The organism is Rhizobium sp. NLR8a, assembly GCF_019685235.1.
GTDB lineage: Bacteria > Pseudomonadota > Alphaproteobacteria > Rhizobiales > Rhizobiaceae > Rhizobium.
On the sequence record NZ_JABDWI010000015.1, the window covers coordinates 54717 to 167506 of the forward strand.

At 60.6% G+C, this 112790-nt stretch carries 108 protein-coding genes, 7 tRNA genes, 1 pseudogene and 1 riboswitch; of the genes and pseudogenes, 50 read left to right on the plus strand and 66 right to left on the minus strand.

Annotated features, from left to right (window positions below; genetic code table 11):
- Window positions 1-122 precede the first annotated feature (122 nt).
- The 8 genes from nusG to HJC04_RS25965 all read right to left on the minus strand — a co-directional run bounded on the left by nusG (window position 123) and on the right by HJC04_RS25965 (window position 4409).
- Window positions 123-653, minus strand: a complete 531-nt coding sequence (gene nusG, locus HJC04_RS25935) for a transcription termination/antitermination protein NusG (RefSeq protein ID WP_007791989.1) — start codon at window positions 651-653, stop codon at window positions 123-125.
- A gap of 17 nt (window positions 654-670) precedes the next feature.
- On the minus strand, window positions 671-871 hold the full coding sequence (secE, locus tag HJC04_RS25940) for a preprotein translocase subunit SecE (RefSeq protein WP_003573826.1): 201 nt from the start codon (window positions 869-871) through the stop codon (window positions 671-673).
- A gap of 193 nt (window positions 872-1064) precedes the next feature.
- Window positions 1065-1140: transfer RNA gene (locus tag HJC04_RS25945), tRNA-Trp, on the minus strand.
- Between the two features lie 185 nt (window positions 1141-1325).
- Window positions 1326-2219 (minus strand): NAD(P)-dependent oxidoreductase, encoded by an 894-nt coding sequence (locus HJC04_RS25950; RefSeq protein WP_210628251.1) that lies wholly within the window; start codon window positions 2217-2219, stop codon window positions 1326-1328.
- A gap of 174 nt (window positions 2220-2393) precedes the next feature.
- The gene (locus HJC04_RS31975) at window positions 2394-2528 is read right to left on the minus strand and encodes a hypothetical protein (RefSeq protein ID WP_257784632.1); all 135 of its coding nucleotides are present in this window, start codon (window positions 2526-2528) and stop codon (window positions 2394-2396) included.
- 201 nt (window positions 2529-2729) lie between these two features.
- Window positions 2730-3905 (minus strand): elongation factor Tu, encoded by a 1176-nt coding sequence (gene tuf / locus HJC04_RS25955; protein ID WP_011424970.1) that lies wholly within the window; start codon window positions 3903-3905, stop codon window positions 2730-2732.
- Between the two features lie 321 nt (window positions 3906-4226).
- Window positions 4227-4300, minus strand: a tRNA-Gly gene (locus tag HJC04_RS25960).
- 24 nt (window positions 4301-4324) lie between these two features.
- Window positions 4325-4409 (minus strand) — tRNA-Tyr (locus HJC04_RS25965).
- Between the two features lie 203 nt (window positions 4410-4612).
- Between HJC04_RS25965 and rlmB the strand changes: the two genes are divergently transcribed.
- From rlmB to HJC04_RS25985, 4 genes are all read left to right on the plus strand, one after another.
- Window positions 4613-5503: a 23S rRNA (guanosine(2251)-2'-O)-methyltransferase RlmB gene (gene rlmB / locus HJC04_RS25970; RefSeq protein ID WP_210628252.1), complete on the plus strand. Its 891-nt coding sequence runs from the start codon at window positions 4613-4615 to the stop codon at window positions 5501-5503.
- Window positions 5504-5567: 64 nt separating this feature from the next.
- Window positions 5568-6260, plus strand: a complete 693-nt coding sequence (locus tag HJC04_RS25975) for an AprI/Inh family metalloprotease inhibitor (RefSeq protein WP_210628253.1) — start codon at window positions 5568-5570, stop codon at window positions 6258-6260.
- A gap of 125 nt (window positions 6261-6385) precedes the next feature.
- Window positions 6386-6544: a hypothetical protein gene (locus HJC04_RS25980; protein ID WP_164517777.1), complete on the plus strand. Its 159-nt coding sequence runs from the start codon at window positions 6386-6388 to the stop codon at window positions 6542-6544.
- Between the two features lie 59 nt (window positions 6545-6603).
- On the plus strand, window positions 6604-6741 hold the full coding sequence (locus tag HJC04_RS25985) for a hypothetical protein (RefSeq protein ID WP_210628254.1): 138 nt from the start codon (window positions 6604-6606) through the stop codon (window positions 6739-6741).
- A gap of 35 nt (window positions 6742-6776) precedes the next feature.
- Here HJC04_RS25985 and HJC04_RS25990 read toward each other — a convergent pair.
- A pseudogene (locus tag HJC04_RS25990) lies at window positions 6777-7083 on the minus strand (hypothetical protein).
- 278 nt (window positions 7084-7361) lie between these two features.
- On the minus strand, window positions 7362-8591 hold the full coding sequence (locus HJC04_RS25995; protein ID WP_221147433.1) for a site-specific integrase: 1230 nt from the start codon (window positions 8589-8591) through the stop codon (window positions 7362-7364).
- Window positions 8592-8763: 172 nt separating this feature from the next.
- On the opposite strand from HJC04_RS25995, the gene HJC04_RS26000 reads away from it, so the two are divergent.
- From HJC04_RS26000 to HJC04_RS26060, 13 genes are all read left to right on the plus strand, one after another.
- Window positions 8764-8964: a helix-turn-helix domain-containing protein gene (locus HJC04_RS26000; RefSeq protein ID WP_221147434.1), complete on the plus strand. Its 201-nt coding sequence runs from the start codon at window positions 8764-8766 to the stop codon at window positions 8962-8964.
- The gene (locus tag HJC04_RS26005; RefSeq protein WP_221147435.1) at window positions 8961-9188 is read left to right on the plus strand and encodes a hypothetical protein; all 228 of its coding nucleotides are present in this window, start codon (window positions 8961-8963) and stop codon (window positions 9186-9188) included. Before HJC04_RS26000 ends, HJC04_RS26005 begins: the two co-directional genes overlap by 4 nt.
- Window positions 9189-9204: 16 nt before the next feature.
- Entirely contained in the window at window positions 9205-9447 is a 243-nt protein-coding gene (locus tag HJC04_RS26010) for a hypothetical protein (protein WP_221147436.1), read from the plus strand.
- Window positions 9428-10552, plus strand: a complete 1125-nt coding sequence (locus HJC04_RS26015) for an AAA family ATPase (protein WP_259668957.1) — start codon at window positions 9428-9430, stop codon at window positions 10550-10552. Before HJC04_RS26010 ends, HJC04_RS26015 begins: the two co-directional genes overlap by 20 nt.
- A 111-nt stretch (window positions 10553-10663) precedes the next feature.
- Entirely contained in the window at window positions 10664-10876 is a 213-nt protein-coding gene (locus HJC04_RS26020) for a hypothetical protein (RefSeq protein ID WP_221147437.1), read from the plus strand.
- Between the two features lie 668 nt (window positions 10877-11544).
- Window positions 11545-11973, plus strand: a complete 429-nt coding sequence (locus tag HJC04_RS26025) for a helix-turn-helix domain-containing protein (RefSeq protein WP_221147438.1) — start codon at window positions 11545-11547, stop codon at window positions 11971-11973.
- A complete protein-coding gene (locus tag HJC04_RS26030; RefSeq protein ID WP_221147439.1) occupies window positions 11973-13178 on the plus strand; it encodes a phage portal protein in 1206 nt (401 codons plus the stop codon). The genes HJC04_RS26025 and HJC04_RS26030 overlap by 1 nt, the downstream gene beginning before the upstream one ends.
- The gene (locus HJC04_RS26035) at window positions 13168-14703 is read left to right on the plus strand and encodes a phage major capsid protein (protein ID WP_221147440.1); all 1536 of its coding nucleotides are present in this window, start codon (window positions 13168-13170) and stop codon (window positions 14701-14703) included. The genes HJC04_RS26030 and HJC04_RS26035 overlap by 11 nt, the downstream gene beginning before the upstream one ends.
- Before the next feature lie 68 nt (window positions 14704-14771).
- Window positions 14772-15152, plus strand: coding sequence for a hypothetical protein (locus tag HJC04_RS26040; RefSeq protein WP_221147441.1), 381 nt, complete (start codon window positions 14772-14774; stop codon window positions 15150-15152).
- Between the two features lie 661 nt (window positions 15153-15813).
- On the plus strand, window positions 15814-16104 hold the full coding sequence (locus HJC04_RS26045; RefSeq protein ID WP_221147442.1) for a head-tail connector protein: 291 nt from the start codon (window positions 15814-15816) through the stop codon (window positions 16102-16104).
- A gap of 3 nt (window positions 16105-16107) precedes the next feature.
- Window positions 16108-16374, plus strand: coding sequence for a hypothetical protein (locus HJC04_RS26050; protein ID WP_221147443.1), 267 nt, complete (start codon window positions 16108-16110; stop codon window positions 16372-16374).
- Window positions 16361-16768 carry a phage terminase small subunit P27 family gene (locus HJC04_RS26055; RefSeq protein WP_221147444.1) on the plus strand — a complete coding sequence of 136 codons (408 nt, stop codon included), beginning with the start codon at window positions 16361-16363 and terminating at the stop codon, window positions 16766-16768. Before HJC04_RS26050 ends, HJC04_RS26055 begins: the two co-directional genes overlap by 14 nt.
- Window positions 16737-18359, plus strand: coding sequence for a terminase large subunit (locus HJC04_RS26060; protein ID WP_259668958.1), 1623 nt, complete (start codon window positions 16737-16739; stop codon window positions 18357-18359). Before HJC04_RS26055 ends, HJC04_RS26060 begins: the two co-directional genes overlap by 32 nt.
- An 85-nt stretch (window positions 18360-18444) precedes the next feature.
- Here HJC04_RS26060 and HJC04_RS31980 read toward each other — a convergent pair whose 3' ends face one another.
- Window positions 18445-18753, minus strand: coding sequence for a hypothetical protein (locus tag HJC04_RS31980; protein ID WP_259668959.1), 309 nt, complete (start codon window positions 18751-18753; stop codon window positions 18445-18447).
- Here HJC04_RS31980 and HJC04_RS26065 point away from each other — a divergent pair.
- Genes HJC04_RS26065 through HJC04_RS26080 form a run of 4 tightly spaced genes read left to right on the plus strand, consistent with a single transcriptional unit; the run spans window position 18730 to window position 22475 of the window.
- Entirely contained in the window at window positions 18730-20376 is a 1647-nt protein-coding gene (locus HJC04_RS26065) for a phage tail length tape measure family protein (RefSeq protein ID WP_259668960.1), read from the plus strand. The genes HJC04_RS31980 and HJC04_RS26065 overlap by 24 nt on opposite strands.
- Window positions 20373-21131, plus strand: a complete 759-nt coding sequence (locus HJC04_RS26070; RefSeq protein ID WP_221147446.1) for a hypothetical protein — start codon at window positions 20373-20375, stop codon at window positions 21129-21131. Before HJC04_RS26065 ends, HJC04_RS26070 begins: the two co-directional genes overlap by 4 nt.
- A gap of 16 nt (window positions 21132-21147) precedes the next feature.
- Window positions 21148-22290, plus strand: a complete 1143-nt coding sequence (locus HJC04_RS26075) for a hypothetical protein (RefSeq protein ID WP_221147447.1) — start codon at window positions 21148-21150, stop codon at window positions 22288-22290.
- Window positions 22290-22475, plus strand: a complete 186-nt coding sequence (locus tag HJC04_RS26080) for a hypothetical protein (RefSeq protein WP_221147448.1) — start codon at window positions 22290-22292, stop codon at window positions 22473-22475. Before HJC04_RS26075 ends, HJC04_RS26080 begins: the two co-directional genes overlap by 1 nt.
- A 638-nt stretch (window positions 22476-23113) precedes the next feature.
- On the opposite strand, the gene HJC04_RS26085 is transcribed toward HJC04_RS26080, so the two are convergent.
- The 3 genes from HJC04_RS26085 to HJC04_RS26095 all read right to left on the minus strand — a co-directional run bounded on the left by HJC04_RS26085 (window position 23114) and on the right by HJC04_RS26095 (window position 24452).
- Window positions 23114-23398 carry a hypothetical protein gene (locus HJC04_RS26085; protein ID WP_221147449.1) on the minus strand — a complete coding sequence of 95 codons (285 nt, stop codon included), beginning with the start codon at window positions 23396-23398 and terminating at the stop codon, window positions 23114-23116.
- 113 nt (window positions 23399-23511) lie between these two features.
- Window positions 23512-24003: a hypothetical protein gene (locus HJC04_RS26090; protein ID WP_221147450.1), complete on the minus strand. Its 492-nt coding sequence runs from the start codon at window positions 24001-24003 to the stop codon at window positions 23512-23514.
- 209 nt (window positions 24004-24212) lie between these two features.
- The gene (locus HJC04_RS26095) at window positions 24213-24452 is read right to left on the minus strand and encodes a transcriptional regulator (RefSeq protein WP_221147451.1); all 240 of its coding nucleotides are present in this window, start codon (window positions 24450-24452) and stop codon (window positions 24213-24215) included.
- Window positions 24453-24558: 106 nt separating this feature from the next.
- Here HJC04_RS26095 and HJC04_RS26100 point away from each other — a divergent pair, with 106 nt between their 5' ends.
- Both HJC04_RS26100 and HJC04_RS26105 read left to right on the plus strand, forming a co-directional pair.
- On the plus strand, window positions 24559-24831 hold the full coding sequence (locus tag HJC04_RS26100) for a hypothetical protein (RefSeq protein ID WP_221147452.1): 273 nt from the start codon (window positions 24559-24561) through the stop codon (window positions 24829-24831).
- 157 nt (window positions 24832-24988) lie between these two features.
- The gene (locus tag HJC04_RS26105) at window positions 24989-25303 is read left to right on the plus strand and encodes an HNH endonuclease (protein WP_221099429.1); all 315 of its coding nucleotides are present in this window, start codon (window positions 24989-24991) and stop codon (window positions 25301-25303) included.
- Between the two features lie 158 nt (window positions 25304-25461).
- On the opposite strand, the gene HJC04_RS26110 is transcribed toward HJC04_RS26105, so the two are convergent.
- A tRNA-Thr gene (locus HJC04_RS26110) sits at window positions 25462-25537 on the minus strand.
- Window positions 25538-25693: 156 nt separating this feature from the next.
- Between HJC04_RS26110 and HJC04_RS26115 the strand changes: the two genes are divergently transcribed.
- The 3 genes from HJC04_RS26115 to HJC04_RS26125 are packed head-to-tail and all read left to right on the plus strand — an operon-like array spanning window position 25694 to window position 28026.
- Window positions 25694-26467 (plus strand): NAD kinase, encoded by a 774-nt coding sequence (locus HJC04_RS26115; RefSeq protein ID WP_221147453.1) that lies wholly within the window; start codon window positions 25694-25696, stop codon window positions 26465-26467.
- Between the two features lie 4 nt (window positions 26468-26471).
- The gene (locus tag HJC04_RS26120) at window positions 26472-26975 is read left to right on the plus strand and encodes a hypothetical protein (RefSeq protein ID WP_221147454.1); all 504 of its coding nucleotides are present in this window, start codon (window positions 26472-26474) and stop codon (window positions 26973-26975) included.
- Window positions 26976-27006: 31 nt separating this feature from the next.
- Window positions 27007-28026, plus strand: a complete 1020-nt coding sequence (locus HJC04_RS26125; RefSeq protein WP_221147455.1) for a dienelactone hydrolase — start codon at window positions 27007-27009, stop codon at window positions 28024-28026.
- Between the two features lie 51 nt (window positions 28027-28077).
- Here HJC04_RS26125 and prfB read toward each other — a convergent pair.
- From prfB to HJC04_RS26140, 3 genes are all read right to left on the minus strand, one after another.
- Window positions 28078-29209 (minus strand): peptide chain release factor 2 gene (gene prfB / locus HJC04_RS26130; RefSeq protein WP_210628257.1). Its coding sequence is split into 2 segments (ribosomal slippage): window positions 28078-29139 and window positions 29141-29209, totalling 1131 coding nucleotides; the frame shifts between segments, so codons are not numbered across the junction.
- A gap of 102 nt (window positions 29210-29311) precedes the next feature.
- On the minus strand, window positions 29312-31771 hold the full coding sequence (locus HJC04_RS26135) for a penicillin-binding protein 1A (protein WP_210628258.1): 2460 nt from the start codon (window positions 31769-31771) through the stop codon (window positions 29312-29314).
- Between the two features lie 360 nt (window positions 31772-32131).
- A complete protein-coding gene (locus tag HJC04_RS26140; protein ID WP_221147456.1) occupies window positions 32132-33391 on the minus strand; it encodes an N-acetylmuramoyl-L-alanine amidase in 1260 nt (419 codons plus the stop codon).
- 622 nt (window positions 33392-34013) lie between these two features.
- Here HJC04_RS26140 and HJC04_RS26145 point away from each other — a divergent pair.
- The 3 genes from HJC04_RS26145 to HJC04_RS26155 all read left to right on the plus strand — a co-directional run bounded on the left by HJC04_RS26145 (window position 34014) and on the right by HJC04_RS26155 (window position 37620).
- Window positions 34014-36881, plus strand: a complete 2868-nt coding sequence (locus HJC04_RS26145; RefSeq protein WP_221147457.1) for a ribonuclease E/G — start codon at window positions 34014-34016, stop codon at window positions 36879-36881.
- A gap of 144 nt (window positions 36882-37025) precedes the next feature.
- A complete protein-coding gene (locus tag HJC04_RS26150) occupies window positions 37026-37247 on the plus strand; it encodes a type II toxin-antitoxin system VapB family antitoxin (protein WP_221147458.1) in 222 nt (73 codons plus the stop codon).
- Window positions 37231-37620, plus strand: a complete 390-nt coding sequence (locus tag HJC04_RS26155; RefSeq protein WP_221147459.1) for a PIN domain nuclease — start codon at window positions 37231-37233, stop codon at window positions 37618-37620. The genes HJC04_RS26150 and HJC04_RS26155 overlap by 17 nt, the downstream gene beginning before the upstream one ends.
- A 12-nt stretch (window positions 37621-37632) precedes the next feature.
- On the opposite strand, the gene HJC04_RS26160 is transcribed toward HJC04_RS26155, so the two are convergent.
- On the minus strand, window positions 37633-39291 hold the full coding sequence (locus HJC04_RS26160; RefSeq protein WP_221147460.1) for an acyl-CoA dehydrogenase family protein: 1659 nt from the start codon (window positions 39289-39291) through the stop codon (window positions 37633-37635).
- A 178-nt stretch (window positions 39292-39469) separates the two neighbouring features.
- On the opposite strand from HJC04_RS26160, the gene HJC04_RS26165 reads away from it, so the two are divergent.
- The 9 genes from HJC04_RS26165 to rpmG all read left to right on the plus strand — a co-directional run bounded on the left by HJC04_RS26165 (window position 39470) and on the right by rpmG (window position 50993).
- Window positions 39470-40426: an aspartate carbamoyltransferase catalytic subunit gene (locus HJC04_RS26165; protein ID WP_221147461.1), complete on the plus strand. Its 957-nt coding sequence runs from the start codon at window positions 39470-39472 to the stop codon at window positions 40424-40426.
- Window positions 40423-41712, plus strand: a complete 1290-nt coding sequence (locus HJC04_RS26170; RefSeq protein ID WP_221147462.1) for a dihydroorotase — start codon at window positions 40423-40425, stop codon at window positions 41710-41712. Before HJC04_RS26165 ends, HJC04_RS26170 begins: the two co-directional genes overlap by 4 nt.
- A gap of 42 nt (window positions 41713-41754) precedes the next feature.
- Window positions 41755-42375, plus strand: coding sequence for a glycerol-3-phosphate 1-O-acyltransferase PlsY (plsY, locus tag HJC04_RS26175; RefSeq protein WP_221147463.1), 621 nt, complete (start codon window positions 41755-41757; stop codon window positions 42373-42375).
- A complete protein-coding gene (gene dprA / locus HJC04_RS26180) occupies window positions 42375-43517 on the plus strand; it encodes a DNA-processing protein DprA (protein WP_221147464.1) in 1143 nt (380 codons plus the stop codon). Before plsY ends, dprA begins: the two co-directional genes overlap by 1 nt.
- 228 nt (window positions 43518-43745) lie before the next feature.
- Entirely contained in the window at window positions 43746-46400 is a 2655-nt protein-coding gene (gene topA, locus HJC04_RS26185) for a type I DNA topoisomerase (protein ID WP_221147465.1), read from the plus strand.
- A 1-nt stretch (window position 46401) separates the two neighbouring features.
- Window positions 46402-48774: a ribonuclease R gene (gene rnr / locus HJC04_RS26190; RefSeq protein ID WP_210628267.1), complete on the plus strand. Its 2373-nt coding sequence runs from the start codon at window positions 46402-46404 to the stop codon at window positions 48772-48774.
- Between the two features lie 71 nt (window positions 48775-48845).
- Window positions 48846-49298, plus strand: a complete 453-nt coding sequence (locus HJC04_RS26195) for a DUF983 domain-containing protein (RefSeq protein ID WP_210628268.1) — start codon at window positions 48846-48848, stop codon at window positions 49296-49298.
- Between the two features lie 250 nt (window positions 49299-49548).
- Window positions 49549-50733 (plus strand): MFS transporter, encoded by a 1185-nt coding sequence (locus tag HJC04_RS26200; protein WP_210628269.1) that lies wholly within the window; start codon window positions 49549-49551, stop codon window positions 50731-50733.
- 92 nt (window positions 50734-50825) lie between these two features.
- Entirely contained in the window at window positions 50826-50993 is a 168-nt protein-coding gene (gene rpmG / locus HJC04_RS26205) for a 50S ribosomal protein L33 (RefSeq protein WP_003587245.1), read from the plus strand.
- 746 nt (window positions 50994-51739) lie between these two features.
- Here the strand turns inward: rpmG and HJC04_RS26210 are convergent.
- Window positions 51740-53113, minus strand: coding sequence for a PleD family two-component system response regulator (locus HJC04_RS26210; protein ID WP_210628270.1), 1374 nt, complete (start codon window positions 53111-53113; stop codon window positions 51740-51742).
- Window positions 53114-53131: 18 nt separating this feature from the next.
- A complete protein-coding gene (locus HJC04_RS26215) occupies window positions 53132-53503 on the minus strand; it encodes a response regulator (RefSeq protein WP_003547430.1) in 372 nt (123 codons plus the stop codon).
- 133 nt (window positions 53504-53636) lie between these two features.
- On the opposite strand from HJC04_RS26215, the gene HJC04_RS26220 reads away from it, so the two are divergent.
- Together HJC04_RS26220 and HJC04_RS26225 are read left to right on the plus strand one after the other, a co-directional pair.
- A complete protein-coding gene (locus HJC04_RS26220) occupies window positions 53637-53945 on the plus strand; it encodes a DUF3572 domain-containing protein (RefSeq protein ID WP_210628271.1) in 309 nt (102 codons plus the stop codon).
- Complete coding sequence (locus tag HJC04_RS26225; RefSeq protein ID WP_221147491.1) at window positions 53942-54616, plus strand: hypothetical protein; 675 nt, start codon at window positions 53942-53944, stop codon at window positions 54614-54616. Before HJC04_RS26220 ends, HJC04_RS26225 begins: the two co-directional genes overlap by 4 nt.
- On the opposite strand, the gene HJC04_RS26230 is transcribed toward HJC04_RS26225, so the two are convergent.
- Window positions 54591-55178: a GNAT family N-acetyltransferase gene (locus HJC04_RS26230; protein WP_221147466.1), complete on the minus strand. Its 588-nt coding sequence runs from the start codon at window positions 55176-55178 to the stop codon at window positions 54591-54593. The genes HJC04_RS26225 and HJC04_RS26230 overlap by 26 nt on opposite strands.
- Before the next feature lie 76 nt (window positions 55179-55254).
- Between HJC04_RS26230 and HJC04_RS26235 the strand changes: the two genes are divergently transcribed.
- Window positions 55255-56547 (plus strand): DNA polymerase IV, encoded by a 1293-nt coding sequence (locus tag HJC04_RS26235; RefSeq protein ID WP_221147467.1) that lies wholly within the window; start codon window positions 55255-55257, stop codon window positions 56545-56547.
- A 225-nt stretch (window positions 56548-56772) separates the two neighbouring features.
- On the plus strand, window positions 56773-58029 hold the full coding sequence (locus HJC04_RS26240) for a L,D-transpeptidase family protein (protein ID WP_221147468.1): 1257 nt from the start codon (window positions 56773-56775) through the stop codon (window positions 58027-58029).
- 56 nt (window positions 58030-58085) lie between these two features.
- Here the strand turns inward: HJC04_RS26240 and dnaE are convergent, their stop codons facing one another.
- Window positions 58086-61583 carry a DNA polymerase III subunit alpha gene (gene dnaE, locus HJC04_RS26245; protein ID WP_221147469.1) on the minus strand — a complete coding sequence of 1166 codons (3498 nt, stop codon included), beginning with the start codon at window positions 61581-61583 and terminating at the stop codon, window positions 58086-58088.
- A gap of 514 nt (window positions 61584-62097) precedes the next feature.
- Between dnaE and HJC04_RS26250 the strand changes: the two genes are divergently transcribed.
- Window positions 62098-62562: a DUF5680 domain-containing protein gene (locus tag HJC04_RS26250; RefSeq protein WP_210628275.1), complete on the plus strand. Its 465-nt coding sequence runs from the start codon at window positions 62098-62100 to the stop codon at window positions 62560-62562.
- 5 nt (window positions 62563-62567) lie between these two features.
- On the opposite strand, the gene HJC04_RS26255 is transcribed toward HJC04_RS26250, so the two are convergent.
- The 26 genes from HJC04_RS26255 to HJC04_RS26380 form a co-directional block, all read right to left on the minus strand.
- Window positions 62568-63251, minus strand: a complete 684-nt coding sequence (locus HJC04_RS26255; protein ID WP_210628276.1) for an ABC transporter ATP-binding protein — start codon at window positions 63249-63251, stop codon at window positions 62568-62570.
- 14 nt (window positions 63252-63265) lie between these two features.
- Complete coding sequence (locus HJC04_RS26260; protein ID WP_210628277.1) at window positions 63266-64570, minus strand: lipoprotein-releasing ABC transporter permease subunit; 1305 nt, start codon at window positions 64568-64570, stop codon at window positions 63266-63268.
- A gap of 15 nt (window positions 64571-64585) precedes the next feature.
- On the minus strand, window positions 64586-65908 hold the full coding sequence (proS, locus tag HJC04_RS26265) for a proline--tRNA ligase (protein ID WP_210628278.1): 1323 nt from the start codon (window positions 65906-65908) through the stop codon (window positions 64586-64588).
- Window positions 65909-66488: 580 nt separating this feature from the next.
- Window positions 66489-66764, minus strand: a complete 276-nt coding sequence (locus tag HJC04_RS26270; protein WP_210628279.1) for a DUF1467 family protein — start codon at window positions 66762-66764, stop codon at window positions 66489-66491.
- 163 nt (window positions 66765-66927) lie between these two features.
- Window positions 66928-67332, minus strand: a complete 405-nt coding sequence (gene mce / locus HJC04_RS26275) for a methylmalonyl-CoA epimerase (RefSeq protein WP_210628280.1) — start codon at window positions 67330-67332, stop codon at window positions 66928-66930.
- 2 nt (window positions 67333-67334) lie between these two features.
- Window positions 67335-69005, minus strand: a complete 1671-nt coding sequence (locus tag HJC04_RS26280) for a ribonuclease J (RefSeq protein WP_221147470.1) — start codon at window positions 69003-69005, stop codon at window positions 67335-67337.
- Window positions 69006-69022: 17 nt separating this feature from the next.
- On the minus strand, window positions 69023-69787 hold the full coding sequence (locus tag HJC04_RS26285; RefSeq protein ID WP_210628282.1) for a biotin--[acetyl-CoA-carboxylase] ligase: 765 nt from the start codon (window positions 69785-69787) through the stop codon (window positions 69023-69025).
- Entirely contained in the window at window positions 69787-71232 is a 1446-nt protein-coding gene (gene nuoN / locus HJC04_RS26290) for an NADH-quinone oxidoreductase subunit NuoN (protein ID WP_210628283.1), read from the minus strand. The genes HJC04_RS26285 and nuoN overlap by 1 nt, the downstream gene beginning before the upstream one ends.
- An 18-nt stretch (window positions 71233-71250) precedes the next feature.
- Window positions 71251-72762 carry an NADH-quinone oxidoreductase subunit M gene (locus tag HJC04_RS26295; protein WP_210628284.1) on the minus strand — a complete coding sequence of 504 codons (1512 nt, stop codon included), beginning with the start codon at window positions 72760-72762 and terminating at the stop codon, window positions 71251-71253.
- The gene (gene nuoL / locus HJC04_RS26300; RefSeq protein WP_210628285.1) at window positions 72762-74762 is read right to left on the minus strand and encodes an NADH-quinone oxidoreductase subunit L; all 2001 of its coding nucleotides are present in this window, start codon (window positions 74760-74762) and stop codon (window positions 72762-72764) included. The genes HJC04_RS26295 and nuoL overlap by 1 nt, the downstream gene beginning before the upstream one ends.
- 7 nt (window positions 74763-74769) lie before the next feature.
- The gene (nuoK, locus tag HJC04_RS26305) at window positions 74770-75078 is read right to left on the minus strand and encodes an NADH-quinone oxidoreductase subunit NuoK (RefSeq protein ID WP_003587269.1); all 309 of its coding nucleotides are present in this window, start codon (window positions 75076-75078) and stop codon (window positions 74770-74772) included.
- Between the two features lie 23 nt (window positions 75079-75101).
- Entirely contained in the window at window positions 75102-75716 is a 615-nt protein-coding gene (locus tag HJC04_RS26310; protein ID WP_184452956.1) for an NADH-quinone oxidoreductase subunit J, read from the minus strand.
- A 141-nt stretch (window positions 75717-75857) separates the two neighbouring features.
- Window positions 75858-76349, minus strand: coding sequence for an NADH-quinone oxidoreductase subunit NuoI (gene nuoI, locus HJC04_RS26315; RefSeq protein ID WP_004680064.1), 492 nt, complete (start codon window positions 76347-76349; stop codon window positions 75858-75860).
- Window positions 76350-76389: 40 nt separating this feature from the next.
- The gene (nuoH, locus tag HJC04_RS26320; protein WP_210628287.1) at window positions 76390-77433 is read right to left on the minus strand and encodes an NADH-quinone oxidoreductase subunit NuoH; all 1044 of its coding nucleotides are present in this window, start codon (window positions 77431-77433) and stop codon (window positions 76390-76392) included.
- A 12-nt stretch (window positions 77434-77445) separates the two neighbouring features.
- Window positions 77446-79527 carry an NADH-quinone oxidoreductase subunit NuoG gene (nuoG, locus tag HJC04_RS26325; RefSeq protein WP_221147471.1) on the minus strand — a complete coding sequence of 694 codons (2082 nt, stop codon included), beginning with the start codon at window positions 79525-79527 and terminating at the stop codon, window positions 77446-77448.
- Between the two features lie 222 nt (window positions 79528-79749).
- Entirely contained in the window at window positions 79750-80433 is a 684-nt protein-coding gene (locus HJC04_RS26330) for a 5' DNA nuclease (protein ID WP_210628289.1), read from the minus strand.
- A 2-nt stretch (window positions 80434-80435) separates the two neighbouring features.
- A complete protein-coding gene (nuoF, locus tag HJC04_RS26335; RefSeq protein ID WP_003558451.1) occupies window positions 80436-81740 on the minus strand; it encodes an NADH-quinone oxidoreductase subunit NuoF in 1305 nt (434 codons plus the stop codon).
- Window positions 81741-81750: 10 nt separating this feature from the next.
- Window positions 81751-82914, minus strand: a complete 1164-nt coding sequence (locus tag HJC04_RS26340) for an NADH-quinone oxidoreductase subunit E (protein WP_210628291.1) — start codon at window positions 82912-82914, stop codon at window positions 81751-81753.
- 16 nt (window positions 82915-82930) lie between these two features.
- Entirely contained in the window at window positions 82931-83203 is a 273-nt protein-coding gene (locus HJC04_RS26345; protein ID WP_210628292.1) for a hypothetical protein, read from the minus strand.
- Window positions 83203-84393 (minus strand): NADH-quinone oxidoreductase subunit D, encoded by a 1191-nt coding sequence (locus HJC04_RS26350; RefSeq protein WP_210628293.1) that lies wholly within the window; start codon window positions 84391-84393, stop codon window positions 83203-83205. The genes HJC04_RS26345 and HJC04_RS26350 overlap by 1 nt, the downstream gene beginning before the upstream one ends.
- A 60-nt stretch (window positions 84394-84453) precedes the next feature.
- Window positions 84454-84840: a four helix bundle protein gene (locus HJC04_RS26355; RefSeq protein ID WP_221147472.1), complete on the minus strand. Its 387-nt coding sequence runs from the start codon at window positions 84838-84840 to the stop codon at window positions 84454-84456.
- Between the two features lie 46 nt (window positions 84841-84886).
- Window positions 84887-85489, minus strand: a complete 603-nt coding sequence (locus HJC04_RS26360; protein ID WP_210628295.1) for an NADH-quinone oxidoreductase subunit C — start codon at window positions 85487-85489, stop codon at window positions 84887-84889.
- Between the two features lie 18 nt (window positions 85490-85507).
- Window positions 85508-86092, minus strand: a complete 585-nt coding sequence (locus tag HJC04_RS26365) for an NADH-quinone oxidoreductase subunit B family protein (RefSeq protein WP_210628296.1) — start codon at window positions 86090-86092, stop codon at window positions 85508-85510.
- Window positions 86083-86448, minus strand: coding sequence for an NADH-quinone oxidoreductase subunit A (locus HJC04_RS26370; RefSeq protein WP_010055493.1), 366 nt, complete (start codon window positions 86446-86448; stop codon window positions 86083-86085). The genes HJC04_RS26365 and HJC04_RS26370 overlap by 10 nt, the downstream gene beginning before the upstream one ends.
- Before the next feature lie 247 nt (window positions 86449-86695).
- Window positions 86696-86772, minus strand: a tRNA-Asp gene (locus HJC04_RS26375).
- Between the two features lie 51 nt (window positions 86773-86823).
- A tRNA-Asp gene (locus HJC04_RS26380) sits at window positions 86824-86900 on the minus strand.
- Window positions 86901-87308: 408 nt separating this feature from the next.
- On the opposite strand from HJC04_RS26380, the gene HJC04_RS26385 reads away from it, so the two are divergent.
- A tRNA-Val gene (locus HJC04_RS26385) sits at window positions 87309-87384 on the plus strand.
- A gap of 548 nt (window positions 87385-87932) precedes the next feature.
- Here the strand turns inward: HJC04_RS26385 and HJC04_RS26390 are convergent.
- Together HJC04_RS26390 and HJC04_RS26395 are read right to left on the minus strand one after the other, a co-directional pair.
- Window positions 87933-88481, minus strand: coding sequence for a glutathione peroxidase (locus HJC04_RS26390; protein WP_221147473.1), 549 nt, complete (start codon window positions 88479-88481; stop codon window positions 87933-87935).
- 126 nt (window positions 88482-88607) lie between these two features.
- Window positions 88608-88970 carry a hypothetical protein gene (locus HJC04_RS26395; protein ID WP_210628298.1) on the minus strand — a complete coding sequence of 121 codons (363 nt, stop codon included), beginning with the start codon at window positions 88968-88970 and terminating at the stop codon, window positions 88608-88610.
- A 162-nt stretch (window positions 88971-89132) separates the two neighbouring features.
- Between HJC04_RS26395 and HJC04_RS26400 the strand changes: the two genes are divergently transcribed.
- On the plus strand, window positions 89133-89738 hold the full coding sequence (locus HJC04_RS26400; protein WP_210628299.1) for a class I SAM-dependent methyltransferase: 606 nt from the start codon (window positions 89133-89135) through the stop codon (window positions 89736-89738).
- A 106-nt stretch (window positions 89739-89844) separates the two neighbouring features.
- Here the strand turns inward: HJC04_RS26400 and HJC04_RS26405 are convergent, their stop codons facing one another.
- The gene (locus HJC04_RS26405) at window positions 89845-90246 is read right to left on the minus strand and encodes a cupin domain-containing protein (RefSeq protein ID WP_210628300.1); all 402 of its coding nucleotides are present in this window, start codon (window positions 90244-90246) and stop codon (window positions 89845-89847) included.
- Between the two features lie 143 nt (window positions 90247-90389).
- Here HJC04_RS26405 and HJC04_RS26410 point away from each other — a divergent pair, with 143 nt between their 5' ends.
- Entirely contained in the window at window positions 90390-91376 is a 987-nt protein-coding gene (locus HJC04_RS26410) for an aldo/keto reductase (RefSeq protein ID WP_210628301.1), read from the plus strand.
- Between the two features lie 71 nt (window positions 91377-91447).
- Here HJC04_RS26410 and HJC04_RS26415 read toward each other — a convergent pair whose 3' ends face one another.
- Entirely contained in the window at window positions 91448-92437 is a 990-nt protein-coding gene (locus HJC04_RS26415) for a zinc-dependent alcohol dehydrogenase family protein (RefSeq protein WP_210628302.1), read from the minus strand.
- Between the two features lie 104 nt (window positions 92438-92541).
- Between HJC04_RS26415 and HJC04_RS26420 the strand changes: the two genes are divergently transcribed.
- Window positions 92542-93441, plus strand: coding sequence for a LysR family transcriptional regulator (locus HJC04_RS26420; RefSeq protein ID WP_221147474.1), 900 nt, complete (start codon window positions 92542-92544; stop codon window positions 93439-93441).
- Between the two features lie 84 nt (window positions 93442-93525).
- Here HJC04_RS26420 and HJC04_RS26425 read toward each other — a convergent pair whose 3' ends face one another.
- The 6 genes from HJC04_RS26425 to clpP all read right to left on the minus strand — a co-directional run bounded on the left by HJC04_RS26425 (window position 93526) and on the right by clpP (window position 102688).
- Window positions 93526-95724, minus strand: coding sequence for an esterase-like activity of phytase family protein (locus HJC04_RS26425; protein ID WP_221147475.1), 2199 nt, complete (start codon window positions 95722-95724; stop codon window positions 93526-93528).
- A gap of 95 nt (window positions 95725-95819) precedes the next feature.
- The gene (locus tag HJC04_RS26430) at window positions 95820-96719 is read right to left on the minus strand and encodes a DMT family transporter (protein WP_221147476.1); all 900 of its coding nucleotides are present in this window, start codon (window positions 96717-96719) and stop codon (window positions 95820-95822) included.
- Window positions 96720-96912: 193 nt separating this feature from the next.
- Window positions 96913-97064, minus strand: a riboswitch (FMN riboswitch).
- A 117-nt stretch (window positions 97065-97181) separates the two neighbouring features.
- A complete protein-coding gene (hupB, locus tag HJC04_RS26435; RefSeq protein WP_003558438.1) occupies window positions 97182-97457 on the minus strand; it encodes a DNA-binding protein HupB in 276 nt (91 codons plus the stop codon).
- A 206-nt stretch (window positions 97458-97663) separates the two neighbouring features.
- Window positions 97664-100081, minus strand: coding sequence for an endopeptidase La (lon, locus tag HJC04_RS26440; protein WP_210628306.1), 2418 nt, complete (start codon window positions 100079-100081; stop codon window positions 97664-97666).
- A gap of 398 nt (window positions 100082-100479) precedes the next feature.
- The gene (gene clpX, locus HJC04_RS26445; protein WP_004680013.1) at window positions 100480-101757 is read right to left on the minus strand and encodes an ATP-dependent Clp protease ATP-binding subunit ClpX; all 1278 of its coding nucleotides are present in this window, start codon (window positions 101755-101757) and stop codon (window positions 100480-100482) included.
- A 301-nt stretch (window positions 101758-102058) separates the two neighbouring features.
- The gene (clpP, locus tag HJC04_RS26450; protein ID WP_038688182.1) at window positions 102059-102688 is read right to left on the minus strand and encodes an ATP-dependent Clp endopeptidase proteolytic subunit ClpP; all 630 of its coding nucleotides are present in this window, start codon (window positions 102686-102688) and stop codon (window positions 102059-102061) included.
- Between the two features lie 219 nt (window positions 102689-102907).
- Between clpP and HJC04_RS26455 the strand changes: the two genes are divergently transcribed.
- Window positions 102908-104335 (plus strand): GGDEF domain-containing protein, encoded by a 1428-nt coding sequence (locus HJC04_RS26455; protein WP_210628307.1) that lies wholly within the window; start codon window positions 102908-102910, stop codon window positions 104333-104335.
- A gap of 149 nt (window positions 104336-104484) precedes the next feature.
- The gene (locus HJC04_RS26460; RefSeq protein WP_210628308.1) at window positions 104485-105729 is read left to right on the plus strand and encodes a cytochrome P450; all 1245 of its coding nucleotides are present in this window, start codon (window positions 104485-104487) and stop codon (window positions 105727-105729) included.
- A gap of 61 nt (window positions 105730-105790) precedes the next feature.
- On the opposite strand, the gene HJC04_RS26465 is transcribed toward HJC04_RS26460, so the two are convergent.
- The 7 genes from HJC04_RS26465 to HJC04_RS26495 form a co-directional block, all read right to left on the minus strand.
- Entirely contained in the window at window positions 105791-107920 is a 2130-nt protein-coding gene (locus HJC04_RS26465) for a bifunctional diguanylate cyclase/phosphodiesterase (protein ID WP_221147477.1), read from the minus strand.
- Between the two features lie 232 nt (window positions 107921-108152).
- Window positions 108153-108503 carry a cupin domain-containing protein gene (locus HJC04_RS26470; protein ID WP_210628310.1) on the minus strand — a complete coding sequence of 117 codons (351 nt, stop codon included), beginning with the start codon at window positions 108501-108503 and terminating at the stop codon, window positions 108153-108155.
- Window positions 108504-108761: 258 nt separating this feature from the next.
- Window positions 108762-109073, minus strand: a complete 312-nt coding sequence (locus HJC04_RS26475) for a DUF982 domain-containing protein (protein ID WP_210628311.1) — start codon at window positions 109071-109073, stop codon at window positions 108762-108764.
- 289 nt (window positions 109074-109362) lie between these two features.
- Complete coding sequence (locus HJC04_RS26480) at window positions 109363-109740, minus strand: glyoxalase/bleomycin resistance/extradiol dioxygenase family protein (protein WP_221147492.1); 378 nt, start codon at window positions 109738-109740, stop codon at window positions 109363-109365.
- Window positions 109741-109834: 94 nt separating this feature from the next.
- Window positions 109835-110353, minus strand: coding sequence for an AAA family ATPase (locus HJC04_RS26485; RefSeq protein ID WP_210628312.1), 519 nt, complete (start codon window positions 110351-110353; stop codon window positions 109835-109837).
- A 105-nt stretch (window positions 110354-110458) separates the two neighbouring features.
- The gene (locus HJC04_RS26490) at window positions 110459-111742 is read right to left on the minus strand and encodes an O-acetylhomoserine aminocarboxypropyltransferase (RefSeq protein WP_210628313.1); all 1284 of its coding nucleotides are present in this window, start codon (window positions 111740-111742) and stop codon (window positions 110459-110461) included.
- 119 nt (window positions 111743-111861) lie between these two features.
- Complete coding sequence (locus tag HJC04_RS26495) at window positions 111862-112290, minus strand: CoA-binding protein (RefSeq protein WP_221147478.1); 429 nt, start codon at window positions 112288-112290, stop codon at window positions 111862-111864.
- Window positions 112291-112407: 117 nt separating this feature from the next.
- Between HJC04_RS26495 and HJC04_RS26500 the strand changes: the two genes are divergently transcribed.
- The gene (locus HJC04_RS26500) at window positions 112408-112731 is read left to right on the plus strand and encodes a hypothetical protein (protein WP_210628315.1); all 324 of its coding nucleotides are present in this window, start codon (window positions 112408-112410) and stop codon (window positions 112729-112731) included.
- Window positions 112732-112790: the final 59 nt, after the last annotated feature.

The following is a 112790-nucleotide window of genomic DNA, read 5'->3' on the forward strand; positions in this document are numbered from 1 at the left end:
TCCGGCGGCTGCGGTTGCGTGGTGCGGATCATTAGGGTCCGGCTAAGACCCCTCACCTTCCACGCGGATGCGGACTAGGTCCGCCGGAAACAGGCCCCAAAGGCCAGCCTCCAATTTTGCAATCAGACCTTCTCGACCTGCGCATATTCCAGCTCGACCGGCGTTGCGCGGCCGAAGATCGACACTTCCACCTTCAGGCGCGAACGCTCTTCGTCCACATCCTGAACCGTGCCGTTGAACGAAGCGAAAGGACCGTCGGAAACGCGGACCTGCTCGCCGATCTCAAAGGTAACGGATGCCTTCGGCCGCTCGACGCCTTCCTGAACCTGACCGAGAATGCGCTCGGCTTCATAATCCGGAATCGGAACGGGCTTATTGTCGGAGCCGAGGAAACCTGTGACCTTCGGCGTATTCTTGATCAGGTGGTAAGCCTCGTCCGTCAGATTGGCGCGGACCAGGACATAGCCCGGGAAGAACTTGCGTTCGCTATCGACCTTGCGGCCGCGACGCACTTCCACAACCTTTTCGGTCGGCACGAGAATCTTCTCGAACAGGTGCTCGAGCCCCTTCTGGCGAGCCTTGTTCTCGATGTCCTCAGCCACCTTCTTTTCAAAATTCGAGTACGCGTGGACGATGTACCAACGTGCCGCCATTTTCATCTCCACCCGTATCAGTTGCCGGTATTGAGCACGAAGCTCAGGACCCAGCCGATCAGCTGGTCAGCGGCAAAGAAAAACAGCGCGGCAAAAACCACCATCACCAGCACCATGACCGTCGAGATCATCGTCTCGCGGCGCGACGGCCATGTGACCTTGGACGTCTCGGAGCGAACCTGCTGCAGAAACGCAAACGGATTGGATTTGGATGCCATCGACTGCCCACGCAATTACGGCGCGTAAAGCTGAAACTATCAGCCCCACGCACCGCGTGTCTGTTGAACCCTAAATAAACACCGATTTCCGAATGCACAAGAGGGAAACCGAAGTTTAACGAAATTAGTTGCCACCGATCGATCCCGAGCCGGAATGCCGCGACAATCGCCGCGCTGTCCGTATCAGGGAAGATGGCAGGGGCAGAGGGGCTCGAACCCCCGACCTGCGGTTTTGGAGACCGCCGCTCTACCAACTGAGCTATACCCCTTCATGCCTGTCCTTCAGCCCCCCGGGCCAAGACCCGCAAATCGCTGCCGAAATGCATGGCGCTCCCTTTAAGACGGCGGCAGCGGATTGGCAAGCACGATTTTCGATTTTCAAAGCCTTCTGCTCATTTGCGAGCGTCCGCTTTTCTGCAGGCGTCCGCTTTTCGATCGCGCAACCGGAGAGCATTCAGACCTTCACATATTTCCGCCAGTCGTGTTCTTCCTTGAAACCCAACACCTCGCGAATCTTGCGGTTGGAAAGCAGCCCCTCAAATTCACCGATCTCGCGGGTGAAGGGCACGCTCGGGAAGAATCGCTTCGCCAGCTCTTTCGACGGCGTATTGGCGGAAACCGTATCGTTAGCGGCATTGAAGACCTGATAACCAAGCCCGTCCTTCTCGATGCAGAGATGGCAGATCTGCCCGAGGTCGCGAGCGTCGATATAGCTCCAGGTGATGCGCTTGCGCATCTCGGGATGGGCAAAATAGGTCGGAAACCTCTCATATTCATGCGGCTCGATAACGTTGCCGATGCGCAGCGCATAGATGTCGAAGCCCGATCGTTCGGCAAAGGCGCGGGCCGTCTTTTCGTTGACGACCTTGGAAAGGCCGTAAGAATCCATCGGATTGACGTCGTAATCTTCCTCCAGCGGAAACTGGTGGAAGTCGCGGTGGCCTTCGGCGAAGCAGACGCCGTAGGTCGTTTCGCTCGACGCGACGATGATTTTCCGGATGCCAAGCTTCACCGCCGCTTCGATGACATTGTAAGTGCCCATCACGTTGATGCGGAAGGTCTCGTTGTCGGGTTTGATCAGGATGCGCGGAATGGCGGCGAAATGCACGACGGCATCAAATGGCTGAACGCCCCTGCCCGCGTCGAGATCGGGAAAATCGCGATGCATCGACAGCGCGTTGAAGACCTGGCCGCTATCGGTGATGTCGGCGATGAGATTGGTGACGCCGGGGCTGTCCAGAGGCACGAGATCGAGGTTGTGAACCTCGTACCCTGCATTGACGAGCCATGGCACGGCATGGCGACCTGCCTTGCCGGAACCGCCTGTGAACAGAATCCGCTTTTTCATGGAAATGTCCTCCGCATGATGAAACCGGAGGCATAGTTAGACGCTTCCGCGCGAAGAGCAAGCGAGCGTCCTGCGAGGGGCTTCACCCCGCCGCGCCAGGAGCACCCTATCCGGGAGCACCTGGCCAATTATCGCCCTATCACCGCAGCCCCGTGCGATGAACTGGAAAGGTCGTCACTTGACGACGCTTACCTCATTGATCTGCACTCCGGCCGATTGAACAACCTCTTGCGGAATCGCAGCGATGAAAAACATCGTGAAAACATACATCGCGAATATCGTCGCAACGAATGTGGCCTTTGGAATCATCCCGACTCTCCTCTTTACAAGGAGGAGTCTGGACTAAAATGAGCCAATCACAACTGCTTTCTGAACGTGAGATGAACAAAATACTGTGACGGGCGTTTTTAACGATATTTTTACAACACCTGTTAAACGGCTCAGATGCATCAAAAACGAAAAACCCCGCTGTTTCCAGCGGGGTTTCCTGATTGTGGATAACCTGAAAGGTTACTCGACGATTGAAGCGACGATACCGGCGCCGACGGTGCGGCCGCCTTCGCGGATAGCGAAACGCAGCTTTTCTTCCATCGCAATCGGAACGATCAGCTCGACGTCAACCGTGACGTTGTCGCCCGGCATGACCATTTCCGTGCCTTCCGGAAGCGTCACGATGCCGGTAACGTCCGTCGTGCGGAAGTAGAACTGCGGACGGTAGTTGGTGAAGAACGGCGTATGACGGCCGCCCTCTTCCTTCGTCAGGATGTAGGCTTCTGCCTTGAACTTCTTGTGCGGCTTGACCGAGCCCGGCTTGCACAGGATCTGACCACGCTCGACGCCGTCACGGTTCACACCGCGGATCAGCGCGCCGATGTTGTCGCCGGCCTGGCCCTGGTCGAGCAGCTTGCGGAACATTTCAACGCCGGTCACCGTCGTCTTCGACGTCGGACGGATGCCGACGATCTCGACTTCTTCACCAACCTTGATGATGCCACGCTCGACGCGGCCGGTCACGACCGTACCACGGCCCGAGATCGAGAACACGTCTTCGATCGGCATCAGGAACGGCTGGTCAACCGGACGCTCAGGCGTCGGGATGTACGAGTCGACCGCTGCCATCAGTTCGCGGATCGCGTCTTCGCCGATCTTCTTGTCGGAATCTTCAAGAGCAGCAAGCGCCGAGCCCTTGACGACCGGAATGTCGTCGCCCGGGAAGTCGTAGGACGACAGAAGCTCGCGAACCTCGAGCTCGACCAGCTCGAGAAGCTCGGCGTCGTCAACCTGGTCGACCTTGTTCAGGAACACAACGATCGCCGGAACGCCGACCTGGCGGGCGAGCAGGATGTGTTCGCGCGTCTGCGGCATCGGGCCGTCAGCAGCCGAGCAAACCAGGATCGCGCCGTCCATCTGCGCCGCACCGGTGATCATGTTCTTCACGTAGTCGGCATGGCCGGGGCAGTCGACGTGCGCATAGTGGCGGGCCGGCGTCTCATACTCAACGTGCGCCGTCGAGATCGTGATGCCGCGCGCCTTCTCTTCCGGAGCCGCGTCGATCTGGTCGTACGCCTTGAACTCACCGAAGTACTTCGTGATCGCTGCCGTCAGAGACGTCTTGCCGTGGTCAACGTGGCCGATCGTGCCAATGTTAACGTGCGGCTTGTTGCGCTCAAACTTACTCTTTGCCATTTGAATGCTTCCTGTGAACGAAATGGTGGCCCCGGCGAACCGGTTTAGTGCCGCCGTTTAAGGCTTTCGGCGAAATTGCGCAAGACTTAATTGCAGAGACCAATCTTGGCGTGACAGCGCATATGGGAGACAATTCGCCGCCTGCAAGGCGATTCGCCGGGACCCTTCCAAAAATCGCTGGAATCTCAAAGAAAATCGCGCGGAAGCCGCCGCCATTGGCGTCCCTCGCCTACGGCAACAGCAGTCGGCGTACACCCACGGCTGGAAACAGCGCGCGCGACGACCGTGACTGCGATCGCATCAACTGGCTTTAGGGGAGACTGGAGCGGGTAGCGGGAATCGAACCCGCGTATTCAGCTTGGAAGGCTGCTGCTCTACCATTGAGCTATACCCGCGGGATGGTCCGATCCAATGACGAATGGTGGAGAGAGTTGGATTTGAACCAACGTAGGCTGAGCCAACGGATTTACAGTCCGTCCCCTTTAACCACTCGGGCATCTCTCCAGTTTTTCGTCCGGATCTTGAAGACCAAGTTCGTCAGACTTCGAAGCGTTGCCGCCCGTCGTCTGCGCCGCGTATATGACCGGAGCATTTCCGTCTGTCAACACGATGACAATGGAAAAAACACGAAAAATTTCATTCGACGCCGAAAGCCGGCACATGAAAGAAAGCCTATGCGGCAGCGAACGCCATGGCTATAAAGCCGCATGAGCAAAGACAACAAATCCGGCGGCAAGGCCGCGACAGACCCATCCGCCAAGGATACGCACTACGCCAATCTGAGGCGCGCCCACCGCGACGCCAAGCGCGAACGCGGCGAGATCCCGACACCCCAGCCACAGAAGCGCCGGCGGGGAGCTGAGGACTGGAAGCCGCCGGTACTCGCGCCCGACCAGGTCTATCTCTATGGCCTGCATACGGTGCGCGCTGCTCTCGACAATCCGGAGCGCAAGAAGATCAAGCTGTTTACGACGCAGAATGCGCTCGCGCGTCTGGAAATCGACGTCGAGACGCTAGGCATTCCCTTCGAAATCGTCTCGCCGCACGAGATCGACAAGGTGCTCGGTCCCGAGGCGATCCATCAGGGCGTCATGCTGGAAACGCGGCCGCTACCGGTGCGCCGGCTCGAAGCGCTGAAGGACAGCCCTCTCCTGCTCGTGCTCGACCAGGTCACCGATCCGCACAATGTCGGCGCGATCATGCGCTCGGCCGTCGCCTTCAATGCCGGGGCGGTTATCACCACCCAGAGACATAGCCCGACCGAGTCAGGTGTGCTCGCCAAGTCCGCCTCCGGCGCCCTGGAACTGATACCTTATATACAGATCACCAACCTCGCCGAGGCGCTTGGCGAATTGCACAAGCTCGGCTTCTCCACCATCGGCCTCGATTCGGAAGGACCGGCGCCGCTCGAAGGCACCTTCTCCGGCGACAAGGTGGCGCTGGTGCTCGGCTCGGAGGGCAAGGGGCTCAGGCAGAAGACGCGCGAAACCGTCAACGCGCTTGCCCGCCTCGACATGCCGGGCGCAATCAAGTCGCTGAACGTCTCGAATGCAGCGGCGATTGCGCTTTATGCGGCGCGGCTCTATCTGAAGCCATAAGCGGGGCAACAGGCGACCAGATCAATTCCAACGACCGCAGTCGTCACGCCAAGGGGGAAGTGTCATGATCCGTTTCGTCGTCCGGCTTCCGGCTGCGGCAGCTGCCCTCCTTGCCTGTGGCCTGGCCCAGGGGCAGGAGATCGATGCCGATATTCTCAAAGCGCAGGCAGGGACCTATCTCTTTGCCCCGCAAGACGGCCGCGCGGGATGCCGGATGACGCTTGAAACCGGTACGGCGATCGGCGGCCATTCGCTGTCCGGCCAGGAGGCCTGCACTAAGCCGCTGCCGGCGCTTGCCGAGTCCTATGCCTGGAATTTCGACGGCAATGGCGGTCTCATTCTGATCGACGCGACGCGCAAGGTCATCGCCCGTTTCGTCGAGAACGAAGGTTCGCCGATGAAAACGGAAGACGAAACACCGCTCCTGCTGGTTTCAGCACCCGATGGTGTCGATCGCCTGCCGACCTTCAGGAGCCTTGCCGGGACATGGGCGATGCAAAGACCGGGCGGCGACAAGCTCTGCAGCGTGACACTCGACGCCACCGTCGATACGGACGGCCACGCCCCCTTGTCGCTTTCCAAAGACTGCGCCGCCAATGTCGCCAGGCTCAAGCTCGCCGTCTGGAATATCGACGGTTTCGGGCTGACGCTGATGAGCCATGATGGTTCATCGCTCAGCTTCGACATGCGCGCCGACGGTAATTTCGACAAGTCCGGCGAAGAAGGCGGCAAGCCGCTTTCGCTCGTGCGCCACTGATCCCGGCTGAGGGCTCGATCCGGAGAAATCCACTTTTTGCCTTGGAATGACCTTCTGGAGCATTATGATCTGGCGGCGATCGATCCGTAACGACCGGTCACAAGCAAGAAGGAGCGATTCCCATCATGGCCATTCGACCGCTGATTTTCGGTATCCTCTTCATCGCGGCCTTTGTGGGAATCATCCTCAGCATCATCTGGGTGGACACGTCGCATCCCGTCCACCAGCCCGATCCGCTGTCGCCGACGGCGCCCGGCCCCGCGACGCCGGGACCGGTGCAATAGGCGAGAGGAACGCGGACGGCGATTGCGCGTTAATCCCACCGAACGGGGATTGAACGCTTATGCGCATAATGATCGCCATCGTCGCTGTCATGGTCGCCTCCGTGCTCAGCATCGCGATGATGTCACCTTCCGGTGCCGGACAGACCGGTAACGGCGACAGAATCGAGGCAAGAGTCAACGAATCCATCACGCATTGAAACCGGGAATGGCGAGTGGCTGGGACCGACTATCCTCAGCTGCGATAGAATCGCGGCATGTCGCGATCAAATTGGCGCCACTCGCGACGCTCTTCCCAGCGCCACGGCCGCCAAGGGCGGCGTTCATAACGCCATTCAGACCGGCGCCAATCAGTCACGGTCGTCACGCCAATCAAGATCGTCACGCCAGCGGTCGTGTGGCCAGCTGTCATGAATCTGGACGATGTCGCTTTGCACGGATAGCGCCGATCGGTCGACAGGCATGGCGGCGGCGGGCGCAACGGCAGCAAAGGCCGCGCCGAGGGACATGGCTGCGGTCAGGAAAATAGGCGCGAACTTCATGGCTGCTTCCTCATTGACGATGAGGAGATACTGCGCCAACACGACTGAATTGCTGCTGAAGCAGTCCTTAGATAGAGTTCATCAAGGAAAAGCGCCGGAGCGTTATCGGAACCAGTCCGCCTTCGTTCCCAACGGAACTACGACGCGACAGCCTTCGCTTGGCCGCCCTCGTCGGCTCGCCGAGCCGAAGCTCACAGAGCAGGCTGGTGCCCCCGGCAGGGTTCGAACCCGCGACCCCCTGATTACAAATCAGGATGGAAAGCCTTATGCTCTAAGGATTATTCAGCGTCATGCGCCATTTGTGCGCCAACGCCGAAAATGGAGATCGAAATTTGATCCATGACGTTGCGATGGCTGTCGCTCGGAAATAGATGTCCGTATCTGCTCATGGTGACGGCAAGTGAGGAGTGGCCGGCGAAGGTCTGCACGGTTTTCGGCTGTAACCCCGCTTCGATCCAAGTGCTGATCGCGAAGTGGCGGAGAGCGTGCCAATTGAAGGGCCTGAACTTCCTCCCTTCATCTGCTGCCTTCTTGGCAGCGGCGATGAGCAGCGGTCGGAACTCTCGCTTTAGGATGTTCTTATGATCGAGGAAGCCGCCCTTAGCATTTGGGAAAATCAGATCATCTGGCGCCGAACTATTGGCGCCGTCCTTCCACCTGCGGAGATCCGCGAGCATGGCCGACGACAGTGGCACTTGTCGGATGCCTGCGGTCGATTTCGTGGTGTCCTCATTCTTGTAGGCATCAACGCGCCCGTCGACGGTCAGCTCTCCAGCGTTGAACGCCACATGCTTCCAACGAAGCGCATAGAGCTCAGAAGCTCGCACCCCAGCTGACGCTGACAGGCGCATCCGAACGGCCAGGCTTCCCTTTGCCTCACCGAGGGCTGCTGCAAGATCTGCCTTCGATGGCGGCACTACCTTCTTGGCGCCCTCGCCTCGCTTACCGGTTACGCGGATGTTGGCTGCGGGATTGACAGCGATCAGATCATTGCCAACCGCGTTTTGGAGGGCGCGAGAGAGGCTACCGAGGATTCGCCGAGTTGTGACCACGCCGACGCCGGCCGCCCGAAGCCGGTCGCGGAAATCGCCAATCACCTTCGCAGATGCTTGAGAAAGCTTTACTGCGCCGATGCCTCCATCAAATATTATCCTGGTTTTCACCGGCTGCTTCGCGCGGTGCTCTTCCGTCGGCGCCACGTAATTCCGCAATTGGCCTTCGACGGTCCTGTAATAATGTTCTGTGACGTGCTCGCCACGGTCACGCCGATCAGCCAGCAGTTTAAGATAATCGGTGACGGCGTCATCGACCGTAGTGCTTGCCGCATCGGCTCTAAAAGTACCGACCGCCACCTGATGCGTAACTTCCGTCCTACGCGCCTCGGCGTCCCGCTTCTTTTCGAATTGTTCCTTGTGTCGCTTGCCGCCCGCGTCGGTGTAGGCAAGCACCCAGGCCTCCCGATCAACGCCCTTGCTGGTCTTCCATTTCCTTTTCGTGATCGTCGCCATCATGACCCCCTGATTGGATGGCGCATGAAAGCATGACACAAATAGGCAATCAAGGGAGAACCTTGACATTTTTGTATATTTACAGCAATTTCGGGAATGTGGACAAGGCACACCTATCCACACTGTAAAATACCCGTTTTACAAAACCTGTCAACCCTATTGAGGAGAAAAAATGCAAGCTGCAAATGACAACCTTGAAGGCGACCTTCTGATGGGCGCCAAGGCCATTGCGAAGTTCCTCGGAATAACCCAGCGGCAGGCCTATCGGCTTTGCAGCGATGCCATCATTCCGAACTTCCATCTCGGCGGCACCGTCGCGGCCCGTCGATCCTCCCTCACCTCTTGGATGGCAAGTGCGGAGAAATCGGCATGAATAAGTACGGCGGATTGCTAGATGATTTAAAAACCGCCCGACACGGGCTGATCGAATCGATGATTGGCGGCAAGAGTTGGTCCGACGATCAAGTGAAGCAGCTTGCGGAGATCCAGGCCGCAATAGCCGCGGTTGAAGCTGAAATGTCCGAACCGCTCACTGAGAAGACAGGCCCCACCGTCGAGTTCGGTCCTGACGGCTGGCCCGTCACCTTAACCTCCTAACCCACAAAGGAACCACATGCACATCATCTCAATCCGCCCCGATACGCGGGGCGGAAACACCGTCGCGCGCTTCGACGCCGAGCTGGCGCCTGGCGTCAAAGCCTACGACTTACGACTCGTGCAGGCCAAAGGCGGCTTGCGCGTGTTCGGCCCGTCGATCGCCGGCGGGTCCGCCGTAACATTCGCGCCCCAGGTGGCCGATGCACTCGCTCGACTAGCAATGGGGGAAGTCGCCCGCAATGACCGCACTGCAGACTAATGACCGGCCGCTCTCGGCTGGCGATCGCGTCACGCACTTCAGGTACAAGGACGGAAGCATTGAGGCTGTAGACAGTGAAGTTGCGACTGTCGTCTTTGACAAGGACGGTTCATCCCGCCGGATCAAGACCAGCTTCCTTCACCCCTCGTCAAGTGTCCGACCAGCCGCCAATGACAACGTTCCGATTGCTGCGGATGAGATCGACGCTGAGACCTTGCTTGGCATGGAATTCGCGCCGGTGGACTACGTCGTCGAGGGGTATATCGCCGAAGGCCTCACGATCCTTGCCGGCCGCCCAAAACTAGGCAAGAGCTGGATGGCGCTCGGCTTCTGTATAGCGGTCGCCACAGGGGGCCAGACGCTTGGCGTCGACTGCGAGCAAGGCGATGTTCTTTACCTCGCGCTTGAAGACAACCGCCGGCGCTTGAAGGATCGTCTTGAAGTGGTCCTTTCTCCTGCCCAAGTCCGGCCGAACATGGCGCGCCTCTCGCTTCGAACCCAATCCAAGAAGATTGGCGCCGGCCTGATTGAGGAGCTGGACGCCTGGCGCGCAAAGGCGGCGAACCCCAAGCTAATCGTCATTGATACGCTCTCCATGGTGCGCCCGCCGAAGAAGGCGAACCAAGATTCCTACGCTGCCGACTACGAGGCAATCTCGCCGCTGCAGAAATATGCCGGCGAGCATCGCCTGGCTGTCATCGTGGTGCACCACGTCCGCAAGGCCGAGGCAGAAGATCCACTCGAGGCGGTTTCCGGCACGAACGGCCTGACCGGCGCCGCCGATACGATCATGGTGCTGAACCGAACCACCGACGGGCCGAAACTATACGGCCGAGGTCGCGATATCGAGGAAATCGAAAAAGCACTGCGGTTCGACAAGGGAACATGGGAGGTGCTCGGAAACGCTGAAGAAGTGAAGCAGTCTGAGCAGCGCCGCAAGATCCTAGACATTCTGACCGATGCCACGACGGTGCTCACCCCCGATGAAATCGGCAAGCAGGCAGGCATGAAGGTCAACAATGTGAACTACCTTCTTCGAGCTCTCGTGAAAGCCGGTGCCGTCGAAAAGGTCGGCTACGGCCAATACAAAATCCAAGGCCGCTAACACCTATGTACCCCCCTAAGAGTCCTACAAGTCTTAAGACTTAAGACTTGTAGGACTCTTAGGGGGGGGTAGCGAAAACGACAATCTCAGAGGAGAGAACAGGAATGAACAATGATTGGAATTACCCCATACCTCGCCCAACACCGCGTCCTCGTCGCAAAAGCTAACGGGAAGCACTCGCCGGAATGGCAGTCTTGCAAGGTTCTAGGCGTCACCATCGTCGACGAGGAGCCGAAATACGTTATCGAGATATACCACGGTGGAACGTCAAGCCTCACCACGACGGACGAGGTGAAGCGGCTGGAGCGTGGCAATCCACTATAATTGGCTGGCGACCTGACTTTCCGCAAAGTCGGACCCCTACAAAGGTGAAGGCGTCCCTTTCTGCGATTTAGCAGAGAGTAGGGTGAAGGAAACGCGAAAAAAATGCCGCATGATATGCCTTCGAGGCGCTTGCCGTTGCGTATCAATGTGAAGGGATAAGTATCCCGCATTGTTGCGGCAAAGCCCGCCCCGCCGCCAACGACAACGAAAAACTTGCACATCGCCTGCCTTTTCGTGCGTCATTGCTGCGTACTCTTATGAGAGGGTGGCAAGGGTTGAGTAGGTACTCAAACCAGCCCAGCTTTCCAATAAGGGGGGAAGTCCCTTTTTCCGATCTTCATCGGAGTACAGTGAGGGGCACCCGCTGATCGGCGGGTTGAACTCCCCTAAGAATTCCAGCCGCCCCACGTGGGCGGCTTTTCCATACCCCGGGTGGTGCTGGGGGAGCCGTCGCCCGCGATCTCCAATCGGGTCAATGCTCACCGGTCGTCTTATCCCGGTGAGAAGACGGCGACCAATTTGCTGACGCCGGATGTACGCGCAGCAAATAAATCCTGCCCCGGCACGGGCAGTTGATCGAGCCCGCAGCTCTCCTCCTCCTCAAGGATTGAGCTGCGGGCTTTCGCTTTGCCCTTTTGGGCTTTTGACACGAATAGGAAAATCAAAACATGACACTGCCTGCCTTTTGGCGGCAGCCGTCCTTCAGCGTCGTCGAGACTGCCGAGCTTGTCGGCGTGTCGGAAGCGACGTTCAGGGCATGGCTGACGCGCGCGCCGCCTGGCGACCACCTCGGCGTGAAAACCCACGGCCGCATTCATTTCACTGGCCGAGATGTCTTCTATTATCAGCTCGTCGCGCACCTGAGTGAATTCGGCGTGCCGATCCGCACCGCGTTGTTTGCCGCTGCCCAGCACGCGACAGATGAGCTTCCCGGCGAGGAATGGCTGGTCGTGAAGTCGGCCGGTGACGTGACCAATTTCGAATTGGCGGAAGATATTCCGGCCGCCGCGGCTCCGGCTCTCGTCCTGCCTCTTCGAGCGCTGGCCATTGGCCTCATCGAGCGCGCCGCCGCTGTTTACGCGACGGAGGGCGCTTGATGTGGCCGTTCACGACCAAGGCCGCGCTGCCGGAGCCAGTCGCCGTCGAGCAAAAGAGCCTCGGAGATCCGACCGCGGAACTGCTAGAACTGTTCGGCGCTATACCGGCCGGCACGACCATCTCAAACGCTGAAGCGCTCTCAGTGCCGGCCGTCAGCGCGGCGGTCAGGATCATCTCTGAAGCCGCGGCCAGCCTCGACCTGAAGCTCAAGCGAAAGGTCGATGGCGCCGAAGAGGACGTCGACAATCACGCGGCGCTGAAGCTGCTCACCGGTCAGGCTAATGGCTGGACGAGCGGCTATGAGCTGATCCGCGATCTGGTCGCAGCGGCACTGACTAAGGATGTCGGAGGCCTGGCTTACGTAACCCGCGTCGGTGGCGAACCGCGGGAGATCATCATCTACCGCGACTCGATCGTCACCTATGATCTCGACGACCAGACGAACAAGCCTCGTTACCGCCTTGGCAATCGGCCGATATCTGCGGCCAACATCCTTCACCTCCGTGGCCCGTTCTCAAAAAGTCCGCTGTCTTTGGCACGTGGCGCGGTCTCCATGGCGAAGGCGATGGAAGACTACGCCAATGGTCTCTGGTCGAATGGCGCACGCCCAGGCGGTGTGATTGAGACGCCAAACAAGCTCGGCACCGAGGGCGTGAAGGCGATGCTGGCCGGTTGGAAAGCAGCGTTCAGCGGCAAGGCGAACGCCGGCAAGACGGCGATTTTGTACGAAAACGCCACATACAAACAGATGGCGCTCACGAGCGTCGATGGTCAATTCAACGAAAGCCGGACTTTTCAGATCCTCGAGGTGGCGAGAGCATTTAGAGTACCGCCCGGCATGCTTTTCGAGCTCAGCCGAAATACTTGGTCAAACAGCGAGCAGCAGGCGAAAGAGTTCATCAGCTACGCTCTGGTTCCGTGGCTTCGTGCCTTGGAGGCGGCGTTTAATCGCGCGCTTCTCACGGATGAAGAGCGCGGCGAATACCGCTTCGCCTTCGACGTTGATGACACCAGCCAGGCCGACCTTACGGCCAGAGCCACGGCAATCTCAACGCTGATCACGGCCCGTGTCCTCAATCCCAACGAGGCGCGCGACTGGCTCGGTATGCCGCCACGCGATGGTGGCAACGAATACAGCAACCCGGCCATCGATACCGCCAAGGCCGCCGCAAACGACAACAACAGGAACAGAGATGCACCTTGATCGCATTGAGGTGAAGGCGTCCTTCACCGCCGATGACACTGGCGCCATCGAGGGCGTCGCTTGGGATTTCTCCTCGCCGGATCGTGTCGGCGACATCATCGAGCCGGCAGCCTTTGCGGGGGCCGTTGGCAAGTCAATCCCCGCTCTATTCGCACATGACCAGTCGCAGGTCGTGGGCGTTTTCGACTCCATCGTAGTTGAAGCCGACGGCTTGAAGGTCAAAGGCCGGCTACTGGTGGACACTGTCGAGCGCGCACGTGAGGTGCGCTCAATGATTCAGGTCAAGGCCGTTCAGGGCCTTTCGATCGGCTTCATGACCCGCAAGGCAGCGCCCCGCAAAGGCGGCGGCCGGACGATCCAGGAGCTTGATCTTCTGGAAACGTCAATCGTGGCTATCCCGGCACATCCCGGAGCCCGCATCACCTCCCAGAAGGAACTTGAAATGTCTGCACCTGCAGAAAAGATCGAAAACAAAGACTTCAGCGCCGAACTCAAGGCCGCAAACGACAACATTGTGGCCCTGACCAAGCGGCTGGAAACTGCCGAGACAGAGCTCGCACGCCCGAACATCAATCGCGGCGCGGCAAATGACAATCACGAGCCCACAGCCGAGCAAAAGGCATTTGGCGCATATCTGCGCCACGGCAAGGAAGCCGGCGCCGAGGAATTGAAGACGCTCACCGTCTCCAGCGACCCTGCAGGCGGCTACCTCGCACCCGCAGAGTTCTCGAGTGAGTTCGTTCGTAACCTGGTTCAGTATTCGCAGATCCGCGCAATCGCCAGCGTCCGCTCGACCGGCTCGCCGTCCGTCATCTATCCGGCCCGCACCAGCGTGACAAACGCTCTGTGGAAGGGCGAGACGCAGGCGCAGACCGGCAGCGAACCGGCCTTCGGTCAGGCGGAGATTCCTGTCAACGAACTCAATACCTTCGTCGACATCAGCAACCAGCTTCTGGCTGACTCGGCTGGGGTTGCGGAAGCCGAGGTTCGCTTGGCGCTGGCAGAAGATTTCGGCCAGAAGGAAGGTCAGGCATTCCTGACTGGCTCCGGTTCGATTATGCCGATGGGCTTGCTGAAGGATCCGAACGTCGTAACCGGTGTCACGACCGCTTCCGCCACCGCGATCGCCGCTGACGAGTTGATCTCGCTCTTCTACAGCCTTCCGGCAACCTACCGGAACGCCGGCCATTGGGGCATGAACACATCAACGCTTGCCGCTATCCGCCGCCTGAAGGACGGTCAGGGCAACTTCTTGTGGCAGCCAGCCTTCGTCGCAGGTCAGCCCGAAACCATCCTCGGCCGGCCAGTCGTCGAACTTATCGAAATGGACAGCATCGCTACTGGCAAGACGCCTGTCATCTTCGGTGACTTCAGTGGCTATCGCATCGTCGACCGCATCGCCATGTCAATCCTGACGAACCCATACCTGCTGGCAACCAATGGGATCACCCGCTTCCATGCGACCCGTCGAGTCGGCGGCGCGGTGTTGCAGCCGGCCAAGTTCTCGAAGCTCAAGAACGCTTAAGCCGTTCTCGCGCGGAACATCTTCGGGCTGCCTTCGGGCGGCCCATCCTCTTTCAGAAGGAAATTCCCATGCGTTCTATCGCATCTAATATCGCGGCCAAGTCTTCAATCGATCCTGCAGTCCAATCGGCCAGCGTCAACGGCGCCGGCATCGACACTCTCGGTTTCGGCAGCCTTGCATTTCTCGTGCAGACCGGCGCGATTGTTGGCTCTGGCGCGTTCGGTGTGTCTCTCGAAGACTCGGACGATAATGTGGCATTCGCGGCTGTAGCAGCTGATCAGGTCAAGTCGAATGCGCCGGCGGTGCTGGCGGCGAGCTCGACCTACAAACTCGGTTATCACGGTTTTAAGCGTTACGTGCGCCCGATCCTGACGAAGGCGAGCGGCACCTCAGTTGCGGCCGGCGCTATTGCGGTGCTTGGCAACGCGGCTCAGCGGCCAGTTGCCTAATGTGATATGTCCTTGCGGCTTCTCTGTCCCTAAGGGCACCAAGTGCGACTGCCGCCAGAAGGCGGCGGTTGCGCGGCAGAAGGCCAATGACCAGGCGCGAGGCAGCGCGGCCAACCGCGGTTACGACGGTAAGTGGGCCAGGGAAAGCAAGGCGTGGTTGGCTGCCCTTGGCAATCCACTATGCGCCTGTGGCTGCGGTCGGCCTGCTGACATGGTAGACCACATCGTTGCACCTAAAGGTGACAAGCGGCTGTTCTGGGATCGCAAGAACTGGCAGCCTTACAACGGTCTGTGCAACAGGCGGAAGGCAATCAAGAGTGAGGGCGGTTTTGGGCGCTAGTCCCTAAGTTCATCGATACCCTTGCGCAATGCACGCTCGATGCCCTTACGTACACCCATCAGAAATGGTGTGCTGTTGCCCTTTGTTCCAGGTTGTCCTGGTATTCCAGGGAGGCCGACTGCGGTGCCCTTGATCGCTCGGTAGCCCACTTCGAAGCCGTCCCTGAACGTGCCTTCCCTTATCATATCGGCTTCCACTGCGCGTCCTCCCATCTGATGCGCCTCAAGGTGTCACAACCGGGTCGGTCGTCAATTCTGACCAACCCCGCCTGGACCAGCGTGGGTGGCTTCTTCGGTATAACCCCTAATTGGAAATTTCGTCATGGCAATCATCGACCTTGTCGCCGCGAAGGCGCATCTGAATATTACATTTGACGACGACGACACGCTGATTGAGGACAAGATCGAGGCTGCGGAGGCATATCTTGAGAGCCTTCTCGGGTTTGCGATCGAAGATGAATTCGAAGTCGTCCCTGGCGACCTCAAGCAGGCCGTGCTCGTCCTTGTCGGCCATTTCTACGAAAACCGAGAGGCCACAGGTGCCAACCTTTTCGAGGTGCCGCATTCTGTTTGGGACGTGGTGAGGGAACGTCGCTCCTACGCATTCGAGTGAACCATGCAGATTGAATTCGAGATCATCAAGATGCGACCGGCCAGCGACATGCTGGATAATGGACAACAGATCGTCGCTACATTCGACGTCGACGTTTTCCCTTTCCGGATCTGGCGCGTGCAAGTCCGCGAAGCTCCGAACGGTGAGATTTTTGCTGCGCTACCCGGCCGGACCAATGGCGGGATTTCGATAGCATCTCCGGAACTAGTTGCCGCCATCAAGGCGGAGGGCATCGCGGTGTACCGGGAGAAGTTCGATGGCCAGAGGTAGAAAGGCAGTCGTCACCGCGCTCGACGGAGCACTGTCAATCGCTCCGAATCCACCGTCCTGGCTACCGCCTCACGCTAAGGCCGAGTGGCGTCGCGTCGTGCCGCAGCTGGTGTCTGACAGGAAGATCGCCGCCCACGAGCTAGGCACTGTCGAAGCATATTGCCTAGCTGTCGCGAACATGCGGCAGGCCGAGGCGATCGTTGCAAAAGACGGCCCGACATACGTGTCACCAACCGGTGAATTGAAGCGCCACCCCGCCACAACGCTCGTCAAGGAAGCTGTGGAAGCCTCTCGCAGGCTGGCCGCAGAGCTCGGCTTGACGCCCGCCAGCAGAACCAAAAACAAGGGAGGCGCCGCCGGCAATGACGATGACGACGCCCTCGGCGACATCTAGTTACCCAGCCTGGATTTTTGACAACAGCCCAATTCCAGATCCCCACGGCAAGGGCGAGCGAGCTGTAGCCTTCCTTAAGGCGCTGCGACATCCCAAGTCCACAGCACCCGGCCGTGCTTTTCAGTTAGACAGATGGCAAGAGAGGATCATTCGCAAGGTCTACGGCGACACCAAGCCCGACGGCACGCGCCGCATCAAGACCGTGTTCGCACTAATCCCTCGAGGCAATCGCAAGACCACGCTCGGCGCGGCGCTTGCTATGCTGCATCTAGGTCCGGAACGCATTCCAGGCTCGCAGGTGGTCAGCTCAGCGGTCGATAGAGACCAGGCGCGTATCGCGCTCGAGGAAATGAAAGGCATCATCGACGCCCATCCGCGGCTGGCTGAGGCATTTCAAGTCCAGGACACCAAAAACCGAATTACGCATCGAAAGAGCAAGGCGCACTACCGCGCCATGTCGGCGGACGCTGCCACGGCCCACGGACGCACGCCGGTCTTCGCGCTCGTCGATGAGCTCCATGCATGGAGAAAGCGTGATCTCTGGGACGCCATCAAGACCGGCCTGGTGAAGACACCAGGAAGTCTCTTGGTGGTGACAACGACCGCCGGCATAGGCCACGAGAACATCGCGCATGAGATGTACCGCTATGCGAAGGCGGTAGCCTCTGGCAAGATAGAGGACGAGGCATTTCTGCCGATCCTGCTTGAGGCGGGCGCGGACGAGGACTGGCGCGACGAAGCAGTATGGCATCGGGTAAATCCTGGCCTGTCGTGCTCACCGCCTTATCCCGACATCGACGGCATGCGGCAGATGGTGCGCGAGGCAGAGCACCGACCCGCCGACCGCGAGATGTTTCGCCAGCTGCACCTGAATACCTGGCTCGACGGCGCGGCGAATCCGGAATGGTCGCTCGACGTTTGGGACGAAAACACCGGCGAGCTCGACCTAACCGTACTGGAAGGGCGACCGGCGTGGATCGGGGTCGATCTCGCCAAGCGCATCGACCTTGCCGCCGTGGCAATCGCCATTCCCACGGCCGACGACCGCGTGGCCTTGCATGTACAGACCTTCTGCCCAGATGGCGCAATCCGACGGCGCACCGACGGCGTCCCATATGCGCTATGGCGCGATCAGGGCTGGCTTACCGCCACGCCTGGCGACACCATCGATCTGGCCGCGATCGAGGTGCACATTCGCGGCTTATGCGAGCGCTTCCAAGTCGAGGAAATCGCGTTCGACCGGTGGCACGCCCAGGATGTCATGAAGTCGCTTGAGGACGATGGCCTGCCGGTCGCGGAGTTTCCGCAGAACATATCCACGTTCGCGAGGCCGGTGATCGACTTTGAAGCTACCATGTTCGATCGCAAGTTCATCCACGGCGGAAACCCACTACTCAGGTGGGCGGTTGGTAACGTCGTTCTATACACCGACGCCAGCGGCAATCGGCGGCCGGTAAAGGAGAGGTCGATCGACAAGATCGACCCGGCCGTTGCGGCAATTATCTCGGCCGGCCGTGCCATCCAGGGTGCATCTGGCCGCAGTAGCTACGAAGACGCGGATCTCAGCGATTTGTCGCTGTTTGCCGTCTAAAGGGAAAAATCAATGAAAATCACCACGGCGCCATCAGGCGTGCGGAGGCCAGCGCATGGCTGACAATACCGATGACCTGATTATTTCAATCAGCACTGATCAGGCCACGCTCCGCCGCAGCATCCAGCGTATCGAACGCGATTTGGCCGGCTTGTCGGGATCGGTGCAGAAGCAGTTCACGGCCGTCGGCAAGTCGATCGACAATTCCATTTCTTCCACGATGCAGAACCGTATCAATGCCATGGTAGGCATTGGGAGCAAGGCATCGAAGGAGTGGACCGGTGCGCTCGCCGACCAAGGCAAGGAATTGGAACGGCTTCGCGCCAAGTACAATCCGCTTTTTGCTGCCCAGGCGACCTATGCGGCCGGCTTGAAGGAAATCAAGCAGGCGCATGCAATCGGCGCCATCTCGGCATCGGAGATGACGGCGGCGCTCAATCGCGAGAAGATCGCCTTCGCCTCGCAGGTCTCAGCGATAAAGGCGCGCAACGCCGCTCTCGAGGCAATGCCGGCGAACGACAATCGCGTCGGTGGCGCATTCCAGACCGCTAATATCGCGGCTCAGTTTCAAGACATCGGCGTGACCGCGGCGATGGGGATGAATCCGCTCCAAATTGCGCTTCAGCAAGGCACTCAGTTGTCATCGGTTCTCGCGACGATGGGCGGCGGCAAGCAGGCGATCTCTGGCCTCGCTGCCGCGTTTGCTTCGTTGTTGTCGCCGATATCTTTGGTCACTATCGGCCTTGTCGCCGGCAGCGCCGCGCTGGTTCAATATTTCACTGCAGGTGAAGACGGCGCGAAGAAAACAACGCCTCTCATTGAGAAGCAGAACGAGTTGATCCGCGACGCCGCGGCCGCATGGGGTGAGGCCCTGCCGTCGGTCACCAAGGTTGTCGACCAACTCGACCGAGCCAAGCAGATCAGCACCGGCCGTGAAGCCGGCGATATCCTTGGCGCGCGGGCGCTCGAAGGACTCGGTGAAAAGCTTGAGGGCATCAATCGCCAGTTTGCAGAAGCTATGCGCGGGCTTCGCGGCATTCAGGCCGATCCCGCCTTCATTCGCGATTTCGGCAAGGCCTTCAGCGATCTGAAGGAGCGGCTGGACAACGGCACCGCGTCCATCGCCGATATAAATGCGGCGCAGCAGATGCTGGCGGCAGCTGTCGACCAATACGGGGTGAAGTCGGTCCTCGGATTCCGCGACGCGTTCGAGAAGATCACCGAGTCGATCCAAAAGTCGATTGCCGCATCGAAGGAAGCGCGTGAGGAGTGGATCCGAGCCCTCGCCGGCGGCTCGAACGTGCAGGACGTCACTGCAGGCGCCACATTCCGAGACGAGAACGGCAAGACGCATCAGACGGGCACATTTACGCCTACCGTTGGACCGACACCACAGAGCCGGCCGCTTATCGAGCTCGAAGGCCTGCCAGGCGCCGAAAATGCGGACAAACAGGCCGAAACCGCCGCCACCAAGGCAGCCAACGCCTACCGCGATCTGCTCAAGTCGGCAGACGACCGGCTCGGTCAAATGCTCCAAGAGATCGACCTGCAGGGCAAGTATGGCGTGGCGGCCGACACGGCCCGCTTCCGGCTCGACCTCCTCCAGCAGAGCGAAGACAAGGGCCGCTCGCTTAATGCGGAACAGAAGGCGGCCATTGAGAAAAAAGTGGAGCTCTACGCCCAGTATGCCGACGTGCTTTCGAAGACGAAGCTGCAGCAGGACCTGGTCAATGCGGCCCGCTTCAATTCGCTGTCCAAGGAAGACCAGCAGATCACAACCATGCTGCGCCAATATGGCCGGCCGGAAGATTTGGACGGCGAAGACGCGGCCCGGATCCGCAGCTATTTACGGACGGAAGACCTTCGCGGCGATCTAAAGGCGTTCGCCGGCGATTTTAAAGACGCCCTTCTGAACAACGGCGGCGACATCGGCAAGGCATTTGCGGATTCAATCCAGCGTCCAATTTGCGGCGCCGGGCACAGTTTTAACCTAGAACTCGGAGATTTTTACTCGTGAGCGCCTATTTCGCAATTAAAGCCGGCGACGCTTCGTTTCTGTTCACAGACGGCGCGGGCTATACCACCGGAGACGGCATTGCCCGTATCTTCGCCAGAAAGGTGTCGGTCGCGCCGACCGAGCCCTTCGCCATCACCACCCAAGGCAACGCGGAACTCGGCGAGAAAATTCGCGCCTTCCTGTCCGCGCAAGTCGACAGGCTCGGCGTCGACGACTTCCTCGACCTATTCCTGCCGGTATTCCTGGCCGGGCTGCGGGATAGCTACGCGGATCTGCCACGAATTGCGGGCAACGACGTCGTCGCGGCAATGACGATGTGGTCGCAAACGCGTGGCATCCTGCATCTGGGTTTCCAGACCGGCCAGGAGCCAGACCGGCCGGACACCATCCCCTTCGAACTTCAGACCCTCGGCACGACAACGTTGCGGGGACCAACCTTCGATCTGATGAAGCTGGCCGGGTACAGGCGCCCGCGCTTCGGAGAAGACCAGGCATCCTTCGTAAGGGAGCTCGGCGTCTCGGTGCTGACATGGATGCGGGAAGTCGCATCCGTTCCCACGATGCTGCAGGGCAGCTCCGGAGCAAAACCGCATCACTGGGTGGGCGGATTTGTCGACATGACTGTCGTTGATGCCGCCGGCGCCCGCGTCGAACGCATCCACACATGGCGGCAGGACGCCGTCGGACAGCCGATCGATCCTTTCCGCCAGCCGCTTAACCGCTCACAACGCCGCGCCGTAAAGCGCGTGGCCTAACACTTCAAGGAAAAAAATGAGCCAGCCAACAGATTTTAGTGTGCCGACGACCGGCCCAGCCTCGCCGACACTCATGGCGACGCGCATGGATGATAGCCTTCAGGCCCTTCTCAGCGGCAACTCCGGCGCTACCAGGCCGTCTTATGCGGTCGCCGGGACGTCATGGGTTTCCACGGCCATAGCAGGGCAGTTGCAGCTATATTTCTACGATGGAGCTGACGACATTCTGCTGCTGGCTGTCGATACCGCAACGAATGTCGTTACCTTCAGTGGTCTCGGCGCATCGATCAATGCAGCGACGGCAAAGACAACTCCCGTCGGCGCCGACAAACTGGGCATTTGGGATAGCGCGGCGGGCGGCACGAAGAGCCTGACCCTCACCGCCTTGAGCACCTTTCTCGCGCCGCTGCTCGGTCCGGACTTTGTCGAAGGCGGCATTGTCTTGCCAAACGGCTCGACGCCGCTGACGCATCTCGATATCGCCGCCTTCAAAGTCAAGGCGCTGAGCAAGGTGGCGATTTCGGCTGGCACTCTGACAAAAAATATCAACGGCACCTGGGTGGCCGGCAATGGTGGCGGCCTGGACACTGGCACCAAAGCTGCCAATGCCACTTATTTCGTCTACGCGCTGCGCAAGCAGTCGGACGGGACGGGTGAGGTGGTGCTTTCGACTTCTGCCACTGTGGGCGGCGTAAGCTTGTCGCTGCTGACCGGCTATGATGTCCTTACGCCGATCGGCGTTGCGCTGACTGACGCCAGCTCGAATATTCGAGAGTTCACGATGGAGCCCAGCGGCGAGTATACGTTTACGACGCCCATCAGAGAAGCAACGAACATTGCTATCTCGACTACATCAGCGCTCTTGGCCATCACGGTGCCAAATGGCGCTAGGGTCAAAGCTAAGCTTCGCTTTATGTTTTCATCCGCAGCGACCACCAACTCGGCTCTGGTCCACGACCCCGCCAAGGGCGTCCTTGTCGCCGGCGGCAACGACTCAGGCGGCAACGTTGGCACTATTCAGGTATCCGGCGGCTTTGCAGTCGGGGGAGGAGACGTCTTCACGAACACGAGCAAGCAGGTCAGATATGTCGCTGGCGCTTCCGGCACCATTTGGGTCTGGAATGACGGGTTCTATTTCCCATGCAAGAGGATCGCATAATGGCTTACGTCACACGAAGTGCCGATGGCGAGATCGCTGGACTGTATGAGCAGCCTCAAGAAGGTTACGCCGAAGAGTTTCTGCCTGATGACAATTCCGAGGTAGTGGCGTTCTCCGAAAGGTCGGAAGCGGCTTTGGCGGCCAGCCGGACCGAGATGCTGCGTCACATGCGCGAATGCAAGTGACTGTGAGGAAGGGCGGCCTTCGGGCCGCCTATTCTCCCGCGATCTGATTCGCGATCGTGACACCAAATCCGGGCACAAGAACGCAACCGGAACAAAAATCTGTTTTTCCTACAACGCATGATCGTTTATTATAAGAAGTATGTAAGCCTTTGATTCCGCCGAGAAATTCATGTCATCGTGGCCTTGACTTTTTCTTACATCTGGGGATAATAGGGCATCCGCACGAGGGTAGATATTATAGGGGATAGACTTTCCTAAATTTTCCATTAAAAAAGGACGTGCTGATGTCAGCACGCCCTTTCGTTGAAGTGGTCTTGATTTTGAAGGTTGGACCGCCAAAACCAGAGAATACACCTCGGTCGGCACTGAGTATGTACCTCTGTAGGGCTTTTAACGCAACCCTATGAGGTTAATATGTCTACTCGTAAGACCCATGACGCTTCCCGTAGCTCTGTGACGGGGCGTTTCGTTACTCCCGAGTATGCTGCCAAGCATCCGAAGACCACTCAGAACGAGCGCATCCCCAATCCTGGGCGCGGCGATACTAAGAACGAGCCTCCTCGCAAGAAGTAGTCTCGGTCAGAAGGATGCCGGCGCTCCGAAAGGGGCGCCGTTTTCGTGCCCGCCCTCCGCACAGGCTACTTCTTGCCGCGCCTGGTGTCCCTTTCGCGCCGCCACTTCTGCAGATCCGTCTCGCCGGAATTCTCTCTCATCCACTTGGTATAGCGGTCTTCGGTCTGTGTAACAGTTAGACCGCTGATCTCGTCGAGCTTCGCGTCGATTGCGCGCCGATCCCATTTCCGAGTTCCCGGGATTGCCGGCGGCATTTTGTAAGTGGCGACCCATAAGGAGAAGGTCGACTCGGCAATGCCGCAGTATTCGGCCGCTTCCTTTCGGCCCATGAGGCGGGATTCAATCGTCATTCTATCTCACCAAGAAAAATTACATCGTTGCCGCCGGCCATCGCATGCGATGACGGTTTCGACGTCATGGCGTTTGGATAAGAAAAAGGGCGAGTCGCGGGACGACCCGCTCGCTACACTTTCCCGTTGCGCGCTCTCACATATGCTGCGGCAACGTCTTGGAAACTCGTGAATTCATCCAGCCAAATCTTATAGGCGGCTTGAAAGCCCTCAACTGACAACACTCCCTTGGAACGGTTCACAGCCACCTCTGCCATCCAGTGCTGGTACCTTGAGGAGGCGAGGTCAAGTTCGCGGATAGGCGCCCTTAGCTCCTCGAAGTTCATTAAGACGATGGATCTTGCTTTGTGAATCGGCGGTGGCCCACTTTCGACTTCTTGTCCAATGGAGATGTGGCGCTTTCCATCCAGCCAGTGATCGTGCTCGTATACTGCCGCCATCATCTCTTCAAAACGCTGTACGCGACGAGCCTGTCTGGCGCTTCTAGCGGACAGAATATGAGAGACTATCGGACTTAGTGCACCACCCAAGATCGCGAGTGAGCCGCCGACGATCACCGGCATTAGCACAGGCCAGATATTTGCCGGAGTAGATGCATCCGTCATCTTTGGTTACGTCTCATCGCCGCGCCATTATCCGTTGCCGACTCCCGTGACGTCTCTCGGTCGCGGGATTTCTTCGAGCGCGAATAGTGGCGAGTTGCGAGTGTTAAATTCTTCATGCGACGCCCGTAGATCCCAGGAGGCTACAGGCTGCCACAAAATACTAGAACCGGGCTACGTAGCGCCGCGCGGTATGCACATAATTTTATCTGTCACGGGGTGCGCGGCTTGACGACACCTTCGCCGCGGTCGTTGTTGATGAACTCGATCCCCGCGGCTTCGAGCGCTGCTTGTATCTTTGCGACGGTGTTTCCAGTAGCTGACAGCAGTGGACCATCAATCTTTTCCAAACGCTTGATGGTCTCGACGGAGACATCTCCCGCCTTCGCAAGCTGCTTTTGATCCCACTTCACTATGGCTCGCGCGCCACGGACCTGTGCACCGGTAATCATTATTACACCTCAGAGGTAAAATTATGCACCTTAGGTGTTGACACCTCAGGTGCGTTGATATACCCATAAAGTGTCACAACGAGAAACGCAACGAGGAGCCCAGAATATGCTTGCCGCGCCGACCACAATCGACAGAACCTCACTCCCGCGCTCACTGATCGGAAGAAGACGACGCTTCTTCAACCCCGCATACCAGTTTGATTTTGAGATTGGCCAAACAGTTTTTCTAGTCTGTACCGGTGAAGAGGCGATTGTGTCCGGCCGCATGCAGGTCATGGGCTGCGAAGACGAATATGCGGTTGAGGTCATTGGCGCGAAATGCGCGCCCCTGCGAGTATTCGCGCAGGAGATCACCGCGGACGTCTCGCGCACTTTGTAAGTTTCATCTACCAGCCGATGGCGGTCGGCTGCCTGCCCGTCGGCCCCTGTTTGCCGCATAGCCGACGGGCAGAACTAATCACCATGCCACCACAAGCGCACCGTCGGCCCCACCAGCCGGCGGTTTTTCATCGTGGCGCGTGTGCTATGCTGACCGCATGAAGACGGAGATCAAGCGAAAACTCCTTGTGCATCTCTTCCAGAAACAGGAGGGGCGTTGCTGCTATTGCGAGCGGTATGTCATTCTATCATATCGGTGGCGTGATCAGCAGAGGCCTGACGCGGCCACGATCGAGCATTTGAAGCGACGAGCCGATGGCGGCACCGATCATCCCGACAATCTCGCGATGTCGTGCAAAGAGTGCAACGACGCTCGCCAGGACATCGACTGGCTGACCTACCGCTCGCTCAAACGCGGCGAGTTCGTTGAATACGTGAGATCCGTGGACCATGGAGCGAGGGCGGCGGAATGATGCGGCCTTCTCGTGCGCCATTCATGTTCCACGGAATCCCCGCTGATGCAGGAAAAGCCCGGAAAACATGGTAATTTCCGTTGATGTTTGGCGCATGAAAAAAGCCCGCCTTTCTGGGCGGGCTTGTGTCTAAGCGATTGTTTTCGCTACCAAATCCGTGGTGCCCCCGGCAGGGTTCGAACCCGCGACCCCCTGATTACAAATCAGGTGCTCTACCAACTGAGCTACAAGGGCAATAGCTGCCCAACTAACAGATTCTGCGATCCTGTAAAGGAAAATCCGTGCCGGCGCAGACAGTCGGCGTGGATCCAAAACGCCTTGTCGTGCAAAACGGCCTTGTCGCAACTGCCATTTATCCTTTAGCTAGAGCAGCTTCACAAAGGGCATTGTATGGGCCGTTCATTCCAGACGCTTTCCTTTATCGCCTCGCCGACGATGGAGGCGCTCGCAGCGCGCGAAGAGCTGATTCGCATCTATGGCGACGTTCCGCAGGACAAGGCTGATGTCATCGTCGCACTGGGTGGCGATGGCTTCATGCTGCAGACGCTGCACAGCACCATGAACTCGGGCAAGCTGGTCTACGGCATGAACCGCGGCTCGGTCGGCTTTCTGATGAATGACTACAGCACAGAACGACTTCAGGAGCGTATCTGCGTCGCCGTCGAAAACGCTTTCCGCCCCTTGAAGATGACCACGGCCAATGCCGACGGTACCAATTCGACAGCGCTCGCCATCAACGAGGTCTATCTTTTTCGCCAGTCCTATCAGGCAGCCAATCTGAGAGTCGTGGTCGACGGACGCGTGCGTCTGGAGGAGCTGATCTGCGACGGGCTGATGGTGGCCACCCCAGCCGGATCAACGGCCTATAATCTTTCCGCCCATGGCCCCATCCTGCCGCTCGAGGCGCCCCTGCTCGCCATGACGCCGGTCAGCGCTTTCAGGCCGCGGCGCTGGAGGGGCGCCCTGCTTCCGAACAGGGTGACTGTCGATATCGACGTGCTCGAGCCGGTGAAGCGGCCGGTGAATGCGGTGGCGGACAATACGGAAGTCAAATCGGTGCTGCATGTCCGCATCGCCCAGTCGGAGCATATGACGGCGCGTATCCTCTCCGATCCCGACCGCTCCTGGTCCGACCGCATTCTCGCCGAGCAGTTCAAGGATTGAGATGATGGCAATGCGCCTGACATTGATGACCACGATTTTCCTCGTCGGATGCTCGGCCGCGATCGCCGCTCCCACGCAGGACGTCATCCTGCCGGCTTCGGTGATTTTCGCGACCAGCACCGGCTACTGGGAGAACGACGGCAACGCGCCTGATGTCGAGCGGGCGCCCACCACTGCCGAAAGCGTTTCCGACTCCCAGGAAAAGAGCCATGGTTACTATAAGCTCTTTGCCGTGCGTCAGCCGGACAGGACCTCGAAAGTCTATCTTCAACAGATTGCCCAGACCGAGACCGGTCCTGCGATTGCCTCAACCATTGAGCTGCAGGAGATCAGCGACCTGAAGCCTTACGTGACCGATATCCGCCCCGAAAACTCGAGCGGCATCATCAAGCAACCCGGCCTCTTTGCCACGATCTATCTGAAGACCGATCCCGCGGCCGAGCCGGACGGCTGGACCGTGCTGATCGACGAACTCGGCGACATCACCATCGAGAAAGCAACCAATTGAGCAGCGAGACGCTGTTTTCCAGGCGACAAGGATGAAGCTCGGCTTTCGCGAGGGCGTCCTCTACGACGACCGGAGACCGGACTGGGACGCAGCCGGCCCAAGGCCCGTCCGCTGGTCGCTATGGTATCCGGCTGCCGATGACGCGCGGGAATGCGAGACTCAGGAGAGAAGCTGGTTTCGGAAGGCAGCGGTCGCTCGCGACGCACCAATTCGGCCTTCAGACCGGCCCTATCCCCTCGTCCTGCTGTCACACGGCACCGGCGGTTCTGCGGCCGGACTGGAATGGCTGGCGCGACGCCTGGTCGATCGCGGATTTGCAGCGCTCGGCGTCGATCATCACGGCAATACGGGCAGTGAGCCTTATCGCGCGGAAGGGTTTGCCTGTCTCTGGGAGCGGGCTCCGGATCTGAGCTTGATGCTCGACCGCTGTCGCGACTGGCTTGGCGATCTTGCCGGTCGGATCGATGCGGACCGTGTATTCGCGGCCGGATTCTCGGCCGGGGCCTATAGCGTCATGCTGCTTCTCGGCGCCGTCACCCAATTCTCGCAGTTCGAACCGTCACGGCTGAAGCCAGGTGGTCCGCACGGCCCGAGGGAATATCCCGACCTCGCCGATCATATCCCCTCACTGCTCCGCACCAGCGATGTTTTTCGCAAATCATGGTCCCGCATGTCGCGATCCTATCGCGACGACAGGATCGCAGCGGCGGTCCTCTGCGCACCGGGTCGCTCCGTTCTCAGCTTCGGCGCGGAAAGCCTGAAAACTGTGGTGGCGCCTACTCTTATCCTTGTCGGCGATGCCGACAAGGCGGCACCGGCCGAGGAATGTTCTTCATGGCTGCATGAGCGGCTGACCGGAAGCGCGCTGAAGATCTTCGGCGGCGGCCTCGGGCATTATGTCTTTGTGCCGGAGGGCACCGGGCTCGGCCTTGCCTTTGCCGCCGAGCTCTTCACCGATCCGCCGGGCATCGAACGGGGGGCCGTTCATGACGAGATTGCCGCTCTATCGGCAGCGCTGTTTCACGACGGCGACACCGGAGCGATAGGCTGAACAAAAAAAGCCCTGTTTCCAGGGCTTTCCGATTTCTATAGTGCTGAATTATCAGTCGACATCCTCGACGACCGCGTCGGCGGCGCCGCTGATGCGATGGGCAAGGGCCGCTTCCATGAATTCGTTCAGATCGCCGTCGAGCACGTCGTCCGGAGCGGTGCTGGCGACGCCGGTGCGCAGGTCCTTGACCAGCTGGTAGGGTTGCAGCACGTAGGAGCGGATCTGGTGACCCCAGCCGATATCCGTCTTGGAAGCGGCTTCGGCGTTGGCGGCCTCCTCGCGCTTCTTCAACTCTGCTTCGTACATCCGGGCACGCAGCATTTCCCAAGCCTTGGCGCGGTTCTTGTGCTGCGAACGCTCCTGCTGGCAGGCCACCACGATCCCGGTCGGGATATGGGTGATGCGCACGGCCGAATCCGTCGTGTTGACGTGCTGGCCGCCGGCGCCCGACGAACGATAGGTGTCGATGCGGCAATCGCTTTCGTTGATGTCGATGTTGATCGAGTCGTCGACGACTGGATAGACCCAGATCGACGAGAAGGACGTGTGGCGCCGCGCATTGCTGTCGTAGGGGGAAATGCGCACCAGACGATGCACGCCCGATTCCGTCTTCAGCCAGCCATAGGCGTTGTGGCCCTTGACGAGCAAGGTGGCGGACTTGATGCCGGCCTCTTCGCCATCATGGACTTCGAGAAGCTCGACCTTGAAGCGCTGGCGTTCCGCCCAACGGGTGTACATGCGCAAAAGCATGTTCGCCCAGTCTTGGCTTTCGGTGCCGCCGGCGCCGGAATGGACTTCCAGATAGGTGTCATTGCTGTCGGCCTCGCCGGACAGCATCGCCTCCACCTGGCGGCGCGCAGCCTCGGCCTTCAGCGCCTTCAAGGCATCCTCGGCCTCTTTGACGACGCCTTCGTCGCCTTCTTCCTCGCCCAGTTCGACCAGCTCGACATTGTCTTTCAGCTGCTGTTCCAGCTGCCGGACGCCGTTAACGCCGTCATCGAGCTGCTGGCGCTCGCGCATCAGCTTCTGCGCTTCCTGCGCATCGTTCCAGAGGTTCGGATCCTCTGCCTTGTTGTTCAACCAGTCCAGTCGTCTTATCGCCTGGTCCCAGTCAAAGATGCCTCCTCAGCAGGGTGATAGCCTGCTTGGTTTCATCGACCACGTTTTCGATTTCCGCTCGCATTTTCCTGCTTCTCTGTAACGGTCTTCTTCAAGTGCTGGTGACATAGAGACGCCCGCCGCGGATGTAAAGAGCCGGGGCGGGCTTCTAAAATCGGGTGGGGACTCAGAAGAGTCCTGGCGTGCCGGTCTGAACGGCCTGGTTGGCCTGCGGCGAGGTTTTCAGGATCTCCTCCGGCGCCATGGTGCTGTCCATGCCGATGACGGAGAAGCTGTCGGCAGGTCCGGTGCCGGGCTTGAAGGCCTCGACGATCGTGTTCGGATCGCCGTCGGCGGCGGCCATGCCGGTCTTGCGGTCGATCGGGATCAGGTTCATGCCCTGCGGAATGACGAACTTCGATTCCGGCATGTCCTTGACGGCGGCCTGCATGAATTCGTTGAAAATCGGGGCGGAGAGACCGCCACCGGTGCCGCCGCGGCCGAGCGGGGCCGGCGTATCGAAGCCCATATAGAGGCCGGCGACCAGATCCGGGGTGAAGCCGACGAACCAGGCATCCTTCTCGTCGTTGGTGGTGCCGGTCTTGCCGGCGACGTCGCGACCGCTGAGATCGATCTTGCCAGCGGCAGTGCCGCGCTGGATGACGCCCTGCATCATCGAGGTGATCTGGTAGGCGGTCATGGGGTCGAGAACGGTTTCGCGGTTGTCGACGACGTTGGGCTCTTCCTGGTTCTGCCAGTCGCCGGCATTGCAGCCCTCGCAGAGGCGCTCCTCATGCTTGAAGATCGTCTTGCCGTAGCGGTCCTGGATACGGTCGATCAGCGTCGGCTTGATCTGCTTGCCACCATTTGCAATGACCGAATAGGCCGAGACCATGCGCAGCACTGTCGTGTCGCCGGCGCCGAGCGACATCGAGAGAACCGGCAGCATGTGATCGTAGATACCGAAGCGTTCGGCATATTCGGCAACGATATTCATGCCGAGATCGTTGGCGAGGCGGACCGTCATCAGGTTGCGCGAATGCTCGATGCCCGAGCGCAGCGTCGACGGGCCGCCGACTTCGCCGCCGTAGTTTTCCGGCTTCCAGACCTGGCCACCCGAGACGATCTCGATCGGCGCGTCCATGATGACGGAGGCCGGGGTATAGCCATTGTCCATCGCAGCTGCGTAGACGAAGGGCTTGAAGGAGGAGCCCGGCTGGCGCATCGCCTGGGTGGCGCGGTTGAATTCGGACTGAGCATAGGAGAAACCGCCGACCATGGCGAGCACGCGGCCGGTCTTCGGATCCATGGCGACAAGGCCGCCCTGTACCTTGGGGGGCTGGCGCAGACGGTAGGAGGTCGACGCGTCGTCACCGAGCTTCTCGACATAAACGACATCGCCCGGGCTCAAGACACCGGCCGGCGATTTCGCCGTCTTGCGGGAGCCATCCGCCGATCGGTAGGCCCATTGCATGTTCTTGGCGTCGATGGTGCCGCGCAGACGGTCCGCCGCAACCTTGCCGCTCCCCTCCTTGGCCGGTTGCAGGCCGATGTCGACGTTGTCGTCGGAGACGGAGAGCACGACGGCCAGGCGCCATTCCGGAACGTCGGACAGCGCGGGAATATCGGCAAGCGCCTTGCCCCAGTCGCCGCTTGCGTCGATCTGCTTGACGGCCCCATGGAAACCGCGGCGCTCGTCATAGGTCACGAGGCCATCCTGCAGCGCCTTGCGCGCGGCGAGCTGCATCTGCGGATCGAGCGATGTGCGCACGGAAAGGCCGCCCTCGTAGAGAACTTTCTCGCCATATTGGTCGATCAACTGGCGGCGCACGGCCTCGGCGAAGTAATCGGACGCGAAGAGCGATGGTCCGTTGCTGCGGGCGGTGACGCCGAGCGGCTGCTTCTTGGCTTCCGCGCCGTCGCTCTGGCTGACATAGCCGTTCTCGACCATGCGATCGATAACCCAGTTGCGACGCTCGAGCGCCGCCTCAGGATGGCGGAAAGGATGATAATTGGCCGGACCTTTCGGCAGCGATGCCAGATAGGCCGCCTCGGCGACAGTCAGCTCCGTAACCGACTTGTTGAAATAGGTCAGCGCCGCGCCGGCGATGCCATAGGAATTCATCCCGAAGAAAATCTCGTTCAGGTAGAGTTCGAGAATCTTGTCCTTGCTGTAGGCCTGCTCGATACGGAAGGAGAGGATTGCTTCCTTGATCTTGCGGTCGATCGTCTGGTCCGAGCTCAATAGGAAGTTCTTGGCCACCTGCTGGGTGATCGTGGAAGCGCCAACAGGACGGCGACCCGAACCGAAATTCTGCAGGTTGACGAGGATTGCGCGGCCGAGACCAGTGAGGTCGACGCCCGGATGGTTGTAGAAATTCTTGTCCTCGGCCGACAGAAAAGCGGCCTTGACGCGGTCGGGAATGGCCTGGATCGGCAGGAAGAGACGTTTTTCCTTGGCGTATTCGGCCATGAGAGCGCCGTTGCCGGCATGGACGCGGGTCGTCACCGGCGGCGCGTAACTGTTCAGAACGGCATAGTCCGGAAGATCCCTCGCGACATTGGCGAGATAGATGGCAATGCCCGCCGCCGCGACCAGAAACAGGACGCAGGCCATTCCGAAGAAATATCCAAGAAGTCTAAGCATATTTTCAGCTACCGGTCTCTTCGATCTACAATCGGCGCGGACGCAACGATTGCACAGATCGAGACAATTTGCACGTTGCGCGCGGCTTACTCCATGAGCGCTACCGCCACAAGCCGATTCCGCGCCTCAAGCTAGGAAACATAAGCCGGAGTAACGGCGCGAATGTGAGCAAAATAGGGCTCTGCCCGCCGCAATCACTGCCTCGGCAGCGTTTCATCGGGACTGTCACATCGAAGCAACGCCTTCCCCGGCGACAAGCCGAACCGCGCCGCTCAGAACGTGATTGACCGGATGCGTCCAAGTCACTGTTTTCATGGATCTCGCCTGAGCGAATCCATTAAAATATCCGGGCGGCGTTCTTCAGCCGCCATTCGCCACGACGCCGGTGCGGTATCGCTTCACCGCCTCGGTCAGAAGATCGGCGATCCTGGTGCGCCAGGTTTCGTCGAGCAGCAGTTTTTCGTCTTCGGCATTCGACAGGAACCCGAGCTCGAGCAGGATCGACGGCACGTCGGGCGCCTGCAGCACGCGGAAGCCGGCGTGGCGATGCGGATTGTTGATGGTGCCGATCTGGTCCTTGAAGGAATTCAGCACGCTCTCGGCCAGCGAAATCGAGAAGGCCTGCGTCTCGCGCCGCGTCAGATCGAGCAGGATGTCGGCGACCTCGGGCGGCTCGGCGACCGTCTCCTTGCCGGCGATCTGGTCGGAAAGGTTTTCGCGCTCGGCAAGGTCGGCTGCGAGCTTGTCAGAGGCCTTGTCCGAGATCGTATAGACCGTCGCGCCGCGGATGTCCTTCTGTTTCAGCGTATCGGCATGCAATGAAATGAACAGGCCGGCATGGTTCTGGCGGGCGATCAGCACGCGCTGGGAAAGCGACAGGAACTCGTCGTCACTGCGCGTCAGGAACGCCTTGATGCCCGGCTCCTTGTTCAGCCGGTCGGCCAGGGCCTTGGCGAAGGCAAGCGTCACTTGCTTCTCTTCGGTCTTCGTGTCGACGCCGATCGCGCCGGTATCGATGCCGCCGTGGCCGGCGTCGACGGCAATGACAAAATCGCCGGGGGCGGTGTTTTCTGGCGCCGGAATGGCGCTCGTCGTCTGGGCCGCGTCGGTCCGATCGTCCCAGGATTGTGTCTTGACCAATTCGGCAAAGGCCTGTTTGTCGATCATCTCGGCATCGAGCACCAGGCGATGGCCCCTGCCCGCCTCGTCGGCTTGCACCTTGGCGAGCGAGAGCTTCACCGGCCTTGCCGTTGTCAGCACGATGCGGGCGCTCTCATCATCCATCTTGCCGTAGCGGATATCCTTGAAGAGGCCGCGGGCGGCCAAATCCTTCGCCGGAAATCCAAAGGCGGTGGCTGACAGATCGACGACGATCCGCTCCGGATTGGCGAGATAATGGACGGAGAAACGCGGTTCGCGGTCGAAATCGATGACGATACGCGTCCTGGCATCATCGCCGATGATGCGCGCCCCATAAGCGAGCAGCGGATCCTTCGTCTCGGCCGAACCCGCGAGGCCAGGCAGGAGGCAACCTGCAATGAGCACCGCCGTCTGAATCCGCCTAGCCAATGTCGATCGCCGCGTTGCGGACTGCGCCACGATCCGAGCCCTCTTAAGCAATAAACCGCCACACCCTATTTATACCGCGATGGACCTGATATGGCCGGAACGGACGCCCGAGAGCGAAACGCCTTGCCGCCTGCCGAATCGCGGTCACCTGCCCCCGGTTTCTATGCGATTCGAAATCCATCAATATTATGGCACATTTGGCTTTTCCCTTGCTATTGTGACAGAGAAAACATACAACGCATTTTAGGGTAGAAGTGTTGACGGGATAGAGTCGCCGCAAGGGCTGCCAGCCAGATCTGGACCTGGCGCCACATCGGTCATCGTCCGCCGTCTCATGCGCTTCAACCCGAGAACTGGATCCTGATTTTCCGGCATCTGTCGGAACTTCATTGGTGGATCAGCCACCACGCTCTCAGGGAGCAACCTCATCGGACCCGAACCGGGTCTTCGTATTTGTCGATCACGCTTGGTTGTTGATGGTTTCGCAGCAGGTTTTATCTGAAGTGCACAGGCCCCGGACCGAAACGGTTCCGGCTGCGGTCTGGCTGCTGCTCTCCCCTTCGCGTCAAGCGCGACTTTCATTATCCGGCGCGGCCACGGTGGACCGCATTCTTTCTGTTTCAACAGCAGTCGGGAATGCGCTGTCGCGGCCACGCCGAGGAGCACAGCTTACATGGCAGACAAAATGCTTATCGATGCGTCTCACGAGGAAGAGACGCGCGTCGTTGTCGTTCGCGGGAACCGCATAGAAGAATTTGACTTCGAGTCGCAGCACAAGAAGCAGATCCGCGGCAATATCTATCTTGCAAAGGTAACGAGGGTCGAGCCCTCGCTGCAGGCCGCTTTCGTCGATTACGGCGGTAACCGGCACGGCTTCCTGGCCTTCGCCGAAATCCATCCCGATTACTACCAGATCCCCCTCGCCGACCGTCAGGCGCTGCTTCGGGCCGAGGCCGAGGAGCACCGTCGCGACGAAGACGTCGAGCACGTCGAAACCGCGCCGATGGTCGATCTTTCGACCCAGGATCAGCCGGATGTCGGCATCGTGCCGACAGAGGCACCGGCTGCCGTAACGGAAGAGGCCGCGCCGGAAGAGATTGCCGTAACGGCAGAGGTGGCAGGATCACCTGAAGCCGCCGAGGAAGCGCCGGCCAAGAAGGCAAGGCCGCGCCGGAGCCGCAAGAAGGTTGCCGAAACGACGGCGACGGAAGACGCCGTTCCGACAGACGTCGAAGCGGAAGGCGCTTCGGGTGTCGACAACGACGATGACGCCCCTGCCGGCGGCACGATGGCCGCGATGGTGGAAACCGACACGATTTCCGAGGACATCGACACCAGCAAGCGTCGCCACGATGACGACGACGACGACGATGATCACGGCGAAGAGGAAGTCATCGAATCCGTTGGCGCCGAAGACGCAATGGAAGAGGTGCCGGACCGCGTGCAGCGCAAGCCGCGCAAGCAGTACCGCATCCAGGAAGTCATCAAGCGCCGCCAGATCCTGCTGGTTCAGGTCGCCAAGGAAGAGCGCGGCAACAAGGGTGCCGCTCTCACCACCTATCTCTCGCTTGCAGGCCGCTATTCGGTTCTGATGCCGAACACGGCGCGCGGCGGCGGCATTTCCCGCAAGATCACCAATCCGCAGGACCGCAAGCGCCTGAAGGAAATCGCCCGCATGCTCGAAGTGCCGCAAGGCATGGGCGTTATCCTGCGCACCGCCGGCGCCAACCGCACCAAGGTCGAGGTCAAGCGCGATTTCGAATATCTGATGCGCCTGTGGGAAAACGTCCGCACGCTGACGCTGGCGTCGACCGCTCCCTGCCTCGTCTATGAAGAAGGCTCGCTGATCAAGCGCTCGATCCGCGACCTCTACAACAAGGATATCGGCGAGATCATCGTTGCCGGTGAGGAAGGCTATCGTGAAGCGAAAGACTTCATGAAGATGCTGATGCCGAGCCATGCCAAGGTGGTTCAGCCCTACCGCGACATCCACCCGATCTTCTCGCGCTCCGGCATCGAGGCCCAGCTCGACCGCATGCTGCAGCCGCAGGTAACGCTGCGTTCCGGCGGCTACCTGATCATGAACCAGACGGAAGCGCTGGTTTCGATCGACGTCAACTCCGGCCGCTCGACGCGCGAACACTCGATCGAGGACACTGCGCTGCAGACGAACCTCGAAGCCGCGGAAGAAATCGCCCGCCAGCTTCGCCTGCGCGACCTCGCCGGCCTGATCGTCATCGACTTCATCGACATGGAAGAAAAGCGCAACAACCGCGCCGTCGAGAAGAAGCTGAAGGAATGCCTGAAGAATGACCGCGCCCGCATCCAGGTCGGCCGGATCTCGCATTTCGGCCTGCTCGAAATGTCGCGCCAGCGCATCCGCGCTTCAGTTCTCGAATCGACGACCCAGGTCTGCTCGCATTGCGGCGGCACCGGCCACGTCCGTTCACAGTCCTCCGTCGCCCTGCATGTGCTGCGTGGCATCGAGGAATATCTGCTCAAGAACACGACGCACAACATCACCGTGCGCACGACGCCTGACATCGCGCTCTACCTGCTCAACCACAAGCGCCAGACGATCGTCGATTACGAAGCGCGTTTTGGCGTAGCGATCATCATCGATGCCGATGGTTCGGTCGGCGCGCAGCACTTTGCAATCGACCGCGGCGAGCCCGTCGAAAACCCGGTCAAGATCGAAAGCCTCTTCAACTTCGCAGCCATCCCCGAGGATGAGGACGACGACATCGTTATCGAGGCTGATGAGGAAGAAGACGAAGAACTCGAGGAAAAGGCTGCCGCGACCGAACGTCCCGCTGCGGCGCGTTCGGAAGGCGAAGCTGAAGGCAACCGTAAGCGCAAGCGTCGCCGCCGCCGTCGTGGCCGCAACGGCAATGCCGAGCAGCCGGCAGCCGCTGCAGGCGAAGCCGGCGACGAAGAGGAAGATGGCGACGACGAGGGCGCTGAGGGCGACGAAACCGCCGCCGCTGCACCCGAGAGCCGCGCCGAAAACGAGGAATCGCAGCGCCGCAAGCGCCGGCGCCGCGGCAAGCGCGGCGGTCGCCGCAACCGGGAGGACGGGTCCGAGCTGACGGCGAATGAAGCCGGCGAAGACAGTGGCAGCGAGGATGAAGACGACGGCACTTCGGATGACGTCGCTCCCGGTGAAGCAGCAATTGTCGAGACGGTTGCCGAACAGGCCAGGGAGAGCCAAGCTGTAACGGCTGCCGTCGAGGACGTGGGTGTCGTCGCCGAAGAGGTAAAGCCTGCCCGTGGCCGCGGCCGCCGGAAGCCCGCCGCAGCGCCGGTGGAAGAACCGGTAGCGGAAGCGGCACCAGCCGTAGAAGCAGAGCCGGAGGTGGTCGAAGCCTCGGCCGATCTCGCAACGCCCGCGCAGGAGGAAGCAAAGCCGGTTCGCGCCAACCGCGAATCCAATATTTCTTCCTCAGAGCCGACGGTGAAATCCACCCGCAGCGAAACAACCGAAAGCGATGACAGCAAGCCGAAGAAAGCCGGCTGGTGGCAACGCCGTGGCTTCTTTTGAACGCTGATTTTCGGACGTAAATGACGATAATCCGGCCGTGGCGACGCGGCCGGATTTTTGTTTATGGCGACAGCATCAGCATTGATCTTGAACCCCGTGAGGCTGATGTGTATCTTTTAACAAAGTTATACACATGAGGAAAAAATGCGGACGAATATAGATATCGATGATGCCTTGCTCGACGCAGCGATGACCGCCACGGGGTTGGCGACGAAAAAAGCTACTATCGAACAGGCCCTCAGAAGCCTCGTCGACAGGCACCGCAGAAAAAATGCGATCGCAAATCTCTCGGGAATCGGCTGGGAGGGTGATCTGGAAGGGATGCGCCGCGATCGACCGGACGAAACCAGTGATCGTCGTCGATAGTTCGGTCTGGATTGCGCATCTACGCGGGATGGAAAACGCCGCCAGACGGCGTCTGCAGAATATCGAAGATCCGCTGGAAATTCTTGTTGGCGATCTTATTCTTATGGAGGTCCTCCAAGGCGCGCGCAATGACCGCCATGCAACCACCATCGAAGCGAATTTGCGCCAATTCACGATCCGTCCGATGCTTGACGACAGCCTCGCCGTCAGGGCAGCCCGTAATTATCGCCTGCTGCGGGAACGCGGTATCACAGTGCGCAAGATCATCGACGTAATCATTGGCACATTCTGCATTCAAGAAGGCCACTCGCTCTTGCACGATGATAGGGATTTCGATCCCATGGCCGAGCATCTCGGTCTCAGGATCGCCTGATCGCCCTTGCGATCAGGCTGCCGGCGGGTAGAGCAGATCGACGATGTAGCTGGCGTCGAAACGGGAATCGAGCATGCCGTAAGTGGAGCGCCAGCCGCCGGCAAGGCGTGTCTCGATGAAGGCATCGGCGATGCGCCCTGCTCCAAGCCGATAGAGTTCCGCCGCGCCGGCGGCAAGTGCCAGTTGCTCGACGAGCAGGCGCGCCGCGCCCTCGTCCTGTTCGCAAAGCGCGATTGCGGCGCGTAGCACGTCGATCGTTTTCTTGCCGGCGGGGCCGAGATCGCGCGCGAGGCCCGCAAAAACTGTCTCGAACAGATCCTTGCCACGGTTGAGCACGCGCAGCAAATCCAGCGCCATCACGTTGCCGGAGCCTTCCCAGATGGCGTTGACGGGGGCCTCGCGGTAATGGCGGGCGATCGGGCGCTCCTCGATGTAACCGTTGCCGCCGATGCATTCCATCGCCTCATAGATCAGCGAGGGCGCGATCTTGCAGCACCAGTATTTGGCGACAGGCGTCATGACGCGGGCATAGGCCGCTTCTTCGGCATTGCCGCGCGCCTTGTCGAAAGCATCGGCCAAGCGGAAGGACAGCGCGGTAGCGGCAGCGACGTCGAGCGCCATGTCGGCGAGCACGCGCGTCATGATCGGCTGGTTGACGAGCATCCTGCCGAAGACGCTGCGGCCGCGCGTATGATGCACGGCCTCGGCAAGCGAGGCGCGCATGATGCCTGATGAGGCCAGCGCGCAATCAAGCCGCGTCAGCGTCACCATGTCGAGGATGGTGCGGATGCCGGCATCCGGGCCGCCGAGCAGGAAACCGAAGGTATCGGTGAACTCAACCTCGGAAGAGGCGTTCGAGCGGTTGCCGACCTTGTCCTTCAGTCGCTGGAACTGCAGTCCGTTGGCGGACCCGTCCTCCAGCAGGCGCGGCACCAGGAAGCAGCCCATGCCCTCCTTCGTCTGCGCCAGCATGATGAAGGCATCGCTCATTGGAGCCGACATGAACCATTTGTGGCCGGAGAGCCGATAGATGCCTTCGCTGACCTTTTCAGCCGCACTCCGGTTGGCCCTGACATCGGTGCCGCCCTGCTTTTCGGTCATGCCCATGCCGATGGTCACCGCGGATTTCTGCATGGCGGGCCGGTTGGACGAATCATATTTGCGCGACAGGATCTTCGGCGCCCAGTCCTTCTGCACCGCAGGGGACGCCGACAGCGCAGCCACCGAAGCGCTCGTCATCGTCAGCGGGCAGAGATGGCCCGATTCCAGCTGTGCCGTCAGGTAAAATCGCGCGGCGCGGACCTTGTGGCCCGCGTCCTTCGCCTCGATATCGGCCTGCGGATCCCAGACAGAGGAATGCAGGCCGACCGACATGGAGCGGCGCATCAGCGCGTGCCAGGCGGGATGAAACTCGACGACGTCGAGACGCTCGCCGCGCGGACCATGGGTGCGCAGCTGTGGCGCGCCCTGGTTTGCCATGCGCGCGAGCTCCTGCGCCTCCGGCGAGGTGACGTAGCGACCGATATTTTCCAGGTCTTCACGGATGCCGCGCGGCAAGGCCGCCGTCAGATCGACGATCAGCGGATCGGATCGATAGGCATTGATGCCGGACCACAGGCTCGGCTGGTTGAGTTCTGCGAGTTTGTCGTCAGTCCGGTTTGCGGAGGTCATTGTTCGCTTCTAGTGCAAGAACCCGGCAAGGAAAACCGGAAGTTATGATTCGCTTTATTCTGCTCTATCGGAATTCAAGCGAAAATGCATGGGGACATAAGCCTTTGCCCACAGCGCGTGCTTGCCCCAGCGGGCGGCACTCATTATAGACCCGCAAGAGACAGCAAGAGGCAGGGTCATGGTCTTTTTCCCCCACCGCCACCTCATCGGCATCAAGGGCCTCACCGAGCAGGATATCACCTATCTTCTCGACAAGGCCGACGAAGCCGTCAAGATCAGCCGCCAGAGAGAAAAGAAGACGTCGACGCTGCGCGGACTGACGCAGATCAACCTCTTCTTCGAGGCATCGACCCGCACACAGGCCTCCTTCGAGCTTGCCGGCAAGCGGCTCGGCGCCGACGTGATGAACATGTCGGTCGGTAATTCCTCGGTGAAGAAAGGCGAGACGCTGATCGATACGGCGATGACGCTGAATGCGATGCGCCCCGACGTGCTGGTGATCCGCCATTCAAGCGCCGGGGCGGCTGCACTTCTTGCCCAGAAAGTCTCCTGCTCGGTCGTCAATGCCGGCGACGGGCAGCACGAACACCCGACCCAGGCGCTGCTCGACGCGCTGACGATCCGCCGCGCCAAAGGCAAGCTTTCGCGCATCATCGTGGCGATCTGCGGCGACGTGCTGCACTCGCGCGTGGCGCGCTCCAATATCCTGCTGCTGAACGCGATGGGCGCACGCGTGCGCGTCGTCGCGCCCGCCACCCTCCTGCCCGCTGGCATCGCCGAGATGGGCGTCGAGGTGTTCCACTCGATGAAGGAAGGATTGAAGGACGCCGACGTCGTGATGATGCTGCGGCTGCAGCGCGAACGCATGTCCGGCGCCTTTGTGCCGTCGGTGCGCGAGTATTATCACTTCTTCGGACTCGACGCCGAAACGCTGAAAGCAGCGAAGGATGATGCGCTGGTCATGCACCCCGGGCCGATGAACCGCGGCGTCGAGATCGCCTCCGAGGTGGCCGATGGTCCGCAGAGCGTGATCGCCGAACAAGTGGAAATGGGGGTCGCCGTGCGCATGGCCGTCATGGAGACGCTGCTCGTCTCGCAGAACCAAGGTCCCCGAACCGACGGAATGATGGCATGAGCAGCTCGATCGTCCTCAAGAATGTCCGCATCGTCGATCCCTCGCGCAGTCTCGACGAGATCGGAACGATCATCGCTAAAAACGGCGTGATTATTGCCGCCGGCAGCGAGGCGCAGAACCAGGGTGCGCCGGAAGGCGCCGCCGTGCGCGACTGCACCGGCCTCGTGGCAACGCCAGGCCTCGTCGATGCGCGCGTCCATATCGGCGAGCCCGGCGGCGAGCACCGCGAGACGATCGCCTCGGCGAGCCGGGCGGCGGCAGCCGGCGGCATCACCTCGATCATCATGATGCCGGACACCGATCCCGTCATCGACGACATCGCACTCGTCGAATTCGTCAAGAAGACGGCGCGGGACACGGCGGCCGTCAACGTCTATCCGGCAGCCGCCCTCACCCAGGGTCTTGCCGGCGAGGAGATGACGGAAATCGGCCTGTTGATGCAGGCGGGCGCGGTCGCCTTCACCGATGCCCATTCCAGCGTCCATAACACACAGGTGCTGCGCCGGATCATGACCTATGCTCGCGAATTCGGCGCCGTCATCTCCTGCGAGACCCGCGACAAATATCTCGGCGCCAATGGCGTCATGCACGAGGGACTTTTCGCCAGCTGGCTGGGGCTCTCCGGCATTCCGAAGGAAGCCGAGCTGATCCCCCTCGAACGCGATCTCAGGGTGGCAGAGCTGACGCGCGGCCGTTATCACGCTGCGATGATCTCCGTCCCCGAATCGGTCGAGGCCATCGAACGCGCCCGCAGCCGTGGCGCCAAGGTGACCTCGGGCATCTCGATCAACAATCTGGCGCTCAACGAGAACGACATCGGCGAATACCGCACCTTCTTCAAGCTCTATCCGCCACTGCGCCCGGAGGACGACCGAGTCGCCATGGCCGAGGCGCTTGCCAACGGTGCGATCGACATCATCGTCTCCTCGCACGACCCGCAGGACGTCGACACGAAGCGCCTGCCGTTCGCAGAGGCAGCCGATGGCGCGGTCGGACTGGAAACGATGCTGGCGGCGGCTCTCAGGCTTCATCATGGCGGCCAGGTCAGCCTGATGCGGCTGATCGACGCCATGTCCACCCGCCCAGCTCAGATTTTCGGTCTCAATGCCGGCACGCTGAAGCCGGGTGCGCCAGCCGATATCACGCTCATCGATCTCGATGAGCCTTGGCTTGTCACCAAAGACATGCTTCTCTCCCGCTCGAAGAATACACCGTTCGAGGACGCGCGCTTCAGCGGGCGGGCAGTCGCGACATACGTCTCGGGAAAGCCTGTTCACGCACTTTGAGAGACGGCTGGAACGGTAAGCTACGGAGGGCTGAGGGGGCACATGTTATCCAATCTCATGTCATGGCAGATCACGCTGCCGATCGCACTTGCGGCGGCCGTTATCGGCTATCTCTTCGGCTCAATCCCTTTCGGCCTGATCCTCACCCGGGCCGCCGGCCTGGGCGATGTGCGCAGCATCGGCTCCGGCAATATCGGCGCGACCAATGTGCTGAGAACCGGAAACCGCAAGCTCGCCGCCGCGACGCTGCTGCTCGATGCACTGAAGGCGTCGACGGCAGCCTGGGTTGTCGGATATTTCCTCGGTGAGGAGGCCGCGATCATCGCCGGCTTCTTCGCCTTCATCGGCCATCTCTTCCCCGTCTGGATCGGCTTCAAGGGCGGCAAGGGTGTCGCCACCTATATCGGCACGCTTCTCGGCGTCGCGCCGATCATGGTGGTGCTCTTCGCCGCCGTCTGGCTCGCGGTCGCCGTCACCACCCGCTATTCCTCGCTGTCGGCCCTCGTCGCCATGCTCGTCATCCCAATCGCACTGTGGATCCTCGGCAATGAAAAGGTCGCGGCCGTCATGGCGATCATGACGCTCATCTCCTACTGGAAGCACAAGGCAAATATTTCACGCCTGATGGGCGGAACGGAAAGCAAGATCGGGGCGAAAGGATAATGGACGCGCCGAGCGCGGAATCAACAGGTACAGTGCTAAGCGAAAGGCAGAGGATTGCCTGGCTGCGCCTGATCCGTTCCGACAATGTCGGCCCTGCAACCTTCCGCGATCTTATCGATCATTTCGGTTCGGCTGAGGCCGCACTCGCGGCGCTGCCGGAGCTTTCAGCGCGCGGCGGCGCGACACGGGCCATCCGCATTGCCAGCGAAGCCGAGGCGCACCGGGAACTGGAGGCGGCGCATCGTTTCGGCGCCCGCTTTATCGGCATTGGCGAGCCGGACTATCCGCAGGCGCTGAAACAGATCGACGGCGCGCCGCCGCTTCTTGCGGTCAAGGGCGCACTCGCTGCCGCCAAACGACCGGCCGTCGGCATCGTCGGCTCCCGTAACGCGTCGGCCGCAGGCACCAAATTCGCGGCGATGGTGGCGCGCGACTGCGGTCGGGCGGGTTATACGGTGATCTCCGGCCTGGCGCGCGGCATCGACACGGCAGCGCATCGGGCAAGCCTCGGCACGGGCACGATCGCCGCCCTTGCCGGCGGTCTCGACAAGCCCTACCCGCCGGAGAATCTCGGCCTCATCGAAGAGATAACCGGCGGCAACGGCCTGGCGGTGAGCGAGATGCCCTTCGGCTGGGAGCCGCGCGCCCGCGATTTCCCGCGCCGGAACCGGCTGATTGCCGGCATCGCACTTGGCGTGGTGATCATCGAGGCGGCGATGCGCTCGGGCTCGCTGATCACGGCGCGCCTCGCCGGCGAGTTCGGCCGCCTGGTGTTTGCCGTGCCCGGCTCGCCGCTCGATCCGCGCTGTCACGGCACCAACGGCCTGCTCAAGGACGGCGCTTCGATCGTTACCGAACCTGCCGATATCATCGAAGCCCTGGCGCCGCTTGCGCAACTTGACCTCTTCCCTTTGTCGATGGCGGAAGAGCCGGCACGCGAGAGCCGGGCAATGACGATGCCACCCGGCGATTCGGACCGGATGCGCATCATCGGCGCGCTCGGGCCGACGCCGGTCGAGATCGACGACATCATCCGCCACACCGGCCTTCCGGCATCCGCGGTCTATCTCATCCTTCTGGAACTCGATATATCAGGCAGGCTGCATCGGCATCAGGGCGGTCTCGTCTCGCTTTCCGATTGATGCTTGCGGGGAACGGGGAAACTGCGTGTTGAAAACCGCACTGGCGCAATTTAAAATTGTTTTCTGCTGCAAATCTTGGTTCGCTTGCACCGTACGCAAGAAGTAAAATTGTAGCAAACCCCTTGACCGCAGCGATTTCCCTGTCCATGTCGGAGGGCCGGTATCCAAGTTACGGTGCGTGTTGCGCTGGCCCCCAAGCTGGCGTGGTTTCTTTTTTAGAGAATCATCATGAATGTTGTAGTGGTGGAATCGCCTGCCAAGGCCAAGACGATCAATAAGTATCTGGGTTCGGGATACAAAGTGCTCGCCTCCTTCGGCCATGTGCGCGATCTGCCTGCCAAGGATGGCTCCGTTCTTCCCGATCAGGATTTCGAAATGCTCTGGGAGGTCGACGGCGCTTCGGCCAAGCGGATGAAGGACATCGCCGACGCGGTGAAATCCTCCGATGGGCTGTTTCTCGCGACCGACCCTGATCGCGAAGGCGAAGCGATTTCCTGGCACGTCCTCGACATGCTGAACAAGAAGCGGGTGCTGAACGGCAAGTCCGTCAAGCGCGTCGTCTTCAACGCGATCACCAAGAAGGCCGTCCTCGATGCGATGGCCGATCCGCGCGATATCGACGTGCCGCTGGTCGACGCCTATCTCGCGCGCCGCGCGCTCGACTATCTCGTCGGTTTCAATCTTTCGCCGGTGCTGTGGCGCAAGTTGCCCGGCGCGCGTTCGGCCGGCCGGGTCCAATCGGTCGCGCTTCGTCTGGTCTGCGACCGCGAGTCCGAGATCGAGCGCTTCATTTCGGAAGAATACTGGAACATCTCGGCGCTGCTGAAGACGCCGCGCGGCGACGAGTTCGAGGCAAGGCTGGTTTCGGCGCACGGCAAGCGGCTGCAGCCGCGGGCGATCGGCAACGGCGAGGATGCGGGCCGCCTGAAAGCATTGCTCGAAGGCGCCAGCTATATCGTCGACACGGTCGAGGCAAAACCGGTCAGGCGCAACCCGGGACCGCCGTTCACCACCTCGACGCTGCAGCAGGCCGCCTCCTCCAATCTCGGCTTCTCCGCCTCGCGCACGATGCAGATCGCCCAGAAGCTCTATGAGGGCGTCGATATCGGCGGCGAGACAGTCGGTCTTATCACCTATATGCGAACCGACGGCGTGCAGATGGCGCCCGAAGCGATCGACGCAGCGCGACGTGCCATCCTCGACCAGTTCGGTGAACGCTACCTGCCTGAGAAGGCGCGCTTCTACTCGACCAAGGCGAAGAACGCCCAGGAGGCGCACGAGGCGATCCGCCCGACCGATTTCTACCGCTCGCCCGACCGCGTGCGCAAATTCCTCGACGCCGATCAGATCCGGCTCTACGAGCTGATCTGGAAGCGTGGCATCGCCAGCCAGATGGCGTCGGCCGAGATCGAGCGCACGACGGCCGAAATCACCGCCGAGAACAAGGGCGAGAAGGCCGGCCTGCGCGCCGTCGGTTCGGTCATCCGCTTCGACGGCTTCATCGCCGCCTATACCGACCAGAAGGAGGACGGCGAGCAGAGCGATGACGGCGACGAGGATGGTCGCCTGCCGGAGATCAATGCACGCGAGGCGCTGGCCAAGCAGAAGATCAATTCGACCCAGCATTTCACCGAGCCGCCGCCGCGCTATTCGGAAGCATCGCTAATCAAGAAGATGGAAGAGCTCGGCATCGGCCGTCCCTCGACCTATGCCGCCACGCTGGCGACCCTGCGCGACCGCGACTATGTGACGATCGACAAGCGTAAACTGATCCCGCAGGCCAAGGGCCGGCTGGTGACGGCTTTCCTCGAAAGCTTCTTCACCAAATATGTGGAATATGATTTCACCGCCGACCTCGAGGAAAAGCTCGACCGGATTTCCGCCGGCGAATTGAACTGGAAGCAGGTGCTGCGCGATTTCTGGAAGGATTTCTTCGCGCAGATCGAAGACACGAAGGAATTGCGCGTCACCAACGTGCTTGATTCGCTGAACGAGGCGCTGGCGCCGCTCGTCTTTCCGAAACGCGAGGATGGCGGCGACCCCAGGATTTGCCAGGTCTGCGGCACCGGCAACCTGTCGCTGAAGCTCGGCAGATATGGTGCCTTCGTCGGCTGCTCGAACTATCCGGAATGCAACTACACCCGCCAGCTTTCCTCCGAAAACGGTGGAGAAGCGGAAGGGGTCGCGCTCAACGAACCGAAGAATCTCGGCACCGATCCGACCACCGGCGAGGAACTGACGCTGCGTTCCGGCCGCTTCGGCCCTTACATCCAGCGCGGCGACGGCAAGGAGGCCAAACGCGCTTCGCTGCCGAAAGGATGGAAGCCTGAGGATATCGACTATGAAAAGGCGATGGCGCTGATCTCGCTGCCGCGCGATATCGGCAAACATCCTGAAACGGGCAAGATGATCTCGTCGGGCATTGGCCGCTACGGGCCGTTTCTCCTGCATGACGGTTCCTATGCCAATCTGGAAACCGTCGAGGACGTCTTCTCCGTCGGCCTCAATCGCGCCGTGACGCTGATTGCCGAAAAAGCCAACAAGGCGCCGGGCCGGGGTGCGCGCGGTACGCCGGCGGCACTGAAGACCCTCGGCGATCATCCCGATGGCGGCGCCATCACCGTTCGCGACGGCAAATACGGCCCCTATGTCAACTGGGGCAAGGTAAACGCCACCCTGCCGAAGGGCAAGGATCCGCAGGCGATTACCATCGAGGAGGCGCTTGCGCTGATCACCGAAAAGGCCGGCAAGGCCCCGGCCGGCAAGACGGCCAGGGCGAAAGCCAAGCCGAAGGCGGCCGCCGCCGAAGCCAAGGCAACCAAGACGGCCGCCAAGCCGAAGGCAACGAAGGCGAAGGCGCCCGCGAAATCGAAAAAGAGCTGACGTGAGCAAGACACCGCGCGACAGAACGAACCCCGCGGGCAAGCGCCCGGGCAAGGTCGGCCGCGCCGGCAGGGATACTTCCGCCGTCGAACCGCTGAACATCGTCCACGGCACGCTGCCCTCGCGGGAAGTGATCCTGCGTTTCATCGCCGATCATCCGCAGAAGGCTTCCAAGCGTGAACTTGCCAAGGCGTTCGGGCTGAAAGGTGACAGCCGCGTCGAGCTCAAGCACATGCTGCAGGAGCTCGAGCAGGAAGGCATGCTGCAAAAGAGCCGCAAGTCGCTCATTCGTCCCGGCGCTCTTCCGCCCGTCACCGTTCTCGATATCACGACGCGCGATAAGGACGGCGACCTGATCGGCCGGCCGGCGGAATGGCCGGAGGAGCAGGGTGTGGCGCCTGCCGTCGCCATCCGTCAGCAGTCGCCGGCAGGCCGCCAGGGTAAGGGCAAGGCGCCCGTCGCCGGGCTCGGCGACCGAATCCTGGCGAAGATCTTCCCGGCCGTCGATCGCGGCGGGCCGGCTTATACAGCGCGTATCATCAAGGTGATCGACAGGCGCCGCGGTGCGGCGATGGGCGTTTTCCGCAGCGCGCCGGGCGGCGGCGGCCGCCTGTTGCCAATCGAACGGCGCGGCGAAGAGATGGTGATCGACCCCGACTATACCGGCGGCGCCAAGGATGGCGACCTGGTCGAGATCGAAGTCGCGCGCCTCGGACGCTTCGGCCTGCCGCGCGCCAAGGTCCTTTCCGTCGTCGGCTCGGTCGGCTCGGAAAAGGCGATCTCGATGATCGCGATCCATGCGCACGGCATCCCGCACGTCTTTCCGCCGGCCGTGATCGCCGAGGCCGAAGCCGCGAAGCCGGTGACCATGTCGCATCGGGAGGACTGGCGCGACGTGCCGCTGATCACCATCGATCCGGCAGACGCCAAGGACCATGACGACGCTGTTTACGCCGAGATCGACCCCTCCCCCGACAATCCCGGCGGCGTCATCGTCACCGTCGCGATCGCCGATGTCTCCTGGTATGTCCGCCCTAATTCGCCGCTCGACCGCGAAGCGCTGAAGCGCGGCAACTCCGTTTATTTCCCCGATCGCGTCGTGCCGATGCTGCCGGAGCGCATCTCCAATGATCTCTGCTCGCTGAAGGAAGGCGTCGACCGCCCGGCGCTCGCCGTGCGCATGAGCTTCTCGGGCGAAGGCCGCAAGATCGGCCATACCTTTCATCGCATCATGATGAAGAGTGCCGCCAAGCTCTCCTATCAGCAGGCGCAGGCGGCGATCGACGGAAGACCGGATGATCAGACCGGACCGATGCTCGAGCCGATCCTGAAACCGCTCTGGCACGCTTATGGAGTAATGAAGCGCGGACGCGACCGGCGCCAGCCGCTGGAACTCGACATGCCGGAGCGCAAGATCCTGCTGAAACCGGACGGCACGGTCGACCGGGTCTTCGTGCCGCCGCGGCTCGATGCGCACAAGCTGATCGAAGAGATGATGATCCAGGCGAACGTCTGCGCCGCCGAGACGCTCGAGAAGAAGCGTCAGCCGCTGGTCTACCGCATTCATGACGGCCCGACGCTTGCCAAGCAGGAAGTTTTGCGCGAGTTCCTGGCGACACTCGGCATCTCGCTCGCCAAGGGCGGCAATATGCGGGCCAACAGCTTCAACGGCATCCTGGCCAAGGCGGACGGCACGGCACACCAGACCATGGTCAATGAGATGGTATTGCGCTCGCAGAGTCAGGCGATCTACAGCCCCGAGAATATCGGCCATTTCGGTCTCAACCTGATGAAGTACGCCCACTTCACCTCGCCGATCCGCCGCTACGCCGATCTCATCGTGCATCGGGCGCTGGTCGGTTCGCTCGGCTTCGGCGAAGGCGGCATCACCCCCGACGAAGAAGCCTCGCTCGACGATATCGCCGCCGAAATCTCGACCTTCGAGCGCCGGGCGATGGCAGCCGAGCGCGAGACCATCGACCGGCTGATCGCCCATCATTTGAGCACCCGCGTCGGCGAGGAGTTTGCCGGCCGCGTCTCCGGAGTTACGAAATCCGGGCTCTTTATCACCTTGCCGGACTATGGCGCCGATGGTTTCGTCCCTATATCTACGCTGGGCACCGATTATTTCATCTATGACGAGGCGCATCAGGCACTGTCGGGGGAAAAGACGGGCCTCGGCTATCGTCTTGGCGACAGCGTCACCGTGAAGCTTGCGGAAGCAATCCCGCTGGCCGGCGCGCTGCGGTTCGAGATGCTGAGCGAAGGACGCGAGATGCCGACGGCGGCGCGTTCCTTCCATAAGGCCGGCCGCCGCGACAGGGGCCAGGTCCGCAAGAAACCGGGAACGCGTCCCCCGCGCGGACGCCGCTAAGCCACGGTGCCGAAAGCAGCAATGGTCCTATTGCGGCGCTTCATGCTTTTTGCCTGAACGAGGAAGATGCAATGAACACACCGACCGATCCGGTCGTCCGCTACGGGGATGGACCCGAAGCCGAGCGTCCGCTCGGACGTTCCATCATGCGCGGGCTGTTGAACCGCTGCCCGGCCTGCGGCGACGGCAAGCTCTTCCGCGCGTTCCTGAAACCGGTCGATCATTGCGCCGCCTGCGGCGAGGCGATGCATCACCATCGCTCCGACGATCTGCCGCCCTATATCGTCATCCTGGTCCTCGGCCACGTCCTCGTCGGCGGCTACATGCTGACCGATCTGACCTTGGTATTGCCGGTATGGGTCCATCTTGCCATATGGGCGCCGATCACGGTCATCGCCGCGCTCGCCTCGATCCAACCGATCAAGGGCGGCGTCATCGGCCTGCAATGGGCGTTGCGCATGCATGGTTTCGGCGGCGAGAGCGACAGTCCCGATGATTACGAGCTTCCCCGCCGGCCGGATTGAGCGCCTTCACCTTCCAGACATATTTAGCGTGTAGTGCCAGCGCTCCACCGACCACCACCGACACGCGGGAGTCAACGATCTTCAACGACTTGACATGGTAAGCTTTTCTTGTCTGAACAGGCTTTACATTCCGCAGATCACATCGGAAATACTGCGAAACGCCGCCCGTCACCTGGATTTGGCACATCTGTGTCCCTTCTATGTGAGACGAGAGGTCGGTTCGCTCGCGCAGCTTTCTAAGGATGGATAAATGTCTCAGCCGAGAACCGGCACACCGGGCGATGTCGAAGAAATCCATTGGCCTTCTCTGGTGGCAGCCATCTCGTCCATTTCAGCCGTCGGCATAGCAATCGGTCTCGGACTCCCGCTTCTCAGCATCATCCTCGAAAAACGCGGCATCTCATCCACGTTGATCGGGCTGAATACGGCGATGGCCGGGATCTCGGCGATGGCCGCGGCGCCCGTTACCACCAAGCTCGCCCACAAATACGGCGTTGCGCCGACGATGCTCTGGGCGGTGCTGATTTCGGCGCTGAGCGCGCTCGGCTTCTATTATGCCCAGGATTTCTGGATGTGGTTTCCGCTACGTTTCGCCTTCCATGGCGCAACGACGACGCTGTTCATTCTCTCCGAATTCTGGATCAACGCCGCCTCGCCGCCATCCAAGCGCGGCTTTGTGCTCGGCATTTATGCGACCGTGCTCTCCATCGGGTTCGCTGCCGGGCCCCTGCTCTTTTCGATACTCGGCAGCGACGGCATCTTTCCCTTCCTGGTCGGCGCGGGCGCCATCCTGCTTGCCGCCATTCCGATTTTCATCGCCCGTGACGAAAGCCCGGTGCTCGAGGAAAAACCGGAATTGCATTTCATGCGCTACGTCCTGCTGGTGCCGACAGCGACGGCGGCCGTCTTCATCTTCGGCGCGGTCGAAGCTGGCGGGCTGTCACTTTTCCCGATTTTTGCCGTGCGCGCCCATTTCACCGAATCGCAGGCGGCGCTGCTGCTCACCATGATGGGCGTCGGCAACGTCATCTTCCAGATTCCCCTCGGCCTGCTCTCCGATCGCATCCGCGACAAGCGACCGCTTCTGGCAGGGATGGCACTGATGGGCTTTATCGGCTCGCTGACGCTGCCGATCCTCGTCAACAACTGGCTGCTAATGGCCGGGATGCTGCTTTTCTGGGGTGGCTGCGTCTCCGGACTCTACACGGTCGGCCTCAGCCATCTCGGTTCGCGGCTGACGGGCTCCGATCTGGCTGCCGCCAATGCCGCCTTCGTCTTCTGTTATGCGATGGGAACCGTTGCTGGGCCACAGGTGATCGGCGCAGCAATCGACGTCGCCGGAAACAATGGTTTTGCCTGGGCGATTGCCGCTTTCTTCGGTCTTTATGCCTTACTTTCCGGCATCAGATTGATGTTCGTTCGAAAACGGACTTGACTTTTCGGACGGGATTCGTAGTTTCGCGCCAGAATTTGCCGTGGAGCCCATCCGGCTTCCACGGCTTTCATTTTCTTAAAGGCAGGACGACCATGGCCAAGGCTACAACAATCAAGATCAAGCTGCTGTCGACAGCCGACACCGGTTTCTTCTACGTCACGACGAAGAACAGCCGTACGATGACGGACAAGATGACGAAGACGAAGTATGACCCGATTGCGAAGAAGCATGTCGAGTTCAAGGAAACCAAGATCAAGTAATCACTTGGCCTGACGGATTTTAAAAACGCGCGCCTTCGGGTTGCGCGTTTTTTATTGCCCCGGAGGATGGCCTTGGAAAATGATAGCGCAAACAGACAAACGCCGCCCTTCCATCTTCGGGAAGTGGCGGCGTTTTCCTGAAAGGGGGTCGGCCAGCATGCAAAACGGCACGAGGAACCGTTGTGACTTGCCTACTAGCCGACCGACCCCACGACCCAGGAGATGCGGCGGACCTGAGCATCATGGGGTATCGACAGCTCCTCTGCGGGAGCGCTTCTTTTATGAGCCGATAATTTGCGCAGAAATGAAAGAAAATCAACAAATTCTTAATGATGAATTTTCTGAGCTTGATTCTATGGTTAAAAGTCCAGTTTTGGAACATGCAAAGATTTGACGGCTCTGCTTGACGGCAAAGCCTTATGACGGTGGAACCGAAGAAGTTCGACAATATAACTTAATAACTTAAGCTGTCCCTCCCCTTACGTGAGGTGATGCCGCCACACTTTATTTGACCCTGTTGGCGGCAGGCGTTTTTTATAGTCTTCATTTCATTTCGGGCTAGGCTCCGGCATTCCGGAGACTGTCGCGCCGCGCCATATCCACAGCAACGCCGGGAGTCCATTTTTGGGCTACCGGGCTGCAAAACTTGGGCCTGCGTCGCACAGGCGAAGGTTAAAATTCGGTAACAAATCGCTTACCGCAGTGGAAAACTCGCAAATGGCGCATATGGCGCCCAAAGTGATTCGTCAGGCAGCCGCTGCGACCACGCGATTGCGGCCGGAATTCTTGGCCTCGTAAAGGGCAAGATCGGCCTGCTTCATCAGCTGATCCGGGGTCAACACCGCGCCACTGCGCGAGGCGATGCCGAAGGAAGCGGTGACCCTCAGGAGTTCACTTGAGCGCTTCAGCATGAAGGGAGCGCTCTCGACTGCCGCGCGCAGGCGCTCGGCGACGGCTGCGGCAACTTCCGGCGAGGTGTCCGGCATCACCACGACGAACTCCTCCCCGCCATAACGGCAAGCGAGATCGGCACCGCGGATGGTCGAACGGACGCGGTTTGCGAATTCGCGCAGCACTTCATCGCCGCCGTCATGGCCGTAAGTGTCGTTCACCTGCTTGAAACGGTCGATATCGGTGATCAGCACCGAAAGCGGCCGGCCCCGCGCCATCGACCGATTGAAGAGTGCGTTCAGGTGATTGTCGAGATAACGTCTGTTGTAAAGGCCAGTCAGCGGATCGGTCACGGCAAGCTCGATCGTCTGCTTGACGCTGGCTCGCAAACGGTCGTTATAACGCTTGCGACGGATCTGCGTCAGGCAGCGGGCGACGAGCTCGTTGGGATCGACGGGGCGGATGATGTAGTCGTTGACGCCGAGATCAAGGGCGCGGACGACCATGTCGTCGGAGCCCTGCTCGGTGATGATCAGGATCGGCAGGAAGCGTGTGCGCTCCAGCGATCGCAGTTGCGAGCAGAGGCGAAGCGGATCGTAATCGTCGAAATTGGCATTGACGATGACGAGATCGAACGTGTTCTCGGCCGCCTCGAAGAGGGCCGCCTGCGGATCGGAGAGGGCAAGCACATCGGCGACGGGCTTCAACGCCCTGACGATGCGCTCTTGCGAATTGGCGCGGCCATCGACCAATAACACCTGGCCGGCCTCATCGCCACGGCCTTCGCCTGCCCGCATGAGATCGCCCATGCCCATCGTATGAGCGGTGTCGGCGCGGATGCGCAGCTCGTCGCTCAAGGTCTTCAGCCGCAGCAGACTCTTCACCCGCGAGATCAGCTGCAGATCGTTGACAGGCTTGGTGAGAAAATCGTCGGCGCCGGCCTTCAGACCGCGTAAGCGATCGGCAGGCTGGTCGAGTGCGGTGACCATGACGACGGGAATATGGGCGGTCTTCTGACTGGCCTTCAGCCGCTCGCAGACCTCGAAACCATCGATACCGGGCATCATGATGTCGAGCAGGATCAAGTCGACCTGGTTGCGCTCGCAGATTGCTAGCGCTTCGTGACCGTCGGCAGCGGTCATCACGTCGAAATACTCCGCGAGCAGCCGCGCTTCAAGCAGCTTCACGTTGGCCGGAATATCGTCAACCACCAGTATTCGCGCGGTCATAAGCGTCTTTCCGATGCGTCAGGCATCGCCCAGATAGGTCTTGATCGTCTCGATGAATTTCGGAACCGAAATCGGTTTGGAAACATAGGCTTCGCAGCCGCCCTGGCGGATCCGCTCCTCATCGCCCTTCATCGCGAAAGCCGTGACGGCGATGACCGGAATAACGTGCAGCTCGTCATCTTCCTTCAGCCATTTCGTGACTTCGAGGCCGGAGACCTCGGGAAGCTGGATATCCATGAGGATGAGGTCGGGACGATGCTTGCGCGCCAGATCGAGCGCCTCCATGCCATTTCTAGTCTGGATCGTGGTATAGCCGGACGCCTCGATGAGGTCGCGAAAGAGCTTCATGTTGAGCTCGTTATCTTCTACAATCATCACCTGTTTGGGCATGACAAGCTGTCCCTACGTCCGTTCGCGCAGCGGTTCGTCCCATGAGAAAGGCACATGCGGATGAATAGCTCCGTGAAACCGATAGCGCACGCTACCGGTATTTGGTTGAAGAAAAGGTAACTTACCCCTCGAAATGCAAAGCAACTTCAAGACTTCGAAACAGCAGGCGGCCGACCCGCACGAGACGGCGATCGCCGTGCTTGGCTGGCTTGCCGCCGATCCCGACATGTTCGGCCGCTTCCTCGCACTCACCGGCGTGGCGCCCGAGCAGGTGCGCAACGCGGTCAACGATCCGGGTTTCCTCTCAGGCATGATGGACTTCCTGATGAACCACGAACCGACGGCGATGGCCTTCTGCACGGCGAGCGGCCTCAGCCCCGATACGGTAACCGCCGCCTGGCGGCATTTCTCTTCGCCCGGGCTCGATTCGGGAGAATACTGAGCGTGACAGAGCTCGATATTTCGCACATCCGCCTCGGCGAGCGGCCGCTGATCGTCTGCGACGTCGACGATGTCGTGCTGCGGTTCATCGACCCCTTCCAGCTTTTTCTCCAAAGCCTGGGACACGAACTCCTGCCGCGATCGTTCCGGCTTCACGGCAACATCGTCTCGAAAGCGGACGGCACGGAGATCGAGGGCCGACAAGTCAGCCGGCTGATCGAAGATTTTTTTGAAGCGCAGGAATTGTGGCAGACGCCGGTCGACCGCGTCGTCGAAACGCTCGGCCGGCTTTCGCAAGACGCCGATATCCTTTTCCTGACGGCGATGCCGCCACGGTACCAGGATCCGCGTCGCCGCCTGCTGGACAGCGCCGGCCTGCTCTTTCCGCTGCTTGCCAGCGAGCAACCCAAGGGGCCAATCGTCCATGCACTGCATGCCAGCCGCTCCTTTCCTGTCGCCTTCATAGACGATATGGCGCACAATCTGAATTCGGTCAGGGAACACGTGGCCGATTGCCTGCTCATTCACCTGATGCCGGACTCGCCCGTCCATCGTTTCGCGCCGGCGGCAGCCGACGACATCACCCGCGCCACCGATTGGACGCATGCGGCCGGGCTGATCGAGGCCCATTTCCTTTCCGGCCCGGTCAACCGCGCAGCTCCAGCCGCATGAGCGGACGGCCGTCCTTGCGCATTGCCACCGTCTCGAATCCGCCTGCCTCGAAGATTGCCGTCGAGCCGATGCAGAGCGTCACCGATTTCGACTGCTTCACATGATCGATCGGGCAGGCTTCGAGCAGCCGCGCGCCCCGGCGCCGTGCATGGTCGATCGCGCCGGCGAGCAGGCGATGACTTAATCCCTTGCCGCGCAGTTTCGGCAGCAGGAAGAAGCAGCTGACAGCCCAGATAGAGGGATCACGCGCATCCTCCTCCTCCAGCGGCCGCGAGACGGTGCGCGGTGAATTGAACTGCGGCACGTCGTGGCGCGGCCCGACCTGCACCCAGGCGACCGGTCCGCCATCTGCATAACAGAGGATCCCCGGCGGCGGCCCCGCCCCGATCCGCTCGCGCATATGCGTCTTGCGCTCGTCGGCCGTCATCGTCGTCCTCACCGCATGCGGCAAGTGCAGCGCGACACACCAGCAATTAAAAAAGGCCCCCTGCGGGCCGAACAGAGTTTCGAAGTCTCCCCACCGGTCTGCCGTCACCGGCTCGAAACGAAGATCTTTATCCAAAGGCAAAGCTCCCGTCCTCTCTTGTGACTCATAAGCTTAAGGCGTAGTGTCGCGCCGTTCAACCTTTGTTCTCACCATGACGCCCGCGCCTGACAAGACACCCGGCTTCTGTCGCGACTGCCTTGCCGAGCAGAAGGGCGAGGCGCGTCGTTGCATTTCCTGCGGCAGCCCGCGCCTGGTGCGCCATCGCGAACTCTACGCATTGACGCTTGCGCATATCGATTGCGACGCCTTCTACGCGGCGGTCGAGAAGCGCGACAATCCCGAACTTGCCGACAAGCCCGTCATCATCGGCGGCGGCAAACGCGGTGTCGTCTCCACTGCCTGCTATATCGCCCGCATCCACGGGGTGCGTTCGGCGATGCCGATGTTCAAGGCGCTGGAGGCATGTCCTCAGGCCATCGTCATACGCCCGGACATGGAGAAATATGTCCGTGTTGGGCGCCAGGTGCGTGCGCTGATGCAGGATCTGACGCCGCTGGTGCAGCCGCTGTCGATCGACGAAGCCTTCCTGGAACTTGGCGGCACCGAGAGGCTGCATCACGATCCACCGGCGCGCACGCTCGCCAAATTCGCTCGCCGCATCGAAAAGGAGATCGGCATTACCGTTTCGGTCGGGCTTTCCTATTGCAAATTCCTCGCCAAGGTCGCTTCCGACCTGCAGAAGCCGCGCGGATTTTCCGTTATCGGCCGCGAAGAAGCGGTGGAATTCCTGGCCCCGCGTCCCGTGACCACCATCTGGGGCGTCGGCAAGGCCTTTGCCGCGACGCTGGAGGCGGATGGCATCCGCACCATCGGCCAGTTGCAGCAGATGGAGGAGAACGACCTGATGCGCCGCTACGGCAGCATCGGCCAGCGGCTCGCCCAGCTGTCGCGCGGCATCGACGACCGCGAGGTGCATCTCAACGACTCCGCCAAGAGCGTTTCGGCCGAAACGACCTTCTTCGACGACATCTCGCGGCACGACGATCTGGTGCCGATCCTGCGCAACCTTTCCGAAAAGGTTTCCTGGCGGCTGAAGAAAAACGATATCGCCGGCCAGACTGTGGTGCTGAAGATGAAGAGCGCCGACTTCAAGACGCGCACCCGCAACCGCAAGCTCGAGGACCCGACTCAGCTTGCCGACAGGATCTTCCGCATCGGGCTCGAGCTTCTCAAAAAGGAAACGGACGGTGCGAAATTCCGCCTGATCGGCATCGGCGTCACCGATCTCGGCGACGCCACTCGCGCCGATCCGCCCGATCTCATCGACCGGCAGTCAGGCCGGCGGGCGGCGGCCGAAGCGGCGATGGACAAGCTGCGCGACAAGTTCGGCAAGAACACAGTCGAGACCGGCTACACCTTCGGCAACGGCAAGCGCGATCACTAGAACATCCCGCGCAAAAGTGCGCGCGGCTATTCGAAATTCGTACGAATGCGTTAAATCAGACAGCTGAAACTTTGATGATGCGACATGCTTTGCCTTTTATCCTATGCGCGTCGTTAGAGCGGAACCGCTGCACCGGTCCGGGCGAGCCGCCGAGTCCGGGGGTTAAAATCTTCCTTAAACTTCGTCCCGTAATGTGCGTACCAGTATTGCGTATGGTTGGGTATCATGTTCTCGCGTCTCGTCTTCGGCCTCGGCTTGCTGTCGGCCACCGCACTCGTGCACCCTGCTCTGGCCGCGGATGCACGCACGCTGCAGATCTTCGTCTCGAAGAACAAGCAGTCGCTTGTGGTTTATGACGGCACCGAGGTCGTCGCAACCTCGAAGGTCTCGACCGGCAAGGACGGCCATACGACGCCGAGCGGCATTTTTTCGGTGCTCGAAAAGCAGAAATACCACGAATCCAACCTCTATTCGGCTGCCCCGATGCCGTTCATGCAACGGCTGACATGGTCCGGCATCGCGCTGCACGAATCCAATTCCGTTCCGCGTTATCCGGCCTCGCACGGCTGCGTGCGCATGCCCGGCGCCTTCGCAAAAATGCTCTACCGAATGACCGAGCCCGGCATTCCCGTCATCATCAGCGACGACGAATTGGTGCCGCAACCGATCGACCATCCGAACCTTTTCCGCCCCGATGCGCCGGCAGCGATGCCGCTGCTTTCGGATGTCGAACTGCGGCCCTCGATGCCCGACAGCGCCGGGACACCGGTGCAGGTGGCGATGAACGATACCGCGGCGATGCCAATGCCGGCAAATCCGTCGATTACGGCGCCCGAAGCCGAGCCGCCGTCCGAACCGATCAGCATGCTCGTCACGCGGCGCACGCTGCGCGAGACGGTGATCGACATCCAGACGCTACTCAATCAGCTCGGCTTTTCCGCCGGCGGTCCGGACGGCCTGCTCGGTCCGTCGACCGTGCAGGCGATCAACGCCTTCAAGATGCTGCGGCCGGTGGAATTTGCCGGCGACAGGAGCCTGGTCTCCGACAGACTTCTCACATCGGTCTATTCCGCCGCCGGCAAGGGTGAACCGCCGAACGGCGTCATCATGGTGCGTCAGGCCTTCAGGCCGATCTTCGAGGCCCCGGTGACGATCGCCGATCCGGACTTAGCACTCGGCACGCATTTCTTCACGCTGCATGCCGTCGATGAACATGCCGGCACGGCGGATTGGCTGGGCATCACGCTCGAGAACAATCTCTCCCGCGAGACGATGAAGCGGCTCGGGATCACCAATCAGGAAAGTTCGATCGTCACAGGCAGGCCGATCGCCCGTTCGCTGAGCCGCATCACGATCCCCGACGAAACACGCCGCAGGATCGACGCGCTGATCGCGCCCGGCTCGACGTTGACGATCTCCGATACCGGCCTTGGTCGCGAAACCGGTGAGGGCACGGATTTCATCACGATCACCCGTGGGTGATGAGATCAACCGGGCTGATTACGATCGACCGGGTTGATCACGATCAACTGGGTTGATCAGACAAGCTCGACGTCGACGACGCCGGGCGCGGCGCGAAGAGCGGCAGCAATCTCCGGAGTGATGCGGTATTTCTCCGACAGCGCCACTTCCACCTCGCGTTTGCCGTCCTCCTTGATGACGATGAAGGAAACGAGACCGTCGCCCTTGGCGTTCAGATGGCCGGCGACCATCTTCAGCGGCCCGGAATCTCTGATATAGACGCGCAGCGCCTTCTGCATCTGGAGCGACTTTTCCTCCAGCGACTGGATCGTCTGGATACGCAGACCGATGCCCTCCGGCCGCTCCTCACCGGTCGCGGTCAGCAGGAAGGATTTCCCGGACTCGAGCACGTCGCGATACTGGTTCAGCATCTCCGAAAACAGCACCGCCTCGAACTGGCCCGAGGAATCAGAAAAGACGATGATGCCCATCTTGTTGCCGGTGCGGGTCTTGCGCTCCTGCTTGGAGATGACGGTTCCGGCAAGGCGCGCATTGGCAGCCCCCTGCTTAATCGCCTGAGAAAACTCGGCAAAGGTCTGCACACGCATCTTCTGCAGGATGTTGTTGTAGGAATCGAGCGGGTGGGCCGTCAGATAGAAGCCCAGCACCTGGAATTCCTTGAGCAGACGCTCCGATGCCAGCCAGGGTGAATAGGGCGGCAAGGAGATCTTCTCCGGACCTGAGTTTAGTGCGCTGCCAAAAATGTCCGATTGACCGCTCAGCTTGTTTTCCTGGGCGCGCTGGGCATAACCGAGGATGCGGTCGAGGCCGGCGGCCAGCTGGGCGCGGTCCGTGCCAAAACAATCGAAGGCGCCGGCATAGATCAGGCTTTCGAGCACGCGGCGGTTCACTTGGCGCGGATCGATGCGCAGGCAGAAATCCTCGATGCTGGCAAAAGGCTTGTCGCCACGCATCTCGACGATGTGGTCGACGGCGGATTCGCCGACCCCTTTGAGGGCAGCCAGCGCATAGTAGATACGATTGTCGCCGGTCTCGAAATGGCGGAAGGAGGTCTGCACCGAAGGCGCGATCACCTCGATGCCGAGCCGCTTGGCGTCCTGTCGGAAATCATTGACCTTTTCCGTGTTGGACATGTCGAGCGTCATCGAGGCGGCGAGGAATTCGACCGGATAGTGCGCCTTCATGTAGGCCGTCTGGTAGGAGACGATGGCGTAGGCGGCGGCGTGCGACTTGTTGAAGCCGTAGTTTGCGAACTTCGCCAGGAGTTCGAAGATGTTGTCGGCTTGCGGCTTGGATACGCCGTTCTTGACGGCGCCGACGACGAAGCGTTCCCGCTGCTGGTCCATCTCCGCCTTGATCTTTTTACCCATGGCGCGGCGCAGAAGGTCGGCTTCGCCAAGCGAATAGCCCGACAGGACCTGGGCGATCTGCATCACCTGTTCCTGGTAGACAATGACGCCCTGCGTTTCCTTGAGCAGGTGGTCGATCATCGGATGGATCGATTCCAGCTCTTCGTCGCCGTGCTTGCGGGCATTGTAGGTCGGGATGTTCTCCATCGGGCCCGGGCGGTAAAGCGCCACCAGCGCGATGATATCCTCGATGCAGTCCGGCTTCATGCCGATCAGCGCCTTGCGCATGCCGGCACTTTCCACCTGGAACACGCCAACCGTCTCGCCGCGCGACAGCATCTCGTAGGTCGGCTTGTCGTCGAGAGGAATGGCCGCAAGATCGACTTTGATGCCGCGCTTGGCGACGAAATCGACGGCGACCTTCAGCACAGTCAGTGTCTTCAGACCGAGGAAGTCGAATTTGACGAGGCCGGCCTGCTCCACCCACTTCATGTTGAACTGGGTAACCGGCATGTCGGAGCGCGGATCGCGATACATCGGCACCAGCTTGGACAGCGGCCGGTCGCCGATGACGATGCCGGCGGCATGCGTCGAGGCGTGGCGATAAAGCCCTTCGATCTTCTGGGCGATGTCGAGCAAACGCGCCACCACCGGTTCTTTCGCCGCCTCCTCCTGCAGCTTCGGCTCCTCTTCGATCGCCTTTGAGAGTGGCGTCGGATTGGCGGGATTGTTCGGCACGAGTTTGCAGATTTTGTCGACCTGGCCGTAAGGCATTTCCAGCACGCGTCCGACGTCGCGAAGGGCGGCGCGCGCCTGCAGTGAACCGAAGGTGATGATCTGCGCCACCTGCTCGCGGCCATATTTCGCCTGGACGTAGCGGATCACCTCTTCGCGGCGGTCCTGGCAGAAGTCGATGTCGAAGTCAGGCATCGAGACGCGTTCCGGATTGAGGAAGCGCTCGAACAGCAGCGAAAACCTGAGCGGATCGACGTCGGTGATCGTCAAGGCATAGGCGACCAGCGAACCCGCGCCCGAGCCACGACCGGGACCGACGGGAATATCATGTTGCTTGGCCCATTTGATGAAGTCGGAAACGATCAGGAAGTAACCTGGGAAGCGCATGCGCTCGATGACGCCGAGCTCGAATTCCAGCCGCTCGCGATAATCCTTTTCCTCGTAACCGGGCGACATGCCGAGGGTCGAAAGCCGCATGTCCAGCCCTTCCACTGCCTGGCGGCGCAATTCGCCTGCCTCGGCGCGTTCCGCCTCCTCGGCATCGTCGGTGGCGCCCGTGAAACGCGGCAGAATCGGCTTTCGCGTTTTCAGCACGAAGGAGCAGCGCCTGGCGATCTCGATTGTGTTCTCAAGCGCTTCCGGCAGGTCGGAAAAGAGCTTGGCCATCTCGGCCCGGCTCTTCAGGTAGTGATCCGGAGTCAGGCGAAAACGGCTATCGTCGGAGACGATGGCGTTATGCGCAACCGCCATCAGCGCATCATGGGCGTCGTAATCGTCGCGGGTCGGAAAGAAGGCTTCGTTGGTGGCGACGAGCGGCAGGTCATGCGTGTAAGCAAGCCTGACGATCTTCTGTTCGTGCCGCCTGTCGTAGGTGCCGTGCCGCTGCAGCTCGACATAGAGTCTGTCGCCGAAGAGACGCTTCAGCGTGAGCAGCCGGGCTTCCGCCTGGGCGTGGTGACCTTCCCTGACAGCCGCGTCGACCGGCCCGGTCACCGCGCCGGTCAAGGCGATCAGCCCTTCCGTGCCTGCCTCTTCCAGCCAGGAAGCTCTGATATGAATGGCCTGGTTGCTATCGCCGCCGAGATAGGCGCGGCTGACGAGATCGACCAGCCTTTCGTAACCAGCCTCCGTCGCGGCAAGAAGAACGATCGACGGCAGCTTGATCAGGGCCGGCTGACCGCCGCGCTTTTCGCTTTCCAATCCGTCTTCCATGTCGATCGAGACCTGGCAGCCGATGATCGGCTGCAGGCCCTCGTCCATTGCCTTCTGGGAGAATTCAAGGGCGACGAAGAGATTATTGGTGTCGGTAATGGCGATCGCCGGCTGACTGTCGCCGGTCGCCTTGTAGAGGATCTTCTTCAGAGGCAGCGCGCCCTCAAGAAGCGAATAGGCGGAGTGGACCCTCAGGTGGATGAAGCCCGGCGTGCCGCCGGTCGCCTCACCCATTGAACCCTTTTCCGTCTCCGCCATGATATGCCTTCCCAATCAGCCGAAATGAATCGGATGCATTGTCGGCATTGAGGGCGATGATGTCCAGAAGAAGACCAGCGTGTGAACCGCATGACTGCCATGCGATCCCCTGAAAACTTTAGATCGCGATGACGATAAGCGAGAAGCTGGCAACGAACATTGCGATGGAGGTGAATGCTGCGATATCACGGATCATGTCAGTCATCTGGCTCTCCTTTACTCGTTATGTTTTCACTTTGTTCCATCTATGTTCCGATGTCAACAGGAATCTTTTCCTTCGCGCTTGCGTTTGAAAGATGCGGGTTCCGTGCTGCGAATCGAACAGCTTCAGCGCTGGCTTTGAACATGCTCCGCGCGACCGGCCCGACATCGCCTGCCGAACGGATCCATACAGCGCATCCGATGTCTGATGCACCTGCCCCAAGGCGATCGAGCAATGCTCGGCCTTTTGTACTTCTTATGTTCTCTGTCTTCTGCTATTTCCGTATCAGATGAGACAGGGAGGAAGATGATCATGCTCGACACCGCGGTGCTGAACGACTTCATCGTAGAGGCGAAAGCCGCGACCTATGTCGGCGGCGGTGTGCCTCGCCCGCCCTGCCGACCGGGTGCCCATGATATCGGCTACTTCAGCGGCGACTGGCGTTATCTGGACAGCTATTTCGGCGGCACCGATTTCGCCGGACAGGAAGTGGTTTGGTTTACCGGCGAACCCGTCTGGGCGATGAATTATTTCGGCTGCGTCGTCGCGTCCGATCTCATCGACGGCAGAGCCGCCGGGACCGTGATCAAGGCGGCGCTGTCGGCAATGTATCGGGAGGGCCGCTTTCTCGGCGGAATGGAATTCGATCATCCGTTCGGCCGCTATGTCGACCGCAGCGAAGGCGGCTGCGAGCGATTCAGTGGCCATGAATGCATCATGGTCGCCGGGCGGAAGGCTTATGTGCTCGATTACCGCGGCGGGCTGGTCGTCCCGTAGTCGAGCTAGAAGTCGACGACCTTGCCATCGGAGATCGTGACGCGCCGATCCATGCGGCCGGCGAGTTCGTGATTGTGAGTGGCGATGAGGGCAGCAAGGCCAGATTGGCGCACCAGCGCCTCCAGCGCATCGAAGACGTAGCTTGCCGTTTCCGGATCCAGATTGCCGGTCGGCTCGTCGGCAAGAAGCAGCGTCGGCGCATTGGCGACGGCGCGGGCGATCGCGACACGCTGCTGTTCGCCTCCTGAAAGCTCGGCCGGGCGATGCGAACCGCGATGGCCGATGCGCATATAGTCGAGGAGCTGACCAGCTCGCTCCTGGGCTTCCTTCCAGGACAGACCGGCGATCAGCTGCGGCATCATGATGTTCTCAAGCGCCGAAAATTCCGGCAGGAGATGGTGGAACTGGTAGACGAAGCCGATCTCGCGGCGGCGGATCGCCGTGCGCTTCTCGTCGGAAAGACCGTCACAGGCATGGCCGTTGATGGTGACTTCGCCGCCATCCGGATGCTCGAGCAGGCCTGCCACATGCAGCAGCGTCGACTTGCCCGTGCCGGAGGGGGCGACGAGGGCGACGATCTCCCCTTTCGACAGCGAGAAATCTGCTCCCTTCAAGATCGTGAGCAGCGTATCACCCTGCCCGTAATGGCGCTCGACGCCGGTAAGCTTGAGGACGACGTTGCGGTTCATGAATGCGGCATTCCTTATTCGTAGCGCAGGGCCTGCACCGGATCGAGCCTGGAGGCGCGCCATGCCGGGAAGATGGTGGCGATGAAGGAGAGGCTGAGCGCCATGACGACCACCGAGATCGTTTCGCTGATATCCATCTCGGCCGGCAGCTGGCTGAGGAAATAGACCTGGGGATTGAAAATCACGGTGCCGGATATCCAGGAGAAGAACTGGCGGATGGATTCGATATTGACGCAGACGAGAACGCCGAGCAGCACACCGGCAAGAGTACCGACGATGCCGATCGCCGCCCCGGTCATGAAGAAGATGCGCATGATGGCGCCGGCGCTGGCGCCCATGGTGCGCAGGATGGCGATATCGCTGCCTTTGTCCTTCACCAGCATGATGAGGCCGGAGATGATGTTCAGCGCCGCCACCAGCACGATCAGCGTCAGGATCATGAACATGACGTTGCGCTCGACTTGCAGCGCCGAAAAGAAGGTCTGGTTGCGCTGGCGCCAGTCAGTGAGGTTGATCTGACGGCCTGCCGCTTCCTCCACTTTGGGCTTCAGAGCATCGATATCGTCGGGGTGATCGACGAAAAGCTCGATCGACTGCACCAGCCCCTCGGCATTGAAATAAAGCTGCGCCTCCTCGAGCGGCATGAAGATGATCGAGGAATCATATTCGGACATGCCGATCTCGAACAGCCCGGAGATCTTGTAGGACTTGACGCGCGGGCTGACGCCCATCGGCGTAATGTCACCATCCGGTGACGTCAGCGTAATCAGGTCGCCGACGCGCAGGCCGAGCTGGTCGGCCATGCGGGTGCCGATCAACACGCCTTGGCCGGAAGCAAAACCCACCATGTCGCCCGGGTTAATATGCTCAGAAACCGCTTTGAGTTTGGTCAGATCTTCCGCGCGGACACCGCGCACCAGCGCACCGGTGCTGCCGCCAGCCTGGGCGGAGGCGAGCACCTGGCCTTCGACCAGCGGCAGCGCCATCTTGACGCCGGGCACGGCGGCGAGCCTGCTGGCGAGATCCGCATAATCAGTGAAAGGTCCGTCGACCGGCTGCACGATCATATGACCGTTGATGCCGAGGATGCGCGAGACGAGTTCGGTGCGAAAGCCGTTCATGACGGCCATGACGATGATCAGCGTCGCAACGCCGAGCATGATGCCGACGAAGGAGAAGCCGGCGATGACCGAGATGAAGGCCTCCTTGCGGCGGGCGCGCAGATAACGCCACGCCACGAGGCGCTCAAAGGTGGAAAATGGCTTGCCAGCCGGACCCAAGCCGGATTTTGAACTCCGGTCCACTGCTGCCTCTGCCATTTCGCCTCCGTTTCCTTAAGCCACGAACCTGTTGATCGCCGCTTCGATGGTCATCGTTTCACGGGCGCCGGTCTTGCGGTCCTTCACTTCGACCTCGCCGTTCGCGACCGCACGCGGCCCGGCGATGATCTGGACAGGTACGCCGATCAGGTCGGCCGTCGCGAATTTCGTGCCGGCCCGGTCGTCGGTATCGTCATAGAGCACATCCTTGCCGGCCTTTTTCAGCGCGGCGTAGATCAGCTCGCAAGTATCGTCGCAGGCCTCATCGCCCACCTTCATGTTGATGACGACGACATCGAAGGGTGCGACCGATGCCGGCCAGATGATTCCGTTCTCATCATGCGATGCTTCGATGATGGCGGGAACAAGGCGTGTCGGACCGATACCGTAGGAACCCATGTGGACGAAATGTTCCTTGCCATCCGGTCCTTGCACTTTCGCGCCCATGGGCTCGGAATATTTCGTGCCAAAGTAAAAGATATGGCCAACCTCGATGCCGCGAGCGGAAAGGCGCTCGGCTTCGGGAACGGCGTTGAAGGCAGCCTCGTCGTGCATTTCCGAGGTGGCCGCATAGAGCGAGGTCCACTTGTCGAAGATCGCCTTCAGGCCTTCGACGCTGTCGAAATCGGTGTTTTCGCCGGGAATATCGAAACCGACGAAGTCCTTATGGCAGAAGACCTCGGATTCCCCGGTATCGGCGAGGATGATGAATTCATGGCTGAGATTGCCGCCGATCGGGCCGGTATCCGCGCGCATCGGGATGGCGCGAAGGCCAAGCCGATCGAATGTTCTGAGATAGGCGGCGAACATCTTATTATAGGAATGCTCCGCCCCTTCGCGCGTCAAATCGAAGGAATAAGCGTCCTTCATCATGAATTCGCGCGAGCGCATGGTGCCGAAGCGAGGCCGGATCTCGTCACGGAACTTCAGCTGGATGTGATAGAGATTGAGCGGCAGGTCCTTGTAGGATTTGACGGAGGAGCGGAAAATATCCGTCACCATCTCCTCGTTGGTGGGGCCGTAGAGCATCGGCCGGTCCTGGCGGTCCTTGATACGCAGCATCTCCTTGCCATAGGCATCATAACGGCCGCTTTCCTGCCAGAGCTCGGCCGATTGCAGGGTCGGCATCGAAAGCTCGATAGCTCCGGCGCGGTTCTGCTCCTCACGGATAATGGCGTTGACCTTGTCTAGCACACGCTTGCCGAGCGGCAACCAGGAATAGATGCCCTGAGACTGCTGGCGGATCATGCCGGCGCGCAGCATTAACCGATGGGAGACGATTTCCGCCTCCTTGGGGTTTTCCTTAAGGATGGGCATGAAGTAGCGAGACAGACGCATGGCGATTCCGGAGCAGTTGAGATCCCGCTGGCGAGCGGAATCGAAGATAGGTTGTGAATGTGGGAGCGTTCATAGCCGCTTCGCAGCGGGAAGGAAACCCGCAACTGCTGTCGGGCGCCTCCGGGACACGCTTGTTCGCACCCGCAAAATGAAAGGGCGTGAAAAAGTGCGTGTTTATAAGGACTTGAACGAAAATCTTGTCAACAGAAAAATTTTGCTGGCGTGTAGCAAAAATACAAAAAAAGCTAATGACAAAGCCCAATGTTTGGGCTAGTTTTAGCTCACAAAACAGGCAAGGAAGTTAATTCTTGCCATTTCGCGGTCAAGTCTTGGGAGGATCAGATCTTAGGCGCGCTCGTCGCAGCCCCGGCAACGGTTACAGATCACGCGATACTTAAAACAAGGCTTTTAGCCTTGTTTTTTTTTGGTTTTTCACCCTCTCCCCCCCTTCAAACTCCAGACGGCTTCCGTAAGGTGAGCCCCTCATTCCGTTAGGCGAGCGCTCTGACGCGCCAGCATGACGCCAACTGGACTTCCATGATAAGATTTGCATATGCTCAAAGTTTGAGCAAAAGCTATTTCAATAGAAGCTAGGCCCGAGTTGTGGAAGGGCGTCAAATCCCCAGCCGAAATAAGTGTCGCAGACATACCAGATGCCATAGATCAGCGCTGAGATCAGCGTCGTCAGCGAAAAGACGAAGGCGGCGCGAAAGCGGGTGGGCGCACTTGGCACGGTGCCGAGCACGACATCGTCGTCTTCCGCCTGGGTGCGCAGGCCGATCGGCAGAACGGCGAACAGCGTCATCCACCAGATGATGAAATAGACGGCGAATCCCTGAAGGAAGGTCTGGAGCATTATCTTTCCCGGTGGTGTCTTGCCGACAGAACGCGTGAAGCGCGGTGCCGCTTGGAGCTGGCGCACTTATACGGCGGAATAGCGTCCAACTCAAAGCGAACGCAACATTTCGCCGTCTTCGGGTCACTCTGCCGCAGCGAAAACGAGTCCGATTGTATTTGCTTTAGGCCTGTTCGAGTTCGATCAGCGTGCCGAAGAAATCCTTGGGGTGCAGAAAGAGCACCGGCTTGCCATGCGCGCCGGTCTTCGGCTGGCCGTCGCCAAGCACCCGCGCGCCGGCGACGACCAGTCGGTCACGGGCGAGGATGATATCGTCCACCTCGTAACAGATATGATGCATGCCGCCGGACGGGTTCTTTTCGAGGAAAGTTGCGATCGGCGAGTCTTGCCCGAGCGGCTGCAGCAATTCGACCTTGGTGTTCGGCAATTCGACGAAGACGACGGTGACCCCGTGTTCCGGCAGAGGCTGCGGCTGCGATACGGCGGCCCCCAGCGTGTCGCGATAAGCGGCCGTCGCCGCTGCTAGGTCGCGAACGGCTATGGCGATATGGTTCACTCGGCCGAGCATGGTCAGACCTTGGTGATGAAGGCGGTGACAAGGGGCTTTTTACCCCAGGCGTGATTTGCAGCTGCGCGGATGGCACGCCGCACGGCCTCCTGTAGCATGTCGATATCCTTGCGGCGGGCGCGCGGAATGCTTTCGATGGCGCTGATCGCCGCATCGTAGAGCGTATCTTCCATCTCCTCGCCTTCGTCATCATAAACCGGCAGGCCGATCGAGACGAGATCGGGATCGCCGAGAATGTCATACCGCGCGTCGAGCAAGACGTTTACCGCGACATGGCCGACATAGGAGAGTTTCTTGCGCTCGCCGATACCCATTTCATCGAAATCGCCGATCAGCAGGCCGTCCTTGTAGATCCGGCCATGCGGCGCTTCGCCGATCACCTCGACCGGACCTGGCGCCAGCCGCAGGATATCCCCGTTGCGCACCCGCGGGACGATCGCAATGCCGGATTGCTCGGCAAGCTCCTTATGCGCCGTCAGATGCGTCGCCTCGCCATGCACCGGCACGACGATTTTCGGCCGGGTCCACTCATACATCCTCTGCAACTCGTTGCGGCGCGGATGGCCGGAGACGTGGACGAGCGCCTCGGTATCGGTGATGATATGTACGCCCTGCTCGACAAGGCCGTTCTTGATATCCTGGATCGCCTTCTCGTTGCCGGGAATGGCGCGCGAGGAAAAGACGACGATATCGCCTGCCGCAAAGGCCACGTTGCGCATCTCGTCGCGGGAGAGCTTGGCAAGGGCGGCCCGCGCCTCACCCTGGCTGCCAGTCAGGATGACGACGACCTTGTCGCGCGGAATGTAACCGTACTCCTCCTCGGAAATGAAAGGTTTGACCCCTTCCATCAGGCCGATATCACTAGCGACATCGACGACGCGCTTCAGCGAACTGCCGAGCAGCAGCACTTCGCGGCCGGCCGCCTCGGCAGCCTCGGCTACGGTGCGAATACGCCCGACATTCGACGAGAAGGTGGTGATCGCCACCCGGCCCTCGGCATCCTCGATGATCTTGCGCAGGCTTTCCGACACATCTTTCTCGGAGGGCGAAACACCGTCGCGCAGGGCGTTGGTGGAATCGCACATCAGCGCCAGCACGCCCTCGTCGCCAAGCTGGCGGAAGCGCGTCTCATCGGTCAGCGGCCCGAGCGAAGGCTCGTGGTCGATCTTCCAGTCGCCGGTGTGGATAACGTTGCCGGCCGGCGTGCGGATCATCAGCGACATCGGCTCGGGAATCGAGTGATTGACGGCCACACCTTCGATGCTGAAGGGGCCGACATTGATCGTGTCGCCTGCCTTGAACGGCGTCACCGGCACTTCGCCGATCGTTGCCTTCTCGAAGTTGCGTTTGGCTTCGAGCAGACCCGATGTAAAGGCCGAGGCGAAAACCGGAACATTTAGGCCCGGCCAGAGGTCGGCAAGCGCCCCGTAATGGTCTTCATGGGCATGGGTAATGATAATCGCTTTGAGGTTCTTGCGCTCGCTGGCGAGGAAGCGGATATCGGGCAGAACGAGATCGACGCCCGGCAGGTCGGGTCCGGGGAAAGTGACGCCGCAGTCAACCATGATCCACTGGCGATGCTCGGGCGGGCCGTAGCCGTAAAGGGCAAGATTCATCCCGATCTCGCCGACGCCACCCAGAGGCAGGAATACCAATTCGTCCTGTTTCGCCATAATTTTCGTTTTTTCCGCTATCCAAAAAACACATCACCCGCGGCAATAGACATGACCGTGCCAGCGCCGGTATCGAGCATCAACAAGCCATTATCATCAATCCCGGCGAATTGTCCGGAAATCGACCGGTCCGGTAAATTGACCGTGATATTTTCCCCGACGCCGCAGGCGATGGCGCGCCAGCGCGCGGTGATCTCGGCAATGCCGCGGCCCTGATCCCATATTTCGAGCACATCCGCCGTCGCCGCGAAGAGATGGGCGAAGAGCTCCTCCGGCGACGCCGCGCTCGCATGCTCGCGCAGGCAGGTGACGGGATAGAGCGGATTGTCCGGCATGACCGAGACATTGATGCCGATGCCGACGATCAGCGCATAGCGGCCGTCCGGCAGCCTTTCGCCTTCGATCAGGATGCCGCAGGTCTTCTTTCTGCCGATGAGGACATCGTTCGGCCATTTGACCTCGAGCGGCTCGGCGCCCAGCGGCAGCACCCGGCGGATCGCCTGGTGAACGGCAACGGCGATTGCCAGCGGCAGCGAGCCGAGGCGCTCCATCGGCGCCGGGTCGATCAGCAGAAGAGAGGCGTAGAGATTGCCGCGTTCGGAAACCCAGAGCCTGCCGCGACGGCCGCGGCCGCCCGTCTGCCTCTCGGCCGTCACCCAGAGATTGCCGGGATCCCCCGCCCGGGCTCGGGCGAGGCATTCGCTGTTGGTGGACGATGTTTCCGACAGAGCCTCATGCCTGATATCGCCGAGCGATATCCGGCGCCGTCCGTCGGAGGCCATCAGAAGAGCGTCGCGGCGGCAAGCTCTGCCGCGCCGCCGATCGGGCCGCCGATGAGGACATAAGCGGTGACGAAGAGACCGGAGAGACCGAAGACCAGCCGCAGGGCGCCGGAGACACGGGCGAATTCGCCGGTCGCTTCATCGAACCACATCAGCTTGATGACGCGCAGATAATAATAGGCGCCGACGACCGAGGCGAGAACGCCGATGATGGCGAGCGCATAAAGCTTGGCTTCGATGGCGGCGACGAAAACGAAGTACTTGGCGAAGAAGCCTGCCAGCGGCGGGATGCCGGCGAGCGAGAACATCAGCGCCGTCAGCACGACGGCCATGAACGGGTTTGTCGTGGAGAGGCCGGCGAGATCGTCGACGTTTTCGACGACGGTGCCGTCCTTGCGGCGCATCGACATGATGATTGCAAAGGTGCCGAGCGTCATGATCATGTAAATGACCATGTAAAGCATGACGCCGGAAACACCGGTCTGATTGCCGGCAGCTAGGCCGACCAACGCATAACCCATGTGGCCGATCGAAGAATAGGCCATCAGCCGCTTGATGTTCTTCTGACCGATCGCGGCAAAGGAGCCGAGCAGCATCGAGGCGATCGAGATGAAGACGACGACCTGCTGCCAGTCGGCCAGAACCGGCTGGAAGGCGGTGATGACCATGCGTGTCATCATCGCCATGGCGGCAACCTTGGGGGCTGCGGCAAGGAAGGCGGTGACCGGCGTCGGCGCGCCTTCATAAACATCCGGCGTCCACATGTGGAACGGAACGGCCGAGATCTTGAAGGCGATGCCGGCGAGGATGAAGACCAGGCCGAAGATGAGGCCGAGCGACCGTGCGCCCTCGACGGACAGCGCCTGGGCAATTTCGGCGAAATGGGTGTGACCGGTGAAGCCATAGACCAGCGACATGCCGTAGAGCAGCATGCCGGATGACAGTGCGCCGAGCACGAAATATTTGAGACCGGCCTCGGTCGACTTCAGGCTGTCGCGGTTGATCGCGGCGACGACATAAAGCGCCAGCGACTGCAGTTCCAGCGCAAGATAGAGCGAGATCAGGTCGTTGGCCGAGATCATCAGCAGGATGCCGAGAGTCGCCAGCAGCAGGAGAACCGGGAACTCGAACTTGTCGAGCTGATTTTCGCGGGCATGCCCCATCGTCATGAACAGAGCGACCAGCGAACCGAGGAGCGCCACCAGCTTCATGAAGCGCGAGAAGCCGTCGGCCATGTAGACGCCGCCGAAGGCGAGGCCTTCCGCCGGCACGAAGAGCAGCCACAGACCGGATGCGAGCAGCAGCACGATGGCGAGGCCGGTGACGACAAGGCCCGACCGCTCGCCTGAGAAGACGCCGACCATCAACAGGACCAGGGCGCCGACCGCGAGGATGAGCTCCGGCGCGGAAAGATGCAGACTGAGGAGAATTGTTTCAGCGGTCATGTCCGATAAGTCCCGTCATCATTTCATAGACAGCGCAACGTTCTGCGCTGCGTGCACGGCGGCCGTGTAGTTGTTGACCAGCAGATCCACCGAGGCGGCCGTCGCATCGAAGACCGGAGCCGGATAAACGCCGAAGAAGATGGTCAGCGCGACCAGCGGATAAAGGATCAGCTGTTCGCGTCTGGAAAGATCGAGCAGCGCCTTCAGCTTTTCCTTCTCCAGCGCGCCGAAAATTACCCGGCGATAGAGCCAGAGCGCATAGGCGGCCGAGAGAATGACGCCGGTGGCGGCAAAGAGCGCGACCCAGGTGTTGACCCGGAAGACGCCGATCAGCGTCAGGAATTCGCCGATGAAGCCAGACGTGCCGGGAAGCCCGACATTGGCCATGGTGAAGACCATCATCGCCACGGCATATTTCGGCATGTTGTTGACGAGGCCGCCATAGGCGTTGATCTCGCGGGTATGGGTACGGTCGTAGACGACGCCGACGCAGAGGAAGAGCGCGCCGGAGACGATGCCGTGCGACAGCATCTGGAAGATCGACCCCTGAACACCCTGCATGTTGGCGGCGAAGATGCCCATGGTCACGTAGCCCATATGCGCCACGGAGGAATAGGCGATCAGTTTCTTCATGTCGTCCTGCATCATCGCTACCAGCGAGGTGTAGATGATGGCGATGACCGACATGGCGAAGACGAGCGGCGCAAAATAATCGGACGCGACCGGGAACATGCCGAGCGAGAAGCGGATGAGACCGTAGCCGCCGAGCTTCAGGAGCACGCCGGCAAGGATCACCGAGCCTGCCGTCGGCGCCTGAACGTGCGCATCCGGAAGCCAGGTATGAACGGGCCACATCGGCATCTTCACTGCGAAAGAGGCAAAGAAGGCAAGCCAGAGCCAGGTCTGCAGCGCCGGCGGGAACTTGTAGGCGAGCAGCGCGGTGATGTCGGTCGTGCCGGCCTGCCAGTACATCGCCATGATGGCGAGCAGCATCAGCACCGAGCCGAGCAGCGTATAGAGGAAGAACTTGTAGCTCGCATAGACGCGATCCTTGCCGCCCCAGACTCCGATGATCAGGAACATCGGGATGAGGCCCGCCTCGAAGAAGACGTAGAAGAGCACGATATCGAGCGAGACGAAAACGCCGACCATCATCGTTTCGAGGATGAGGAAGGCGATCATGTATTCCTTCAGGCGCCTCTCGATCGAGAGCCAGCTCGCCAGCACACAGAAGGGCATGAGGAAGGTCGTCAGGATGACGAACAGCATAGAGATGCCGTCGACGCCGACGTGGTAGCCAATGCCGGTGCCGAGCCAGTCATGCTTCTCGACCATCTGAAAGCCTGGATTGGCATTGTCGAAGCCGATCCAGATGACGAGCGAGACGATGAAGGTGAAGACGGTGGTGATCAGCGATATCCCCAGCACGTTTCTCCGGCCGCTTTCGCTGTCGCCATTCATCAAGAGCAGGAGCACCACGCCGGCGAGCGGCAGGAAGGTGACCGTTGAAAGAATAGGCCAATCGGTCATCAGAAGGAACTCCCGAGCATCATCCAGGTAACGAGCGCCGCAATGCCGAGCAGCATGGCGAAGGCATAGTGATAGAGGTAACCGGTCTGCAGACGGACCACGCGATCGGTGACGGCGACGACGCGGGCGGCGACACCGTTCGGCCCGTAGGTATCGATGACGCCGACGTCACCCTTCTTCCACAGGAAGCGGCCGAGCGCCCTTGCCGTGCGGACGAACAGGAAGTCGTAGAGTTCGTCGAAATACCACTTGTTGAGCAGGAAATGGTAGAGCACCCGGTGCTGCTTGGCGAGGACGCGCGGCGTCTGCGGCGAGCGGATATACATGTACCAGGCAATGACGAAACCCAGCACCATAGCGATGAAGGGGCTTAAGCCGACAAGCGTGGGTACATGATGGAACTGTTCGAGGAGTTCGTTTTCGGCACCGGTAAAGAGCGCGCCCTTCCAGAACTCGGCATATTCCTCGCCGTAGAACCGGCCTTCGAAGATCACGCCCGCAAATATGGCGCCGAGCGCAAGGATATAGAGCGGCACAAGCATGACCTGGGGCGACTCGTGGACGTGGTGCATGACCTCATGCGAAGCGCGCGGCTTGCCGAAGAAGGTCATGAAGATCAGGCGCCAGGAGTAGAAGCTGGTAAATAGAGCCGCAATGACCAGCAGCGAGAAGGCGAAGCCCGAGACCGGCGAATGCGATGCGTAGGTCGCCTCGATGATCACGTCCTTGGAGAAGAAGCCGGCAAGGCCGAACGGCGTGAAGGGAATGCCGACGCCGGTGATCGCCAGCGTGCCGATGATCATGAGGCCGGCGGTAACTTTGATGTGCGGATACAGGCCGCCCATGTGGCGCATGTCCTGCTCGCCGTCGACGGCGTGGATGACCGAGCCGGCACAGAGGAAGAGCAGCGCCTTGAAGAAGGCATGCGTGAAGAGATGGAAGATCGCCGCGCCGTAAGCCCCTACCCCGAGCGCCACGAACATGTAGCCGAGCTGCGAGCAGGTGGAATAGGCGATGACGCGCTTAATGTCGTTCTGCACCAGGCCGACGGTTGCCGCGAAGAAGGCGGTGATCGCGCCGATCACGGTGACGACCGTGAGCGCATCCGGCGACAGTTCGAACAGCGGCGACATGCGGGCGACGAGGAAGACGCCGGCGGTGACCATGGTCGCGGCATGGATGAGGGCCGAGACCGGGGTCGGGCCTTCCATCGCGTCCGGGAGCCAGGTGTGCAGCAGGAACTGCGCCGACTTGCCCATTGCGCCCATGAACAGCAGCAGGCAGATGCCGGTCAGCGCGTGCGCCTTGTCGAGCTGCATGCCGAAGAGGTTGAGGATCACTTCGCTCGCCTCACCGCCGCCTTCATGCGGGGCGAAATTCGATGCATTGGCGAAGATCGTATCGAGGTTAATCGAACCAAACAGCACGAAGACACCGGCAATGCCCAGCACGAAACCGAAGTCGCCGACGCGGTTGACGATGAAAGCCTTCATCGCCGCGGCCGTCGCCGACGGCTTCTTGAACCAGAAGCCGATCAGAAGATAGGAGGCGAGACCGACGCCTTCCCAGCCGAAGAACATCTGCGCCAGGTTGTCGGCCGTCACCAGCATCAGCATGGCGAAGGTGAAGAGCGAGAGATAGGCAAAGAAGCGCGGGCGATGCGGATCGGTATGCATGTAGCCGATCGAATAGATATGCACCAAGGTCGAGACCGTGTTGACGACGATCAGCATGACTGAGGTCAGCGTATCCACGCGCAGCGACCAGGAGACGTCGACGCCGCCGGACTGGATCCAGCGCAGCACCTCGACCTTGATCGGCCCGCCTTCAAGATGGCCCATGCCAACGTTGAAGAAGACGATCCACGACAGGATGCCGGCGATGATCATCAGGCCGCTGGTTACATATTCCGAGGCCTTGGCGCCGATGGCGCGGCCGAAAAGGCCGGCGACGATCGCGCCGATCAAGGGAAGAAAGACAATAGCCTTATAGAGGAACATGAGCCACTCAGCCCTTCATCATATTGACGTCTTCGACCGCGATCGAGCCGCGGTTGCGGTAGAAGACAACGAGAATTGCAAGACCGATCGCCGCTTCGGCAGCCGCGACCGTCAGAATGAACAGCGCGAAGACCTGGCCGACAATGTCGTTCAGGAAGGAAGAGAAGGCGACCATGTTGATGTTGACGGCAAGCAGGATCAGTTCGACCGACATCAGGATGACGATGACGTTCTTCCGGTTCAGGAAGATGCCGAAGACGCCGAGCGTGAAGAGGATGGCGCTGACCGTCAGGTAGTGGGAAAGACCGATGACCATGTTCTTTGTTCCTTGACCTGCCTTTAGACGCCCTGCCCCGGCTTGACCGTAACCACCTCGACGGCGGTGGCGGGCGTGCGGGCAACCTGCCTGGAAATATTTTGCCGCTTGATGTTGGTGCGATGCCTCAGCGTCAGCACGATCGCGCCGATCATGGCGACCAGCAGCACCAGGCCGGCAATCTGGAAGAAATAGACGTAGTTGGTGTAAAGCACGTCGCCGAGAGCGGCCGTATTGGTGCGCTCGGTCAGTGCCGGGATCGGCATGGCGACTGATTTGGCGATCTCAGGCGAGATGACGCTGCCGCCGATGACGACGATCAGTTCGGCCGCCAGGATGATCCCGATCAATCCGCCGATCGGCGCATATTCGAGCACGCCTGCCCTCAATTCGGTGAAGTCGATGTCGAGCATCATCACTACGAAGAGGAAGAGGACGGCGACGGCGCCGACATAGACGACGAGCAGGATCATCGCCAGGAACTCGGCGCCGAGCAGCAGGAACAGGCCGGCCGCGTTGAAGAACACCAGGATCAGAAACAAAACCGAGTGAACCGGGTTCTTCGCCCAGATGACCATGAACGCCGACGCCACCGCGACAAAGGCGAAAAGATAGAAAAATAGAGCCTGCAGACCCATGTTGGTGCCTTTTTCATCTTCCCCCGGGCAGCCGGGAATTTTCCCTGCCCGATGGAGCTTCGCGGCACTCGCCGGCAAAGCTCCTGTGCATATTGACCGTGACAGGAGCGAGCAGCTCCACCGCGGCGTTTCAGATCTCAATCAGCGGTACGGCGAGTCGATCGCGATGTTGCGGGCGATTTCGCGCTCCCACCGGTCCCCGTTATCGAGAAGGCGCGCCTTGTCGAAATAGAGCTCTTCGCGGGTTTCCGTCGCAAATTCGAAATTCGGACCTTCGACGATCGCGTCGACCGGGCAGGCTTCCTGGCAGAAGCCGCAATAGATGCACTTCACCATGTCGATGTCGTAGCGCACGGTGCGGCGCGTGCCGTCGTTGCGGCGCGGACCGGCCTCGATGGTGATCGCCTGGGCTGGACAGATCGCCTCGCAGAGCTTGCAGGCGATGCAGCGTTCCTCGCCGTTCGGATAACGGCGCAGCGCATGCTCGCCGCGGAAGCGCGGGGAGACCGGACCCTTTTCGAAGGGATAGTTGATGGTCGCCTTCTGGCGGAAGAAATAGCGCATCGACAGAAAGAACGCGCCGAAGAATTCCTTGAGGAACAGCGAGTTGATGGAGCTGGACAAGCTTGCCATCTTCAACCTCCAATTTTGCCGGAAACGAGAGCTGGGATCATTACGCCCATCCCATCAGTTTCAGCACGAATGCAACGATGATGACCATGGCGAGCGACAGCGGCAGGAAGACCTTCCAGCCGAGGCGCATGAGCTGGTCGTAGCGGTAGCGCGGGACGAAGGCCTTGACCATCGCGAACATGAAGAACACGAAGCATGCCTTCAGCATGAACCAGATAATGCCCGGGACCCAATTGAGAATCCAGATATCGACAGGAGGCAGCCAGCCGCCGAGGAAGAGGATCGTCGTCAGCGAGCACATCAGGCAGACGGCCGCATATTCGCCGAGCATGAACATCATGTATGGCGAGGAACCGTACTCGACCATGAAGCCGGCGACGAGTTCCGATTCGGCTTCCGGAAGGTCGAAAGGCGGACGGTTCGTCTCGGCGAGCGCCGAGATGAAGAAGACGATGAACATCGGGAACAGCGACAGCCAGTGCCAGTCGAGAAACGAGGCCGGCAGGCCGAGCATGGTGCCGAGGCCGGTATGCTGCGCATTGACGATGTCGGTCAGGTTGAGCGAGCCGACGCAGAGCAGAACGGTGACGATGACGAAGCCGATCGAGACTTCATAGGACACCATCTGTGCGGCCGAGCGCAGCGCGCCGAGGAAGGGATACTTCGAATTCGAAGCCCAGCCGCCCATGATGATCCCGTAGACTTCAAGCGAGGAGATCGCGAAGATATAGAGAATGCCGACATTGATGTTGGCGATCACCCAGCCATCAGCGAGCGGCACCACCGCCCAGGTGGACAGCGCCAACAGCACGGTCACCAGCGGGGCCAGCAGGAACACCGCCTTGTTGGCGCCGGCCGGAATGATCGGCTCCTTGAACACGAACTTCAGAAGGTCGGCGAAGGACTGGAACAGGCCGAAGGGACCGACAACGTTCGGGCCGCGGCGCAGCTGCACGGCCGCCCAAATCTTGCGGTCGGCAAGCAGCACGTAAGCGATGAAGACGAGCAGGCAGACGAGAAGCAGCAGCGACTGACCGATCATGATGATCCCCGGCCAGACATAGGTTGAGAAGAAAGAATCCATGAGTTCCTGCCCTTACTCTGCCGCGACTTTAAAGTTGTTGCGGGCCAATGCCGAGCACTCGGCCATGACAGCCGAGGCGCGCGCTATCGGGTTCGTCAAATAGAAGTCTTTGACCGGCGACGCAAACCCTGACTTGTTCATCTTGCCGGCTTTTTTCGCGACTGCGGCAATTTGGGCGCTATCGGTTTCGGCGATCTCGTCGATGGCGGCGAAATGCGGGAAAGCGGCATAGAGCCGGCCGCGCAACTCACTCAGTGAATCGAAGGGAAGCTTCTTGCCGAGCACGTCGGACAGCGCACGGATGATCGCCCAATCCTCACGGGCATCGCCCGGCGCAAAGCCTGCGCGATTGCCCATCTGGACGCGGCCTTCGGTGTTGACCCAGGTGCCGGACTTTTCGGTATAGGCTGCGGCCGGCAGGATGACGTCGGCATGGTGCGCGCCGTTATCGCCATGCGAGCCGATATAGACGGTGAGCTTGGCCTTCTTGGCGGTGAAGTCGAGTTCATCGGCGCCGAGCAGGAAGAGCACGTCCATCGACTGCAGCATTTCAGCGGCATTGACGCCCGCAGCACCCGGCACGAAGCCGAGATCAAGGCCGCCGACACGCGAGGCAGCGGTGTGGAGGACGGCGAAGCCGTTCCAGCCTTCGACGACCGCACCGACCGAACCGGCAAGCTTGGCGGCACTTGCGAGAACACCGGCGCCATCGCTGCGCGACAGCGCGCCCTGGCCGATGATGATCATCGGCTTGGCGGCGTTCTTCAGGACGTCCGCGAAGGCATGGCCGCCATCGACCAGATCCTTGAGCGTGTCGGGTCCGCCGCCGAGATAGTCATAGCTGTAACGCAGTTCACTGGGCTCGCCGATCACGCCGATCGGGAACTTGCCGCGACGCCAGCGCTTGCGGATGCGGGCGTTGAGAATAGCCGCCTCGAAACGCGGATTGGCGCCGATGATCAGCAGCGCGTCGGCCTGGTCGATGCCCGCAATCGTCGGGTTGAAGAGGTAGCTTGCACGGCCGAGCGACGGATCGAGTGCCGTCCCATCCTGGCGACAGTCGAGATTAGCCGATCCCAGCGCCTTGACCAGCTCGGAGAGCGCATACATTTCCTCGACGGAAGCGAGATCGCCAGCGATCGCGCCGATCTTTTCGCCTGAAGTGGCGCTGACAGCAGCCTTGATGGCGCCGAAGGCCTCGGCCCAGCTGGCCGGCTGCAGGCGGCCGTCGCGGCGGACGTAAGGCCGGTCGAGGCGCTGCGTCTTCAAACCGTCCCAGATGAAGCGGCTCTTGTCGGAAATCCACTCCTCGTTGATCACCTCGTTGACGCGCGGCAGGATGCGCATGACTTCACGGCCACGGGTGTCGACGCGGATCGCCGAACCGACGGCATCCATGACGTCGATCGACTCGGTCTTGTTCAATTCCCAGGGGCGGGCGGTGAAGGCGAAGGGCTTGGAGGTGAGCGCGCCGACCGGGCAGAGGTCGACGACGTTGCCCTGCAGTTCGGAGGTCATCGCCTGTTCGAGATAGGTGGTGATCTCGGCATCCTCGCCGCGACCGATCAGGCCGAGTTCGGAAATGCCGGCAACCTCGGTGGTGAAGCGGACGCAGCGCGTGCAATGGATGCAGCGGTTCATCACCGTCTTGACGAGCGGGCCGATATACTTGTCCTCGACAGCGCGCTTGTCTTCCTGGTAGCGCGAGGTGTCGATGCCGAATGCCATCGCCTGATCCTGCAGGTCGCATTCGCCGCCCTGGTCGCAGATCGGGCAGTCGAGCGGATGGTTGATCAGCAGGAACTCCATCACGCCTTCACGGGCCTTCTTGACCATCGGCGTGTTGGTGAAGACCTCGGGCAATTCGCCATTCGGGCCGCCGCGGATGTCGCGCACGCTCATGGCACAGGAAGCCTGCGGCTTCGGCGGTCCGCCCTTTACCTCGACAAGGCACATGCGGCAGTTGCCGGCAACCGACAGGCGCTCGTGGAAGCAGAAGCGCGGAACTTCAGCGCCGGCATCCTCACACGCCTGCAATAGCGTGAAATGATCCGGAACTTCGATCTCGTTGCCGTCAATCTTCAGTTTTGCCATCGTCGCTCAGTCCTGTTTCCCGTTTGCCTGATGACGGCAAACAAACCTGTTTTGCAACATTCTCTTTGCCGAGCCGGATCTTTCGTCCTGCTGGCAGCCGATGTCGCCCAAATTGTCTGTCGCGCGTTCCAGACGCGGAACCCGCACCGGCATCTGCAGCGTGGGCCCTCCGCCCCTTCGCTGATCCGCCCTATTTCCGGCCGGTTTGCGCGGCCGGACAGCTCATTTCCTTCTGCGGCCCCGCCCGGCCAGAACCTTCGCCTGACCGATCCAGTCGTCGCGTGCGATGCGGCCGCTAAGGCCGAGCTCGGCGTCAAGCCGGGCGATATCCTCGTCGGTCCAGGCGGCAATCTCGGCGAAGCCGCGAATGCCTTTGGTGTTCAACACCTGCTCCAGCTTCGGACCGATGCCGGCGATCAGCTTGAGATCGTCGGCCTTTGCAGCCCGCTGAGCCGGTTTTACCTTCACGCTGGGCGTCGGCTGGCTTGCCTGAGTCGGTTCGCTTGCCGGCTTGACGACTCTCAGCCTCGGCCCAGCCTTCCTTTCGGCGGCAGGCTTGTCGGCCGCGGGCTTGCTGAACGCCTTGACGGCCGGGCGGATGTTCTCCGACCGGATATCGACAGCGGGCGCCGGTTCGTCGGGCGGCGTATCATCGAGGGCGGCGGCGAGTTTGCCCGTCGTTTCCAGAGCACTCTGGAAGGCCCCGAAAAAGGCTCCCGCCATCTGCGTCGAGAAACCGAAGCCAATAGCCGTTGCGGCGGCAAAGGCTGCGGCAGGATGTGCCATCAGCGGATGCACCGGCATTGCCTGTGCGTTTTCCAGCATCTCGGCGGCAAGACGGCCGAAGCCGGCCGCGAAATCGGCGGTCTCTTCCTTCTTCCCACTCTTGGATGCCTTGTCGGTCATGATTATTCAGCCGCCTCCAGAACCGCGCCGTGATCGAGCGCGCTCGCCGTATACTGGTCGATGCGCTTTTCGATCTCGGGACGGAAGTTACGGATCAGACCCTGCACCGGCCATGCGGCGGCGTCGCCGAGCGCGCAGATGGTGTGGCCTTCGATCTGCTTGGTCACCTGAAACAGCATGTCGATTTCGCGCTTCTGGGCGTTGCCCTTGGCCATGCGCTCCATCACGCGCCACATCCAGCCCGTGCCTTCCCGGCAGGGCGTGCACTGGCCGCAGCTCTCATGCTTGAAGAAGGCGGAGATGCGGGCGATCGCCTTGATGACGTCCGTGGACTTGTCCATGACAATCGCGGCGGCCGTGCCGAAGGAGGAACCGACGCCGCGCAGACCGTCAAAATCCATCGGGCAATCGATGATGTCCTTGGCCGGAACGATCGGGCAGGATGCACCGCCCGGAATGACGGCGAGCAGATTGTCCCAGCCACCGCGGATGCCGCCGGCGTGGCGGTCGACCAGTTCGCGGAAGGTGATGCCCATTTCCTCTTCAACGGTGCACGGCTTGTTGACGTGGCCGGAGAGCATGAACAGCTTGGTGCCGACATTGTTCGGACGACCGATGGCCGAGAACCAGCCAGCGCCGCGGCGCAGAATCGTCGGCGCGACAGCGATCGATTCGACGTTGTTGACGGTCGTCGGGCAGCCGTAGAGACCCATATTGGCGGGGAACGGCGGCTTGAGCCGCGGCTGGCCCTTCTTGCCCTCCAGGCTCTCGAGCAGCGCGGTTTCCTCACCGCAGATATAGGCGCCGGCGCCGTGATGGACGAAGATGTCCATGTCCCAGCCGAGCTTGTTGTTCTTGCCAAGCAGGCCGTAGTCATAGCACTCGTCGATCGCCGCCTGCAGCGCTTCGCGCTCGCGGATGTATTCACCGCGCACGTAGATGTAGGCGGCATTGGCGCCCATGGCGAAGCTTGCGACGACGCACCCTTCGATCAGTGTATGCGGATCGTGGCGCATGATGTCGCGGTCTTTGCAGGTGCCGGGCTCCGATTCGTCTGCATTGACGACGAGGTAATGCGGGCGGCCGTCGCTTTCCTTCGGCATGAAGGACCATTTGAGACCCGTGGGGAAGCCGGCGCCGCCGCGGCCGCGAAGGCCGGAGGCCTTCATCTCGTTGATGATCCAATCGCGGCCCTTTTCGAGGATCTGCTTGGTGCCATCCCAGTGGCCGCGGCTCATCGCGCCCTTCAGGGACTTGTCCTTGAGGCCGTAGATGTTGGTAAAGATGCGGTCTTTATCTTGTAACATGCTTCACCTCTTACCGCGGCTTCTTGCCGAAGACCTTGATATATTCCGCTTCGCCGCCCTTGGCGAGCGCCTTGGCCTGCTTGACCCAGTCGTCACGCTCGATGCGGCCGCGGAAATTCAGGTAGCCATCGACCCATTCGCGCTCGGCCTTCTTCCAGCCTGCGACCTGCGAGAAGGTGAAGATGCCGATTTCATTCAATGTCGCCTCGATCTTCGGACCGACGCCGGAGATCATCTTCAGGTCATCCGGTGCGGCGGGCTTTTCGATGCCGGCTGGACGGTTCTTGTCGGTCAGGCTGGGCTTGGCCGCTGGAGCGGTTTCGGCCTTGGCCGCAGCAAGCGCCGGCTCGGCAGGCGCCGTGCCGGAAACCGGCTGCTGCGCGGCTGCCTTGGCATTCTTCGCTGCTGCCTTCGGCGCCGTCGCCGGCGTCTTCAAGGCGGCATTGGTCTCGGCATCGGTGCTCTTTGGGCGGCCAGCCTCGGAGGGCGGGACCGGCGCGCCGTCGACCGGCGCCGACACGGTTTCGGTATCGGCCTTCTTGGCGCGTGTCCTTGCCTTCGGCTCTTCCGTCGTCAGCGAGGTCAGGCCGCCTTCAGGTGCTGAGAATATCCGGTCGATCTGGGTGCCCGGCTTGATGCTCGCGCCATTGCCGGCGGCAAAGGTGTCGATGATCTCTTCGAGGCGCTCCGGCGTCAGGTCTTCGTACGTGTCCTTGCCGATCATCACCATCGGGGCGTTGACGCAGGCGCCAAGACATTCGACTTCTTCCCAGGAGAGCGTGCCTTCGGCATTGCGCTCGAAAGGGTGCGCGTGGATCTTGCTCTTGCAGACCGACATCAGCGCTTCCGAGCCGCGCAGCATGCAGGGCGTCGTGCCGCAGACCTGGACATGGGCGCGCGTGCCGACAGGATGTAACTGGAACTGCGTATAGAAGGTCGCGACCTCGAGCACTCTGATATAGGCCATGTCGAGCATGTCGGCGATCTTTTCGATCGCCGCGCGCGTGACCCAGCCGTCCTGTTCCTGCGCCCGCATCAGCAGCGGAATGACCGCCGACTGCTGGCGGCCGGCGGGGTATTTCTGGATCGTCTTGTCCGCCCAGACCGCATTTTCATCGCTGAAAGCGAATGCGGCAGGCTGAAATTGATCTTCGGCTAATCGACGAACGGACATTCTTCCTCACGCCTTGTCAGTTTAGGGTTCCACACCGCGAAGCGGTCAAAGACTGCATTTCGCAGGCATAGGCCGACTGGTCTTTCTGCATAAATACGACGAATTTGCTGCCATTCGGGATGGCGGCCTTGATCTGATAGCCCTTGGACAAAAGCTCGCCCATGGACGATTGCTGCCCCGGCGGCGTCACTTCCTTATGACCCAGCGGCGTGCCGAGGGTGTCAGCCTCCTGAGCCGAAACCCCGGACGCCGAGAGAAGAATTGCGACGGCCAGCGGCAGAAGCTGCATCAGCGGTCCACCTCGCCGAAGACGATATCGAGCGAGCCAAGGACAGCAGCGACGTCGGCAAGCTGGTGGCCGCGACACATGAAGTCCATCGCCTGCAGGTGGGCGTAACCCGGAGCGCGGATCTTGCAGCGATACGGCTTGTTCGAGCCGTCGGAGACGAGATAGACGCCGAACTCGCCCTTCGGCGCTTCGACCGCGGCGTAAACTTCACCGGCCGGCACATGATAGCCTTCGGTATAGAGCTTGAAGTGGTGGATCAGCGCTTCCATCGAACGCTTCATCTCGCCGCGCTTCGGCGGAACGACCTTGCCGTCGATCGACGAGAAAGGACCGGTCTTCGCATCCGAGAGGAGGCGATTGACGCACTGCTTCATGATGCGGACCGATTGGCGCATCTCGATCATGCGGATGAGGTAGCGGTCATAATTGTCGCCGTTCTTGCCGATCGGGATGTCGAATTCGAGATCGGAATAACATTCGTAAGGCTGGGCGCGACGCAGATCCCAGGCAGCACCCGAACCGCGCACCATGACGCCGGAGAAGCCCCAGGCCCAGCAATCTTCCAACGAGACGACGCCGATATCGACGTTGCGCTGCTTGAAGATGCGGTTGCCGGTCAAAAGATCGTCGATGTCATCGAGCGCCTTGAGGAACGGATCGCACCAGTCGCCGATGTCCTGCACGAGCTTTTCCGGCAGATCCTGGTGGACGCCGCCCGGACGGAAATAGGCAGCGTGCATGCGCGAGCCGCTGGCCCGTTCATAGAACACCATCAGCTTTTCGCGCTCTTCAAAGCCCCAGAGCGGCGGCGTCAACGCGCCGACGTCCATCGCCTGCGTCGTGACGTTCAGAAGATGCGAGAGGATGCGGCCGATTTCCGAATAGAGAACGCGGATCAGCTGGCCGCGGATCGGGATCTCGATGCCGAGCAGCTTTTCGACGGCCATGGCATAGGCATGCTCCTGGTTCATCGGCGCGACATAGTCGAGGCGATCGAAATAGGGCACCGCCTGCAGATAGGTCTTGGTCTCGATCAGCTTCTCGGTGCCGCGATGCAGCAGGCCGATATGCGGATCGACCCGCTCCACAATTTCGCCGTCAAGCTCCAGGACAAGACGAAGAACGCCGTGCGCCGCCGGATGCTGCGGTCCGAAATTGATGTTGAAGTTGCGGACGTTATGTTCGGTCATTTGCTAGGCGCTCCGCTATTGCAGGCATTAGCCAGTGGGCAATAGGCAATAGTGTAGTGGTTAGTTCTCACGTTCGTTCTGTCCATCTTGCAGGCGGCGAATAAGCGACCGCAGCATCTTCCCTATCTCCGCAATCAAGGAAAGCGCCGACTGGGTCTGCGAGACCGTGGCTATTCCTACTCGCGCCGAGAGTATCAGATGCGTCTCCAATTCCTTCAGGGATCCTTGGGCGATTTTCAAATGGTGAACATATGCACCCGTTGCCTCGCGCCCGTAACCTTCCGCTATGTTTGCCGCGATGGACGCTGCCGAACGTCTTACCTGGGAGGTAAGGCCATAAACTTCCTCTTTGGGAAATCCCTTGGTCAGGCCGTAACATTCAACTGCAAGATCCATGGAGCGCTGCCACACCAGAAGATCCTGATAGGAATTAATCGCCGTTGCCATTCTCCCTTATCACTATTGCCTACTGCCTATTGGCTTCTGCCTAGAACTACTGTTTCGCCTTCTCATCACCCGGCAGCACGTATTCGGTGCCTTCCCATGGCGACATGAAGTCGAAGTTGCGGAATTCCTGTTTCAGTTCCACCGGCTCATAGACGACGCGCTTCGCTGCGTCATCGTAGCGAACTTCGACGAAACCGGTCGTCGGAAAGTCCTTGCGCAAAGGATGCCCTTCGAAACCGTAATCAGTCAGGATGCGGCGCAGATCCGGATGGCCGGTGAACAGGACGCCGTACATATCCCAGGTTTCGCGTTCGAACCAATCGGCGCCGGGATGAACCGCACAGGCCGATGGGACCGGCGTATCCTCGTCGGTCGCGACCTTGACGCGGATGCGCAGGTTCTTCTTCGGCGACAGCAGATGATAGACGACGTCGAAGCGCAGCTCGCGCTGCGGCCAGTCGACGCCGCAAATATCGATCAGGTTGACGAATCCGCATTTGGCGTCGTCACGCAGGAAGGTCAGGAGCGCGATCAGGTTTTCACCCGTCGCCGTCAGCGTCAGCTCGCCATACTTCAACTGCGATGCGGCGATCAGGTTGCCGCGCGCTTCGCCAAGATAGGAGGCAAGCTCAGTCAGGGCTTCACTCATATGCCTTGTCCTTAACCCTTAGCGTTCGATCGTGCCGGTGCGCCGGATCTTCTTCTGCAGCAGAAGCACGCCGTAGAGCAGCGCTTCGGCCGTGGGGGGACAGCCCGGCACGTAGATGTCGATCGGCACGACGCGGTCGCAGCCGCGCACCACGGAATAGGAATAGTGATAGTAGCCGCCGCCATTGGCGCAGGAGCCCATCGAGATGACGTAGCGTGGCTCGGGCATCTGGTCGTAGACCTTGCGGAGCGCCGGCGCCATCTTGTTGGTCAACGTGCCGGCGACGATCATCACGTCGGACTGGCGCGGCGAAGCGCGCGGCGCAAAACCAAAGCGCTCGACGTCATAACGCGGCATGGAGAGCTGCATCATTTCGACGGCGCAGCAGGCAAGACCAAAGGTCATCCACATCAGCGAGCCGGTACGGGCCCAGTTGATCAGCTCGTCCGTCGAAGTGACGAGGAAACCCTTGTCGGCGAGTTCGTTGTTGATCTCGCCAAAAAATGCGTCGTTGCTCCCGATCGGCTTGCCGGTCGACGGATCGATGATCCCCTTCGGCTGCGGCGCGACGAGCGACTGGTTGCTCACAGGGGTCACTCCCATTCCAGGGCTCCCTTTTTCCATTCATAGATAAAGCCGATGGTCAGCACGAGGAGGAAGACCATCATGGACCAGAAGCCGAACCAGCCGATGGCGCCGAAAGAAACGGCCCAGGGGAAGAGGAAGGCGACCTCGAGGTCGAAGATGATGAAGAGGATCGACACGAGATAGAAGCGGATGTCGAACTTCATGCGGGCGTCGTCAAAGGCGTTGAAACCGCATTCGTAAGCCGAGAGCTTTTCCGAATCTGGCGCTTTGAAAGCCACGGCGAACGGCGCAATGAGCAGCGCCAGGCCGATAACGAGCGCAATGGCGATGAAGATAGCGATCGGAATATAGGAACTGAGCAGTTCAGTCATCATGTTCATCCTTGCTTGTCGGAGGCGCCAGACGGCGCTTTTGGGCAATTGCCCGACAAGCGAACGTGCGTTGCAACAAGCCGTGGTTAGCGCAGCCGACGCCCCGGCGCAAGACTTTTACGGCGGCAATTCGACGCGTCGCGCGCGGACATTATCAAGCAGATGCAACGATGTCGCGACAAATCCGCAGAAGTCGATTCAAGCTGCATGCCTGACCCCTGGAAACTGCATGGCTTTCGGAGGAGAATGGCGCGAGTGACGGGGCTCGAACCCGCGACCTCCGGCGTGACAGGCCGGCACTCTAACCGACTGAGCTACACCCGCGCATGACGGACGGAAGAGCCGGACGGCGGCGCCTGAACGCCTGCTTTGAAATGGCGCGAGTGACGGGGCTCGAACCCGCGACCTCCGGCGTGACAGGCCGGCACTCTAACCGACTGAGCTACACCCGCACTTCATTTCAAGCAATCCGGATGCCTTCGCACCCTCACCAAAACGGCTGGCCGTTTCGATGAGCGGCTAACTACGGGGTTCGCCTTTTAGTGTCAAGCAGGTTTGGAGACAAAACCATGACAGTCGCTGAATTGTTTCGGTAAAGCCGCTGCAGGCAGAACGGAAAGCCGGCAATTCCAACCTCCGCAGCCGCAGCGAGGCACGATGGGAGCCGGCGGCGCAGGCAAAATGGATAAATCCGCCGCCCCCCCCTTTATCCACAGGCCGACTGCGCCTGATCGGCAGCGCAGACCAGCAGACGACCGCCAAAAAAATCAAAAATTCTTCACAAACACTCTTGCGGTTTTGCCGTGATCCGCATAGATGACGGCCACCAACGCAGCAGGCCGATCGGCTTCGCCAGCGATGGGCGATTAGCTCAGTTGGTAGAGCGCCTCGTTTACACCGAGGATGTCGGGAGTTCGAGTCTCTCATCGCCCACCATTCTTCCCCTCAAGTTTCAAAGAGTGATGTCAACAACCGCAGTCTCATCTGCCGCTGATTGGCTCACGCAGCTATCTGCCTCTGCAGAGGCTGCCGGCTGGGAACGCGGCTTCGGCAAGACGTTCCGGCGCAGCATAGCTGTCCGGCAGGTCAAATGCGGCGCCGTCTGGAAACCAGGTTCCGCCAAAACGGACTACTCCGGCCGCCGGGCCACCTCCTATTGGGCGAATGGATGGGGGCCGGCAAAAGTGGGAGAATCGCCGCCCGGAAAGTCTTCGCGTTTGGAGGCTTATGACACCTGGAGGTGTGCCATGAGGGCTCTCAGCTCCGCATTGACGCTGTGCATCGCGATAGCCCTTGGCGCGCCAAGCGCCACATATGTCAGCCTGCCCGGATACGCGTTCAAAACGAATCCGAACTGTCAGCGCCACGTATCGAAGACGAAGTTTGACAGGAGATGCGACCAGCCGAGACTGGGTTTCAAGGACTTTACGCCCCCGCTTGTGACCGTGCTCGGGATCTGAAGATCCTGCTCGGCTCTTGGCAAATCATGCCTTCGCCAGTTCTTGATCCACCGCGGAAACCAGCCGCGAATCATCCGCCGTCACATCGGGCGCAAAGCGGGCGGCGACTTTGCCGTCGCGGCCGATCAGGAATTTTTCGAAATTCCAGAGGATGTCATCCTCGTCGCCGCCTGAAATGCCGTGGGCATTCAGGCGTTCGCGCATCGGACCCTCGCCCGTCGTCTTCACGCCCGATTTGGTCAGCTGCCGGTAGAGCGGGTGCTGGGCCTCGCCCTTGACCGAAATCTTAGAAAAAATCGGGAAGGTGACGTCGTAGGTGGTGGTGCAGAAATCGAAGATCTCGGCGTCGGTGCCGGGTTCCTGGCCCTTGAAGTCGTTGGCGGGGAAAGCGGCGATGACGAAGCCGCGCTCGTGCTTTTCGCCATAGAGCCTTTCCAGTCCCTCATATTGCGGCGTGAGTCCGCATTTCGAGGCGACGTTGACGATCAGAAGCACCCTGCCCTTGTATTCGTTCAGTGTGATCTGTCGACCATCCACCGTCTTGACCGGAATATCCAGCACATTGCCCATCATGGGAACCTCCAATTGGCAAGGATCGGTCCGGCGAGCTTAGCGATATCGCCGTCATTGTCATCAGGGTGAAGATCAACTCGGCGTCAGCATCCCCGGCGTCGCCGTTGGCAACCCCGGGGCAACCGATCAGGCAGGTGAGGTTTCCCTTACGTCATCGAGCAGGAAATGCACGACGAGGTAATCCGTCTTGTAGTGGCGGCCGCTGTCCGAGACGGATTCGACGCTGCCGCCATCCTTTGGATGCCAGGGATGATAATGAGGGTTGGTGGTGATGAGCGTGATGGCCTTGCCGGCGAACGGCCCCTCGCCCAATCGGAAGCGCATCTCGGCGAGCGGCCAGATTCGCTCGTAATCTTCCATGGCGATGCGCGCCTTCAGCGCCTTCCGGTGCAGCGGCTCGCCGGCGCCTGCTTCTGCGGATGATTCCAGCATCACTTCTTCGGCATCGGCAATGATGGCATTGAACTCTTCGGGCCACATCCGTCTCATGAAGTCGCTCCTCCCAGGGCTCTTTCGTCATTCACAGGCGAAACTTAACGCTTTGTCCGAAAGAAGCAAATTCTTGTCATGCCGTTGTCATCGGCGTCGGCTGGTCCTACGTTCCCTCGAACCGCACCAGGGCCGTCAGCCGCCCCAATCCCGAGATCAGAGATGAAGACACGTGAAGAAAGGCAGGCGCTGCGGGCGAGCATGCCGCGCACCCCGCTCAGCGCCCATCATATGGAAAACGCCCGGCTGCTGCCGGATCGCGGCGAACTGCTCTACCGGATCCCGAATGGCGGCATCGGCGTCGAAGTGGGTGCAGCCTTCGGCGAATATACGGCGGAGATCCTGGAAAAGAATCGCCCCGCCCAGCTTTATCTCATCGATCCCTGGTCGATGGATCGCTACAGCTCCGGGCTCGACGCGATTCACACGAATTTCGCAGCCGAGATCGGCGCCGGCCGGCTGCACCTGATGCAAGGCACATCGCTCGACAAGCTCGCCGAATTCGCGGATGACTTCCTCGACTGGGCCTATATCGACACCGACCATTCGTTCGAGCTCACCTGGCAGGAGCTCTTGCTCTGCGAGAAGAAGGTGAAGCGGACAGGACGCATTGCCGGTCATGATTTCTGCACCGGCAACACGGTCAAACCGATCGTCTACGGTGTCGTCGAGGCGGTTACCAAATTCTGCAAGGATTATGGCTGGCAATTCGAATTCCTGACGGTCGAATCACACGCGCATTTTTCCTATTGCCTGAAGCGCCTCTGATCCGTCTAAAGCGCGGCGCGATCTTCAGATTCGCTTGGCCCGCGCTTTAGTCTTTTTTGCGCATGTCTTTATCGCAAAACCGCTGCACACTTTTGCGAGACATGCTTTACGCCTTGCCGGAATATTGATCGTCGCTGACCTTTTCCATCCAGTCGACATGACTGCCGTCCAATGCCTCGTGGATAGCGATGTGCGTCATTGCCGTGTCCGGGCCGGCGCCGTGCCAGTGTTTTTCGCGCGGCGCAAACCAGACGGTGTCGCCGGCGCGGATTTCGCGAATCTCCTCGCCCCAGCTCTGGGCGAGGCCCTTGCCTGAGGTGACGACCAGCGTCTGGCCGAGCGGATGCGTGTGCCAAGCCGTGCGGGCGCCCGGTTCGAAGGTGACGGAGGTTGCCCTCACCCGGGCCGGCGCCGGCGGCTCGATCAGCGGATCCTGGCGAACATTGCCGGTAAAGTAGTCGGCCGGCGGTTTCGTTGAAGGGCGAGAGCCAGCGGGTTTAATCTCCATGATCGTTCCTTTCCGTCCATTGCGGTTGAAGCCTTGTCTCCGGACGATATTTGATCGAGGCGACCGATCAAGGCCGGATTGGCAATTGCCGCACAGTTGCCCGCCTGATAGGCGAGTGCCTTTCATAACCTGGGGAGATGTTCATGAAACACCATGCTTTTGGCCGCACGCCCTTCACCGTCACCAATGTCGGCTTCGGCGCCTGGCAGATCGGCGGCTCCTGGGGCGATATCAGCGAGGCGGATGGGCGCGCGGCGCTGAATGCCGCGCTCGATGCCGGCATGACGTTCATCGACACGGCGGATGTTTACGGCGACGGCCGCTCGGAAAAGATCATTGCCGATGTCTTGAAGGCACGCGGCGGCGAGCGCCCGATGGTCGCGACCAAGGCAGGCCGCCGCCTCACCCCGCATGTCGCGGAAGGCTATACCAGGGCCAATCTCGAGGGCTTTATCGATCGCAGCCTGGAGAATCTTGCGGTTGACTGTCTCGACCTCGTGCAGTTGCACTGCCCGCCGCGCGAGGTGCTTTACCAGCCTGAGGTCTTCGAGAGCCTGGACACGCTGCAGAAGGCCGGCAAGATCAAGGGCTATGGCGTCAGCGTCGAAAAGGTCGAGGACGGGCTGAAGGCGATCGAATATCCCGGCGTCGTCAGTATTCAGATCATCTACAATATCTTCCGCCAGCGCCCCGCCCATCTGTTTTTCCAGGAAGCACGCCGCAGGAACGTGGCGATCATCGCCCGCGTGCCGCTGGCAAGCGGCCTTCTCTCCGGCAAGATCACCCGGCTTACACATTTCGCCAGCGACGACCACCGCAATTTCAATCGCCATGGTGAGGCCTTCGATGTCGGCGAGACTTTTGCAGGCGTTCCCTTCGAGGTCGGACTGCAGGCGGTCGAGGAAGTGCGCAAGCTGGTGCCAGCCGGCGCCACTATGGCTGGCTTCGCGCTGCGTTGGGTCCTGATGGCTGAAGCGGTCACCGTCGTCATCCCCGGCGCCCGCAATGCCGAACAGGCCAAGGCAAACGCGGCCGCCGCCGACCTCGCGCCGCTTTCGGCCGATGTCATGGCGGCGACGCGTGAAATCTACGAGCGGCTGATCGCACCGCATGTGCATCAGCGCTGGTAAGCTCTGACGGGCCGTTCTAGCCCGCCCGGCCACTTGGCCGGGCCTGAGACATCATCCCAAGAAGGACCGGATCAGACCGTCACGACAATCTTGCCGAACTGCTCGTTCGATTCCAAGAAGCGGTGCGCTTCGACGATCTGTTCGAAAGGGAATGTCCTTGATATGACAGGTTCCAGGGCGCCGGACGCGAGCCCTTCGTAGATAAAGGTCTTTGCAGCCTGCAGCCGCGCCGGGTCGCGGAGAATCTCATGGACGAGATAACCGCGTAGCGTCAGGCCTTTGCCGAGCACCGCAGGGAGCGGAAACGGCGTCGGCTCCTGGTTCAATCCGCCATATTCGATGAAAATGCCGCCCGATGACATTGCCGCGCTCAGCGGTTCGAAAATGGGGCCGGCGACAGCATCGAAGACGACCCGAACGCCATCCCGGCCGGCGACGGCCTTCAGCTTCATTTCCAGATCTTCCTCCTGTGAAGCGAGGACATGCGCAGCACCGGCATCGTGCAATGCCTTACGCTTGCGGGAGGTCCTGGTAATCGCAATCGGCATCGCACCGACCTTGTTGGCAATCTGGATCGCAGCAAGACCCACGCTGCTCGAGGCCGCGGTAACGGCGACGAAATCACCTTTGCTCAACCCGGCAGTGTCGATGAGTGCGCCGTAGGCCGTCAAAAACGGCATCCAGACGGCAGCGGCCGCCTCCCAGGACAGCGTCGGCGGATGCCTGACGACAAATTCGGCGGGAAAATTTATGAGTTCCCCATAAGCCGGCCACTGGACCATGGAGATGGGCGGGATGATGCTAACACGGTCGCCCGGCACAAAACCATCCACACCCTCGCCCACCGCCTCGACGATACCGGCCGCTTCGAGGCCGAGGCCAGAAGGCAGCGGCGCGGTTTCGATATAGGCGCCTGACCGCAACAAAGCTTCAGCGCGATTGATGCCCAGCGCCTTGACACGGATCTGAACCAACCCCGGCTGGGGCGCGGGAATCACTACATCTTCGATGCGGAGAACCTCGGGGCCGCCAAGCTCATGAAAGCGGATTACGCGTGGCATTCGATATCAACTCCAAAATGATTGAACCGAATGATCTATGCCAAGCCGCCTCCAGAAGATAAATTGGCCCGGAGGTAAGACAGAAGAAACCAAGAGTTTGCAATATGGATCGTCTCACCAGCATGGCCGTCTTCGTGAAGACCGTCGATCTGGGCTCATTCGCAGCGGCCGCCGCGGCTCTTGGCCTGTCCGGACCGATGGTCGGCAAGCATATCCGCTTTCTCGAGGAGCGCTTGGGTGTGAGCCTCATCAACCGGACGACGCGGCGCCAGAGCCCGACGGAATTCGGACGCGCCTATTACGAGCGCTGCCGGATGATCCTTGCGGAGACCGAGGCTGCGGATGCGCTTGCAGTCGACCATCTTTCCGAACCCTGCGGAAGGCTGCGCGTCACTATGCCCGTTCATTTCGGTCGGCGCTGCGTGGTCCCGATCCTAATCGAACTCGCTCAGCGGCATCCGAATCTCGAACTTGATCTATCGCTCAGCGATCCTGTCGTCGACCTCGCGGAGGGCGGCTACGATCTCGCGATCCGCACCGGCGAGTTGGAGGATAGATTGGGCGTCATTGCGCGCCGTGTCGCGCGCCAGCGCATGGTGGTCTGCGCCTCGCCGGCCTATCTCGATGACCACGGCAGGCCTGAACAGCTCAAGGATCTCGGCGGGCACGATGCTATCGTCTATGCCCGCTCCGCCCGGTTCCGTCCGTGGCTTTTTCCACGCGGCGACGAGCCACCGATTGAAATCAGGCCCAAGAGCCGTTTGAGGCTCGATGATCTCGATGCCATTGCCGATGCGGCAACGGCAGGCATGGGGCTCGCCTGGCTGCCCTCCTGGCTTATCCGGGACCGTGTGCAGGCAGGGATGCTGGTGGTGGTCCTGCCGGACGAGCCGGAATTCCCGTATGATTGTCATGCGCTGTGGCTGCAGACATCGCACCTGCCGCTCAGGACTCGTCTTGCGGTCGACGCATTGGCGGCTGCCTTGCCCAAATTCATGACGTAGGCCATCGGCCGTTCAGGGGCGAATCGGCCAAAAGAAAAAGGCCGGGAGCAAAACCCGGCCTTTAAGTTCGATGGGAACGCGAACTCAGTTCGTGGCGGTCAGGTTGACCGGGAAGAACAGGGTTTCCCCGGACGAGTCGCTCACACCGTCATTATCGGTGACAGCGTAAGGCTTGCCCGATGCGTCGAAGGTGAAGCCTTCGAGCTTGTCGAGCACATAGCCGTTGGTCGCCGTCTTCAGTTCGCCGAGGAAATCGTGCGCTTCGGTCTTCTTCACGACCGGCAGTTCGCCCCCGAGCTTGGCCGGCTTCAGTTCCGAGATCGCCACCTTGTAAAGCTTCTTCAGCCTGGCGGCGTCGCCGACGAGGTTGTCGCGCTCGATGATGTAAACGCTATCGCCGTGGGCGGAGATCTCAGACAGACCGACCCAGCCGCTTTCCGTCTTGTCGAGCGGATAGCGCACGGCGCCCCATTCCTTCTTCTTCGGATTGTATGAGACGAGCTTGACGAAGCCCTTCTCGTCGTCACCCCACTCGCGCTGGACGGCCATCCAGAGCGTGGCATCGTCGCCGGTGCCGACAATGGTCACACCCTCGAAGCCGTAGCGGATCTCGTTGGCGGCGAGTTCCCTAGGCAGGGCGATCTCGGCCTTGATGTCGCCCTTGGCATTGACGTTGTAGAGGGCCTGCGGGACGAGGCGTTCGCTGTTTCCTTCCGAGGCAAGCCAGAAGGAGCCGTCGGCCGCCGCCGCGATGCCTTCGATGTCGAGCTTCTGGGCTGGAGCGCCGTCACGCTTGACGACGAGCGCGTCGATGATGACGGCCGGCTTCTTGGTTGCGTCGATCGTGTAGATCGTCGGCTGCGAGCCCAGAGCGCTGTCGCTGACGGCGTAGAGCATGCCCGGTTTGCCGGGAACGGCGGCGAGACCCGAAAGCGCTGCGAAACCGATCGGAGTGCCTTCCTTGTCGGCGGAGACGATCTGCGGATAGGCTTGGTCGCCTTCCGCACGCTCATAGATCATTACGTGCGAGCGCACCCCGCCGTCCTTGCCGAGATCGAGTTCATTGGCGGTCGCAAAGAGGTTACGCTGCGGGATGGCGACCCCGCCTTCCGGCGAAATGCCCGACGGCAGAAGCTGCATGAGTTCGGGGTCGGCGCCGGTATCCTTATAGACGCCAACGACCGAGGCGCGCTCGGCAAGCAGGAAGAAATATTGGTCGTCGCCGAACTTGGCAGCTTCAAGGCCTTCCGGCTCGACGCCCTTCGATCCCGAACGGCTTTCGGGGTAATGGCCGATATGGGCGACGGCGCGTTCAAAGGAAGCGCCCGATTCATAGAGAACCTTGCCCGCCTTGTCGAAGATGGTGAAGCCGCGCGAGCCGCCCTGGTAATCGCCTTCATTGGCGATGACGAGGCGGTTGTCGTCCAGCCACTTCACGGCATCAGGCTCGCGCAGGACGCCCTTCGATTCGCTCGAGAATTTCAGGGCGCCGTCGCGTTTGGTGTCGATGCCTGAGAGATCAACGCTGCCGGCGGAGAAGTGGGCCTTCACCTGAGCCGTGTTGGCATCGATGATGACGATCTCGTTGTTTTCCTGCAGCGTCAGCGCAATCTCGTTCTGCCCGTTGAAGGCAACGAATTCCGGCTCCGGGTCTTCAGGGGCGACACCGCCAAGGCCGGTCAGCGCCACATGCCTGATGGTGCCGCAATCGACGGTGCCGTTCTTGACCTGGAAAACGGCGAGGTCGCCCGCCGGCATCTGCGGGATCTTGCCGTCATTGACGTCTTCGTCGCGCTCGTTTTCGATCGCGATGGCACCGAGCGTCTTGTCCTTGTTGAGGGCGATGGAATCCGGCTGGCCGCCGAGATCGCAGGTGTTCTCGATCTTCTTTGTCGCTACGTCGACGATTGCGAGGCGGCCGGAGGGCCTGGCCTTGCTTTCGGAGGTATTGACGGCAACCAGCGCCTTGCCGGCACTCGAGGTGACCGATGTCGGCTCGCCATCCATCATCAGCGCGCCGCCGGCCCTTGGAACCCTGGCGTCGGTGATGTCGATGAAGCCGATCGCACCGAACGGGCTGTCGCTATAGATCAGGGTGTTGCCGTCGTCGGTCGCGGTGATGATTTCTGCGGATGTCGGCGACAGCTTGTCCTTGTCACCAGGCAGGTTCTGAGCGACCGGGAAAGAGGCGATGCGGTTGAAAACCGGCTCGGCCGCAGCCGGGAAGGCCACGGATGCGAGAAGCACGGCAGCGAGCGCTGCCTTGCGGGATGAAACTGTCATGGAAACCCCCAATGTCCAAAAAGATCGAACAGAGGGGTTTTGCGGGACCGCTATGACAGAGACATGACAGCCCCCAAAATTTCAGAGGGTCGGCGTCAGGCTGCCTGTTTTTCCCGACGCATCTCGTTCCTCATGATGAAGAGCGACGCGGAAAGAATGAGTGCAGCGCCCAGCCACAGATAGCCGGCGGGCGCATAGCCGAAGAACAGCCAGCCGGCGAGCACGTTGAGCGGCAGCTTCAGGTCATCGAAGGGCTGGACATAGGCGGCGTCGGCGCTGGCATAGGCAAGGGTCAGCAGATACTGCGCCACGACCGTCAGGAGGCCTGCCAGAAGGAAGAGCGCGAGTGTCGTGCCTGGCGGCACTGCGAAGCCCGCAGCAAGCGCCAGACCGCCGTTGATCGGCGTCAGCAGCACCAACAACCAGACGATGATGGTCTCCGGCCTCTCGATACCGGTCAGGCTCTTGGTGATGAGCGACGAGGCACCCCAGAGCAGTGCCGAGAGTACCGGCAGGAGCGCTGCCCAGGTGAAGCTGTCCGACCATGGCTGGAGGATGATCATGGCGCCGGCAAAGCCGACACCGGTCGCTGCCCAGCGGGCCGCGCCGACGCGCTCACCGAGGAACAGGCGGGCACCGAGAATGATGAAGAAGGGTGAGGTCATGACCAGCGCGATCGCCTGCCAGATCGGCACTGAGGCAAGACCGGAAACCCAGGCCTCGACGCCGAGCGCGGCAAAGACGACGCGCACGACGTGCCGCCAGGGATAGTTCGTACGCATAGCCGCAAGGCCGGATTTGCGCAGGAAGGGCAAGCAGAAGAGGAAGGCGAAGGCATATTGCCAGAAAGCAGCAGAGGCTGGCGGAAAGGCGAGCTTCATGGTCAGCCATTGGGTGACGACGTTGAGCAGCGAGAAAGCGACGCCTCCAAGCACCATGAAAGCAGCGCCAGCAAAGGCGCGGGAACGCTGCATTGTAAGGGAATTCTGATTCATGTCTTCCACCCAGAACTACAGCGCCGCGCGTCTTTCCAGACGCGCAAAGGACGCTGTAGCGCTTTTAATTGCTGCATAATTTCATCCTCAAATCGATTCCGATTTAGGGAATTATGCAGGCGACCAACATAAATCAGGACGCATGAGGCGACGGCGCGCAGACGCCGGCAGTCCCCTGCCCGCTCGCGGCCATGCTCATTCTCTTTCATCCGGACTATACCGTCGGCTCCGGAATCGCACCGGATCTGCTGACCCTTCCCCGGCCAAAGCCTCGGAAGGCGCTCGCGGGCTCGGGCCGCAGCCCTTACCGCCGGTGGGGACTTTCACCCCGCCCTGAGAACAGCACCGTTCGTAAAACAAAGCGCTGCCTGCGGCAAGCGGCAAAACAAAAAGGGGTCCGGCGCGCCGAACCCCTCGAAATCCTGCTCAACCGTTCTCGTTTACGGCCGGCGGACGATCAAATCAGCCGTTGACGGCGTCCTTCAGGCCCTTGCCGGGCGTGAACTTCGGAACGTTGCGAGCCGGGATATCGACTTCAGCGCCGGTCGACGGGTTACGGCCCTTCGTTGCAGCGCGATGAGAAACGGTGAAGCTGCCGAAACCAGCGAGGCGGATGTCGCCCTTGTTCTTGAGTTCGGCCTGGACAACGTCAAAAACCGCGTCAACAGCGGAAGCCGCGTCAGACTTCGTCAGTCCTGCCTTTTCGGCGACTGCGGACACGAGTTCATTCTTGTTCATGTTTCCACCCCTTTCTAAATGGTATGAAACGACTCAAATCTAAGCTAGGCGCAGATTAGGTTTCATCAGGCCCGCCGGGAACCCAAAAGCCCTGCAAATCAAGGAAAAGCAAGCGTCTCCATGACGTTTTCACAAAAAAGGCTGGCGTTTCCGCCAGCCTTTTTGCGTCTTTTGCGCCAATAGGGCACAAATGTGGCAAATGCCACTCAATGCGCTATGGTTGCGCCCGTGTCATCGAGGCCTTCGACCGAAGTGATGACGGGCGTTTCCACCGTCCCATCCCACTCGATCGGCTCCGGCCGCCGGATCAGCGCGTGCTTGATCACCTCGCCCATCCGCGAGACCGGAATGATCTCCATGTTGTTCTTCACATTGTCCGGAATCTCCGCCAGGTCCTTGGCGTTCTCCTCCGGAATCAGCACCTTCTTGATGCCGCCGCGAAGCGCTGCTAGCAGCTTTTCCTTGAGGCCGCCGATCGGCAGCACACGGCCGCGGAGGGTGATTTCACCGGTCATGGCCACATGCTTGTTGACCGGGATGCCGGTCATGATCGAGACAATGGCGGTTGCCATGGCGACACCGGCCGACGGGCCATCCTTCGGCGTCGCCCCTTCCGGCACGTGCACGTGGATGTCGTTCTTTTCGAACATAGGCGGTTCGATGCCGAAATCGACAGCGCGCGAGCGGACATAGGAGGCCGCCGCCGAGATCGATTCCTTCATGACGTCCTTCAGATTGCCGGTAACCGTCATGCGGCCCTTGCCCGGCATCATCACACCTTCGATGGTCAGCAGCTCGCCGCCGACTTCCGTCCAGGCAAGACCGGTCACGACGCCGACCTGATCCTCGCCCTCGGCCTCGCCATGGCGGAAGCGCGGGACGCCGAGATAGTCGGCGATGTTGGCGGCCGTCACGTGAACGGACTTCGTCTTGCCCTTGATGATCTCGGTGACCGCCTTGCGGGCGAGCTTCATCAATTCGCGTTCGAAGCTACGGACACCTGCTTCGCGGGTATACTGCTGGCTGATTGCCATCAGGGCATCGTCGCTGACCGAGAATTCTTCCGGCTGCAACGCATGTTCCTTGATGGCCTTCGGCAACAGGTGCCGCTTGGCGATCTCGCGCTTTTCATCCTCGGTGTAGCCGGCGATACGGATGATTTCCATGCGGTCCATCAGCGGCGCCGGAATGTTCAGCGTATTCGCCGTCGTGATGAACATCACGTCGGAGAGGTCGTATTCGACTTCCAGGTAATGGTCCATGAAGGTCGAGTTCTGCGCCGGATCGAGCACTTCGAGCAGGGCCGAGGACGGATCGCCGCGGAAGTCCATGCCCATCTTGTCGATTTCATCGAGCAGGAAGAGCGGGTTGGACTTCTTCGCTTTCTTCATCGACTGGATGACCTTGCCGGGCATCGAGCCGATATAGGTGCGGCGGTGACCGCGGATTTCGGCTTCGTCGCGAACGCCGCCGAGCGCCATGCGGACATACTCACGGCCGGTCGCCTTGGCGATCGACTGGGCCAGCGAGGTCTTGCCGACGCCCGGAGGGCCGACGAGGCAGAGGATCGGGCCTTTGATCTTGGTGGCACGCGCCTGCACGGCCAGATATTCGACGATGCGCTCCTTGACCTTGTCGAGACCGAAGTGATCGGCTTCGAGGATCTTCTCGGCATTGTTGAGGTCGGCCTTGATCTTCGACTTCTTGCCCCACGGGATGCCGAGCAGCCAATCGAGATAATTGCGCACGACGGTGGCTTCCGCCGACATCGGGCTCATCTGGCGCAGCTTCTTCAGCTCCGCCTCGGCCTTTTCACGGGCTTCCTTGGACAACTTGGTCTTGGCGATGCGCTCTTCCAGTTCGCTCATCTCGTCGCGGCCTTCCTCGCCGTCACCGAGCTCCTTCTGGATCGCCTTCATCTGCTCATTGAGGTAGTATTCGCGCTGGGTCTTCTCCATCTGGCGCTTGACGCGCGAGCGGATGCGCTTTTCGACCTGCAGGACCGAGATCTCGCCTTCCATGAAGCCGAGAGCCTTTTCGAGACGCTGCTTGACGCTGGTCGTCTCCAGCATCTCCTGCTTCTCGGTGATCTTGATCGACAGATGCGAGGCGACCGTATCGGCGAGCTTGGAATAGTCGTCGATCTGGCTGGCGGCGCCGACCACTTCGGGCGAAATTTTCTTGTTGAGCTTCACATAGCTTTCGAATTCGGAGACGACCGAGCGCGACAACGCTTCCAGCTCGACCGGATCGTCATGGGGCTCCTCGAGCACATGGCCGAGCGCCTCGTAGAAATCCTCGCGGCTGGTATAGGTGTCGATCTCGGCGCGAGCGCGGCCTTCGACGAGAACCTTGACGGTGCCGTCGGGCAGCTTCAGGAGCTGCAGCACGTTGGCCACCGTGCCGACATTGTGAATCGCCGAAGGGTCCGGATCATCGTCGCTGGCGTTGATCTGCGTCACCAGCATGATCTGCTTGTCCGAGCCCATGACTTCTTCGAGCGCACGGATCGATTTTTCCCGTCCGACGAACAGCGGCACGATCATATGCGGGAACACCACGATGTCGCGCAAAGGCAAAACAGGGTAGGCGGTGCTGCTCGCTACAGACGTTTTCTTCGTCATTTTTTTGTCCTTTCCATCGTCCCGTTACCGGGCTCTCTGCACGGCCGCTTGGGACCGGCCGGCTCTCACTTGGCTCTACAAGTGGAGGTTCTGACTACGCTTTTCAAGCCACGCTAACGCCCGCGTTCCCCGGACGTGACAGCTTTATTACAACGGAACGCCAACACTATGAAGCGCGTGGCTGGACCGGCGCTTACCACTTCCGACCAGGCTAAAATACAACGTCGGCAACAGGCTTACGAGATCATCGCATCATTGCCAAGCATCACCCTTGCACAACATCGGCAAAGGCATATCCGGTCCCCACTGCAAATACTAACAGCGCCTCGCATGGTTTTTCAAATAGAAAGGGGCCCGCCAATGGCAAGCCCCCAAAAGAATCGTGCGAAAGTCCAAGGTCACGCCGACGCGTTGGCCTTTTCTTCCTGGCGATCGGCATAGATGTAAAGCGGACGGGCCGAACCGCGCACCACTTCCTCGGAGATGACGACCTCGCGCACGCCTTCCAGCGTCGGCAGTTCGAACATCGTGTCGAGCAGGATCTTCTCCATGATCGAGCGAAGGCCGCGGGCACCGGTTTTGCGCACAATCGCCTTGCGGGCGATTTCGCGCAGCGCGTCCTCGTGGAAGGTCAGTTCGACGTCTTCCATCTCGAACAGGCGCTGATACTGCTTGATCAGCGCGTTCTTCGGCTCGGACAGGATCTGGATCAGCGCATCCTCGTCGAGATCCTCGAGCGTCGCCAGAACCGGCAGACGGCCGATGAATTCCGGGATGAGGCCGAACTTGACCAGATCTTCCGGCTCCAGTTCGCGCAGGACTTCGCCGACGCGGCGGTCGTCCTGGGCCTTGACGGTCGCGCCGAAGCCGATCGAGGTCTTCTCGCCACGGGCGGAGATGATCTTGTCGAGACCGGCGAAAGCGCCGCCGCAGATGAATAGGATGTTCGTCGTGTCGACCTGCAGGAATTCCTGCTGCGGGTGCTTGCGGCCGCCCTGCGGCGGGACGGAAGCGACCGTGCCTTCCATGATCTTCAGAAGCGCCTGCTGGACGCCCTCGCCCGAGACGTCGCGGGTGATCGACGGATTGTCGGACTTGCGCGAAATCTTGTCGACTTCGTCGATGTAGACGATGCCGCGCTGGGCGCGCTCGACATTGTAGTCGGCCGCCTGCAGGAGCTTCAAGATGATGTTTTCGACGTCCTCACCGACATAGCCGGCTTCCGTCAGCGTCGTCGCATCGGCCATCGTGAAGGGAACGTCGATGATGCGGGCCAGGGTCTGGGCAAGATAGGTCTTGCCGCAGCCGGTCGGTCCGACCAGCATGATGTTCGACTTCGCCAGCTCGACTTCGCCGTTCTTGGAGGCGTGCGCCAGGCGCTTGTAATGGTTGTGAACGGCAACCGACAGGATCTTCTTCGCCTGGCGCTGGCCTATGACATATTCGTCGAGGACCTTGATGATGTCCTGGGGCGTCGGAACGCCGTCGCGGGACTTGACCATCGAGGACTTGTTTTCCTCGCGGATGATGTCCATGCACAATTCGACGCATTCATCGCAGATGAAGACGGTCGGTCCGGCAATCAGTTTCCGGACTTCGTGCTGGCTCTTTCCGCAGAACGAACAATAGAGGGTGTTCTTGGAGTCGCCGCCGTTGCTGCCGCTGACCTTGCTCATATCATTTTCCTTCCAGCACGCCGCATTTCAAGGCGAAATCGCGGTCCACTCTATCAGCTCCTGGCGGCACTCCGTTTCCGGAGCCTTTGCCGAGAAGGGCTTCAGGGGCTACGAACCGGTCCCAATCAACCATGTTCGGGTTCCGGCGGCAACGAATCCCCTTCGAATGCCAAATGCTATGTCATAAAAATTCAACATAGCATTAATAGTTACTATTAGCGTCTTCGCCGCCAGATGAAAGCCTTGTTCGATCACAAATGAGATAGAACTGTGGCGGCAAAAACACCATCCCAATTAATTACTAGGCCTGCTCGCCTTCCATCTCGAGGCGCGACGTCAAAACCTTGTCGATCACGCCCCAGCCCTGGGCCTCGTCCGCATCCATGAAATGGTCACGATCGAGGGTCTTTTCAACTTCCTCGTAGCTGCGGCCGGTGTGCTTGACGTAGACTTCGTTCAGGCGGCGCTTCATCTTGAGGATGTCGCGGGCGTGGCGCTCGATGTCCGAGGCCTGGCCCTGGAAGCCGCCCGAGGGCTGATGAACCATGATGCGGGAATTCGGGGTGGCGAAGCGCATGTCCTTATGGCCGGCCGCCAACAGCAGCGAACCCATGGACGCCGCCTGGCCGATGCAGAGCGTCGACACAGCAGGTTTGATGAACTGCATCGTGTCGTAGATCGCCATGCCGGCGGTGACGACGCCACCGGGAGAATTGATGTAGAGAGCGATTTCCTTCTTCGGGTTTTCGGCCTCGAGGAAAAGCAACTGGGCGCAGACGAGCGTCGCCATGTGATCCTCGACGGCGCCGGTCAGGAAGATGATGCGTTCCTTCAACAGGCGGGAATAGATGTCGTAGGAGCGTTCACCGCGGTTGGTCTGTTCCACGACCATCGGCACGAGGGCCATTGCGGTATCAACTGGGTTTCTCATGTGCGTCCTTTGTCAACGTCATGCCGGCAGGCCGGGAATCAAAGAAAATGTCTTATCCCTACATAGAGTGTCCCTGCCCTCCTCTTCAAGACACGCATTGGGATAACGTTAAGAAGGAGGGCAAGGCCGCAGGGCTTCGACGCCGGCAGCCTCTTTCTCGCAAACGCCTGTTGGCCGCGAGCCCTCGATGTCGACTCCCCGGCTTTTCTCCATGACAGGATGAAGGAAAGGTTACTCCATTCGACAGCGCTCATGCACGTTTACTCAACGGAAAGCCTATCGCCAGATACCGGCCGAAAATCATGCCGCAGTGCAGCGACATTAAGGAACTGGCGAGCTTCCTCCGCAAGGATGCGGGCCAACAGACAGGTCGACGGGCAAGGGGTTGCTGCCGTGTTCAATATCGCTACGGGTCTCGCCATCTGGTGTTCGGAGGCCATGACGCTCGCTTTGGTGCTTTTCGTCGCCTGGCGCCACAATGTCAGGAACGAAGCCTATCTCTATTGGGGCCTCGGCTTCTTTCTGACCGCCATCGGCTTTGCGATGATCTCGCTGCGCAGCGAAATCCCCAGCCTGCTTTCCATCGAGGTGGGCAATGCCATCGCGCTGCTCGGCCAGAGCGCCTGGGTGGCGGGCTTTCTGGCGCTCGACCGCAAAAAGATCGAATGGTGGGCTCTGCTGCCGCCGGCAATCTGGCTTGCCGGGGTCTTTTTGCCCTGGGTCAACACCGATTATTCCAACCGCGTCGTGCTCTATAATCTCGCTTCTGCGACGGGTGCCACGGCATTGGCCATGGCGGTCGCCGCCGGCGACATGCGCCGCGAGCGCACCCGCATCAAGCTGATGGGGGTGTTCGTTATCCAGGGCTGCCTGTGTTTCGGCTCGGCGCTGACGATGGCGGTGACGCTGCCAAGCGATATCGAGGCGACCAATCTCGGCGGTGTCTCCGCCATGGCAAGCGCCTTCTTGCTCACCATCGCCTTCGCGCTCACTTGCCGACTGGTCATGGAACGCTCCGAACGGCATCTACGCGCGATGACGCTGACCGATTCCCTGACCGGCGTGCTCAACCGTCGTGGCCTGCTCGGCTATTTCGAGTCCATCCAGGAGAGAGCTCATAGCGAGCAGCGGCAGGTCGCGGTGATCCTTTTCGACCTCGATCATTTCAAGCGCGTCAACGACCGCTTCGGCCATCAGTCCGGCGACGCCGTGCTCACCGCCTTCGCTCGCATGGCCCGGCAATATATTCCAAACAACATCTTCGGCCGCATGGGCGGCGAGGAATTCGCCGCCTTCGCGAGCGTCACAGACCAGACGGAAGCCGAGGCGATCGCCGAAGCGATCCGCACCGAATTCTGCCGCCTTCCCGTCAGCACTGGCGAAGCGATCGTTCCGGTCACGGTCAGCATTGGCGTCGCCCTCGCCTCCTCGATCGACGCCAATATCGACAAGCTGATCTCGGCCGCCGACCGAGCCCTCTATGCGGCCAAAGCCGCCGGCCGCAATTGCACGGTCACCTTCGGCGAAGAGGAAGCGGCGGCCCCGGCGCCGGCCACGCCGAGCACCACCGCCGGCGAACTCGTGCCGACGGTCGACGACCAGGTCGAGGCGCTGCGGCGCATGGGCGCCCTGTCACGGGCCAGTTAGCCGTAAGTCAAAAAAAGCAGAATCAATCCCCGGGCTTAGACACAGATCTTAAAGCCGTTGGCGCATTCAGATCGGGCGCTCCTGGTTCCGTGTCCAACACGCCTCTCCACATCTTTTCGAGGGCCGGTAAATCCGCTAAGCCTCGGTTCATGACGTTACCGCCCTTCCTTTCGATCGACCCTGCCCTCCGCCATGTCTCGCTGGACGCCCGCAATCCGGCCTTCTACGGCAACCCGAATGCCGTTTACGCCGCGCTCCACGCCCATTGTCCGACCTTCTACTGGACCGAGCAGAAACAGTGGTTCTTCACCGGCTACGACCATGTGAACGCGCTGCTGCGCGACCGCCGCTTCGGCCGGCAGATCCTGCATATCGCCAGCCGCGAGGAACTCGGCCTTGCCGAGCCGATGGCGCATCTTGAAAGTTTCGATCTCTCGGAACGTTATTCCCTGCTCGAGCTCGAACCACCCGAGCACACGCGGCTGCGCACGCTCGTCAATCGCGCCTTCGTCTCCCGCCATGTCGAGAAGATGAAGCCGGAGCTTGTCGAGCTTGCCAACCGGCTGATCGACGGCTTCGCGCAGAAGGGCGAGGTCGAGCTGCTCTCGGCCTTTGCCGACATCATCCCGGTGACGATGATCGCGCGGATGATCGGCATCCCGGAGGAGATGGGGCCGCAACTGCTCGCCTGGTCGCATGCCTATGTGCGCATGTACATGTTCGGCCGCACGCGCCGGCAAGAAGAAGAGGCCGAACGGGCCGCCAGAGAATTTTCCGACTATGTCAGAGTAGTGATCGCTGAACGCCGGGCCGAGCCGCGCGATGACCTGCTGACCCACATGATCCACACGGAGCACAAGGGTCAGTACCTCACCGAGGAGGAGCTCATTTCAACGACGATCGTGCTGCTCAATGCCGGCCATGAAGCGACCGTGCACCAGATCGGCAACTCCGTACACACCATCCTCGACAGCGGCTGCGATCCGGCAGAACTCTTCCGGGATGAAGCGGCGACGGAGCGCACCGTCGAGGAAACCCTGCGTATCTGCGCGCCCGTCCACATCTTCCAGCGCTGGGCGCTCGAGCCCGCTGAGATCGACGGCGTTTCCTTCAGGCGCGGCGACAAGGTAAGCCTCATCCTCGCCGCCGCCAATCTCGACCCGGCGAAATTCACCGACCCCCTCGCCTTCCGGCCAGACCGAAACGAGGCGCCGAACCTCTCCTTCGGCGCCGGCATCCATTTCTGCATCGGCGCACCGCTGGCTCGGCTGGAGCTCAACGTCGTCCTGCCGATCCTGTTCGAACGGCTTTCCGGCCTCAGGCTGGCGAAGACGCCCGTCGTCAAGGACGTCTATCATTTTCACGGGCTCGACCGGCTGGATCTCCGGTGGTGATCGGCACCGGTCGGCAGATCAGCGGAAGCTCTGCGCGGCGTGCTTGTGCGATCTCGCGGCATTACGCTGCCTGTTCTTGAAGCTTGCTGGATATGTCGAGCGCCGACATGGGTTTTCCGATCAAATAGCCTTGCAGTTGGTCGCAGCCGGCCTCCCGCAAGATCGCCGCCTGGCGGATATTCTCGATGCCTTCCGCGGTCACGGGAATCTGCAGAGCGGTCGCCAAAGCGATGGTCGCCTTGAGAACATCGGCGCCATTGGAGGCCTGGTCGAGAGCGGAGACCAGCGAGCGATCGATCTTCATCCGATCAAAGCCGAACTGCCGCAATGCGCCGATGCTTGCATAGCCGCAGCCGAAGTCGTCGAGCGCGAATTTGATACCGACCTGCTTGAGGTGATCTATCGACCGACGCGCCTGATCCGGATTGGTCATGAGGACGCCTTCGGTGATTTCCAATGTCAGGCGCCTGGGATCGAAATCGAGTTCCTGCAGGAGAGAGATCACCTCGGCGGCAAATTCCGGATTGCAGAGCTGGACCGGCGAAACGTTGACGGACAACGCTAAACCGGGCCAGTTCTTGGCGTGCTCGATCGATGTTTTCAGCATGTGACCGCCGAGAGCATCGATGAGGCCGCATCTTTCAGCAAGCGGAATGAAAATCTCCGGACTGATATTTCCTGTCGCAGTGCGCCAGCGGGCTAGCGCTTCAAGACCGGTGACAACGCCCGTCGTCGCCGAAACGAGAGGTTGGAAGACGGCTTCGATCGCGCCATTGCCGATGGCATTCTTCAACAGAGTTTCCAGTTCGGCGACCCTTTGGCGCTCCCGATCCAACTCGGGGTCGTATTCGATCGCCCGCCCTCTGCCATTTTCCTTGGCGCGGTAGAGCGCCATGTCAGCCCTGCGCAAAAGCTCCAGGGGCTCAATGTCTGCGTCACGCGCAGCAGCGCCGATGCTCGCGCCAACCTCGATCGTTCGTCCATCGATTTTGAAGGGTTCGGCAAACAGCGCCAGAATCGTCTCTTCTATCTCCTGACGCGCGACAGTTCCGACCTGGACCAGAGCGAACTCGTCGCCCCCCAACCGGGCCACGGCAACGACTTCGGGGTGGCAGGCGATCAGCGCGTTCGAGACGATCCGGATCAGATCATCCCCGACCGCATGCCCCCAGGCGTCATTGACCGCCTTGAAACCGTCGAGATCGACCAGGTAGAGCCGAGGCGGCGAAATCTCCGAGCCTTTCAGGTCTTCCAGCAGGGCGAGAAGCCCATGCCTGTTCAGGAGGCCGCTCAGGCTATCGTGGTTCGCTTCGAAAATCGCTGCTTGCGCCAGTTGACGAAGACGCCGCGCTTCGGCTGCGCCCACCAGCAGAACGCCGGCCAGGAACAGCACGAGAATGATGATAGCGGCCGCAACAAAAGGGTAGACCTGTCGGAACACGGCGCTTCCCGGCGCTTTGCTCGGCCAGACGAGATGGCCGATGACGCCACCCTTCATATCCGTGATCGGTGTGTTCAGCAGACTCGGCTCGGGCGCGGCGGCAAGGCGCAAGCCCTCGAGTTCGTGTTCGTTCGAAAGCGTGCTGAGAACGTCCGAGTTGAATTCCTTGTAGAAGCTCAGCACGCTGAGCTTCGTCGGAAGCTCGCCTTCCGCTTGATAAGGCTGGATCGGTTGTGACGCGATGAGCGCGATGCCGGTTTCCGTCTTGATGAAATTGACAACCGGCGCCTGTCCGAAATCGGTGGCCGTATTGATCTGCCGGTAGAAAGCTTCGCCGAAAAAGGCGCTCGGCTGGAAGGGCTTGCCTTTGGCATAGGCGGAGACGATCGACGAGCGGTCGGGACCGGTCACGATGGCGCCGTCGTAAAGCGGATAATCCTCGCTGGTTTTACCCCAGTTCTCATAAGCCCAATCCGCGGCGCCGGGAGATGCGATCGCCTTATAGGCATCATCCCATACGGCGTTGTCAGTCGTTGTCGCGCTCAGGCGGCTGACAAAGGCTGCGATCGCCGCGCGAGCGGCGCGGCTGGCTCTGGCATCATCGATTTCGTTCGCCGACCGCGTCATCGTGGCGACGACATGCGCCATGAGGCCGGTCAAGACGAGCGCGACGACGAGGAAGAAAACGGTTGTCGCAATGATGGAAGACGTTTGGGTTCGAACGTGCCTACCCGCAAGATTCGACGACATGCCAATCCCGAAAAGATGAACTGCAAGGTCATGTCTGTGGTGACGGCAGGAGACATCATGTCCGCAATGCGCTGCAGATAAGGTCTAGCATTTGACGATGTAGGTCTCGTTAATGGGAAAGATCAAATGCCCTCTATCCGTGAAAGAGAGGCGGTTATTTCGGGGGAAACGGATCATAATCGCCGCAAACCGGGACAGACCGCCATCGCCAAAGCCGGCTCGCAGCCGCTGTTCAGACCTTGATCACATAGTCCTTGCGAGTCGTTTCAACGACTTCCCAGGTTCCCTTGAAGCCGGGCCTCAAGATCATTCGGTCGCCCTCCCTCAGGTGGACCGGCTCACCGCCGTCCTCCGTGACGATCGAATGGCCTGACAGCAGGCTGAAATATTCCCACTCCTCGTAAACGATCCGCCACTTGCCGGGTGTCGCCTCCCAGATCCCGGAATAGAGGCCGCCGTCGCCCTCCTCCAGATTCCAGGTGCGAAATTGCGGATCACCGGAGATGATCCGAGCGGGCTCCGGCGCGCCGAACTCGGGTTCGACATTGTCGATGTTGAAGGTGATGAAATTCGCCGCAACCATCGTGGACCTCTCCGCTGTCAGTGTCGTTTGCGGCAAGGGTCTGCGCGCGATTGTTTGAAATTTGTCTCTCGTCTCACAGGGCATTGACCGCGCTTGGGAACCTCCAGGAGCCCCTTCTCCCATCATCTTGAGCGACATTTGTGAAGGTGGCGGTTAGAATTGTCGGTGGTGCTTTCAGTTTGTGAGAGTTTTGCCTGCCTTGGCCGCGGCCGCATCTGACGCAATGCCAGGCTGATAAGGAGCCGCTTGAAATAGGGGCTATCTTGGCGCGGCCGAACGCAGGTCCGGTCGCCGCTCTGTCACTCCGACGGGGACGACTGTCAGAGCAGCGATACCCGCTTCATCGGCTGCAAGCAGAAGCGCCTCGCGGAATCGTTCCGGGCTAATTTTCCCGGTAATTGCATCGACACAGGCTTTTACGGCAGCGACGTATTCCTCGCCGTCATCAGAAGGCCAATCGTTGATCAGGAGATGCGCCGCATCGCCGAGCGTCCGGACGATCTTGCGTGTTGCCGGACCGCGCAAAGCAAGCGCGACCGGCGTGAATGCCGATGATGTATTCCAGCACATCGTCCCCGACCCCTCAAAGGCATGGTTACTGCAATCCTAACCGCGCAACATACGCTTGTTTTCTGAAATTTGGAATTGAAAACTGAGCAATAAAACTGCTTCAACGTGAAGTAGCGGAGACTAAAGAAAGGGGCTCAGGGACCTCCTGTCCGGGCGTCCTGAGGCCCGGCGATATGGGTCGCGCTGATTACGAGGACAGCAATTGATACGACCGATTTGCAACCGGTCGCCACCGAAGTGCAGCCGCTCAGCGTTTGGCACGAAGCCCATGGCCGCCATCATGGACCTGTCACTGCGTGTGGGTACTGGTCACTCTGACATAATAGCCGTCGGGATCGATAAGGCGAAAGTCACGCAGTCCCCAAGGCTGCACGGCGAGGGCGGAAAGTGGCCAGCCGCTCTCGTCCGCCTTGCGATAGGCATCCTCGACATCAGCGACCTTCAGGACGATCTCGACGCCGAGGCCGACCCTGTCGCCAATTTCGCCGCGTAACGGATGATCGCTCGAAAGGACGCTTCGCGAATTGATCGCGATGGCGGCGTCGCCGTTTCTCAACATCGCATATTCCGTGCTCGTCGAGCCCTCGACTTCAAAGCCCAGGACTCGCTGATAGAAATCAATCGATGTCCGGGGCGTTTGGACAAACAACTCCAACGACAGGTGCAACTGCGCCTCCCTCTGCGCGAATTCTATGCTTTTACCAGAACAAGCGGACGAACCGCCGCACTGGAACGGCCAAACTTCAACTGCCTGGTCCGGATCAAACACGCTGCCGCCGCAATTCGCGAAGGACTCGTTCAATTCCCTGTTCCACCGTCAGCTTCGATGTGTCGAGAATTTCGCATCCGTATGTCGCTGCTTCGTGCCGTAGGAAGGCGGCCCAGTTCATCATATCCGGATTTGCCAACTCAGGCTGGCCTCGATCAATCGAAAGGCGCCGGGCTCGGGTGTCGTCGTCGCAATCGATCAGGAGGCAGGAATGCGAACCGATCCCGGCACGTTCGGCAGCTTCGGCCAGAAAGGAAAAACGCGACTGCCCCTCGAACAGGACGCTACGTCCTTCTGCCAGGAGCGGCGACAGTCGCGATATCCATGCGAAAGTGGCCGCTCTCTGCCATTCTTCGACGGAGCCGAATTGGTCAACCATCTCTTGCATAGGCGGAACGCCGATGCTGTCCTTGTAAAAGACTTCGATCTCCTGCCCGTGCCGGCGTCCGACAGCCTCAGCAATGGTAGTTTTCCCGGCTCCCGATGCGCCGGTGAGAATGACGAGTGGCATGAATGTTCCCGCAATGGCGGCCAGCAGAAGGCATCCGCAAGGCGGCGCTGGTTGTATTTCGACAATGATCGTCTGCGAAATTACAACGTTTGCTGCGAAGGACAATCAGATCTTCGAGAGCGCCTGCTCAAGATCGGCGATGATGTCGTTAACGTCCTCGATGCCGATGGAAAGCCGCACCACGTCGGGTCCGGCGCCGGCGGCGATTTTCTGCTCGTCGCTCAGTTGCCGGTGCGTCGTCGAGGCCGGATGAATGACGAGCGAGCGGGTGTCGCCGATATTGGCCAGATGGGAGAAGAGCTCAAGTCCTTCGACCAGAGTCTTGCCAGCCTCATAACCGCCCCGGATGCCGAAGGTGAAGACGGAGCCTGCGCCCTTCGGCGAATAACGCTGCTGCAGGGCATGGTTCGGATCGTCTTCAAGGCCGGCATAATTCACCCAAGCGATCTTGCTGTGCGCCTTCAGCCACCGGGCGACAGCGATGGCATTGTCGCTGTGGCGCTGCATTCTGAGCGGCAGCGTCTCGATGCCGGTCAGAATCAGGAAGGCATTGAAGGGCGAAATCGCCGGGCCGAGGTCGCGCAGGCCGAGCACGCGGGCAGCGATCGCAAAGGCGAAATTGCCGAAAGTCGCGTGCAGCACCATGCCGTTATATTCCGGTCGCGGGCTAGACAGCATCGGGTAATTGCCTGACTTCGACCAGTCGAAGGTGCCGCCGTCGACGATAAGGCCGCCCATGGAGTTGCCGTGGCCGCCGAGAAATTTCGTCAGCGAGTGCACGACGATATCGGCGCCGTGCTCGATCGGACGGATGAGATAGGGTGTTGCCATCGTGTTGTCGACGATCAGCGGCAGGCCGTGGCGATGAGCGACGTCGGCAATAGCGGCGATATCGACGAAAGTGCCGCCCGGATTGGCAAGGCTTTCGATGAAGATGCCGCGGGTCTTGTCGTCGATCTGGCTTTCGAAGCTCGCCGGATCGGCGGAATCGGCCCAGCGCACCTGCCAGCCGAAATTCTCGAAAGCATGGCCGAACTGATTGATCGAGCCGCCATAGAGCTTGCGGGCGGCGATAAAATTTTCGCCCGGGCGCATGATGGTGTGGAAGACGATCATCTGCGCCGCGTGGCCGGAGGCGACGGCAAGGGCCGCCGTACCGCCCTCGAGCGCGGCGACGCGTTCCTCGAGCACGGCCTGCGTCGGGTTCATGATGCGGGTGTAAATATTACCGAAGGCCTGCAGGCCGAAGAGGGCGGCGGCATGGTCGGAATCGTTGAAGACGAAAGCGGTCGTCTGGTAGATCGGCGTCACCCGTGCGCCGGTCGCTGGGTCGGGCTGTGCGCCTGCGTGGATCGCCAAGGTGTTGAATCCAGGATCGTTCTTGGCCATGTCGCCCTCCGAATTGTTGATCACGAGGCAGGATCATAGCTTGTCGCCGACGAAAGTTAATCGCGATCCGTTTCAACCCTTGGGCGTTCGATGGAAAATCCCTCTCAGGGCAGCCCTGCTCAGGCAATGAGACGGGGATATTCGATCGCCGGGCAACGGTTCATCACCACTCTAATGCCGGCAGCCTCCGCTTTTGCCGCCGCGGCATCGTCGCGGACGCCAAGCTGAGCCCAGATGACCTTCGGTAGCGGCCTCAGCGCCAACGCCTCGTTAACGACCCCATCGAGATATTCGGCGGCGCGAAAGACGTCGACCATATCGATCGGCACCGGAACGTCGGCAAGCCGGGCATAGACGGTGCGGCCTTGGATCTGTTTGCCCGCCTGCCCCGGATTGACGGGTATGACCTCATAGCCGCGCGACAGCAGATAGCCCATGACGCCGTTGCTCGGCCGCGCCGGATTGGGCGAGGCACCGGTCAGGGCGATGGTCTTTACCGATTGCAGGATTCCGGTGAGATAATCATCCGTGTAGGCGTCATGATCCATTTCCATTTCTCCATTCCGGGAATGCCTTTGAGCCCGCCGGCATTTTTTGGCATGTCGACAAAACCGGCTGCACGTGTTTTGCGTATATAGGAGTTGAATGGCTCTGAGGATGATTCAATGAGAAATATTGCTCTTGCCCTCACGCTTGTGCTCGCCGCGTCACCCGCAGCGGCGATTTCGCGCTACAACCCGCTCACCATGAGCTGCGCCAGCGTGCGGGCGGCCATCCACAATCAGGGCGCCGTCATCTTCCGCTACCAATCTCCCCGCGGGCTACCGCTTTATGATCGCTACGTCCGCAACAGCAATTATTGTGACGCAACCGATTATGCGGAGTGGACCCATATCCCGTCAAAGGACGATCCCCGCTGCCCGGTTCTGAACTGCCAAAACCTAGACAACCTTGACGGGATGCTCTTCATTCCGAATCATCAGCTCTGACGTTGCCGCCGTCACGCCTCCTCCCGGCCGCCGTTCGCCTTCTCTGCTTGCAAACAAGC

Excerpts from the sequence above, each read along its gene's own strand:
- nusG (WP_007791989.1), bottom strand. The coding sequence starts at position 653 with ATGGCGGCACGTTGGTACATCGTCCACGCGTACTCGAATTTTGAAAAG.
- secE (WP_003573826.1), bottom strand. The coding sequence starts at position 871 with ATGGCATCCAAATCCAATCCGTTTGCGTTTCTGCAGCAGGTTCGCTCC.
- HJC04_RS25950 (WP_210628251.1), bottom strand. The coding sequence starts at position 2,219 with ATGAAAAAGCGGATTCTGTTCACAGGCGGTTCCGGCAAGGCAGGTCGC.
- HJC04_RS31975 (WP_257784632.1), bottom strand. The coding sequence starts at position 2,528 with ATGATTCCAAAGGCCACATTCGTTGCGACGATATTCGCGATGTATGTT.
- tuf (WP_011424970.1), bottom strand. The coding sequence starts at position 3,905 with ATGGCAAAGAGTAAGTTTGAGCGCAACAAGCCGCACGTTAACATTGGC.
- rlmB (WP_210628252.1), top strand. The coding sequence starts at position 4,613 with ATGAGCAAAGACAACAAATCCGGCGGCAAGGCCGCGACAGACCCATCC.
- HJC04_RS25975 (WP_210628253.1), top strand. The coding sequence starts at position 5,568 with ATGATCCGTTTCGTCGTCCGGCTTCCGGCTGCGGCAGCTGCCCTCCTT.
- HJC04_RS25980 (WP_164517777.1), top strand. The coding sequence starts at position 6,386 with ATGGCCATTCGACCGCTGATTTTCGGTATCCTCTTCATCGCGGCCTTT.
- HJC04_RS25985 (WP_210628254.1), top strand. The coding sequence starts at position 6,604 with ATGCGCATAATGATCGCCATCGTCGCTGTCATGGTCGCCTCCGTGCTC.
- HJC04_RS25995 (WP_221147433.1), bottom strand. The coding sequence starts at position 8,591 with ATGGCGACGATCACGAAAAGGAAATGGAAGACCAGCAAGGGCGTTGAT.
- HJC04_RS26000 (WP_221147434.1), top strand. The coding sequence starts at position 8,764 with ATGCAAGCTGCAAATGACAACCTTGAAGGCGACCTTCTGATGGGCGCC.
- HJC04_RS26005 (WP_221147435.1), top strand. The coding sequence starts at position 8,961 with ATGAATAAGTACGGCGGATTGCTAGATGATTTAAAAACCGCCCGACAC.
- HJC04_RS26010 (WP_221147436.1), top strand. The coding sequence starts at position 9,205 with ATGCACATCATCTCAATCCGCCCCGATACGCGGGGCGGAAACACCGTC.
- HJC04_RS26015 (WP_259668957.1), top strand. The coding sequence starts at position 9,428 with ATGACCGCACTGCAGACTAATGACCGGCCGCTCTCGGCTGGCGATCGC.
- HJC04_RS26020 (WP_221147437.1), top strand. The coding sequence starts at position 10,664 with ATGATTGGAATTACCCCATACCTCGCCCAACACCGCGTCCTCGTCGCA.
- HJC04_RS26025 (WP_221147438.1), top strand. The coding sequence starts at position 11,545 with ATGACACTGCCTGCCTTTTGGCGGCAGCCGTCCTTCAGCGTCGTCGAG.
- HJC04_RS26030 (WP_221147439.1), top strand. The coding sequence starts at position 11,973 with ATGTGGCCGTTCACGACCAAGGCCGCGCTGCCGGAGCCAGTCGCCGTC.
- HJC04_RS26035 (WP_221147440.1), top strand. The coding sequence starts at position 13,168 with ATGCACCTTGATCGCATTGAGGTGAAGGCGTCCTTCACCGCCGATGAC.
- HJC04_RS26040 (WP_221147441.1), top strand. The coding sequence starts at position 14,772 with ATGCGTTCTATCGCATCTAATATCGCGGCCAAGTCTTCAATCGATCCT.
- HJC04_RS26045 (WP_221147442.1), top strand. The coding sequence starts at position 15,814 with ATGGCAATCATCGACCTTGTCGCCGCGAAGGCGCATCTGAATATTACA.
- HJC04_RS26050 (WP_221147443.1), top strand. The coding sequence starts at position 16,108 with ATGCAGATTGAATTCGAGATCATCAAGATGCGACCGGCCAGCGACATG.
- HJC04_RS26055 (WP_221147444.1), top strand. The coding sequence starts at position 16,361 with ATGGCCAGAGGTAGAAAGGCAGTCGTCACCGCGCTCGACGGAGCACTG.
- HJC04_RS26060 (WP_259668958.1), top strand. The coding sequence starts at position 16,737 with ATGACGATGACGACGCCCTCGGCGACATCTAGTTACCCAGCCTGGATT.
- HJC04_RS31980 (WP_259668959.1), bottom strand. The coding sequence starts at position 18,753 with ATGCGCCTGCTTGATTTCCTTCAAGCCGGCCGCATAGGTCGCCTGGGC.
- HJC04_RS26075 (WP_221147447.1), top strand. The coding sequence starts at position 21,148 with ATGAGCCAGCCAACAGATTTTAGTGTGCCGACGACCGGCCCAGCCTCG.
- HJC04_RS26080 (WP_221147448.1), top strand. The coding sequence starts at position 22,290 with ATGGCTTACGTCACACGAAGTGCCGATGGCGAGATCGCTGGACTGTAT.
- HJC04_RS26085 (WP_221147449.1), bottom strand. The coding sequence starts at position 23,398 with ATGACGATTGAATCCCGCCTCATGGGCCGAAAGGAAGCGGCCGAATAC.
- HJC04_RS26090 (WP_221147450.1), bottom strand. The coding sequence starts at position 24,003 with ATGACGGATGCATCTACTCCGGCAAATATCTGGCCTGTGCTAATGCCG.
- HJC04_RS26095 (WP_221147451.1), bottom strand. The coding sequence starts at position 24,452 with ATGATTACCGGTGCACAGGTCCGTGGCGCGCGAGCCATAGTGAAGTGG.
- HJC04_RS26100 (WP_221147452.1), top strand. The coding sequence starts at position 24,559 with ATGCTTGCCGCGCCGACCACAATCGACAGAACCTCACTCCCGCGCTCA.
- HJC04_RS26105 (WP_221099429.1), top strand. The coding sequence starts at position 24,989 with ATGAAGACGGAGATCAAGCGAAAACTCCTTGTGCATCTCTTCCAGAAA.
- HJC04_RS26115 (WP_221147453.1), top strand. The coding sequence starts at position 25,694 with ATGGGCCGTTCATTCCAGACGCTTTCCTTTATCGCCTCGCCGACGATG.
- HJC04_RS26120 (WP_221147454.1), top strand. The coding sequence starts at position 26,472 with ATGGCAATGCGCCTGACATTGATGACCACGATTTTCCTCGTCGGATGC.
- HJC04_RS26125 (WP_221147455.1), top strand. The coding sequence starts at position 27,007 with ATGAAGCTCGGCTTTCGCGAGGGCGTCCTCTACGACGACCGGAGACCG.
- HJC04_RS26135 (WP_210628258.1), bottom strand. The coding sequence starts at position 31,771 with ATGCTTAGACTTCTTGGATATTTCTTCGGAATGGCCTGCGTCCTGTTT.
- HJC04_RS26145 (WP_221147457.1), top strand. The coding sequence starts at position 34,014 with ATGGCAGACAAAATGCTTATCGATGCGTCTCACGAGGAAGAGACGCGC.
- HJC04_RS26150 (WP_221147458.1), top strand. The coding sequence starts at position 37,026 with ATGCGGACGAATATAGATATCGATGATGCCTTGCTCGACGCAGCGATG.
- HJC04_RS26160 (WP_221147460.1), bottom strand. The coding sequence starts at position 39,291 with ATGACCTCCGCAAACCGGACTGACGACAAACTCGCAGAACTCAACCAG.
- HJC04_RS26165 (WP_221147461.1), top strand. The coding sequence starts at position 39,470 with ATGGTCTTTTTCCCCCACCGCCACCTCATCGGCATCAAGGGCCTCACC.
- HJC04_RS26170 (WP_221147462.1), top strand. The coding sequence starts at position 40,423 with ATGAGCAGCTCGATCGTCCTCAAGAATGTCCGCATCGTCGATCCCTCG.
- plsY (WP_221147463.1), top strand. The coding sequence starts at position 41,755 with ATGTTATCCAATCTCATGTCATGGCAGATCACGCTGCCGATCGCACTT.
- dprA (WP_221147464.1), top strand. The coding sequence starts at position 42,375 with ATGGACGCGCCGAGCGCGGAATCAACAGGTACAGTGCTAAGCGAAAGG.
- topA (WP_221147465.1), top strand. The coding sequence starts at position 43,746 with ATGAATGTTGTAGTGGTGGAATCGCCTGCCAAGGCCAAGACGATCAAT.
- HJC04_RS26195 (WP_210628268.1), top strand. The coding sequence starts at position 48,846 with ATGAACACACCGACCGATCCGGTCGTCCGCTACGGGGATGGACCCGAA.
- HJC04_RS26200 (WP_210628269.1), top strand. The coding sequence starts at position 49,549 with ATGTCTCAGCCGAGAACCGGCACACCGGGCGATGTCGAAGAAATCCAT.
- rpmG (WP_003587245.1), top strand. The coding sequence starts at position 50,826 with ATGGCCAAGGCTACAACAATCAAGATCAAGCTGCTGTCGACAGCCGAC.
- HJC04_RS26210 (WP_210628270.1), bottom strand. The coding sequence starts at position 53,113 with ATGACCGCGCGAATACTGGTGGTTGACGATATTCCGGCCAACGTGAAG.
- HJC04_RS26215 (WP_003547430.1), bottom strand. The coding sequence starts at position 53,503 with ATGCCCAAACAGGTGATGATTGTAGAAGATAACGAGCTCAACATGAAG.
- HJC04_RS26220 (WP_210628271.1), top strand. The coding sequence starts at position 53,637 with ATGCAAAGCAACTTCAAGACTTCGAAACAGCAGGCGGCCGACCCGCAC.
- HJC04_RS26235 (WP_221147467.1), top strand. The coding sequence starts at position 55,255 with ATGACGCCCGCGCCTGACAAGACACCCGGCTTCTGTCGCGACTGCCTT.
- HJC04_RS26240 (WP_221147468.1), top strand. The coding sequence starts at position 56,773 with ATGTTCTCGCGTCTCGTCTTCGGCCTCGGCTTGCTGTCGGCCACCGCA.
- dnaE (WP_221147469.1), bottom strand. The coding sequence starts at position 61,583 with ATGGCGGAGACGGAAAAGGGTTCAATGGGTGAGGCGACCGGCGGCACG.
- HJC04_RS26250 (WP_210628275.1), top strand. The coding sequence starts at position 62,098 with ATGCTCGACACCGCGGTGCTGAACGACTTCATCGTAGAGGCGAAAGCC.
- HJC04_RS26255 (WP_210628276.1), bottom strand. The coding sequence starts at position 63,251 with ATGAACCGCAACGTCGTCCTCAAGCTTACCGGCGTCGAGCGCCATTAC.
- HJC04_RS26260 (WP_210628277.1), bottom strand. The coding sequence starts at position 64,570 with ATGGCAGAGGCAGCAGTGGACCGGAGTTCAAAATCCGGCTTGGGTCCG.
- proS (WP_210628278.1), bottom strand. The coding sequence starts at position 65,908 with ATGCGTCTGTCTCGCTACTTCATGCCCATCCTTAAGGAAAACCCCAAG.
- HJC04_RS26270 (WP_210628279.1), bottom strand. The coding sequence starts at position 66,764 with ATGCTCCAGACCTTCCTTCAGGGATTCGCCGTCTATTTCATCATCTGG.
- mce (WP_210628280.1), bottom strand. The coding sequence starts at position 67,332 with ATGCTCGGCCGAGTGAACCATATCGCCATAGCCGTTCGCGACCTAGCA.
- HJC04_RS26280 (WP_221147470.1), bottom strand. The coding sequence starts at position 69,005 with ATGGCGAAACAGGACGAATTGGTATTCCTGCCTCTGGGTGGCGTCGGC.
- HJC04_RS26285 (WP_210628282.1), bottom strand. The coding sequence starts at position 69,787 with ATGGCCTCCGACGGACGGCGCCGGATATCGCTCGGCGATATCAGGCAT.
- nuoN (WP_210628283.1), bottom strand. The coding sequence starts at position 71,232 with ATGACCGCTGAAACAATTCTCCTCAGTCTGCATCTTTCCGCGCCGGAG.
- HJC04_RS26295 (WP_210628284.1), bottom strand. The coding sequence starts at position 72,762 with ATGACCGATTGGCCTATTCTTTCAACGGTCACCTTCCTGCCGCTCGCC.
- nuoL (WP_210628285.1), bottom strand. The coding sequence starts at position 74,762 with ATGTTCCTCTATAAGGCTATTGTCTTTCTTCCCTTGATCGGCGCGATC.
- nuoK (WP_003587269.1), bottom strand. The coding sequence starts at position 75,078 with ATGGTCATCGGTCTTTCCCACTACCTGACGGTCAGCGCCATCCTCTTC.
- HJC04_RS26310 (WP_184452956.1), bottom strand. The coding sequence starts at position 75,716 with ATGGGTCTGCAGGCTCTATTTTTCTATCTTTTCGCCTTTGTCGCGGTG.
- nuoI (WP_004680064.1), bottom strand. The coding sequence starts at position 76,349 with ATGGCAAGCTTGTCCAGCTCCATCAACTCGCTGTTCCTCAAGGAATTC.
- nuoH (WP_210628287.1), bottom strand. The coding sequence starts at position 77,433 with ATGGATTCTTTCTTCTCAACCTATGTCTGGCCGGGGATCATCATGATC.
- nuoG (WP_221147471.1), bottom strand. The coding sequence starts at position 79,527 with ATGGCAAAACTGAAGATTGACGGCAACGAGATCGAAGTTCCGGATCAT.
- HJC04_RS26330 (WP_210628289.1), bottom strand. The coding sequence starts at position 80,433 with ATGACCGACAAGGCATCCAAGAGTGGGAAGAAGGAAGAGACCGCCGAT.
- nuoF (WP_003558451.1), bottom strand. The coding sequence starts at position 81,740 with ATGTTACAAGATAAAGACCGCATCTTTACCAACATCTACGGCCTCAAG.
- HJC04_RS26340 (WP_210628291.1), bottom strand. The coding sequence starts at position 82,914 with ATGTCCGTTCGTCGATTAGCCGAAGATCAATTTCAGCCTGCCGCATTC.
- HJC04_RS26345 (WP_210628292.1), bottom strand. The coding sequence starts at position 83,203 with ATGCAGCTTCTGCCGCTGGCCGTCGCAATTCTTCTCTCGGCGTCCGGG.
- HJC04_RS26350 (WP_210628293.1), bottom strand. The coding sequence starts at position 84,393 with ATGACCGAACATAACGTCCGCAACTTCAACATCAATTTCGGACCGCAG.
- HJC04_RS26355 (WP_221147472.1), bottom strand. The coding sequence starts at position 84,840 with ATGGCAACGGCGATTAATTCCTATCAGGATCTTCTGGTGTGGCAGCGC.
- HJC04_RS26360 (WP_210628295.1), bottom strand. The coding sequence starts at position 85,489 with ATGAGTGAAGCCCTGACTGAGCTTGCCTCCTATCTTGGCGAAGCGCGC.
- HJC04_RS26365 (WP_210628296.1), bottom strand. The coding sequence starts at position 86,092 with ATGGGAGTGACCCCTGTGAGCAACCAGTCGCTCGTCGCGCCGCAGCCG.
- HJC04_RS26370 (WP_010055493.1), bottom strand. The coding sequence starts at position 86,448 with ATGACTGAACTGCTCAGTTCCTATATTCCGATCGCTATCTTCATCGCC.
- HJC04_RS26390 (WP_221147473.1), bottom strand. The coding sequence starts at position 88,481 with ATGATGGGCAATGTGCTGGATATTCCGGTCAAGACGGTGGATGGTCGA.
- HJC04_RS26395 (WP_210628298.1), bottom strand. The coding sequence starts at position 88,970 with ATGAGACGGATGTGGCCCGAAGAGTTCAATGCCATCATTGCCGATGCC.
- HJC04_RS26400 (WP_210628299.1), top strand. The coding sequence starts at position 89,133 with ATGAAGACACGTGAAGAAAGGCAGGCGCTGCGGGCGAGCATGCCGCGC.
- HJC04_RS26405 (WP_210628300.1), bottom strand. The coding sequence starts at position 90,246 with ATGGAGATTAAACCCGCTGGCTCTCGCCCTTCAACGAAACCGCCGGCC.
- HJC04_RS26410 (WP_210628301.1), top strand. The coding sequence starts at position 90,390 with ATGAAACACCATGCTTTTGGCCGCACGCCCTTCACCGTCACCAATGTC.
- HJC04_RS26415 (WP_210628302.1), bottom strand. The coding sequence starts at position 92,437 with ATGCCACGCGTAATCCGCTTTCATGAGCTTGGCGGCCCCGAGGTTCTC.
- HJC04_RS26420 (WP_221147474.1), top strand. The coding sequence starts at position 92,542 with ATGGATCGTCTCACCAGCATGGCCGTCTTCGTGAAGACCGTCGATCTG.
- HJC04_RS26425 (WP_221147475.1), bottom strand. The coding sequence starts at position 95,724 with ATGACAGTTTCATCCCGCAAGGCAGCGCTCGCTGCCGTGCTTCTCGCA.
- HJC04_RS26430 (WP_221147476.1), bottom strand. The coding sequence starts at position 96,719 with ATGAATCAGAATTCCCTTACAATGCAGCGTTCCCGCGCCTTTGCTGGC.
- hupB (WP_003558438.1), bottom strand. The coding sequence starts at position 97,457 with ATGAACAAGAATGAACTCGTGTCCGCAGTCGCCGAAAAGGCAGGACTG.
- lon (WP_210628306.1), bottom strand. The coding sequence starts at position 100,081 with ATGACGAAGAAAACGTCTGTAGCGAGCAGCACCGCCTACCCTGTTTTG.
- clpX (WP_004680013.1), bottom strand. The coding sequence starts at position 101,757 with ATGAGCAAGGTCAGCGGCAGCAACGGCGGCGACTCCAAGAACACCCTC.
- clpP (WP_038688182.1), bottom strand. The coding sequence starts at position 102,688 with ATGAGAAACCCAGTTGATACCGCAATGGCCCTCGTGCCGATGGTCGTG.
- HJC04_RS26455 (WP_210628307.1), top strand. The coding sequence starts at position 102,908 with ATGAAGGAAAGGTTACTCCATTCGACAGCGCTCATGCACGTTTACTCA.
- HJC04_RS26460 (WP_210628308.1), top strand. The coding sequence starts at position 104,485 with ATGACGTTACCGCCCTTCCTTTCGATCGACCCTGCCCTCCGCCATGTC.
- HJC04_RS26465 (WP_221147477.1), bottom strand. The coding sequence starts at position 107,920 with ATGTCGTCGAATCTTGCGGGTAGGCACGTTCGAACCCAAACGTCTTCC.
- HJC04_RS26470 (WP_210628310.1), bottom strand. The coding sequence starts at position 108,503 with ATGGTTGCGGCGAATTTCATCACCTTCAACATCGACAATGTCGAACCC.
- HJC04_RS26475 (WP_210628311.1), bottom strand. The coding sequence starts at position 109,073 with ATGTGCTGGAATACATCATCGGCATTCACGCCGGTCGCGCTTGCTTTG.
- HJC04_RS26485 (WP_210628312.1), bottom strand. The coding sequence starts at position 110,353 with ATGCCACTCGTCATTCTCACCGGCGCATCGGGAGCCGGGAAAACTACC.
- HJC04_RS26490 (WP_210628313.1), bottom strand. The coding sequence starts at position 111,742 with ATGGCCAAGAACGATCCTGGATTCAACACCTTGGCGATCCACGCAGGC.
- HJC04_RS26495 (WP_221147478.1), bottom strand. The coding sequence starts at position 112,290 with ATGGATCATGACGCCTACACGGATGATTATCTCACCGGAATCCTGCAA.
- HJC04_RS26500 (WP_210628315.1), top strand. The coding sequence starts at position 112,408 with ATGAGAAATATTGCTCTTGCCCTCACGCTTGTGCTCGCCGCGTCACCC.